The sequence below is a fragment of the Streptomyces sp. NPDC002958 genome, assembly GCF_055563255.1.
The window spans coordinates 56364-170539 of sequence record NZ_JBVHDS010000007.1 but is presented as its reverse complement, the minus strand read 5'-3'; the positions used below and the strand labels follow the sequence as shown (position 1 = coordinate 170539).

Sequence of the window (114176 nt, the reverse complement as noted above, 5' to 3'; positions counted from 1 at the left end):
TCGCGGCTCTGGAGACCGGCCTCCTGGCCCGTGCCGGAGTCGACCACGCCGCGCAGCAGGGTGTTTATGGTGTCCGCTGTCGTCTGCGACATCGCCTGCGAGCAGGTGGTCTTCGGCACGGGGAGCGAGGTGCCGTCCGCCGTGTTGACCGACTCGATGGCGATCGGCGTGCAGTACGTACCGCGGTTGGCGAAGGCGGCGTACGCGCCGGCCATCGTCAGCGGCGACAGGCCGTTGGAACCGAGGGTCAGCGTGGACGGGTTTTGCGGAAGCTTGGTGCCGTCGCCCTGCACCACGCCCAGCTTGTCGGTCATCTGCGAGACCGGACACATGCCGATGTCCTGGAGCATCTGCACGAAGTAGGTGTTGACAGACTTCTCCATCGCCACCTTCAGCGGGTACGGCCCCGTCTCGGACTCGTCCTCGTTCTCCAGGTGATACTTCGGCACGCCGTCGTTGACCCACGGCTTCCCGCAGGACTGCACCGTGTCCGGGTAGTCCATCTCGTACGGCGACGGGTAGCTCTGGGTGGCCGGCTTGCCGCCCTCTACGGCCGCGGCGGCAAGGAAGGGCTTGAACGTCGAACCGGTCGGGAAGCCGTAGTTCGAGCCGCCCATGCTCTTGTTGACCGAGTAGTTGTACTGGGTCTCGTTGGGACCGAAGCCGTATGGCTTGGACTGCCCCATTCCCATGATCTTGCCGGTGCCCGGCTGGACCAGCGTCACGGCGGTCGCGACCTTGTCCGACTTGTAGACGTGGTTCTTGATCGAGTTCTGCACCGACTGCTGGGACTGCGGGTCGAGCGTCGTTTGTATCGTCAGACCGCCCCGGTTCCAGATCTTGGCCCGGTCCTCCTTGGTCTTTCCGAAGACCGGGTCGGAGAGGAAGACGTGGCGTACGTAGTCACAGAAGAAGGCGGCGCCGCTGACGGCCGTGATGCAGCCGTTCTTCGGCTTCGTCACCTTCAGCTTGATCGGGTTCGCCTTCGCCTTGTCGGCCTCGACCTGTGTGATGTCACCGACGTCGGCCATGCGCTGGAGCACGGTGTTGCGGCGCTCGGTCGCCTCTGCCGTGTCATTGACCGGGTCGTAGCGGCTCGGCGACTGCACGAGGCCGGCCAGCAGTGCGGCCTCCTCCAGCGTCAGGTCCTTCGCCGACTTGGAGAAGTAGCGCTGGGAGGCGGCCTCGACGCCGTACGCCTGCTGTCCGAAGAAGGTGATGTTCAGGTAGTTCTCCAGGATCCGCTTCTTACCGAGCTTCTCCTCGACCTGGATCGCGTATTTCAGCTCCTGGATCTTGCGGCCCAGGGTCTGCTGAGTGGCCTGCGCGACCTTGTCCGGGTCGTCACCGGCCTCCTCGACGAAGACGTTCTTCACATACTGCTGTGTGAGGGTCGAGGCGCCCTCAGTGGTCCCGCCCGTCTGCACATTGCGGTTCAGCGCGCGCAGGATGCCCTTGAGGTCGACCGCCCCGTGCTCGTAGAAGCGGGCGTCCTCGATCGCCACAATCGCCTTTTGCATATACGGCGAGATGTCCTTCAGCTCGACCACCGTGCGGTCGCGCGAGTACACCGAGGCGATCATTCCGCCTTTGCTGTCCAGGATGGCGGTGCGCTGACTCAGCGGCGGAGTCCGGAGATTGGCCGGGATCTCGTCAAATCCTTCGACCGTCCCCTTGGTGGCCAGACCCAGTGCTCCGGCGGCCGGCAGCGCGATGCCCGCAAGCACAACTCCGGAAAGTGCGGCGACACCGAGGAACTTGGCGGCCTGCTGGGTCGTCGTGAGACCCCCGCCCGAGTGCTTCTTTGGCATGGGGGCAGCCTACGTTCTCATTCGCCGGACACGCGTATATGCCTTGGCCTAAGCTGCTCTCAACTGTCACGGCAGTCCCGTTCCGTATCAACCCCATGCGCGATCCGGCCACGAGTTCAGGCGCTCCCGAATTCGCCTCCTGTGTCATCGAACGTCCGTTGTGATCCAGGGGAACTGTCCCAATTCTGCGGGGATGTTTTCGTATGTCCTCACCTCACTCCCCTGGGTGATCTGCCGCATACGCATAGTCCGTTCGGGCCATTCAAGATTGGGCCCGAAGGGGGTGTTGTGCTGTCGCCGCCTTCCGTAACGTCCTCAACTGGCAGCGGTGAATATGCCGCTACCGCCGTGGGGGAGCCTCGATTCGGGAGAGGACGGCGCCGTGATGGGCTGGGTAACCGACTGGAGTGCGCAGGCAGCCTGCCGCACTACCGATCCGGATGAACTGTTCGTACAAGGGGCAGCGCAGAACAGGGCCAAGGCAGTGTGCACCGGATGCCCGGTGCGGACCGAGTGCCTGGCTGATGCGCTGGACAATCGCGTCGAATTCGGCGTGTGGGGTGGAATGACGGAGCGGGAGCGTCGCGCGCTGCTGCGCAGGCGACCCACCGTCACGTCCTGGCGCAGACTGCTGGAGACCGCACGCAGCGAGTACGAGCAGTCCACGGGCATCCTGCCCGTGGCGATCGGGCTGGACGACGAAGAACTGCACGAGAGTTACGCCGCAGTGGGGTAGGGCGCGACGGACGGCTACGCAGCTCCGGCCGGGTTGGAACCGGTCGCGAGCCGGTTCCCGATGGCCCGAAGCCCTGCGAGATCATGTACGTCACCGGGCAGCGCGGCCACTTGGGCCACGGCGACCTCGGGGTGCAGCGCGGTGAAGCGGTCGCGTGTGCGCTGTTCGCGCGCGACTACCTGCATCCGTTCCGCATGCAGGCGCAGGAGGCCCGCGGTCAGCTGCTCTACGGAAGCGGCCTCAGGACCTGGTTTGAGATCTGGTTCGGGATCTGCTTCGGGCTCTGGCTGGCGGTCTTCGATGTCCTCGTGCTCGGCAGTCTGTTCAGCAGGATCGGCGGGGGCGGCGGTGACAACGGCTCCGGGAGAGGAGACCGGCCAGTCGTCCGGGTCACGAAGTCCAGCCTTCCCGGCCGTCTGATCCACAATGCCGACCCCGTCAAGATTTTCTGCGGCTGCCAGGGCGCGCTCGGCGGAGAGCTGGGAGGCGTCGCTGCCATGGACGCGGTTGAGTACCAGGCCGGCCAGCGGCATTTCCTCCGCGGCCAGCCGTTCCACGAAGTACGCCGCCTCGCGCAGTGCGTCCGGCTCCGGTGTCGCGACGACGAGGAACGCCGTACCGGGTGCCTGCAGCAGTTTGTACGTGGCGTCGGCCCGGGTGCGGAAGCCGCCGAACATGGTGTCCATCGCCGCCACGAAGGTCTGCACGTCGCGCAAGAACTGACCGCCGAGCAGCTTGCCGAGGGTGCCGGTCATCATCGACATACCGACATTGAGGAACTTCATCCCGGCCCGGCCGCCCATCTTTGCCGGGGCCATCAGCAGCTTGATGAACTTTCCGTCCAGGAACGAACCGAGCCGCTTCGGTGCGTCCAGGAAGTCCAGCGCGGAGCGCGACGGCGGAGTGTCGACGATGATCAGATCCCACTCGCTGCGCGCGCGCAGCTGGCCGAGCTTCTCCATCGCCATGTACTCCTGCGTGCCCGCGAAACCGGCCGACAGCGACTGGTAGAACGGGTTCTCCAGGATCGCGCGGGCCCGCTCGCCGTCCGCGTGCGCCTCGACGATCTCGTCGAAGGTCCGCTTCATGTCGAGCATCATGGCGTGTAGTTCCCCGTCGCCCTCGCCCGTGATGCCCGGCACCCGGCGCGGGATGTTGTCCAGCGAGTCGATGCCCATGGACTGAGCGAGCCTGCGGGCCGGGTCGATGGTGAGGACGACGACCTTACGGCCGCGCTCGGCCGCCCGTACGCCCAGCGCCGCGGCGGTCGTGGTCTTGCCGACCCCGCCCGAACCGCAGCACACGATGATCCGGATGCCGGGATCGTCGAGCAGCGCGTCGGTGTCCAGTGCGGGTGCGGGTGTGGTGGCCTTGGTTTCGGCCGCGGAGGTGGCCTTCTCCGTGGCCGCGGTTGCGGCCGCGGCCGCGTCCGTGGCCGTGTCCGCGTCCGTGCCCTGTGTCATGTACCCACCCCTTGTCCCACCCCTGGTCCCGTCCCTTCGTCCGCCCCGTCACCCACGCCCTGTTTGCGGAGCTCGGTCGCCAGGTCGTAGAGCCCGGCCGGGTCCATTCCCTCGCCGATCAGCGGGAGTTCGTACCCCGGCAGCTCCAGGCCCGCCAGCACCGCACGCTGCTCGCGCTCCAGCTCGACCCGCTGAGCATGCTGGGCGGCCTGCTCGACCAGGGGGCGTACGAGTCCCGCGGAGCCGGTCACGCCCGCCCGGGTCAGCGCCTTGGCGATCTCCCTGCGGCGGCCGCCCGCGGCGGTGCGCAGCGCTTCCTCGTCCAACAGATGCGGTCGCACCATGTTCACGATGACCCGGCCGACCGGCAGTTCGGCGTCCCGCAGCTCCGCGATGCCGTCGGTGGTCTCCTGGACCGGCATCTCCTCAAGCAGTGTCACCAGATGGACCGCGGTCTCGGGGGACTTCAGCACTCGCATCACGGCCTGCGCCTGATTGTGGATCGGGCCGATCCGGGCCAGCCCTGCCACCTCGTCGTTCACATTGAGGAAGTGGGTGATGCGGCCGGTGGGCGGAGCGTCCATGATCACGTAGTCGTAGACGTACCGGTTCTGCTTGTCCTTGCGGCGTACGGCTTCGCAGGCCTTGCCGGTCAGCAGCACGTCCCGTACACCGGGCGCGATCGTGGTGGCGAAGTCGATCGCGCCGAGCTTCTTGAGAGCCCGGCCCGCGCTGCCGAGTTTGTAGAACATCTGAAGGTAGTCGAGAAGGGCACGCTCCGCGTCGATCGCGAGGGCGTACACCTCGCCGCCACCCGGCGCGACGGCGATCTTGCGCTCCTCGTACGGAAGGGACTCCGTCTCGAAGAGCTGGGCGATGCCCTGCCTGCCCTCGACCTCGACGAGGAGGGTGCGCCTGCCCTCGGTCGCGAGGGCGAGCGCGAGGGCGGCGGCGACCGTGGTCTTACCGGTACCGCCCTTGCCGCTGACGACCTGGAACCTGCTCACGTATTCGAGCCTAACCAGTCGGGCCGCGGGCTACGCACGAGGCTGCGTGCGCCAGGCATTACAGTCGGGCCATGACCAAGTGGGAATACGCGACCGTGCCCCTTCTCGTGCACGCGACCAAGCAGATTCTGGACACCTGGGGCGAGGACGGCTGGGAGCTGGTCCAGGTCGTTCCCGGCCCGAACAACCCCGAGCAGCTCGTGGCCTACCTGAAGCGGGAGAAGGCGTAGTGGCGGGCGCCGTCGAGGCGAAGCTCGCCGAGCTCGGGCTGACGCTGCCTAACGTCGTGCCGCCGCTGGCCTCGTACCAGCCGGCCGTGCGGTCGGGGGTGTACGTGTACACCTCCGGCCAGCTGCCGATGGTGGACGGCAAGCTCGCGGTCACCGGCAAGGTCGGTGCGGAGGTCACGCCCGACGAGGCCAAGGAGCTGGCGAAGACCTGCGCGCTCAACGCGCTGGCTGCCGTGAAGTCCGTCGCGGGCGACCTGGACCGGATCGCGCGCGTCGTGAAGGTCGTGGGCTTCGTCGCCTCGGCAGCCGATTTCACGGGGCAGCCCGCCGTGATCAACGGCGCCAGTGAGCTGCTGGGTGCGGTGCTCGGCGACCAGGGCGTGCACGCGCGCAGCGCGGTGGGCGTCGCGGTGCTGCCGCTGGACGCGCCGGTGGAGGTCGAGGTCCAGGTAGAGCTGGTCGGGGCCTGAGCTGTAGGTCCGCCGCGGTTCGTCGGTGCTGAGCCGTGCGTCCGCGTCCTTCGGCGGTCGCTGCCGCCCGATCCGCTTGCCGTCCGCGGCCGAATCTCTGATCCCGTCTCTCTGATCCCGTCCGGTCGTGACGTCCGGGCGGGATCACGTGTGTACGGGGCATGTACAGATCAATGTGCCTCTCGAACATTGGCGCGGTTCCGGATAGCCTCCGGCCATGTCGAATGGTCAGTGGTACCCACCGGAATGGCCCGACCGGATCCGGGCACTCGCCGCAGGCGAGCTGACGGTCGCGACCCCGAAGCGGGCCGCCACCGTGATGCTGCTCCGGGACCCTGCCGCTGACACCGAGGGCGGCCCCACCGTCCACATGCTGCGCCGCCGCGCCTCCATGTCCTTCGCCGGCGGGGCGTACGCCTATCCGGGTGGTGGAGTCGACCCGCGCGACGACGACCGGCTCGTCGGCTGGGCGGGACCCCCTCTGGCGAGCTGGGCCGAGCGGCTCGGCGTCGATACGCCGGCCGAGGCCCAGGCCATCGTCTGCGCGGCGGTCCGTGAGACGTACGAGGAGGCGGGCGTCCTGCTCGCCGGGCCGACCGAAGGCACGGTCGTCAGCGACACCACCGGCGCCGACTGGGAGGCCGACCGCGAGGCACTGGTCGCCCGTGAGCTGTCCTTCGCGGAGTTCCTGGACAGGCGCGGTCTGGTGCTGCGCTCCGATCTGCTGGGCGCCTGGGCGCGCTGGATCACCCCCGAGTTCGAACCGCGCCGCTACGACACCTGGTTCTTCGTCGCCGCGCTCCCCGAGGGCCAGCGCACCCGCAACGCTTCCACGGAGGCCGACCGCACGGTGTGGATCGGGCCCGGCGAGGCGGCCGAGGGATACGACAGGGGCGAGTTGCTGATGATGCCGCCGACCGTGGCGACGCTGCGGGCGCTCAGGCCGTACGGGACGGCTGCCGAGGCCCTGAAGGCGGCGGATTCCCAGGACCTCACCCCCGTACTCGCGCAGGCGCGGCTGGAGGGTGACGAGTTGGTGCTGAGCTGGCCGGGACACGACGAGTTCACCAAGTGCCTCCCGAGCGGGCCGACCGGTGACGATGCCGGGGCCGGAGCCGATGGTGCTGGAGGTGAAGCCGGATGAGCGACGCGGCCGCGCTGCCCGGACAGCCTCGCGGCGGGGCTCTGTCCGGGCCCGCCACCACCCGTACCGTCAACGTCCTCGCCCCCAACGCCTCACCGATGACGCTGGACGGCACCAACACCTGGATCGTCGCCGAGCCCGACTCCGACCTCGCGGTCGTCATCGACCCGGGACCTCTGGACGACACACATCTGCGGGCCGTCATCGACACCGCCGAGCGGGCAGGCCGTCGGATCGCGCTCACCCTGCTCACCCACGGGCACCCCGACCACGCGGAGGGCGCGGCGCGTTTCGCCGAGCTGACCCGTACGAAGGTGCGCGCCCTGGACCCGGCGCTGCGCCTCGGTGACGAAGGCCTGACCACGGGCGATGTGATCACCACCGGGGGACTGGAGCTGCACGTCGTGCCGACCCCCGGACACACCGCGGACTCGCTTTCGTTCCATCTGCCCGCCGACCGGGCGGTGCTGACGGGGGACACGATCCTCGGACGCGGCACCACGGTCGTCGCGCATCCGGACGGGCGGCTTGGCGACTATCTCGACTCGCTGCGGAGGCTGCGCTCGCTGACCGTCGACGACGGCGTGCACACGGTGTTGCCGGGGCACGGCCCGGTGCTGGAAGACGCACAGGGGGTGGTCGAGTTCTACCTCGCACACCGCGCGCACCGGCTGGCCCAGGTGGAGACGGCGGTCGAGGCCGGGCACCGGACGGCGTCGGAGGTGGTGGCGCAGGTGTACGCGGACGTGGACCGGTCCCTGTGGCCCGCGGCGGAACTCTCGGTGCTGGCGCAGCTGGAGTACCTGAGCGAGCACGGGCTGATCTAGGACACACGCACGCGCAAGGCCCCGCTGTGCGGCAGGACCTTGCGTACGGAGCCGGCGTACGGAGACGGCGTACGGTCGGCCGGCTAGCGGGACCGCTTCGCCAGGCGCTCCACATCCAGCAGGATCACGGCGCGCGCCTCCAGGCGCAGCCAGCCGCGTCCGGCGAAGTCGGCGAGTGCTTTGTTGACCGTCTCACGAGAGGCGCCGACCAGTTGGGCCAGCTCTTCCTGGGTCAGGTCGTGAACGACATGGATGCCCTCTTCCGACTGGACGCCGAAGCGGCGCGACAGGTCGAGGAGGGCGCGGGCGACACGGCCCGGTACGTCCGAGAAGACCAGGTCGGACATCTGGTCGTTGGTCTTGCGCAGTCGTCGGGCGACGGCGCGCAGCAGGGCCGTGGCCACCTCGGGGCGGGCGTTCAGCCAGGGCTGGAGGTCGCCGTGGCCGAGGCCGAGGAGCTTGACCTCGGTCAGCGCGGTCGCGGTGGCGGTGCGCGGGCCCGGGTCGAAGAGCGACAGCTCGCCGATCAGCTCGCCGGGGCCGAGGACCGCCAGCATGTTCTCGCGCCCGTCGGGGGAGGTGCGGTGCAGCTTCACCTTGCCCTCGGTGACCACATAGAGGCGGTCGCCCGGGTCGCCCTCGTGGAAGAGTGCGTCGCCGCGTGCGAGGGTCACCTCACTCATCGAGGCGCGGAGCTCCGCGGCCTGCTCATCATCGAGCGCCGCGAAAAGCGGGGCGCGCCGCAGAACGTCGTCCACGAGTTCTCTCCTTGTCGGCCTGTTCAGGGAACCGTGCTCCCCATCATGCCGGACGGTAAAACAGTGCGATCAATCACAAACCAGTTTGACGCACGGGCGTACCGAACCGTGAGGCAGGGGGCCGTTTGGGGGTGGATGTGCGGTGACCGGGGCGGATGTCAGTGCATGGCTCTAGGCTGGCCGGGTGTCCAAATCGCCGGTGAGAGTGCAGGCCTGGGGGGCTGATGGGGTGTCGGAAGGCCGTGATTCCGCTGTGGGCGAACAGGTTGCGAGTCGCCCGAAAAAAGCGACAAAACGCCCCACGATCGAGCAGGCCCGGCGGGCGGAGGCCGGAGTGACGGCCGTAGCGAAGTCCGCGACGAAGACCGAGCCCCAGCGGGCCGCGGAACCCGCCTCGAAGCCCGCGTCGAAGTCCGGCGCGAAGCCCGGCGCACGGACGGCAGCGAAGTCCACCGCGAAAACCGCCTCGAAGTCCGCTGCGAAGTCCACCGCCAAGAGCACCGTGCGACCCGGTGCGCAACCCGGTGCAAAGCCGGAATCGCATCTGGCGATGGTCCGCCGTGCCCGCAGGATCAACCGTGAGCTCGCCGAGCTCTACCCGTACGCCCACCCCGAGCTGGACTTCAAGAACCCCTTCGAGCTCCTCGTCGCCACGGTCCTTTCCGCCCGGACCACCGATCTGAGGGTCAACCAGACCACTCCCGCGCTCTTCGCCGCCTACCCCACCCCCGAGGACATGGCCGCGGCCGTCCCGGAGGAAATGGAAGAACTCATTCGGCCGACCGGCTTCTTCCGGGCCAAGGCCAAGTCGCTGATAGGCCTCTCCGTGGCGATCAGGGACAATTTCGGGGGTGAGGTGCCGGGCCGCCTCGCCGATCTCGTCACACTGCCGGGAGTCGGCCGCAAGACCGCCAACGTCGTGCTCGGGAATGCCTTCGGTGTACCGGGCATCACGGTCGACACCCACTTCGGACGCCTGGTGCGCCGCTGGAAGTGGACGGAGCAGGAGGACCCCGAGAAGATCGAGGCCGAGATCGCCGCGATCTTCCCCAGGAGTGAGTGGACGATGCTCTCGCACCGCGTCATCTTCCACGGTCGCCGCATCTGCCATGCCCGCAAGCCCGCCTGCGGAGCCTGCCCGATCGCCCCGCTCTGCCCCGCGTACGGGGAGGGCGAGACGGACCCGGAGAAGGCCAGGAAGCTGCTGAAGTACGAGATGGGCGGTCAGCCCGGTCAGCGGCTGAGCCCGCCGCCGGACTACCCGGGCAAGGCCGCGCCGGCCCTGGGGGCCGACTGACGTACGGCGTTCGCTCCGGAACGAAATGCGTGACCACAGGCGTTGAGAGACGAGGGGTGCCTATGAAGACGCACGAACAGAGCACGCAAGAAGAGAGCGCGTGCGAACGGCGCACCCATCACCGGGGCGCGGAAGCGACCGCCGCGCCTGCGGCGGTCAACCCGGCGGCGGTAAGCCCCGCGGCGGCGGTCGCAGCCGCCGCCACCGCGGCAGGCTCTGGTCACGACAGCGCGATCACCGTCACGACCGAAGGCCTGCCGGACTGGCTCGCCCCCGTGGCCCGCGCCGCGCAGACCATAGAGCCGGACCAGCTCAGCCGCTTCCTGCCGCCCGAGAGCGGCGCCGGGCGGCAGTCCGCCGTACTCGTACTGTTCGGAGAGGGTGAGCGCGGCCCCGAGCTGCTCCTCATGGAGCGATCCGGAAGCCTGCGTTCCCACGCTGGGCAGCCTTCCTTCCCGGGCGGCGCCCTGGACCCGGAGGACGGCGACCAGTCGACGACAGGGCCGCTCAGGGCCGCTCTGCGGGAGGCCCAGGAGGAGACCGGCCTCGATCCGCACGGGGTACAGCTCTTCGGCGTGCTGCCCCGGCTCTACATCCCCGTGAGCAGCTTTGTCGTGACACCGGTCCTCGGCTGGTGGCGGTCGCCGAGCCCGGTCGGCGTCGTCGATCCGGGTGAGACCGCCCGGGTCTTCACCGTTCCCGTGGCGGATCTCACGGACCCGGCCAACCGTGCGATCACGGTCCATCCGAGCGGCCACCGAGGCCCGGCATTTCTGGTCGAATCCGCCCTGGTTTGGGGTTTCACGGCCGGAGTGATCGACCGGATTCTGCACTTCGCGGGCTGGGAGCGCCCGTGGGACACCACCAAGCAGGTGCCGCTCGACTGGCGCGCATGACAGGCTGACTCCCGTGCTGCACTGTCCGGCCCTGCCCGGACCCAGCCGAAAAAACGGGCCCGGTGACGAATCTGCGAGGCTATAGACGGTGAACGTGCTGGACATCCTGCTGCTGGCCGGCGCCGTGTGGTTCGCGGTCATCGGCTATCGCCAGGGGTTCGTCGTCGGCATCCTGTCGGTGATCGGGTTCCTGGGCGGCGGTCTCGTCGCCGTCTATCTGCTGCCGGTCCTGTGGGACCAGCTGACGAACGGCTCCGAGGTCTCATCGACGGCAGCCGTCGTCGGCGTCGTCATCGTGATCGTCTGCGCCTCGGTGGGGCAGGCATTCACCACACACCTGGGGAATAAGCTCCGCCGGTACATCACGTGGTCGCCCGCGCGCGCCCTGGACGCCACCGGAGGCGCCCTGGTCAATGTGGTGGCGATGCTGCTGGTCGCCTGGCTCATCGGCTCCGCGCTGGCCGGTACCTCACTGCCCACACTGGGCAAGGAGGTCCGTAGCTCCTCGGTACTGCTGGGCGTCTCCCGGGTGATGCCCAGCCAGGCCTCCACCTGGTTCACGGACTTCTCCTCGGTTCTCGCGCAGAACGGCTTCCCGCAGGTCTTCAGCCCCTTCGTCAACGAGCCGATCACCGAGGTCCGGGCCCCGGATCCGACGCTGGTCGGAAGCCCCGTCGCGGCCCGCGCCAAGGAGTCCATCGTCAAGGTCGTCGGTACGGCCCCGGGCTGCGGCAAGGTCCTCGAAGGAACCGGCTTCGTCTTCTCCGACCGCCGGGTGATGACCAACGCCCATGTCGTCGGCGGCGTCGACGAGCCGACCGTCCAGGTCGGCGGCCAGGGGCGGCTCTACGACGCGAAGGTCGTCCTCTACGACTGGCGGCGCGACATCGCCGTACTCGACGTACCGGACCTCGACGCGAAGCCGCTGAAGTTCACCGACACCGACAACGACGCCCGGACAGGGAACAGCGCCATCGTCGCGGGCTTCCCGGAGAACGGCTCGTACGACGTACGAGCCGCGCGCGTCCGGGGCCGTATCGCGGCCGACGGGCCGGACATCTACCACCGGGGCACTGTTCGCCGCGATGTGTACTCGCTCTTCGCGACCGTCCGGCAGGGCAACTCCGGCGGACCGCTGCTGACCCCCGAGGGCAAGGTGTACGGGGTCGTTTTCGCGAAGTCGCTCGACGACCCCGACACCGGCTACGCGCTGACGGCCGACGAGATCCGCCAGGACATCATGCGCGGCCGCTCGGCCAACCAGCAGGTCGACAGTCAGGCGTGTGCGCTCTAGGACGAAAGGCCCCAGGGTCTGTCCGGCGGATCATGGCCGGCCCTGGGCGCATCGAGCCGCGCAGCCGGGAGAGTCGTGGAAGTCCAGCCCGGCCGGTGAGCGTTCACCGGCCGACCGGGGCGGACATCATCCGCGTGGATGGCGCAGCCGCGCAGAGACCCAGCGGGCCCGACGGCGCAGAATGCGCGGAATACCGAGCCGGGGATCATGCAGGACATGCATATCGTGCACCTGGCCCTGGGGGTCGCCCCCCTCATGAGTGCTCGGACCCGCTGTGGCGGTCGAGCGACGGTTGCGTGCTGTGTCACCGAAGTCGTGCGTCCAGCCCATACCCCGACGTCTGCCCGTGCCTCATGGTCGGTAACCGCCCACCGGTCAGCCAATTGGCCTATGCGCCGGGCAATTGGCTGTTCGTCGGACAACTGTGCCCGTATGGCTACCGGTCGGGCTCGGGGTCCTTGAGCCAGTTGATGAGTTCGGCCGAGAACCCGGCCGGATCCTCCTCGTGGGGGAAGTGCCCCAGACCGTCGAAAAGTCGCCAACGGTACGGCGCTTCGACGTACTTGCCGGACCCCGCCGCGCTCCGCGCACGGATCGCCGGATCGAGTGAACCGTGCAGATGCAGTGTGGGTACCCGTACCGGCCGCTTCATCCGCCGGTTGAACTGGATTCCGTCCGGACGGGCCAGGGAGCGGACCATCCAGCGGTACGGCTCGATCGAGCAGTGCGCCGTCGACGGGATGCACATCGCGCGCCGGTAGACGTCGACCGCCGCGTCGTCGGGGAAGCCCGGGGTCCGGGGGCCCGCCCAGTCGCGGATCAGCCGACCCACCAACGCCCCGTCGTCCGTGACGAGCTGACGTTCCGGCATCCACGGGCGCTGAAATCCCCAGATGTACGAGCCCGCCCGGGACTGCGCGAAGTCGGAGAGCATTGAGGCACGCCAGCGGCGCGGATGCGGCATCGAGGAGACCACGAGGCGGCGCACCAGCTTCGGCCGCATCACCGCGGCGGTCCAGGCGAGGTAGCCGCCCATGTCATGACCGACCAGGGCCGCGTCCGGTTCGCCGAGCGAGCGGATCACGCCGGTGACGTCGAGTGCCAGGTTGGCGGGGTCGTAACCCCGGGGCGTACGGTCGCTGCCACCGACCCCGCGCAGATCCATCGCCACGGCGCGGAAGCCGGCGTCGGCCAGTGCGGTGAGCTGACGGCGCCAGGTCCACCAGAACTGCGGAAAGCCGTGCAGCAGCAGCACCAGTGGCCCCTCGCCGAGCTCGGCGATGTGGAAGCGGGCGCCGTTGGCCGCCACGTCCCGGTGGGTCCATGGCCCGTCGAGCCGCACGGGCCCACCGGCGCCGACCGGGCCGGGTGAACCGGGTGAATCGGGAGAACCAGATGAACCAGATGGACCAGAGGAAGCGGAAGAAGCGGAAGAGCCAGGTGAGCTCAGCGGGTCTGAGGGGCCCGAGGCGCTTGAGTGGCGTGAGGAACCCGGGGAACCCGACGACTCCGAGGAGCCGCCCGGGCCCGCCGGGCCGGTGGGCCCTGCCTGGCCGGCAGGGCCTACCTGACCTTCCGGGCCTACTGGACCAACTGGACCGGATGCGCTGAAATCGGGGACCGTCATGTGGACGAGCGTGCCACAGCGGACGCCTTGTCCTGGACCGGAGACTTTTCCAGGGCCTTGTCCGCCAGCGTGCTGCCCACGGCGGCCGGACGGCTCGCCCCCGCCGTGACGGCGGGCCGCGGGTGCGGCTTGGCGCCCTGAAGCACGGCCGCCGTCTGCTTGGCCGAAGCGATGGACTTCTCCGGCGGCTTCACCTTCTTGAACTTGGCGATGGCGAACAGCGCGAGCAACGCCCCCAGCACGATGAAGGCAGCGCCCACGATCAGGAACGACCACGCGAGTCCGAGCCCCAGGTTGTGGATTCCGTACGCCGCCGCGAAGCTAAGCACCGGGATCGCGAACAGAATCAGCACGCCTGCGACGACGAACGCCACGCTCCCGGTGACGCCGCGCTTGACGTCCTGTCGCACCTCGGCCTTGGCCAGGGCGATCTCGTCGTGCACCAGTGCGGACATCTCGGCCGTCGCCGCGGCAACCAGCTGCCCGAGACTGCGGTCGGCACTGCCCGCGTTGTTGCCGGGGTCGCTCATCCCTGACTCCCTCTCCTGCTCTCCTGCTCAACACATCTGGTGTCAGATCATGCCGGACTGTCCGGCTTGCTGCTCGCTGCCCCCGCCTGTTGGGCAAGGCGGCGGTGGTCGGCCGCCCTTTTCTCGTAGATCGCGGCCATCCGCAGGTGGTACTCCGGGTCGTCCTGCTCGTAGACGTCGGGCACGCCGTCCTCGTCCTCGTCGAGCTCCTCGGCCTCGTACAGCGTCCGGTATCTGCGTACCCGGACTTTGAGCAGTACACCGGCGAGTACGGCGGCTGTCAGGGAGCCGAGCAGCACGGAGGCCTTGATCTCGTTGATCATCTCCTCGTCGCCGACGAAGGCCAGCTCACCGATGAGCAGCGAGACGGTGAAGCCGATCCCGGCGAGCGAGGCGACCGCGAAGACATCCGCCCAGGCCAGGTCCTTGTTCAGCTCCGCCTTTGTGAAGCGGGTGGCCAGCCACGCACCGCCGAAGATGCCTACGGTCTTGCCGACGACGAGCCCCAGGACGACGCCGAGCGTCTCGGGCCGGGTGAAAACGTCCGCCAGCGCGTCGGCGGAGAGGGGGACACCGGCCGAGAAGAGGGCGAACAGCGGCACGGCGATACCGGCCGACAGCGGGCGGATCAGGTGCTCGATGTGCTCGCCGGGGGACTGGGTCTCGCCGTCGCGCCGGGTGCAGCGGAGCATCAGGCCCATGGCAACACCGGCGATGGTGGCGTGGATGCCGCTGTTGTACATCAGGCCCCAGATGACCAGGGCGAGCGGTACGTAGACGTACCAGCCGCGCACATTCCTGCGCAGCAGCAGATAGAAGACGGCGAGGCCGATGAAGGCGCCGATCAGCGCCATGAAGTTGATCTTCTCGGTGAAGAAGACCGCGATGATCAGGATCGCGAAGAGGTCGTCGACGACGGCGAGGGTCAGCAGGAAGGCGCGCAGCGCGTTCGGCAGCGAGGTGCCGATGACCGCGAGGACGGCGAGTGCGAAGGCGATGTCGGTGGCGGTGGGGACGGCCCAGCCGTCCGTGGAGCCCCCGCCGCTCACGGCCACGAGCGTGTAGACGATGGCCGGAGCCGCCATTCCGCACAGCGCGGCGATGACCGGGAGGGCGGCCGCCTTGGGGTCGCGCAGTTCGCCCGCGACCAGTTCCCGCTTGAGTTCGACGCCCGCGACGAAGAAGAAGATCGCGAGCAGCCCGTCCGCCGCCCAGTGCTCCACGGAGAGGTTGAGGCCCAGCGACTCGGGACCGAAGTGGAAGTCGCTGACGGCCGTGTAACTGGAGCCGAAGGTGTTCGCCCACACCAGGGCGGCTATCGCGGCGACCAGCAGGATGACTCCGCCGACGGTCTCGGTGCGCAGGGCGTCCGCGAGGTAGTTCCGCTCAGGGAGCGGCAGCCGCCCGAGAAAGGTGCGGCGGGAGGAAGGGGGCGTGGGGGCGGGCGCGGCCACGAGTGGGGACCTCCGGGGCGGTACGGCAGCGATGGCATGGCTGATGCACTTGCCGACCAGACTTCCCGGCACACCTTGTGGAGATTTCTTATTGCCTTGTTGACGCGGCTGCCACTGTACCCGGGGTGCGCGGAGCTGTATCCGGTGATGTTCACCCTAAATCCCCGAGGGGCATCCGGCGCGTTGCCGGATGCCCCTCGGGGACGTACTCGCTGTGCTCAGTCCTCGGAGGAGGACGGCAGCTGGGTCTGGATGAGGTCCATCACCGAGGAGTCGGTGAGCGTCGTGACATCGCCCAGCTCACGGTTCTCTGCCACGTCGCGCAGCAAACGCCGCATGATCTTGCCGGAGCGGGTCTTCGGCAGCTCGGCGACCGGCAGGATTCGCTTCGGCTTGGCGATCGGGCCGAGCGTGGCGCCGACGTGGTTGCGCAGCTCCGCGACGAGCTTGTCGGAGGCGACAGCCGTACCGCGCAGTATCACGAACGCGACGATGGCCTGGCCGGTCGTCTCGTCGGCGGCGCCGACCACGGCGGCTTCAGCGACCGACGGGTGCGACACCAGCGCCGACTCGACCTCGGTGGTCGAGATGTTGTGCCCGGACACGAGCATCACGTCGTCGACCCGGCCGAGCAGCCAGATGTCGCCGTCCTCGTCCTTCTTGGCGCCGTCGCCCGCGAAGTACTTGCCCTCGAAGCGCGACCAGTAGGTGTCGATGAAGCGCTGGTCGTCGCCCCAGATGGTGCGGAGCATCGACGGCCACGGCTCGGTCAGGACGAGATAGCCGCCCCCGCCGTTCGGAACCTCGTTGGCCTCGTCGTCGACGACCGTGGCGGCGATACCGGGCAGGGCGCGCTGGGCGCTTCCCGGCTTGGTCTCCGTGACGCCCGGCAGCGGCGCGATCATCATCGCGCCGGTCTCGGTCTGCCACCAGGTGTCCACGATCGGGCACTTGTCGGCGCCGATGTGCTTGCGATACCACATCCACGCCTCGGGGTTGATCGGCTCACCGACCGAACCGAGGACCCGAAGACTGCTCAGGTCGAACTTGGCGGGGATGTCGTCACCCCACTTCATGAACGTACGGATCGCGGTCGGCGCGGTGTAGAGGATCGTGACGCCGTACTTCTGCACGATCTCCCAGAAACGCCCCTGGTGCGGGGAGTCGGGCGTGCCCTCGTACATGACCTGCGTCGCGCCGTTGGCCAGGGGGCCGTAGACGATGTACGAGTGGCCGGTCACCCAGCCGATGTCGGCGGTGCACCAGAAGACATCGGTCTCCGGCTTGAGGTCGAAGACCGCGTTGTGGGTGTACGCGGCCTGCGTGAGGTAGCCACCGGAGGTGTGCAGGATGCCCTTCGGCTTACCCGTCGTACCGGAGGTGTAGAGGATGAAGAGCGGGTGCTCGGCCTCGAACGCCTCGGGGGTGTGCTCGGCGGACTGCCGGCCGGTGATCTCGTGCCACCAGACGTCGCGGCCCTCGGTCCACGCGGTGTCCTGGCCGGTGCGCCGCACCACGAGGACATGCTCGACGGTGTCGGTACGGGAGATGGCGTCGTCCACGGCAGGCTTGAGCGCGGACGGCTTGCCGCGGCGGTAGCCACCGTCGGCGGTGATGACGACCTTGGCGTCCGCGTCCTGGATACGGGCGGCGATGGCGTCGGCGGAGAAACCGCCGAAGACCACCGAGTGCGCGGCGCCGATGCGGGCGCAGGCCAGCATCGCGATCGCGGCCTCGGGGATCATCGGCAGATAGACGGCGACCCGGTCGCCCTTGCCGACACCGAGCTCGGTGAGGGCGTTCGCGGCACGGGAGACCTCGTCCTTCAGGTCGGCGTAGGTGATGGCGCGGCTGTCGCCGGGCTCGCCCTCGAAGTGGATGGCGACCCGGTCACCATGGCCGGCCTCGACGTGGCGGTCCACGCAGTTGTACGCGACGTTGAGCTTGCCGTCCGCGAACCACTTCGCGAAGGGCGGGTTGCTCCAGTCGAGCGTCTCGGTCGGCTCCGTGGCCCAGGTCAGGCGACGGGCCTGCTTGGCCCAGAAGCCCAGCCGGTCCGCCTCGGCCTGCTCGTACGCCTCCGCTTTTACGTTGGCATCGGCGGCCAGATCGGCAGGCGGTGCGAACCGCCGCTCCTCCTTGAGCAGATTGGCCAGGCTTTCGTTGCTCACGACATCTCCCATTCCCAGGGTGTCCGTTGTGTCCCGGGGCATAGCTCATCAGGCCAAAGGCCGGGTGACAAGTGTCTGCCCGGGATTGGTTTAGACCTGTGTCTCGTGTATGGAGGCACGGTTCCGCCACCGCGTGCTGTGCGACGCTGTGCGGTGCAGAGCAACACGGAGCGGTGCGGAGGCGGGACCACAAGGTCTCACGGACCGGGGGTGAATGTGGTTCAGGCGCCGGTGCGTTCCAACTCGCCGGATCCGGAGGGATCGCCCGGGGCGGTGGTGGGCGCGGCAGCAGGGCCGGGGGTGTCGGCGTCGCCGGAGGCGCAGGAATCGGCCGGGGCGTGGGCGTCGCCGGGGTCCACGCGGTCGAAGACCTCGTCGAGCGCGAGGCCGACGCTTGCGCCCTCGGTCAGCAGATAGGCCTGCGCCTCGCCCACATGGAAGTACATTCCGTGCAATTGGAGCGTGCCCTCGGCGAGCCGACGCGCCACCGATTCATGGGCCCGCAGATGGTCCAACTGCTGGACCACGTTGGTGAGGCAGAGCTGCTCCAGTGCATCGGCGGGCAGCCGCCCGGAGATCCGGGCCCGGGCGTGATGCCGGGACGCCATCCGCTCCAGGCTCGGCAGCCCGTGTCTCAGCCAGCGCCACAGGAACGTCAGCGGAGTGTCCGGGTCCGGCTTGGCGCCGAGCAGAGCCTGCATGGCGCCGCAGCCGGAGTGCCCGCAGACGGTGATGGACTCCACCTTCAGCACATCCACCGCGTACTCGATCGCGGCGCCCACCGAGTCGTCACCCGACTCGGCGTCCGGCGGGGGCACCAGATTGCCGATGTTCCGCACGGTGAACAGGTCGCCCGGGCCGCTCGCCGTGATCATGCTCGTGACCAGGCGGGAGTCGGCGCAGGTGATGAAGAGCTGGGAGGGGCGTTGACCCTCGCGGGCCAGCCGGGCCAGCTCCTCGCGCACCAGCGGAGCGGTGTTGCGCTGGAACGAACTCAGGCCGCTGACCAGGCGGTTGCCGCCGGTCCGGCGCTGGGTGGCGGTGGGCGAGCCGGCCGGGCCGGAGGTGCTGTCCTCACTGGGGCCGGTGTGGGAGCCAGGACCGGGGCCGTAGCGGGGGGCCGGACTTGTGTCGGAGCCCGGGGCGGGGGCCGTGCCGATGCGGGCGTGGCTGAAGGGGGTGCCGAGTCTGTGGCGGGTCTCGGGTGTCTGCTCGGGCCGGTCGTGGCAGTGATGGTTGCGCCATGGAGTCCAGGGGCGGCAACAGGAGTGCGCCGCCGAGGAGGGCTCGGCGATTCGGCCGCCGGACCTGCCGGTGAAGACGACCCGGCCGCCGTGGGCCGTCTGGGCAATGCTCCAGTCCTGGATCGTCTCGTACGCCGCATGGTCCATGAAGAAGCCGTCCAGCTCGACGACGGCATCCCCGCCCTGGGGCAGCTGGCCGAGCGTCCGGCTCAGCCGAGGCACCGCGAGGAACGTCAGCTGGCCCCGTACGACGACCAGATGCTGTCCGCCCTGATCGGTCACGGTGATCCTGGTCCGGGCAAGCCGATGCAGGGCGAGGGTGACCGCCACCGCGATGCCGATCGCCACGCCGTTGAGCACACCGAAGAGGATCACGCCGGTGATCGTTGCCCCGTACACCAGGAATTCCCGGTGCCTATGGACATTGCGGATGTGAGCGAAACTCACCATCTGGATACCGACCATCATGACCAGCGCGGCGAGCGCGGCCAACGGGATCCACTCCAGGGCGGTGACCAGCAGTCCGGCGGCGAGCGCCACCCAGACGCCGTGCAGCACGGTCGAGGCGCGGCCCGTCGCCCCCGCCCGCACATTCGCCGAACTGCGCACCGCGCCGCCGGACACCGCCAGGCCGCCCACCAACCCGGACAGGGCGTTGGCGATGCCCTGGGCGCGCAGTTCACGATCGAGATCGGGGCGTCTGACGGGTGGTGGGGCAGCCGGGGTGGGCCGGGCGGGAGCTTGCTCGCCGGCGCGGTCGGCCGACAGCTTGTCCACGGCGACCGCGGCGAGCAGTGACTCCAGACTCGCCACCAGCATCACTGTGAACACAGCGGTGGCCAGGGCGAGCACGGGGCCGCGCGGCATCTCCGGCAGGGCGTGCGAGCTCCAGGACGGCAGATCGACCCGGGTGATCCCGGGCGCAGCGATCGCAGCCACCGCCGTCGCGGTCACCACCGCGGCGAGGGCGGCCGGAATCCGCCGCACCACCCGGCCGATCCGCCCTGGAATCCGCGGCCACAGGACCAGGACCATGATGGTCAGCGCGCCGATCAGCGGGGCGGCCGGACTCAGCTGCCCCAATTGGTCGGGGAGAGCACGTGCGTTGGCGACGGCGGAACTCTGTGGTGAGCCGCCGAGCACGATGTGCAGTTGGGCGAGCGCGATGGCCATGCCGATTCCGGCGAGGGTGCCGTGCACGATGGCGGGGCTGACGGCCAGGGCGCTGCGCGCCGCCCGCAGCGAGCCCAGCAGGATTTGCAGAAGTCCGGCGCCGATGGTGATCGCGCAGGTGGTGCGCCAGCCGTAGATCTGGATCAACTCGGCTGTGACCACGGTCAGCCCGGCGGACGGGCCGCTGACTTGGAGGGGGGTGCCGCCGAGCAGTCCGGCGACGATGCCGCCGATCGCGGCGGAGATGAGGCCGGCTTCCAGCGGGGCGTCCATGGCGACGGCGAGGCCGAGCGACATGGGGACGGCGAGCAGGAAGACCGTGATCGATGCGGACAGGTCGGCCCCCGCGATGCGGAAGCGTCCGCCGCGCGGCGGCGGGCTGTGCGGTCGCTTGATTCCCGAGGCGCGGAGTGGGCGCCTACTGCGGGATGTGTGGTCATGACGAGTGGGGACGCAAGCAGACATGTTTCCGTTTCCTCCGGGGCGGCGCGGTCGCGGAACGTGGGGGGACGCGGCCGTGGGTCACGGCATGCAGCGGCGGAATTTCTCAACTCTGAGTAAACAGATCGTAATGGAGAGTAAAGATCTGCGTCCATACTTGAGGTCAAATAGCCCGTTCGACCACTCATTCAAGTGAAAAAGCATCTTTTCATGTGGCCTGTCGCGCTGATTCCGGAAGGGCTGCGTGCGACCTTGACCGCGCCGTGTCGGCACTTCAACGCAAATTACCTGCAAGGAAGAGGGTGGGCGGATGATGGCCGCCACGAAGCGAGTCGCCGCGAAGAGGACCGCCGCCGGACGGGTCGCCCTGGGCATCATGGCCATTGCACTGACCGCGGGAGTGGCCGGTTGCTCCTCCGATTCGGATTCCAGGACTGGCGCCGCCGGACCCGGTGCCGCGAAGCCGGACGCCGGAGCGAAGAAGAACGTCCCTCGTGCCGCACCCCAGAGTGTGTTCCGGCTCATCGGCGACGGCTCCACCGCTTTTACGGGCAGCCAGCCGAAGCAGCCTGTGGCACGGCGCCTGACGCCAGGTCGGAAGCCCCCACAGTTTGTGGTGTTCTCGTGGGACGGCGCCGGTGAGGACGGCCAGAAGCTCTTCTCGCACTTCCGCGCAGTGGGCAAGAAGTACCACGCGAACATGACGTACTTCCTCAGCGGCCTGTACCTGCTGCCGGAGGACAAGCGGGAGCTCTACGACCCGCCGAAGCACAACGCCGGCAGTTCCGACATCGGCTTCAACGACACCGAGGGAATCCGGAACACCATCACCCAGCTGCGCGGCGCCTGGAAGGACGGCGACGAGATCGGCACCCACTTCAACGGCCACTTCTGCGGCCCCGACGGTGGGGGCGGCACCTGGTCCGTCGATCAGTGGAAGAGCGAGATCGACCAGGCCAAGTCCATTGTGAAGAGCTGGAAGACCAACGACCCCGGCCTCAAGGGGGAGGAGCCGCTTCCCTTCGACTACGACAAGGAACTCATCGGCGGCCGCACCCCGTGTCTGGAAGGGCAGAAGAACGCGGTGGCCGCGGCGCGGTCCATGGGCTTCCGTTACGACTCCAGCGGCGTCAACAACCAGGTCTGGCCGAAGAAGAAGGACGGCATCTGGGACCTGTCGTTGCAGCTCGTCCCGGTCCCGGGGTGCGCGTTCGAGACCCTTTCGATGGACTACAACTTCATGTTCAACCAGTCCGGTACGACGCAGGGGGACCCGAATCAGCACGAGTACTGGGGCAACCAGATGCGCGACGGCCTGATCCAGGCATTCGGCCGCTCGTACGACGGAAACCGCGCCCCGCTGATCATCGGCAACCACTTCGAGTCCTGGAACGGTGGCACGTACATGCGCGCCGTCGAGGAGACCATCGCGACGGTCTGCACAAAGGAGGGCGTCCGCTGTGTGTCCTTCCGGCAGCTGGTCGACTGGCTGGACGCGCAGGACCCGGCGACGCTGGCGAAGCTCGGCACGCTCGATGTCGGCCAGGCCCCGGGGAACGGCTGGACGGAGTTCCTCGACGAAGCCGGGGACACGGGGACGGAAACGGCGCGCTGATCGACGTGCAGGGCCAGGTGCCGATCGTCGTGTACTGGGGCGACGGTCTGCTGGCCTCGGTCGACGGGCTGCGGTTCGTCGTGCTCGTCCGCACTGCCAACGCCGCCCCGTTCCCGAAGTGCTTCGGCTTCAAGCGCGGCATCACCTGGCTCAACGCCGTCAACGACCAGGTCGCGGGCATCGGGCAGATAGTGAACGCCGTAGTGCTTTGGGCGACCTGCTACATCGACGCCGCGGTCGCCCAGCTCCGCACGGAGGGCTACGAGATCCGCGACGAGGGCATCACCTGCCTGTCCCCGCTCAAGCACCGCAACCTCAATGTGCTCGGCCGCTACAGCTTCACCGCGCCCACTCCGGCAGGCGACGGCCTGTGGCTCCTGCACTCATCGTCAAGCGCAGTTGGATAATCGACTGTTGAACGTCGGTAAGTCACTCAGACCGCTGGAGCTCCGTACCCGGCCACTGCATGTCATGCTCCGAGGCGTCCCGCCGGAGGGTGCCGACATGCGTGGAAGCCGCAAGTCAGCCGAGGCGGGGCCAAGCCAGCCTGCCCTGTGGGTGCACGGCCCCTTCGGCAGCCTTCAACCGAGCTGCTCGGCCAGTCCGACGACGATGCCTTCGGGTCCGCGGACGTAGCAGACCCGATAGATGTCCTCGTACTGCGCGATCTCGCCGACGAGTTCGGCACCGTGGGCCCGCAGGCGGGCAACGACGTCCTCGATGTCGTCGACGGCAAACATGATGCGACGAATGCCCAGCGTGTTCGCCGGCGCGTCTTTCGGTTCGGCGTTGATGGCCCTCGGCCTGTGGAACTTCGCCAGCTCTACTCGCCCGTGGCCGTCCGGGGTCCGCAGCGTTGCGATGTCTTGCCGGACGTCATCGAGCCCGATGACGCGCTCTGCCCAGCGCCCTTCGAGTGGCCCCTTGCCTTCCAGCTTCATGCCGAGTTCGACGAAGAACGAAATAGCAGCCTCAAGGTTGTCGACGACAATGAGGACGTTGTCCATCCGCTGGATCGTCATGCTGGGCCTCCTTCGCGTGGTACAGCCGCGGTGGCCGCATCTGTCCCTGGGACGGAGCCGATAAGTCACTCTTTGCATCCTCGGTCACATCCGTTTCGAGAACCGCAGGGTTGTCAGGATCAGGGAGTCTCAGCGAGCAGCGGCCAGCACCACTCAAACTTCGATGGCACACGCTCAAAGTTCAGTGGCACAGAACGGCCATGGATCTCACGCCCGATCAGGCCGCATTGGTGTCTCGTCTCTGCCGACCTGGCCCCGTCTCAAGTGATCTGGTCTGAGTCGCTCGTCATCTCAGATGATCTGGCTCACCGCAAGCGGCGGTGTCGGCTACAGCGGGTCTTGCTGTTCGGCCTGTTCGGCGGGGAACAGGATGGGGCTGAGGAGGTAGCGGGTACGTTCCCGCGAGGATTCGTTGGCGAGGAGGGGCGCGATGGCGGCTTGCATCGTGCCGATCAGTGCTACGAGCTCGTCCTTGCTGAGCCAGATCGCGTGCTGCCGATAGCCGACGAGGTCGTCCACGGGATCGCTGCCTTCGCGCTCCAGGTAAGCGCCGAACTCCGCAATCAGGGCGGCCATGGCGGCAGCGAATGCCCGCTCGTGGTGCTGTGGGGTGAGCGCGCGCGCGGTTTCCGTGTCGACGCCCGCGCGTTCCTGCCGTAGCCGATAGCGGCGTTCGACGGCGCCCCGCACTCGCCGTTCGTCGGCGACGTCGAGGATGCCGCCCGCGGCGAGAAGGTCGACGTGCCGGTATACGGTCGCCTTTGACACGTCCGGGATCAGAGCGCACAACTGCCCTGTTGTCAGGGCCCGCCCGCCGCGCAGTGCGTGGACCACGCGGAGGCGGACAGGATGTGCCAGAAGTTCCAAGGTGTCCATCACCCCACTTTCTCACGCATGCTAACTTTCTCAAATCTAAGAAAGGTGAGGGGATGCAGACTGCAGAGGACACCGCCGTGCTGGTGGTCGAGTGGGCAATCGATGGCCGTTTCAGGGAAATCGCTGCGCTGTTCGCCAAGCCGTTGCACGCTGCGCTGACCGCCGAGACCCTCCAGGCGGCCTGGCTCGCCGAGACCGCGGGAACCGGTCCGGTCACGGACCTCGGTGAACCGTCGAGCGAGCGCCTGCGGCCGGACCTGATCCGGGTCAGCGTTCCCGTGGTCTGCGAACGGGGACAGTTCACCGTCGTTATGTCGGTCGACTCCGCCGGCCTGCTGAACGGGCTGCGCCTCGCGCCCCCTGCCTGCGAACCATGGGAGGCGCCCTTCTATGCGGATCCGGATGCCTTCGAGGAGCACGACGTCACCGTCGGAGCCGGTGCTCTCGCAGTGGCCGGCACCGTCACCGTTCCGCGCGGTGACGGCCCGTGGCCCGGGGTCGTGCTTCTCAGCGGCGGAGGTCCCTTCGACCGGGACGCGACCAGCGGACCCAACAAGCCCCTGAAGGACCTCGCCTGGGGTCTGGCCAGCCGCGGAGTGGCGGTGCTGCGCCACGACAAGGTGGCCTTCACACACGCGGCGGAGGTGGCTGCCGCGGACGACTTCACGATGTCACGCGAGTACGTCCCCCATGCCGTCGCCGCCGTGCGTCTGCTCCAGGGGGAGCCGTGCGTCGATTCCAGCCGGGTGTTCGTCGCCGGGCACAGCATGGGTGGCAAGGTCGCCCCACGGGTCGCCGAGACCGAGCCGTCTGTCGCGGGCGTCGTGATCCTGGCGGGTGACGCCGAGCCCATGCACCGGGCGGCCGTCCGAGTCGTGGGCCACCTTGCCGCCCTCGACCCCGGTCCGCACTCCGAGGCGGTCCTTGCGGAGATATCCCGGCAGGCCGCGACCGTCGAGACCGCCCTGTCACCCCGTACGCCCCGAGAGGACCTGCCCTTCGGCCTTCCTGCCTCGTACTGGCTGGACCTGCGCTCCTATGACCCGGTTGCTACCGCCGCCCGCCTGGACAAGCCGCTGCTGATCCTTCAGGGCGGCCGCGACTACCAGGTCACCGTCGAGCACGACTTGTCCCTCTGGCGAGATGGACTGACCGGGCGTCCGGACGTCACCATCCAGATCCACGAAGCCAACGACCACCTCTTCTTCCCAGGGACAGGACCGTCGACGCCCGCCGGGTACATGGCACCCCAGCACGTCGACGCGGCGGTCATCACGGACATCGCCGCATGGCTGGACTCCCAGCTTCAGCGCGAACCCAGCAAGCGGGCGGAAACGGCCCAGGCGAACCAGATCACCTGAGAGCCTGTCGGGTGGCTGATCATGCGTGAAGCGTGACGGTCGTGATCTTCCCTCCGGGCATGGCGACGGCTCCGGAATGATCACGTGACGTGTGCCAGTGCGACAACTCCGAGGCCGTCAGCGGCCCATGTTATCCGTCCAGCCTGACCGATGAGATGTGGGAGATCATCCAGCCCCTCCTTCCCGTGCGTGACCTGCGAAAAGGCGGCGGGGTGCGCAAGTACGCAGACCGGCTGGTGCTCGACTCGCTCTTCTACGTGCTGCGCTCGGGCTGCCAGTGGCGGATGCTCCCGCGCGGCCTGATGCCTGCTACGGCACTAGCTCGGTGGCCGTGTGGAGTTCGGTGGCCGCGCACGGCCGCCGAACTGCACGCCCTTCGTCTGCGACTGGCGCTTGAGGGCGCAACGGCGCCCCGGCGCAACGAGCGCTGCTGCCTGGCCGGGGCGCCGACCGATCAGGCAGGCTGAGCGGCGCCGTCCTGCACATACCGCTCGTCGAGGATGAAGGCGGGGTCGACCTGGGCGGCCAGGTCGGCGCCCGTCTTCTCGTTGCCCCAGCTCTCCGCGTTCTTCAGATGGAAGTGCACCATCTGCCGCGTATAGCGCCCCCAGTCCCGCTGCTCGTACGAATCCTCCGCGGCGTTCTGCAGGGCCTGCAAAGCCATCCGGTTGTCCGCCTCCAGCAGCTCGAAGCGGGCGGGCCGGCCCTTCTCCATCGCCCGCACCCAGTCGGAGTGCCCGACGCTGACCAATAGATCGTTGCCCACCTCGGCGCGCAGGAAGTCCAGATCGTCCTCGCCCTGCACCTTGTTGCCGATGACCTTCAGCGCGACCCCGAAGTCCCGCGCGTACTCCTTGTACTGGCGGTAGACGGAGACGCCCTTACGGGTCGGCTCGGCGACCAAGAACGTCATGTCGAAGCGAGTGAACATCCCGGACGCGAAGGAGTCCGAACCTGCTGTCATGTCAACGACGACGTAATCGTCGAGGCCGTCGACGAGATGGTTGAGGCAGAGCTCGACCGCACCGACCTTGGAGTGGTAGCAGGCCACGCCCAGATCCGACTCGGTGAACGGCCCGGTGACCATCAGCCGGATCTCCCCGCCGTCGAGCCGGACCGTACGGGCGCACGCGTCGTAGATCGGGTTGTCCTCGCGGACCCGCAGCAGCCGCGAGCCCTCGCCGGGGGGAGTCGTCTTGATCATCGTCCCGGCGGAGGCGATACGGGGATTGCTGCCGCGCAGGTACTCCTTGATCAGAGGCAGCTGGGCTCCCATGGCGGGCAGTGCCGCAGCCTCCTGGTCGTCGAGGCCGAGCGCGGCTCCGAGGTGCTGGTTGATGTCGGCGTCCACCGCGACGACTTGGGCTTCATTGGCGGCAAGGTGGCGGATGAAGAGCGAGGACAGCGTGGTCTTGCCGCTGCCGCCCTTCCCTACGAAAGCGATCTTCATGTTCACCTAGGGTAGCCGGATGATTGCGGAATGCTGTCGCACTTAGTGAAGAAGGCCACTCCCGGGTGGCATCCGTGTAAGGGGCGCGTAGCCTCGCTACTTATGAGTACGACTGCCTCTGATCCACTCGCCACCCTGGGCACTCTGCCGGGGGTTGCCGACGCGGTGGACTCCGTACGCAAGGCCGTCGACCGGGTCTACGGTCACCGCGTCATGCGGCGCCGAAGCAACGAGGTCACCGCCGAAGCGGCGCTGCGCGGCGCCCGTGGCTCGGCGGCGCTGTCCGGTGCCGACTGGAATCTGGAGGAGGTGCGCCGACGCACCGACTTCAGTGGGGACGGTGAGGCGCATGTGGTCGGAGCGGCCCTGAGGCTGACCGCTGAAGCAGGCCAATTGCTCTCCATCTGGCGGCAGTCGCCGTTGCGTGTCCTGGCGCGGCTACATCTTGTCGCAGCCGGCGGCGCGGCGCCCGAGGACGCTGTCGGCCGACCGCGGCTGGCGGGCGAACCCGTGGACGAGCCCCTGATTGAAGCGCCGCTGCCGGACGCCGACGAGGTGGCCGGGCGACTGGAGGGACTCTCCGGGCTGATCCTGTCGGGCAGTGCCGCGCCCGCGCTGGTGACTGCGGCGGTTGTGCACGGCGAACTGCTGGCCCTGCGTCCGTTCGGCTCGTACAACGGCCTCGTCGCGCGGGCGGCCGAGCGGATCGTGCTGATCGGGAGCGGGCTCGACCCCAAATCGATCTGTCCCGCCGAGGTGGGCCACGCCGAGCTGGGCCGGGCGGCGTACATCGCGGCGTTCGAGGGTTATCTGTCGGGGACGCCGGACGGGATGGCGGCCTGGATCGCACACTGCGGGCGCGCTGTGGAGCTGGGCGTCAGGGAATCGACGGCGGTGTGCGAGGCGCTGCAGCGTGGCGCCGCGTAGTCACGGGCTCGCGGGGCCGGGAGTGGCGAATCGATGACTTCGCCGTGGTAACTGCACGCGGAAACTTCGGCGTGGTAACTCCACGGGCGGTAACTTCACTGCCCGATAAAAGGGTTGCGGCGGTACCGCCCTCGGTACCGCCGCTGGCATGTCTACCCAGTTACCAGGCGTCCTCGATATGTGCCCATCAGGTCGGGGGCTTTGCCCGTTCCTGGTGCGGCTGGCCCGTAATCGACGGGTCGACGTCGCGTGGGTGCTCGGTTTTCATGCGCGGTCCGTGGGGCCTTCTCTGCGTTACAGGTAATCCTTTCGGATGTCCTTGGTCTCGCGGGCCGTTGACTCCTTTGTACTCCAGAGCCGGGGTAAGCGGTAGTGCTGGCCGCACTTCTTTACTTTTATGTTCAATTACGGGCGAGTTGGACAACCCAGTTGGGTCGGATGAATCGGACCGATCGGTCGCCTTGTTTGATCCCATTGACCGGGTCGGGTGGCGGGGTCTCGCGGGACGTGCCGGGGCGCCGCCCGGCTCGCGTGTCAGGTAGAGCGTGTCAGGTTGAGGTCGTGGTGGTGCGGCGGCGGGAGGTGTACCAGACCAGGCCCGCTGTGACGGCGGCTGCGCCTACCGCTGCCGCCGCGACCAATGCCGGGCGTGGTGGCAGCGAGATCACAGGCAACCGCTGCTTGAGGCGGACCGGTCGATCGAAGACGAGAATCGGCCACTCTCTGAGGGTCGCTTCGCGCCGCAGAGCGCGGTCCGGATTGACCGCGTGCGGGTGGCCTACCGACTCCAGCATCGGTACATCGGTCACGGAATCGCTGTAGGCGTAGCAGCGCGAGAGGTCGTATCCCTCCGACATCGCGAGTGCCTTGATCGCCTCGGCCTTCGTCGGCCCGTACGCGTAGTACTCCACCTCACCCGTGAAGCAGCCGTCGTCGCCGACGACCATTCGGGTGGCGACGACTCGGTCGGCGCCGAGCAGCTCGCCGATCGGTTCGACGACCTCGGCGCCCGAGGTCGAGACGATCACCACATCGCGTCCGGCGGTGTGGTGCTCCTCGATGAGCGTCGCCGCTTCGTCGTAGATGATCGGGTCGATCAGATCGTGCAGGGTCTCGGCGACGATTTCCTTCACTTGCTGGACGTTCCAGCCCCTGCAGAGCGCGGAGAGATATTCCCGCATCCGCTCCATCTGGTCGTGATCTGCGCCCCCGGCAAGGAACACGAACTGTGCGTACGCAGTGCGCAGTACAGCTCGGCGGTTGATCAGTCCGCCTTGGTAGAAGGACTTGCTGAAGGTCAGTGTCGAAGACTTCGCAATGACCGTCTTGTCCAGGTCGAAGAAGGCTGCTGTGCGCGGCAAGAAGCGGTTTTCCACAAGGCAGAGCATAGGGGCCCACCATTCGGCGTAAACTCGGGCGCGTGGGTTTGCCTGAGAAGGCTCTCGGGTACACCATGGAAGTCACGGATCGTTCGCGACCGTGCTAACCCGGTCCGACTCCTCCCCCCCCGAGTCGGCCGTGGGGACGACCCCCGCTCTCCCCCCCGGCGGGGGTCGTCGCATGTCCGGACGCGTTTCTCCCGCTCGGAATCAAGCATTCTGCTTCCATTTCGGCCGCGACGGCCCGCCTGTCGTTCCGTCTCCCGCCATCTTGACCCATCACGGTGCGTAACGGAAGCGATGCTCTCCGGAAGTCCCCGTATGAGCGACAGAGATATTCACAACGGTGGAGTTGTCCACAGTTTTTGAGCAAGATCCACACGATTTCCCGAAGCGCTGCACGGTGATTCCCACCGCGAAGTCCGCGGGTTGCGGAATCGCCGATCCCGGAACGCTCCGAGATCACCGCGAACCGCGATGAAGGTGCAGTGAGAAGGGGGCGGAGATCGTGGCTGAATCCATCGCACGGGATGGTCTACCGGCCGCCGAAGTGCCGCAGGGCGGACCGTTGATCGTGACCGAGGATGTGGAACTCCTCGACGATCTCCTGAGGCTGTGCGCGGCCGCAGGAGCGGAACCGGAAGTTCATCACTCGCTTCCCGAGCGCAGAGGCAGCTGGGAGCGGGCCCCGATGGTTCTCGTGGGGGACGATGCAGCCCGGCGGTGCCGCGGGGCGGTCCGCAGGCGCGGCGTGATGCTCGTCGGCCGGGACCAGGACGACCCGGATGTCTGGCGTCGCGCCGTGGAGATCGGGGCCGAATATGTGTTGAGGCTGCCCGATTCGGAGGGCTGGCTCGTCGACCAGATCGCCAATGCGGCGGAAGGCGTGGGTCGGCCGGCGCTCACCGTCGGGGTGATCGGCGGACGGGGCGGCTCCGGCGCGTCCACACTGGCCTGCGCCCTCGCTGTGACCGCGGCCAGGGTCGGGCGGCGGACCATGCTGATCGACGGTGACCCGCTCGGCGGGGGCATCGACGTGCTGCTCGGTGGCGAGCGGGCCGAGGGAATGAGGTGGCCGGATTTCGCCCATTCCAAGGGGCGGGTCGGCGGAGGCGCCCTGGAGGAGTCGCTGCCCGCACTGCACGGGCTGCGGGTGCTCAGCTGGGGCCGCGACGACTGGGTGGTCATCCCACCGCAGGCCATGCAGGCCGTGCTGGCCGCCGCGCGCAGGCTCGGCGGGGTGGTGGTCGTCGATCTGCCGCGCCGGGTCGACGAGTCGGTGGCCGAGGCGCTCGCGCAGCTGGACCTCGGGCTGCTGGTGGTCCCGGGAGAGCTTCGCGCAGTCGCGGCGGCGAAGCGGGTGGCGTCGATGGCCGGGATGGTCCTGGACGACCTGCGAGTAGTGGCCCGCGGCCCGTACGCGGCGGGCCTCGACGAGCGGTGGGTGGCGCAGGCGCTCGGATTGCCGCTCGCCGGTGAACTCCCGCTCGACGCCGGGCTGCTGGCCGCGCAGGACGGCGGCGCACCGCCCGGCGGCAGTGCGCGCGGTCCACTGGCCAGGTTCTGCACGGCCTTTTGGGAGCGGGCGCTCGTCTCGGAGGGTGCAGGGGGACGTGCCGGTGGAGGTGCGACATGACCGAGGCATTGCTCGACGCCGTACGGCAGAGGCTGGCGCAGAGCGGCGCGGCGCCGACACCTGCCGGAGTCGCGGCAGCTCTTCGGGCCCAGGGGCGGCTGCTCGGTGATGCCGAAGTGCTCGGCGCGGCCGATGAGTTGCGTGGGGAGCTGGTCGGGACCGGGCTGCTGGAACCGCTGCTCGCCGACCCGGCGGTGACGGATGTGCTGGTCTCCGCGCCGGACCGGGTGTGGGTGGACCGGGGTGGCGGGCTCGAACTCACTGGGGTGTCCTTTCCGGACGCTGCCGCGGTGCGCAGGCTGGCGCAACGGCTGTCCGCTGTGGCGGGGCGGCGGCTGGACGATGCCCGGCCCTGGGTGGACGCGCGGCTGCCGGACGGGACGCGTATGCATGCCGTGCTGCCGCCGGTGTCCGTCGGCTCGACATGCCTGTCGCTGCGGGTGGTGCGGCCCAGGGCCTTCTCGCTGGCGGAGCTGGTCGCGGCGGGGACCGTGCCGCCCGGCGGTGATCGGGTGCTGAGTGCGTTGGTGGAGGCCCGGGTCTCGTATCTGATCAGTGGGGGGACCGGGGCCGGGAAGACGACCCTCCTGTCGAGCCTGTTGGGGGCGGTCGGGGAGCGTGAGCGAATCGTGCTCGCCGAGGACTCGGCTGAACTGCGACCGGACCATCCGCACGTGGTGCGCCTGGAGTCGCGCCCCGCCAACCAGGAGGGGGCGGGGCGGGTGACCCTTCGGGATCTGGTGCGGCAGGCGCTGCGGATGCGGCCCGACCGGCTGGTGGTCGGGGAGGTGCGGGGCGCCGAGGTCACCGAACTGCTGGCCGCGCTGAACACCGGACACGAGGGCGGCTGCGGGACGGTTCACGCCAATGCGGCCGAGCATGTTCCGGCCCGTCTTGAGGCATTGGGGACGGCGGCGGGGCTGGACAGGACGGCGCTTCACAGCCAGTTGGCGGCGGCGCTGTCGGTGGTGGTTCATCTCGTACGGGACCGGGCCGGGCAGCGGCGGATCGCCGAGGTGCAGGTCCTGGAGCGGGATGCGGCAGGGCTGGTGGTGACCGTGCCGGCGCTGCGCTGGGGCGCCGACGGATTCGTGCGGGAGCGGGGCTGGGAGCGGCTGCGGTCGCTGATCGGGGGTGAGCTGTGAGCAATGGCGCGGCAGCGGGGCTGTCGGCGGGTGCGAGCTGCGCGGCGGCCTTGTGCGTCGGAGTGGCGGCCTGGCTGGTGGTGGCGCAGGACCAGGGGCGGCGCAGAGCGAGGGTGCTGCTCGTCGACGGGGTGGTGGAGTCTCCGTTGCGTGCGCTCTGGGAGCGGATTCGGGCGTGGCTCCAGGAGCGGTTGGGGGAGCGGCGGGAGTGGCTCTGTCTGCCAGTGGCGCTGGCCATCGCCGTGCTGGGGGAGTCCGTGCTGCCGGTGCTGGCTGGGGCGGTGGCGGTGCCACTGGTTCGGCGGTGGCTGCGGAGACGGGCCCTGGGAAGGGAGCGGGAACGCCGGGCCGAAGGGGTGGTGGCGCTGTGCGGTGCCGTCGTGGGCGAGTTGCGGGCCGGACACGAGCCGGGGCAGGCGTTGCTCGTCGCTGTCCGCGGGACCGGGGTGATGGGAGCGGCGGAGGCCGGGGTGTCCGCTGCAGCGCGGTTCGGCGGCGATGTGCCGGGGGCGCTCGGGCAGGCGGCGCGGGAGCCAGGTTTGGACGGGCTTGCCGGAGTGGCGGCCTGCTGGCGGGTGGCGGTGGACGGTGGGGCTGGGCTCGCGGCGGGCCTGGACCGCCTGGAGAGTGCGCTGCGGGCCGAGCGACGCAGACGGGAGGAGCTGCGGGCCCAACTGGCGGGTGCCTGGTCGACGGTGGGTGTGCTGGCGCTGCTGCCGGTACTGGGCCTGGGGCTGGGGGCGGCGCTCGGAGCCGATCCGCTGTCAGTGCTGCTGCACACTCCGGCCGGGCTGGTCTGTCTGATGGCGGGTGGGTTGCTGGAGGCGGCCGGGCTCTGCTGGGCCGACCGGATCGTACGGGCGGGGGAGGCGGCATGAACGGGATCACCGGCGAAGTCACCCACCGGGCGGCGGCAGCGTGGGCGATTCTGGGCACGGCCGTGTATCTGGCCCTCGCCCTGGCGGGACGGCGGGGAAGGCGGACGGTACGCCGTCGGGGTGCGGTGCTGCTGGCGATCGGCCCGGAGAAGCGGCGGAGGCGGACGGTTTCCGGCGCCCGGGTGAAGGAATGGATCGCGCCGCTGGGCGCTGTGGCGACGGGTTGGGTCCTGATCGGCGGCCTGCCGGGGTGCGCGGCCGGCCTGGCTGGGGCGTACGGCGCCTGGCGGTGGCAGCGGACCCGGCGCAGCCGCGAACCGGGCGCCGGTGCTGCGGAGGCCGCGGAGGCTGTGCGGCAACTCCCTCTGGCAGCTGACCTGTTGGCGGCCTGCATCTCTGCCGGGGCCGGGCCAAGGGAGGCGGCGGAGGCAGTGGGGGAGTCGCTGGGCGGACCGGTTGGCGCACGCCTGGCGCGGACGGCGGCGGAGATCCGGCTCGGTGGTGAACCTGCCGTGGCCTGGGGACGGTTCGGGGAGATACCGGGCGCCGACGCGCTGTCCCGCTGCCTGGACCGGGCGGGATCGACCGGGGCTCCGGCGGCGGAGCCGGTGGCGCGACTGGCGGAGGCGATGCGGGCGGAGCGGGCGAGCGCGGCCGTGGCGCGCGCCCAGCGGGCAGGCGTGCTGATCACCGCACCGGTCGGGCTCTGTTTTCTACCCGCTTTCCTGGCGGTCGGGGTGGCGCCGGTGGTGATCGGTCTGGCGACGGGGCTGCTGCACGCCGGCTGAAAGAAAAGTACAAGAAAAGAAAAGCGCAAGTAAGTGACCATTTAACATGAATTACGCATGTCGCGGGGGCTGAAATGGTGCAGCGAATCAGGGGCTGGGTGCGGAGCATGGCACGCCGAGTCCGGTCGGACAACGGAATGACGACATCCGAATATGCGGTGGGGACGATCGCGGCCTGTGCGTTCGCGGCGGTGCTCTACAAGGTGGTGACCAGCCAGCCGGTCATGTCCGCGCTGCAGTCACTACTGAAGGACGCGCTCGATGCGAAGTTCTAGGAGCGGTTCCGGCGAGTGCGCCGGAGGCCTTTCCGGGGCCGTGGGCGAGACTGCGGGCGGTGGGGACCAGGGTGCGGTGTCGGCGGAAGCGGCCATGGCGATTCCGGTGCTGGTGGTGTTCGCCCTGGCGCTGGTCTGGGCGCTGATGGCCGCCTCCGCCCAGATTCGGTGCGTGGACGCGGCCAGGGCCGGGGCGAGGGCGGCGGCCCGGTCTGAACCACAGGCGCAAGTGCTGGAAGCCGCCCGTTCGGCGGCACCCGGAGGGGCCGAAGTCGCGATGGAGCGGGCCGGGGAGTTCTGGCGGGTGCGGGTGGCGGCGCCGATGCCCGGACCCGGTCCGCTGGCCCTGACGCTCCACGCGGAGGCGGCGGCACTGGCAGAGGACACGGTGGGGGTGACGCCATGACCAGGATGGGTAGGGGCGCCCGGGAAGCCGTCATCGGGTGGCTGCGCAAACGTGGGGGTTGCGGCCCCGGTCGCGGTCGCAGCCGGGGCCGGGCCGCGGACCGGGACCGGGGCCTGGCGACGGTGTGGGTGGCGATGACCACGGCCACGTTGTGCGCGGTGTTCGCGGTTGTGCTGGCGCTCGGGCAGGTGGTGGTCGTTCGGCACCGGGCCGGTGGTGCGGCGGACCTGGCGGCGCTGGCAGCGGCCGACCGGGCCCTGCAAGGGCCCGAGGCGGCGTGCCGGGCGGCCGGGGAGGTGGCTTCGGCGCAGGGGGCGGTGGTGGTGCGGTGCACAGTGCACGGGGAGATTGCCGATGTGACGGCCCGGGTGCGTCTTGGGCCGTACGAACCGGCGGTCAGGTCCCGGGCCGGCCCTCCCGTGACTGCCCCTGGCTCTCCGGTGCCGTCGCCTCCGACGGTTCCGGAGGGCTCGGCTCCGCGGGGTCCGGCGGTGCGGATCGGAGGAGTTCGCTGAGGAGGCGCACTGCGCCGCGTTTGTGCAGCGGATCGTTGCCGTTGCCGCACTTGGGGGACTGGACGCAGGACGGGCAGCCCGCCTCGCATTCGCAGGACGCGATGGCCTGGCGGGTCGCGGTCAGCCATGTTCGGGCGGTGTGGAAGGCCCGCTCGGCGAATCCGGCACCGCCGGGGTGACCGTCGTACACGAAGACCGTGGGCAGCAGGGTGTCCAGGTGCAACGGTACGGAGACGCCACCGATGTCCCATCGGTCGCAGGTGGCGAAGAGCGGCAGCATTCCGATCGACGCGTGCTCCGCGGCGTGCAGGGCGCCGCCCAGGATCTCCGGGTTGATACGGGCGGCGTCGAGCTGTTCCTGCGTGACAGTCCACCACACGGCGCGCGTGCGCAGAGTGCGGGGCGGCAGATCCAGTTTGGCCTCGCCGAGGACCTCACCGGTGATCAGTTTGCGACGCAGGTAGGAGACGACCTGGTTGGTGACTTCCACGGAGCCGTAGCACAGCCGCCCGTCACCCCACGGGATCTCGGTATCGGTCTCCAGGACGGCGATGGCGGTGGTGTCGCGTGCGGTCGTCGAGTACGGCGGGTTGGCCTCCTCGACCAGGGCGACCGAGTCCTCCAGATCCAGCTTCCGGACCAGATAGGTGCGGCCCTGGTGGAGGTGGACGGCGCCTTGGTGGACGGCGGCGTGCGCGGCCGCTTCGTCGACGGTGCCCAGCAGTCGGCCGGTGCCCTCCTCGACGATCTGGACGGGGCGGCCGCCCTCGCCCCGGATGTCGGTGAGATCGGCGGCGCGCTCGCGGCGGGTCCAGTGCCAGCCCGATGCCCGTTTGCGCAGCAGCTTCGCGGCCTCCAGCTGTGGCAGCAGTTCGGCCACGGCCGGGCCGAAGAGCTCCAGATCGGGTTCGGTGAGCGGGAGCTCCGCAGCGGCGGCGCACAGGTGAGGGGCGAGAACGTACGGGTTGTCCGGGTCCAGGACGGTCGACTCCACGGGCTGTTGGAACAGCGCCTCGGGATGGTGGACGAGGAAGGTGTCCAGCGGGTCGTCGCGGGCCACCAGGATGGCCAGGGCGCCCTGGCCGGCGCGTCCGGCGCGGCCCGCCTGCTGCCACAGCGACGCCCTGGTACCGGGGTAGCCCGCGATGACGACGGCATCCAGGCCGGAAACGTCGACGCCGAGTTCGAGGGCGGTGGTGGCGGCCAGGCCGAGCAGCCGGCCGGAGTGCAGGGCCCGCTCCAGGGCGCGGCGTTCCTCGGGGAGGTAACCCCCACGGTAGGCGGCGACCCGGGCGGGCAGGGAGCGGTCCACCTCGGCGAGGCGTTCCTTGGCGATGACGGAGATCAGTTCGGCGCCGCGCCGTGAGCGTACGAAGGCGACCGAGCGTACGCCCTGGACGGTCAGATCGGTGAGGAGGTCGGCGGTCTCGGCAGTGGCGGTACGGCGGACGGGCGCGCCCTTCTCGCCGTGCAGGTCGGTCAGTGGCGGCTCCCACAGGGCGAAGACCATTTCGCCGCGGGGCGAGGCGTCGTCGGCGACCTCCTCGACCCGGAGACCGGTGAGGCGGCCCGCCGCGACGGAGGGCTCCGCCGCGGTGGCCGAGGCGAGGAGGAAGACCGGATTCGCTCCGTAGCGGGCGCACAGGCGGCGTAGCCGGCGCACCACCTGGGCGACGTGGGAGCCGAAGACACCCCGGTAGGTGTGGCACTCGTCGATGACGACAAAGCGCAGGGCGCGCAGGAAGGAGGACCAGCGGGGGTGGGACGGGAGTATCCCGCGGTGCAGCATGTCGGGGTTGGTCAGGACATAGTTGGCGTACTGGCGTACCCACTCGCGTTCTTCGACCGGGGTGTCGCCGTCGTAGACCGCGGGTCTGATGGCGTTGCCGAGCGGTGCCGCGAGTTCTTTCACCGCACGCCTCTGATCGGCGGCCAGGGCCTTGGTGGGAGCGAGATACAGGGCCGTCGCGCCACGGCCGTTCGGGGCCTCGGAGCCGTCGAGCAGGGCGGTGAGCACCGGGGCGAGATAGGCGAGCGACTTGCCGGACGCCGTGCCGGTGGCGATGACCACGGAATCGCCGTCCAGGGCGTGCGCGGCGGCGGCCGCCTGGTGCGCCCACGGGTGGTCGATTCCGGCCTTCTGGATCGCGGCGATCACTTCTGGCCGGATGCGATCGGGCCAGAAGGCATGGGTTCCCGTGCGCGGGGGCAAGTGCTCCGTATGAGTGATGCGCGCGGACCGGCCCGCCGCTGCGGCGAGCCGGTCGAGGACCATGGCGGGAGAGGGGCGGGAGTCCCTGTTCTCGGGTGGTCGACTGGGGCGGTGATTCTTGGCCATCGACACCGAGTGTGTCACTGGCATGACGGACAATGGTCCCAAGGCGTCGTGCATGGCTGCTGGTAAGTGATTGAATGCCATCGCGGCTGGCGATCCGTCCCCTGGCTCCGCCGGGGAGACCGAGGGGCGACCGCTCGATAGCAAGGTGCTGGAGGATCCGTGGACCTGTCCTTGTCGACTCGCAATGTGTCCGGCCCTGGTGGCGACCGTACGGTCGTCGAGGTCGGTGGCGAGATTGATGTGTATACCGCGCCCAAGCTGCGCGAGCAGTTGGTCGAGTTGGTGAATGACGGCAGCTACCACCTGGTTGTCGACATGGAAGGCGTCGACTTCCTCGACTCCACCGGCCTCGGCGTGCTTGTGGGCGGCCTGAAGCGTGTCCGGGCCCATGAGGGCTCGTTGCGCCTGGTCTGCAACCAGGAGCGCATTCTCAAGATCTTCCGGATCACTGGTCTGACCAAGGTGTTCCCGATTCACACCACGGTCGACGAGGCAGTTGCGGCCACCGACTGACGGTCGGCCCGTGGCCGGTCCACTGGTCGGATCGGCCGAAGGCCGGAACCGGCGCGCGGTCGGCGCACAGGCAGCCGTGACAGGCGGCCGGTGCAACGCAGGCGGGCCTTGACGGCCGGTTGTCGGCAGACAGCCAGGTGGTCGGTCAGTGAGTGGCCGGGGAGCTGGGTAACCAGCGCCCCGACCGGTCGGACGACCGCTCGGGCGGCCGGTCGGTTGCGGGTCGGTCGACCGTTCGGCAGTCGGCAGGTTGTCTGTCGGTCGGCCAGCCGCCTGTTCGGCCGGTCGTCCGCCCGTCTGTCATTCGGCCGCCTGGGAGTGGGCCGTCTGTCGGTCGGCTGACGGCTGTATGTCGGTGGGCCGGCTGTCCGGCGGTCGACGACCAGGCCGGTCGGTCGGCCGACGGGTTCGTCGGTTCCGGAGGAAGGAACGGGGCGACCGAAATGAAGACCGGAAGAAGAGCTGGGGTGTCGGGCAGCGTGCCCGGGCCCCTGGGATGCACGCCCGTACGTCTGAGGGGAATCGCATGGCCACCGTTGAACTCCGCTTCAGCGCCCAGCCCGAACACGTCAGGACGGCACGCCTCGTGGCAGCCGCCGTGGCGCGCAGGGCCGGGGTCGATGAAGCCGTGCTCGACGAGGTCAGACTTGCTGTAGGTGAAGCCTGCAGCCGAGCAGTCGGGCTGCACCGCAGCCATGGCATCACCGCTCCCGTCTCCGTCGTTCTGACCGAGGAGGAGAAGTCCTTCTCCATCGAGGTCGGCGACGAGGTGCCCGGACCGGGTGCCGAGCCCGCTCCCGGCGGGCCCCCCGGAGCTTCCGCGACACGCGGCGCCACGCCCGGCGTGCGGCTTGATGGGCCGGATCCAGAGACCGACGTCGACGGCGAGGACGAGATGGGTCTCGCGGTCATCAGCGGCCTCGTCGATGATGTGGAAGTCAGTTCGGGAGCCAACGGCGGAGTGATCCGCATGAGCTGGCCGAAGATGCCCGCGACGGTGCTCCCCTGAGGCGCCGCAAGGGGCGCGGGCGGTCCGACCGTCCCGATTCCTCCGAATCCCTCCCCCGGTCCATTTCTTGATCCTTCTTTTGAGGCCCTGCTGAGCAGGGCCTTTTTTCATTTCTGCGTGATCAATGATCTGCGGAGAATGTGCCTGCCCCATTACTGCATTTGGGTCGATCTGCGGCCACGGTCATTTGTTGATCCACCCATGCAGGTCAATTACATTTACGGCGTACTGTTTTGATCAGCTTCCGCTACCTACAATCCGTCCACGTCTTGAGCGCTGAGCGTCAAGGAGGACGTATGGCGGATTTCTTCAACACCCCACTGGCAGGACTGACGCAAGATTCCGCACTTTCCGCACCTTCCGGTCGACCCGCATCTCTCGCGGCCGCGGTACTCACCGACGGCAATCGCGTCATCGTGATCGTCGTTGCGGTCGTCGCCATCGCCGCGCTGGTCGTCGCCCGGCTGCTGGTGCGCCAGGTGCTGGCGGCCGGCGAGGGAACCGACCGTATGAAGGAGATCGCGGCCGCCGTCCAGGAAGGCGCGAATGCCTATCTGGCCCGACAGTTGCGCACCGTCGGCATCTTTGCCGTCGTGGTCTTCTTCCTGCTTCTGCTGCTTCCGGCCGACAGTTGGTCGCAGCGTGCAGGCCGTTCTTTGTTCTTCCTGGTGGGTGCGCTTTTCTCGGCGGCCACCGGATACATCGGGATGCGGCTCGCCGTACGCAGCAATGTTCGTGTGGCCGCTGCTGCGCGTGAGGCGACTCCTGCGGAAGGTGAACCCGAAAAAGATCTCACCGCTGTTTCGCACAAGGCGATGAAGATCGCTTTTCGTACCGGCGGCGTGGTCGGCATGATCACCGTGGGTCTCGGCCTGCTCGGGGCTTCCTGTGTCGTCCTCGTCTATGCCGCCGACGCTCCGAAGGTGTTGGAGGGCTTCGGTCTCGGTGCCGCGCTGATCGCCATGTTCATGAGGGTCGGCGGCGGTATCTTCACCAAGGCCGCGGACGTCGGCGCCGACCTCGTAGGCAAGGTGGAGCAGGGGATCCCGGAGGACGATCCACGCAACGCCGCCACCATCGCCGACAACGTGGGCGACAACGTCGGTGACTGCGCGGGCATGGCGGCCGACCTATTCGAGTCGTACGCCGTGACGCTCGTCGCCGCGCTCATCCTCGGCAAGGCTGCCTTCGGAGACTCCGGCCTGGCCTTCCCGCTGATCGTCCCGGCGATCGGCGTGGTCACCGCGATGATCGGAATCTTCGCGGTCGCTCCGCGGCGCGCCGACCGCAGCGGAATGACCGCCATCAACCGCGGCTTCTTCATCTCCGCGGCGATCTCGCTCGTCCTGGTGGCCGTGGCGGTCTTCGTCTACCTGCCGTCCTCGTACGCGGAGCTGGACGGGGTCACCGACGGCGCCATCACCTCGCACAGCGGCGACCCGCGGGTCCTCGCACTGGTGGCCGTCGCCATCGGCATCGTGCTGGCCGCCCTGATTCAGCAGCTGACCGGCTACTTCACCGAGACCAACCGGCGTCCCGTCAGGGACATCGGCAAGTCCTCGCTGACTGGTCCGGCCACCGTCGTACTCGCCGGTATCTCCATCGGTCTGGAGTCCGCCGTCTACACGGCGCTGCTGATCGGCCTCGGTGTCTACGGAGCGTTCCTGCTCGGCGGTACGTCGATCATGCTCGCGCTCTTCGCGGTGGCCCTGGCGGGGACCGGGCTGCTCACCACCGTCGGTGTCATCGTTGCCATGGACACCTTCGGCCCGGTCTCCGACAACGCGCAGGGCATCGCGGAGATGTCCGGTGACGTCACGGGCGCCGGTGCCCAGGTCCTCACCGACCTGGACGCCGTCGGCAACACCACCAAGGCCATCACCAAGGGCATCGCCATCGCCACCGCCGTCCTGGCGGCGTCGGCGCTCTTCGGCTCGTACCGCGACGCGATCGCCACGGCGGTCGGCGACGTGGGGGCCAAGGCCGGGGAGATGACTCTCAGCCTGGACATCTCGCAGCCCAACAACCTGGTGGGCCTGATCCTCGGCGCCGCGGTCGTCTTCCTCTTCTCCGGGCTGGCGATCAACGCGGTGTCCCGGTCCGCCGGTTCCGTGGTCTACGAGGTGCGGCGGCAGTTCCGTGAACATCCAGGGATCATGGACTACAGAGAGAAGCCGGAGTACGGGCGCGTCGTCGACATCTGCACCAAGGACGCCTTGCGCGAGCTCGCCACCCCCGGCCTGCTCGCTGTCCTGGCGCCGATCGCTGTCGGGTTCACGCTCGGTGTCGGGGCGCTCGGTTCGTATCTCGCGGGCGCCATCGGCACCGGCACGCTGATGGCGGTCTTCCTCGCCAACTCCGGTGGTGCGTGGGACAACGCCAAGAAGCTCGTCGAGGAGGGCCATCACGGGGGCAAGGGCAGCGAGGCCCATGCCGCGACTGTGATCGGTGACACGGTCGGTGACCCGTTCAAGGACACGGCAGGACCGGCGATCAACCCCTTGCTCAAGGTGATGAACCTGGTCGCCCTGCTCATCGCCCCGGCGGTGGTGCAGTTCAGCTACGGGCAGGACGCGAGCGCCGGCGTGCGGGCGGTGGTGGCGGTGCTCGCTGTCGCCGTCATCATCGGCGCGGTCTACGTCTCCAAGCGGCGTGGGATCGCCGTGGGGGACGAGGGGGACCCCGGTGACAGGGAGGAGGGAGGAGGCAGGCGCGCCAAGTCGTCGGACCAGGCGCCTGTTTTGTGAAGCGGCGACGGGAAGAGGGCGGGGGCACGTAGTCGGCCTCGGATCAACGACCGGGCGGGTGGCGCACTCCGATGTGCTGTCCGCCCGGTCGTACGTCGTCGGCCCACCCGCCCGTCGCCGCGCATACACCCGTCCGTGGGCTTGCTCGTGCAGGTGTTCCTGAGTCCTGAGGGCGGTGTGGGTGAGTTGTATCTCCCTCATTTCCCTTGGTGCAAATGGCTACAAAAGGCCACTTATCGGACGTCCGGCATCCGGATGGGGGGCGCTCGACGTGTAAGTTCCGGGGCCGAGAGCCTTGGAAGGGACCGATCCGGTGAACAAGAAGCTTGCGGCCGCGCTGTCCGGCGGTGCGGTACTGGTACTTACGCTGTCAGGCTGCGCCAGCGACAACACTGACGAGGTGAACGACTGGGCCAAGACGGTCTGCGACCAGGTCCAGCCCCAGCTGCAGAAGATCGCGAACGCCAACGCCTCCATCCAGCAGCAGACTGCCGACAACAGCAAGCCCGCCGACGTCCAGAAGACCGACTCGGCCGCCTTCCAGCAGATCTCGCAGGCGTACAAGGCGCTGGGCGCGGCTGTCGACTCGGCGGGCCCGCCCCCGGTCGACGGCGGCGAGACCACGCAGAAGGAGGCCGTGAAGGAGCTCAACGCCTCCTCCGTGGCGTACGCGGACCTGCAGAAGAAGGTCGACGCCCTCGAAACGAAGGACCAGGCGAAGTTCGCCGACGGTCTCAAGGGCATCGCGGACGAGCTGAACAAGATCAGCACCAGTGGTGACGAGGCGCTGAAGAAGCTCCAGTCCGGCGAGGTCGGCGCCGCGATGGCGAAGCAGAAGGGCTGCCAGAAGCCGACGACCTCGGTGCCGCCGAAAGCCACTCCCACGAAGCAGGCCTCCCCGTCGCCCAGCAAGAAGTCGTAACCGGGTGGACGCGGCGTCCGCGGCTGCGGCGGATACAGCCGTTACAGCCGTGGACGCGGGTACGGCGGGTACAGCGGGTACGGCGGGTACAGCGGTTGTGTCGACGGCCCGACGGCCCGACGGCCCGACGGCCCGACGGCGCAGGCGGGAGCCGGGCCGCTGCCGTTGTCAGTGGGAGCGGCCACAATAGGTGGGTGAGTACGACCAGTCTCCCCGCGCCCGACCGTTCGCCCCGGCTCCGCGAAGCCCTGCTCGCCGCCGCCTTCACCGCCGACGGGCTCCTCGACCTGCTCGGTGCGCCCGCCTACGCCGCGCTCGCCCGCAGCGAGACGGTTCCGGCGCTGCGTGCCACCCGGGGCGACTCGCCGCTCGAAATACTGGTGCGGCTCTTCCTGCTCCAGCACCCCGTTCCGTACGAGCGGGCCCGTGCCGTGCTCCCGCTGGCCGAGTGCATCGAGGACGGCTGGGTGACCCACGCCGGTGACGAGGTGCGGGCCACGGTCGACGTACGGCCGTACAGCGGGCCCGAGGGGCAGGACTGGTACATCGTCTCCGACCTGGGCTGCGCGGTCGGCGGCGCGGGCGGCATCGGTTCGCGCGAGGAAGGCGTGGTCCTTGGCGTCGGCGGGGCGTCCACCACGCTCGCCGGAATCACCGTCCGGACACCCGTCGTCTCCGCGCTCGACGTGGGTACGGGCTCCGGCATCCAGGCGCTGCATGCCTCGCAGCACGCCACCCGGGTCACGGCCACCGACCTCAACCCGCGTGCGCTGGACTTCACCCGGCTGACGCTCGCCCTGTCCGGCGCCGCCCCGGCCGAGCTGCGCCAGGGGTCGTTGTACGAGCCGGTCGGCACCGAGACGTACGACCTGATCGTCTCCAACCCGCCGTTCGTCATCTCGCCCGGCGCCCGACTGACCTACCGCGACGGAGCCATGGGCGGCGACGACCTGTGCCGGACCCTGGTGCAGCAGTCGGGCGACCGGCTGAATGAAGGCGGATACGCCCACTTCCTCGCCAACTGGCAGCACATCGAGGGCGAAGAGTGGCAGAACCGGCTGAGTTCCTGGGTGCCGCACGGATGCGACGCCTGGATCGTGCAGCGCGAGGTACAGGACGTCACGCAGTACGCGGAGCTGTGGCTGCGCGACAGTGGCGACCACCGCACGGACCCCGCCGAGTACGCGGCGCGGTACGACGCCTGGCTGGACGAGTTCGAGGCCCGCAAGACCAAGGGCGTCGGCTTCGGCTGGATCACCCTGCGGAAGTCCGCCGCGGCTGCCGCCGGGAATCCGTCCGTCGTGATCGAGGAGTGGCCGCACGCGGTGGAGCAGCCGCTCGGACAGGCCGTCCAGGCCCACTTCGCCGGCCAGGACTACCTCCGCGAACAGGATGACGCGGCGCTCCTGGCCGGTCATTTCACCCTTGCCGCCGAGGTCGTGCAGGAGCAGGTCGGCCTGCCGGGCGCGGAGGATCCCGAACATGTGGTGCTCCGTCAGAACCGTGGCATGCGGCGTGCGACGAAGGTCGATGCCGTCGGCGCCGGCTTCGCGGGCGTGTGCGACGGGACGCTGCCGGCGGGCCGGATCCTGGACGCGATCGCCCAGTTGATGAACGAGGACCCGGTGCTGCTGCGCGACCGCACCCCGCAGGCGATCCGGCTGCTGGTGGAGGAGGGCTTCCTGGAGCCGGTGCCGTCGGCGGGCTGATGGCGTTGCCGTGGTTCCGGGGTGGGGCGGCCGCCACCACCGCTACTACTGCTGCCGCCTCCTTCACCGGCTCCGTCACTGGCTCCGTCACCGGGCTCCGTTCTGGTGCAGGCGCGTACCGCCGTACGTAATGAACGGCCTCGCCATCAGCGTCTTCATGCTCAGCGTCGCCGGTCTGCCGCGAGGGCCGCGGATTCCGGTTGGCTCGCAGCCCGGTGTTGCCCCCCGGGCCTCGGTCCCGGTCCACCGCGATGGGTGAATCCGGCCATTCACCCGGGGTTCGCGTCCGCGACGTCCTGGGGTGGCAGCCTCCCCCTGACCGGAGGGCACAGGCCCCGGCCGAGCAGGGAGCAGGGAGGCGGACGGACATGGAGAGTGGACCCGCGGTCTTCGCTGGAACAACATTCGCGCTGTTCGGTGCCGCGCTGCTGCTGTGGACGGGGGCGCGCGTGCTGCATCGTGCGCCGGTGGCGCACGGTGTGAGCCCCGTCGCCTCCGTCACTCTCGCCACTGTGTTCGGCGTACTTTTTCTCGTCCTCGGCGTGTGGTGCTTCACCCGCATCTGAGCCCGCAGCCGATCCACTTTCCACCGGACCGGACCCCGGACCGGTGGGGAGCGGCCGGAGCGGACGGGGCCGGGAACCGCAGGGCACGGCGGGCAGTGGCAGGGAACACGCCCGGACCGTCCGCGTCTCAGCGCCGACGTCCGCGGCGCTGTCACAGCAACCAGAAACCCGCAGGCAGCGGCCGTGCGCACGGTGGACCGGGCAGTCCGAGCGGCAGGAATGGCGGAAGTCGGGTTACCGTTCGAGTGGCCGTTGCGGGCTTTTGCCGTTTGACACGGGGGCGGGTTGTACCGTCACACTCCGCAGCGACAGCACCCTCGGCAGCGCCATCGCGCTGCCCGGATGCCCACTGAGTGTCGACCGGAGAGAAGAGCGAAGTTGTCCCCGACCAGCGAGACCGCACAGGGCGGCCGCCGACTCGTCATCGTCGAGTCGCCTGCCAAGGCGAAGACGATCAAGGGCTACCTCGGCCCCGGATACGTCGTCGAGGCGAGCGTCGGGCACATCCGCGACCTGCCGAACGGCGCCGCAGAGGTCCCGGACGAGTACACCGGCGAGGTCCGTCGGCTCGGCGTTGACGTCGAGCATGACTTCCAGCCCATCTATGTCGTCAACGCGGATAAGAAGGCGCAGGTCAGGAAGCTCAAGCAGCTCCTCGCCGAGTCCGACGAACTCTTCCTCGCCACCGATGAGGACCGCGAGGGCGAAGCCATCGCGTGGCATCTGCAGGAAGTCCTGAAGCCCAAGGTCCCGGTCCACCGGATGGTCTTCCACGAGATCACCAAGGACGCGATCCGGGAGGCCGTCGCCAACCCGCGCGAGCTCAACCAGCGCATGGTCGACGCCCAGGAGACCCGCCGAATCCTCGACCGCCTCTACGGCTACGAGGTCTCGCCGGTCCTGTGGAAGAAGGTCATGCCGCGCCTGTCGGCCGGCCGTGTCCAGTCCGTGGCGACCCGTCTCGTCGTCGAGCGTGAGCGTGAGCGCATCGCCTTCCGTTCCGCCGAGTACTGGGACCTGACCGGCACCTTCGCCACCGGCCGCACCGGCGACGCCTCCGACCCGTCGACCCTCGCCGCCCGCCTCAGCGCGGTCGACGGCCGCCGCATCGCCCAGGGCCGTGACTTCGGTCCGGACGGGCAGCTGAAGTCCGGTTCGGGCCAGGTGCTGCACCTGGACGAGACGAACGCCCGCGCCCTGGCCGCCGCGCTCGCCGACGCCACGTTCGCCGTCCGGTCCGTCGAGTCGAAGCCATACCGCCGCTCCCCGTACGCCCCGTTCCGTACGACGACCCTCCAGCAGGAGGCGAGCCGCAAGCTGGGTTTCGGGGCCAAGGCCACCATGCAGGTTGCGCAGAAGCTGTACGAGAACGGCTTCATCACCTATATGCGTACCGACTCCACGACCCTCTCGGACACTGCGGTCTCCGCAGCCCGGGCGCAGGTCACGCAGCTGTACGGAGCCGGCTACCTGCCGGACAAGCCGCGCACGTACGCCGGGAAGGTCAAGAACGCGCAGGAGGCGCACGAGGCGATCCGCCCCTCCGGCGACCGCTTCCGCACCCCTGCCGAGACCGGCCTCACCGGCGACCAGTTCCGTCTCTACGAGCTGATCTGGAAGCGGACCGTCGCCTCCCAGATGAAGGACGCGGTCGGTAACTCCGTCACCGTCAAGATCGGCGGCCGCGCGAGCGACGGCCGCGACGCCGAGTTCTCCGCCTCCGGCAAGACGATCACCTTCCACGGCTTCATGAAGGCGTACGTCGAAGGCGCCGACGACCCGAACGCCGAGCTCGACGACCGTGAGCGGCGCCTCCCGCAGGTCGCCGACGGCGACGCGCTGTCCGCCGAGGAGATCTCGGTCGACGGCCACGCCACCAAGCCGCCGGCCCGCTACACGGAGGCCTCGCTGGTCAAGGAGCTCGAAGAGCGCGAGATCGGCCGCCCGTCGACGTACGCCTCGATCATCGGCACGATCCTGGACCGCGGCTACGTCTTCAAGAAGGGCACGGCGCTCGTTCCGTCCTTCCTCTCCTTCGCCGTCGTCAACCTGCTGGAGAAGCACTTCGGCCGACTCGTCGACTACGACTTCACCGCGCGGATGGAGGACGACCTCGACCGCATCGCGCGGGGCGAGGCCCAGTCCGTGCCGTGGCTGAGGCGTTTCTACTTCGGTGAGGGCGACGACGCCGTCAGTGGCGCGGCCTCCGCCGCGGGCAACGGCGACGGTGACCACCTCGGCGGTCTCAAGGAGCTTGTCACCGACCTCGGCGCGATCGACGCCCGGGAGATCTCCTCCTTCACCGTCGGCAACGACATCAAGCTCCGTGTCGGGCGGTACGGCCCGTACATCGAGCGAGGGGAGAAGGACGCCGAGGGCCACCAGCGCGCGGACGTGCCGGAGGACCTGGCGCCCGACGAGCTGTCGGTCGAGTACGCGGAGGAGTTGCTGGCCAAGCCGAGCGGTGACTACGAGCTCGGTGCGGACCCGGTCACCGGGAACCAGATCATCGCGAAGGACGGCCGGTACGGTCCGTACGTCACGGAAGTGCTGCCCGAGGGCACGCCGAAGACCGGCAAGAACGCGGTGAAGCCGCGGACGGCCTCGCTCTTCAAGTCGATGTCGCTGGACACGGTGACGCTGGCCGACGCGCTCAAGCTGATGTCGCTGCCCCGTGTCGTCGGCGAGGACGCGGACGGCGTCGAGATCACCGCACAGAACGGCCGTTACGGCCCGTATCTGAAGAAGGGCACGGACTCGCGCTCGCTGACCTCCGAGGACCAGCTCTTCGACATCACGCTCGAAGAGGCCCTCGCGATCTACGCCCAGCCCAAGCAGCGCGGCCGCGCCGCCGCCAAGCCGCCGCTGAAGGAACTGGGCACCGACCCGGTGAGCGGGGCTCCGGTCGTGGTCAAGGACGGGCGCTTCGGCGCGTACGTCACCGACGGTGAGACCAACGCGACGCTGCGGACCGGCGACAGCGTCGAGACCATCACGCCGGAGCGCGGCTACGAGCTGCTTGCCGAGAAGCGTGCCAAGGGCCCCGCCAAGAAGAAGACGGCGAAGAAGGCCCCGGCGAAGAAGGCGACCGTGAAGAAGACGGCCGCCAAGAAGACCACGGCGGCTGCCAAGAAGACCGCGGCGAAGAAGACGACCGCGGCGAAGAAGACGACGGCCGCCAAGAAGGCGACCGCGGCGAAGAAGACGACCGCGGCGTCCGTGGAGGACTGACCGTAAGACCGATCGCCGGAGGGGCTGGATATTCCAGCCCCTCCGGCGTTTGCGTACCGGGGCCGGGTGGGCAAAGGGGCGAGGGTCGGGGTACCCGCGGCGGGCCTGTTTTCCGGTCCGCCTCTTCCCGAAACCGCAGCTCCACCCGGCCCCCGCTCATCAAACGCCGGAGGGGTCGGCACAGCCTCCGGATGCCCATATGTTCGGGCGGGGCCTCCGGGGACCCCACTGCTCCGGATAGGCTGGGCGGATGACGCGAGCCGAGCAGTCAACGGTCGTGAGCCCCACCTCCGACGCACTTGCCGCAGACTCACGCGAGCGCGCCGTGCGAGCCCTGTTGCGTGTTCCGCCGCTGAAGCGGTTGTGGAGCGCCCAGCTCGTCGGCAGTATCGGCGATGCACTCGCCCTTCTCGTGCTGGTGCTGATGTCGCTGCAAGCGGCAGTCCTTGAGGGCTCATTCGGAGCCGGGTACCGAGGGGCGGCGTTTGCCGTCGCCGCGGTGTTCGGTGCCCGGATCCTTGCCACCCTGCTCTTCGGAGCCGTACTCCTGGGGCCGCTGACGACACTCACCGCGCCGGGAGGCCCGCTGGACCGGCGGTGGCTGATGATTGGGACGGACGGACTGCGGCTCGCGCTGCTGGTCGTCGCACCGCTGTGGATCGACTGGATGCCCGACAAGGCACTCATGATGATCCTCATCACCGTCTTCGTCATCGGCGCAGCCGAACGCCTGTGGACGGTCGCCAAGGATGGTGCCGCCCCCGCGCTGCTGCCCGCCCCGCCCCCCGAGGGCGCAGCGGTGCGCCCGCTGCCCGACCACCTCGACGCACTGCGCCGGCTCTCCATCCGTACCGACTTCGCGGCCATTCCGGCCGCCGCGGCCGTCCTGCTGATCGCCACGCTCGCCGGTAACCTGCTGGGCTCGGGCCTGGAGTGGTTCTCGCTCCACCAGGCGGCCCTCGGTTCGTATGTCGCCGCCGGGCTCTTCTCGGCCTCGATCTCCACCCTGTACTTCCTGGAACTGCCCGGTTCGCAGACGCCCCGCCCGCGCTCGCCGCTGGAGGGCCTGCGCCGGCCGTCGACCGGCAGCGGACCCGACAAGGGCCGCACCGGAGCCGTACCGCTGATCGTCGGCGCCTCGGCCGCGGTCGCCGGAGCCATTGCCGCCGCAGCCGCCGTCGCCGCACTGCACGCCGCCGAACTGGGTGGCGGACCCGCCACCTTCGCCCTGCTGATCCTCGGCCTGACCGGCGCCACGGCCGTCGGCATCCGTACCGCGGGGAAGGTGCTGCCCGCACTGTCGCGGCGCCGGCTGCTCGCGCTGGCCATCGCCGTCACGGGCATCGCCCTCCTCGCCATGGGCCTCGTGCCGGACACGGCGACCGTGGTGATGATCGCGGTGCTCGCCGGATACGCGGCGGGAGTCGCCGCCGGCACCGGTCATGTCCTGGTCGACCAGGAGACCGAGGAGCTCCGCCGGGCCAGGACCACCGAGCACCTCCAGGCCGTCGCACGCGTCCTCATCGCGCTCGGCGCGCTCGCGGGCCCGCTGCTGGCCGCCGCGATCGGTGAGCACCGGCTGACCTCCGGTGACTTCGTCTTCGCCCACGGTGGAGCGGCCTTCGCGCTGATGCTGATCGGTGCACTGCTGCTGCCCGTCGCCGTGATCGTCCTCGCCAAGACGGACGACCGCTCCGGAGTGCCGCTGCGCCGTGATCTGCGCGAGGCACTGCGCGGCGGCGACCCGGCCGTCGCTCCCGCCGCGACCGGCTTCTTCCTCGCCCTGGAGGGCGGCGACGGCGCCGGCAAGTCCACCCAGGTCGAGGCGCTCGCCGAGTGGATCCGCGCCAAGGGTCACGAGGTCGTCGTCACCCGCGAGCCGGGCGCGACCCCGGTCGGCAAGCGGCTGCGCTCGATCCTGCTCGACGTGTCGTCGGCCGGGCTTTCCAACCGGGCCGAGGCATTGCTGTACGCCGCCGACCGCGCCGAGCACATCGACTCGGTCGTCCGTCCGGCGCTGGAGCGCGGCGCGATCGTCATCTCCGACCGCTACATCGACTCGTCCGTCGCCTACCAGGGTGCGGGCCGTGACCTCTCCCCGACCGAGATCGCCCGGATCTCGCGTTGGGCGACGAGCGGCCTCGTACCGCATCTGACGGTGCTGCTCGACGTCGATCCGGAGACCGCGCGGGAACGGTTCACCGAGGCCCCCGACCGGCTGGAGTCCGAGCCGCCCGAGTTTCACGCCCGGGTGCGATCCGGCTTCCTGACGCTGGCCGCGGCCGACCCGACCCGCTACCTGGTGGTGGACGCGGGCCAGGATCCGGAATCGATCACCACGGTCGTACGCCACCGACTCGACCAGCTCCTTCCGCTGTCCGAGGCCGAGATCAAGGCCCAGGAGGAGGCGCGCAAGGCCGCTGAGGAGGAGGCCAGGCGCAAGGCCGAGGAGGAGGCGGCCCGCAAGGCCGAGGAGGAGCGGCTGGAGCGCGAGCGCCAGGAGCAGCTCGCCAGGCTCCGTGCCGAGGAGGAGGAGCGCAAGCGCCGCGAGCTGGAGGAGGCACAACGGCGCGAGGCCGAACGCCAGGCCGAGGAGGCTCGCCGACGGGCCGAGGAAGCCCGCCGTCTGGCCGAGGAGGAGCGGGTCAGGCGAGAGGCCGAGGAAGCGGCCCGCGAGGCCGAGCAGGCCCGGCTGCGTCGGCAGGCCGAGGAGGAGGCCCGGCTGCGCAAGGAGGCCGAGGCGCGGCGGCTGGAGAAGCAGCGCAAGGCCGAGGAAGCGCTGCTGCGCGCCGAGGAGGCGCGCAAGGCCGCCGCGGCGGAGGCGGCACGGGCGGAGGCGGCTGCGGTGGCGTCCGTACCCGACAACGAGATCACGATGCCGACACCGATCGTCAACCCGAATGACGTGACGCAGCCGGTGCCTTCGCCGGGCACCCCGGCCACGCCTTCCGACGAGGCCGAGACGGCGATGATCCCGAAGATCCACGACCGGTCCGACCGGACCGAGAGGTCCGAGCGCCCTGGCGCGGCGGGTGCCGCGGACGAGACGGCGGTTCTTCCTCCGGTACGGGACGCACGGGACGCGCGAGCCGCTGGGGGCGCACGGGACGCACGCGCCGCTGGGGACGCTCGGGATGTTCGGGCCACTCGGGAGGCGAATCCGGAGGACCGTGTTCCGCGGGGGATCTTCCGTGACGAGCGTCCGGCGGGCTCCGCCCCGGAGAGCGAGAACGAGCGCACGCGCGAGCTTCCGCAGATCGGCGACCCACATGCGGTCGCTCCGCAGCCGGTTCAGGATCACTGGGACGGTCAGGAGCGCCAGGAACGTCAGGAGCGCCGGGGCCGGCGTCCTCGTCCCGACTGGGCCGAGGAGACCCCGCTGGACGATCTGCCGACGCTGGCGGACGAGCTGCTGGGCGGCCACCGCGACGACGAGGACTCAGGTCCCTCGGGCCGGGGACGCCGCCCGCGCCACTGATCCGTGACGGCTGCCGGAGGGGCCCGCCCGGCAGCCGGATCGCCGTGCTGCCGGGATTGTCAGACCCGTCCCCCACAATGGGAAACCGGATCGGGAAAACCGGAACCGGGCCGGGAAGACCGGTGCCGGGCCGGAAAGCCGGATCGACAAGCAGTGACGTCACAGCCGAGCGGCCGCATCGCACGACAGCCGCGCGACCGCACACCACCGGAAGGGCGGTGACCCATGACCGTATGGGACGACCTGGTCGGCCAGGACCGAGTGCAGGAGCAGCTCGGTGCCGCCGCCCGGGACGCCGATGCGCTGGTCACCGCCCACTCCGCGGGGGAGCCGGTGCCTTCGGGGTCGAAGATGACCCACGCCTGGCTGTTCACCGGACCGCCGGGCTCCGGCCGTTCCACCGCCGCCCGTGCCTTCGCCGCCGCCCTCCAGTGCACCAGCACCGACCGCGCCCTGGGTGGCGCACCGGGCTGTGGCTTCTGCGACGGCTGCCACACCAGCCTCATCGGTACGCACGCCGATGTCGAGGTAGTCCGTACCGATCTGCTCTCCATCGGTGTGAAGGAGACCCGAGAGCTGGTCCGCCGCGCCCAGCTCTCCCCGGCCGTCGGCCGCTGGCAGGTCATCGTCCTGGAGGACGCCGACCGGCTCACCGAAGGCGCGGGGAACGTCCTGCTGAAGGCGGTTGAGGAGCCCGCGCCGCGCACGGTGTGGCTGCTCTGTGCCCCGTCCCTCGAAGACGTGCTGCCCACCATTCGTTCCCGCTGCCGTCACCTCACACTGCGCACGCCCCCGGTCGACGCGGTCGCCGATGTCCTGATCCGGCGTGACGGCATCGATCCGGAGCGGGCCGCGTCCGCCGCCCGTGCCACCCAGGGGCACATCGGCAGGGCACGCCGCCTCGCCACCGATGAGAGGGCTCGTTCCCGCCGTGCCGCCGTGCTCAAGCTCCCTCTGCGGATCGAGGACATCGGAGGCTGTCTCAAGGCCGCCCAGGAGTTGATCGACACCGCCACCGATGACGCCAAGCAGGTCTCGGAGGAGGTGGACGCCAAGGAGACGGAAGAGATGAAAGCCGCGCTCGGCGCGGCCGCCGGTGGGCGGATGCCGCGCGGTACGGCGGGCGTGATGAAGGAGCTGGAGGACAGACAGAAGCGCCGCAAGACCCGTACCCAGCGCGACAGCCTCGATCTGGCGCTCAGCGATCTGACCGGCTTCTACCGCGACGTACTGGCCATCCAGATGGGCTCGGGGATCGCCATCGCCAATGTGGACGCACAGGATGCCCTCGACCGCATCGCCCGGTCCTCCACACCCGAGCGCACCCTGCGCCGGATAGAGGCGGTGATCGCCTGCCGTCGGGCGCTGGACCGCAATGTGGCGCCGCTGCTCGCGGTGGAAGCGATGACGATGGCGCTGCGCGCGGGCTGACGGTATGAATCGCTGCTCATTCACTCGTAAGAGCAGGGAATCGGGCGAACCGTCGCGCGGGGACTACGCTCCGAAGATGGACACCAGGCGCCCGTTCCGCATCCTTGCCACCGCGCTCGGCACTGCCGGCCTCCTCATCTCCGGCTGCAGCAGCGACAGTTCGACGAGCTCCTCGCCGCTCGCCCAGTCCGTCCCCGCCGCGCTCACGTCGTACTACGCGCAACAGCTGAGGTGGCGGGACTGCGGCGCCGAGGGATTCCAGTGCACGACGATGAAGGCGCCCCTGGACTACGCGAAGCCGGACGGCGGTGACATCGAGCTGGCCGTCACCCGCAAGGAGGCCACCGGACCGGGCGAGCGGATCGGCTCCCTCCTGGTGAATCCGGGCGGCCCCGGCGCTTCGGCCATCGGCTATCTCCAGAGTTATGCGGCCATCGGCTACCCTGCCCAGGTCCGGGCCCGTTACGACATGGTCGCCATCGACCCGCGCGGAGTGGCCCGCAGCGAGCCCGTCGAGTGCCTCACCGGTCCGCAGATGGACGCCTACACGCAGGTCGACCAGACCCCGGACGGCGCCACCGAGGTCGCCGAGCTGAGCGGCGCCTACAAGCAGTTCGCAAGCGGCTGTGAGCAGCGCTCCGACGAGATCCTTCCGCATGTCTCCACCGTCGAGACGGCCCGCGACATGGACATGCTGCGCTCTTTGCTCGGTGACGAGAAGCTGCACTACGTCGGGGCGTCCTACGGCACCTACCTCGGCGCGGCGTACGCCGAGCTCTTTCCCGCCCGGGTCGGCCGCCTGGTCCTGGACGGTGCGATGGACCCGTCGCTCTCCGCCGTCGACGCGAACCGCGACCAGACCGCGGGCTTCGAGACCGCGTTCCAGGCCTTCGCCGCGGACTGTGTGAAGAAGGCGGACTGCCCGCTCGGCACCACATCCACCGCCGACGCGGCCACCCGGTTGAGCCAACTCTTCGCCGACCTCGACGCCAAACCGATCCCCACCGGCGCCTCCCGCGAGCTCACCGAATCCCTCGCCACCACGGGAGTCATCGCTGCCATGTACGACGAGTCGGCCTGGCCCCAGCTCCGCGAGGCCCTCACCGGCGCCGAGAAGGGCGACGGCTCCGGCCTGCTCTCCCTGGCGGACAGCTACTACGAACGCGAACCGAACGGCACGTACGCGAACCTGATGTTCGCCAACGCCGCCGTGAACTGCCTGGATCTGCCACCCGCCTTCGCCGGCACCGAAGAAGTCACCCAGGCACTTCCCAGTTTCGAGAAGGCATCCCCGGTCTTCGGCAGGGCCTTCGCCTGGGCCGCCCTGAACTGCGCCCACTGGCCGGTCCAGCCCACCGGTACCCCCCACCGCACCGAGGCGAAGGGCGCGGACCCGATCGTCGTGGTCGGTACCACCCGCGACCCCGCCACCCCGTACAAGTGGGCCGAGTCCCTGGCAAGCCAGCTTTCCTCCGGCACCCTCCTCACCTACCGCGGTGACGGCCACACGGCGTACGGCCGCGGCAGCGACTGCATCGACACGGCGATCAACACCTACCTCTTGGACGGCACCCCGCCAACCGACGGCACGATGTGCTCCTGATCCCATCCGGTCCCCCGTTGACCTGCGAAAACGGCCCGGAGCCGGGCTGGTACGGAGCACCCCTGGAAACTGTGTAGACTTGGCGACGCTGCTGATCGCACCATGGTGCGACAGGGTGTGCCGCCTTAGCTCAGTTGGCCAGAGCAACGCACTCGTAATGCGTAGGTCTCGGGTTCGAATCCCGAAGGCGGCTCTGTGGAAGCCTCAGGACTCACTCGCCGTGACCTGGGGCTTTTGCTTTTACTGGATGCGGCGGCGACGTCGGGCGCGGGCCGCGCGAGTGCCGACGGTCTCAGTTCTGGTCTCAGTGGGGCCTGGATTCGCCTTCGGGGGCGCGGGAACGAAGAACTCGCCCATGCGACGCATGGCGTCCTTCGATAGGTGGGACCGACCCTTCACGTACCGCCGGGTCTGACTGATCTGGGTGTGTCGAAGGATCTCCATGATCGTGGGCATGTCTACGCCCAACTCATTCAGGATCGTGCCGGCCGTGTGGCGACTTCCGTCGTACAAGCGGCGGTCGTCGATCCCAGCTTCCCCGAGCAGTTCCTTGAACTCTTCGTAGTTGGCGCGTGGGTCAAGGGGGCGCCCATCCGGCCGTGAGAACACGACGTCGTACTCCTGCCACAGCTCGCCTGCTGCGGCCCGCATTGCCTCCTGCCGGGCCTTGTGGTCGTGAAGGAGGGAGATGAACACGGGCGGGATCGGGGCGGCATTTCGGCTCTTCTTCGTCTTGGGGCGCGTGAAGACGAGACCGCCCCCCTTGCGCTGCGGGCACGCGCTCGCATGGCTCGTGCACGTCTTGGCGCATGGCTTCGGGCAACCGCGCTTGTAGCCCTTGTGTGTGGTGCAGGCCGGTGGACAGGGTTCGAAGCGGTGAAGGCGCGAGCCGCAGGCGTGAGCCTCGTCGCAGCCGTGGCGCCAGGTGAGGCGCTGAAGTTGCCACTCGGGCCGGAATAGCTCCGCCTCCAGGTCTACGTACGACCACCGCAGACTGAGGGTCTCGCCCTGCCTGAACCCCATGCCGACGCCCACGATCCACCGCATGAAGGTGGGACGCTGAGCGGCTGCTTCGAGGAACGCTTTGGCCTCTTCCTTCGTGAATGGATTGGCCTCCATCTCGTCGACGCTCGGGGAATCCACGAGGGTTGCGGCGTTCTCGGCGATGATGCGGCGGCGGTGGGCAATCTTGAGAGCCCTCGACAAGATGCGATGCACCTTCACCACGTGGGAGGGGGGGCATGCCCGGCGTCGAGCAGGGCACGGTACATCCGCTCCAGGTGCTCGGGTTGCAGCTTGTCGATCCGGTGTTGACCGACCCCCGGGATGATGTCGTTGCGGGTCTTGGACCAGTTGCGCGGTTAACGGGGCGGCCGGACAGCCTCGGAGCGGTTGCCGTCATTCCAGATGTAGACACCGGTGGTGCGTGCGCCGTACCAACTGTCCGGCCCGACCTCGGCTGTGAGCGACGGGTAGTCGCTGATGGACTCCCAAACCTCGGCCGGGTCCACCTGCTTGTACGGCTGAGTGAAGACCAGAGCGGGCCTGCCGGTGGTCCGGGAAAGCCACGTGGTCGTGTGATCGTAGAACCCCGGCACGTCGCGGCAATCCCGCTTGGCGCAGCGGCCCTTGTCCAGCCAATGGAGCCCGGACGAACACCCCGTCTTGCCAATCTTGACGTCGTGCCGGTCCGCCCAGTCCAGCAGGTCCGCGCGCATCTGGACGTAGATGTTCGGGCCGTAGGGCCAGCCCACGCCGCCGGCGTCGCGGTTGAGCACGCCCCGGGCACGGTCATCTAGAGAGCTGATCAGTTCCCTCTGGTCGGTGCTCTGGCAGTGCCAGCACCACCACTTCCCTTCACCAATCCCGGAGCCGAAGAACAACCCCTGCCGGGACCGCCCGCATCCCTCGCAGCCATACATGATCTCGCTCCTTCGCTTCTCGCGTGGCTCGGCTCGGTGCTGTCGGGAGCGGTTCAGACGGGTCTCCCCTCCGGAGGGAGGGAACCGCAGAACCACCCGGAATCACGGGTATGACCTTGGCTTTTGTCTGAACTACCCCCAGTCATGCGCATATCATCGCGCGGGGCGGGCTTCGGCGGGACCAAAACGACAGAGCTGGTCGAGTCGCCGTAGCGAGACGGGCTCTCTCCGCGCTGCTCGTTGTCCTGGTTCTTGTCCAGTGCGCTGACGGCTGCCACCGTTCACCGCCGTACGCGCACCCCGTCTGAGCTGCCTCGTGAACCTTGAGGACGCTCCTGAACGGCCACGCGGACAGTTGGAAAGCGTGTTGGGGGTGCCGTAAGTACGGCCGAATCCGCTTGACATGGTTAAACCGTCGTGAGGTGATTCACCCACGCTGATCCACTGGGGGGTCTTGTGTCGTACGTAACCGTGACGCTTGCCGGCGCCGACTCACCGAGTGAGCATCTTCAACTCGCCGCCTTCACGGCGATGGCCGCGGTCGTCTTCATATGGTTGGGGTGGAGACAGCGCCGCACCGGGCGCAGCCTGATCGCCCCGAACGAGACGGTGAGAGTGGGGAATCAGCTGATTCCGCCGCCCCCGCTGAGCCGGGGCCGCCGCGTCGCCGGGACTGGATGGATCGTGGTCGGGAGTGTCTTCGTCCTGCCGGCGGTGTTCAACTTCGTGGCGGCGATCCACGCTCTCGTGGGCTAGAGCGTGAGGCTGCGTGCTTCAGCCACTTGTCCACCACGTCGTGGGACTCGTCCAGGGCAGGATCGCTCCTTCCCCCAGGTGCGTATGCCGGAGACCGGTCCGCGCGCAACGGTACGTGGGCGCAGTACCAGGCCCGCCTTGCGCCTGCCTGCTCAGTGTCTGTGCCTGTCTGTGCATAGTTGAGCAGTGCTGTCATGACCCGACGGCGCCCGAATACGTAGACCGCCGGCACGGCTGGGACGCTGTGACTTTGCTTGCGTGAGCGATGCGTGAGCGGAGCCGCTCAGAGACCTACTTCTTGGGCGTTCGGCGCGCGGCCTCCTTGTCCGCCTTGGCCTGGGCTTTCGCCTTGTTCTTCGGCTTGCGGCCCTTGGCCCTGTCGGCGTTCTTGGCTGCGGCCTTCTTAGCCTTCTCCTTCTTCGCGGCCTTACGTGCCGCCTTCTCGGCCTCGGCCTCGCGTTGAAGGGGGACCAGTTTCGCGGTCGCCTCGGCGGCGCTCCTGCCCACCTGCGGCAGGACGCTCTGGTAGATGTCCCGCGTGATCCGGGTGTCGCTGTGCCCGAGCGTGTCAGACACGATCTTGATGTCGATGTCGGCGACCAGCATGAGAGTGGCCGCTCCGTGGCGCAGAGAGTGCAGCCGGATCGGAGGAAGGCGGAGGCGGCGACGAGGCGTTCGAAGAGGTCGGTCACCTTGCCGGGGTGGAGCCAGGAACCTCTTACTGAGTGAACACATGGCCGGTCTCGACCCAGGCTGAGCCCCACTCCTCGCGGTCCGCGCCCTGCCGTTCGCGGTGCCGCTTCAGGACGTCGACGGTGTCGTCGTCGAGTGCGACCACGCGGTAGCCGCTGTCCGTCTTGGGATCGGATGCGCGGGCCGAGGCGCACAGCGCGCGAAGCGCCACCGCGCGGCCGTCGGCGGCAACGGGTCCCGAGTGACGCACCCCCGGCCAGGAGCTGACCTCGCCGGAGAGGGAGGATCGCATGATTGCGTGACAGGTTCTTCAAAAGTTCTTCATGGCCTCCGGCCTACGGTCACCCTGCCTGTCGCACCCGCGGCCGGGTGCGACAGGAGGAGCGGGAGAACCGATGAGGACGAACCGGGTACTACTGGCCGCGACGGCGTCGGTCCTGGCCTTCGCGCTGACCGGTTGCGGCAACGACGACGAGGTTGCGAAGGTTCCTTCGGCGGGCGGTGCCGACAAGTCCGCCTCGACGGGGGCAACCGGTGGCGGCAGCGGGGGTGGCGGCGAGGACGAACTGGCCGCGTACGTGAAGGGCCAGCGCGAGTGGGTGAAGTGCATGCGCGACAACGGCGTCGACGTCCCCGACCCGGACGAGACCGGGCAGGTCGACCTCTCCGGTCAGGGTCTCGCCCTCAAAAAGAACCCGAAGTTCATCGATGCGGCGAAGAGGTGCTCCGCGAAGAAGCCCGCCGTCCCCGAGAGTGTCGAGGCGGCCAACCGGCCCGAGCTCACTCCCGAGCAGATCAAGGCCAAGCGCGAATACGCCGAGTGCATGCAGAAGAACGGCGCCCCGGACTTCCCTGACCCGGGCCCCGACGGCTACGGCGGCGATAACAACTCCGGTGCGCCGGAGTGGAACCAGAGCTCGGCCGGTGCGCAGCGCGCGACGCGCACCTGCGCACCCATCATCGGCGCCCCGACCAACCCGCCGGCGGGCAAGGGCTGACGGTGGCCGAGACGGTGACGCATATCGATGACGAGCCCGGAACGGCTTCCACGCCGCCGCCGCGCGGCAGGCGGGGTCGGCGTACGGCGCTGATCGCCTCCACCGTGGTCGTTGTGGCGGCGGTCGCCGTGGTCGGCGCGCTCGGACTCGGCGGCGGGGAGGACGAAGAACCGAGCGCACCACCCCGGTCCGGCTCCGTCGTCCCGGTGACCCGGGTGACGCTGACCGAACGCACCACGGTAGACGGCCAGTTGGGATACGGTACGGAGCTTCCGCTGCCCATCAAGGCACAGGGAACCGTGACCTGGCTGCCCGAGACAGGCGCCACGGTCGAGCGCGGCGACGAGCTGCTCCGGGTCGACGACCGGCCGGTGGTCCTGATGTACGGAAGCCTGCCGATGTACCGGTCCCTGGGGCTGACGGCCCAGGAGAACGAGCAGGGCTCCGACGATCGGAACTCGGACGAGCAGCAGCAGAGTGACGGAGGCGGGGACGGCAAGTCCCCGAATCCCTCTGGATCAACGGCGCCGGGGGGCACCGGAACCAGGTGGGACCCCGGCTCCTCCCGGGCGCCGCGCGAACTCAAGGGCATGGATGTCATGCAGTTCGAGACGAATCTCGCCGCCCTGGGCTACACCGGCTTCACCGTGGACGAGCAGTTCACGAGCGGCACGGCCGACGCCGTCAAGCGCTGGCAGAAGTCGCTCGGTGTGGCCCAGACCGGCACGGTCGATGTGGGCGACGTCATCTACTCCGCGAGCAAGGTACGGATCGGCCAGCCCGGCACCCGGCTCGGCTCCGCCGTCGGGGAGAACACCCTCACGTACACCGGAACGGCCCGTAAGGTGACCGTCAACGCCTCCGCCGCAGAAGCCGCTTGGGCTGTCCGCGGCGCGCGCGTCGCGGTCAAGCTGCCCAACGGCAACCCTGTGCAGGGCGAAGTGGCGGCGATCGGCAAGCAGGCGACCGCGCCCGAGGGGGGCGGCGGCGGAGGCGAGGGCGGCGGGTTGGGCCGGCCCGCCACGATCCCGGTGACCGTCACTATCAAGGACCAGAAGGCCGTCGGTCAGTTGGAGAGCGGACCCGTCACGGTCGAGTACGTGGGCAAGGAGGTCAAGGACGCGCTGACCGTCCCCGTCTCCGCGCTCGTCGCCCTCGCCGAGGGCGGACACGGTTTGGAGACCGCGGACGGCCGATTCGTCGCTGTGAAGACCGGGCTGTTCGCCGACGGCAACGTCGAGGTCAGCGGTGCCGCGGTCCGCGAGGGCATGAAGGTGAGGATCCCCGAGTGAGCGGCGACGCGACGACTGTCGTGGAGTTCGACGCGGTCTCCAAGATCTATCCGGGCGGCGTGGCCGCCGTACGCGACGTGAGCCTGCGCATCGAGCGGGACGAACTGGTCGCGATCGTCGGCCCGTCGGGCTCAGGCAAGTCGAGCATGCTCAACCTCATGGGCAGCCTCGATCGCCCGTCCGCGGGCCGGATCCTCGTCGACGGCCACGACGTCGCGAGCCTGTCGGACCGGGAGGTCTCCGCGCTGCGGGCCACCCGGATCGGCTTCGTCTTCCAGCAGTTTCACCTGGCCGTGGGCGTCCCTGTATTGGACTCGGTCGCGGACGGACTGCTTTACGCGGGCGTGCCCATGCGCCGGCGCCGGGCCAAAGCGTCGGCCGCCCTGGAACGGGTCGGGCTCAGCCACCGCGTTCACCACCTCCCGCATCAGCTCTCCGGCGGCGAGCGCCAGCGCGTCGCCGTGGCCCGCGCCGTGGTCGGCGAACCGTCGGTGCTGCTGGCGGATGAGCCGACCGGCAACCTCGACTCGACGTCGGGCGCGGCGGTGCTGACCCTGCTGCGCGAGCTGAACGCCGCAGGCACGACCGTCGTCGTCATCACCCACGACCGTGAGATCGCCGCCGGGCTGCCACGCCGCATCGAGATGCGCGACGGCCGCTTGGTCGCCGACATCGCACAGAGCACGACGATCGGGGCGCCCCGGTGACGGACCACACGACCGACTCCTCCCGGCAGGACAGCGGGAAGGCGGACCCCGAGACCGTCCAGATCCGTGCACTGACGCCCGAGTCCCCGGCCGTCGGGGCTCGGGAACCGTCACGGCCGCAGGCCAGGCTGCGCGCCGCCCGGCTCGGTCCCGCGGACGTCGTCCGGCTCGGCGGCACCGGTCTGCGGGCCCGCCCGTTGCGGGTCTTCCTGTCCGCCCTCGGCATCGCCATCGGCGTTGCCGCCGTGATCGCGGTGGTCGGCATCTCAGGCTCCGGACAGGCGGAGGTGGACCGCCGGCTCGACGCACTCGGCACGAACCTGCTGCGGGTCGCCCCGGGAGAGACTCTCGACGGCGCCAAGGCCAAGCTCCCCGTGGAGTCCGTGGCGATGATCGGGCGGGTCCCGCCCGTGCAGCAGGTCGCCGCCACCGGGTCGACGGGGGCGCACATTTACCGCAATGACCGCATCGCCATCGGCCGCACCGGCTCCCTCGACGTCCTGGCGGCCGGCTCCGACCTGCTCCCGGCCGTCGGCGGTCACGTCCGCAAGGGCCGCTGGCTGGACTCCGCGACGGAGAAGTACCCGGCCGTCGTGCTCGGCGCGACCGCCGCCCAGCGGCTCGACGTGTACACCCCGGGCACCCGGGTCTGGCTCGGCGGCCGTTGGTTCTCGCTGGTGGGCGTCCTCGATCAGGTGCCGCTCGCACCGGAACTCGACAGCGCCGCGCTGGTCGGCTGGCCTGCGGCCAGGACGTACCTCCGCTTCGACGGGCATCCGTCGACGATCTACGTCCGGGCGGAGGACAGCCAGGTCACGTCGGTACGGGCGGTGCTCCCGGCCACGGCCAATCCCGCGAAGCCCGGCGAGGTGCAGATCTCCCGGCCCTCCGACGCGCTCGCGGCCCGCGAGGCGACCCAGTCAGCGCTCACCGGCCTGCTGCTCGGCCTCGGCGGCGTCGCGCTCCTGGTCGGCGGGGTCGGCGTCGGCAACACCATGGTCATCTCGGTCTGGAACGCCGGCCGGAGATCGGTCTGCGCCGGGCCCTGGGGGCCACGAAGGGCCAGATCCGCACCCAGTTCGTGACGGAGTCCCTGCTGCTGTCGCTGATCGGCGGCCTCGGCGGAACCGTGCTCGGGACGCTGATCACGGCAGGGTACGCCTTCAGCCGGGACTGGCCGACGGTCGTCCCGGCCTGGGCGAGCGCGGCCGGCATCGGCTCGACGCTGCTCATCGGCATGATCGCCGGTCTGTACCCGGCGGTCCGGGCGAGCAGGCTGTCACCGACAGAGGCGCTGTCCGGCACATGAGCCGGACAGCGCCTGGAGCGGGGTCAGAAGCCGCAGTACACGTACGAGCCGCTGTGGAGCAGTACGTGATCACGGATCCAGCCCGGTTGCCCGGTGTTTACGTTGCGGGCGAACGTCCAGGTGTAGCCGTCGTTGCCCACCGTGCAGCAGTGGTAGTCCAGCGTCTGGGTCGAGTAGGCCACACCGTTGATGCCACAGCTGGTGCTGGAGTCGTTGCGCTCGTTGGCGCCGTTGGCCCACTTGCCTCACGAACCGCCGTCCTTGTCCGAGGCGCCGGTGCCGCAGTTGGCGTGCGCAGCGGCCGGGGTGGCGGTGACCATCGGGACGGCCAGGGCGGCCATGGCGACGGCGGGAAGAATTGCTGCGAGTCGACGCTTTATTTGGAAACCCCAATAGTGTCGTTCGTCAGCGCTGCACCCAGGAACCTGACGGAACCCAGGGGAAATGCAGCGGACTTCGCACCAACCGGAGTGCGAGCGGCGTAAGTACGATCACCCGCCGACGTTCCTGAAGTAATCGTTCCGCTGCCGAATGGCCACTTTCCGTATCTGAGTTCCTAAAGTGACTTGAATGAAAATCCGTCATTCCTGAGGCGCATTGGCCGATTCCACGCTCTTGTGGATCACATCCCCGCAGCCCAGCGACCGTCCCGTAGTTTGGGAAACCCGACCGAAGGAGTCCCGTTGAGCGCGCACGTCCCGAAGTCCGGGGTGGGAAGCACGCGATGAGCTTCCGACTTCGGGTGCTCGGTGTGCTGATGCTGATCGCCGTGACTGCCACGGCCGCCACCGCCTGGCTCACCCTGCGGCAGGCCAACCGGCAGGTGCAGGAGGCCGTCGCGGCCGGCCAGGAGGAGGTCTCCCGGGTCATCGGCGAGCTGCGCGCGTACGGCTTCGCGCACGGCACCTGGGACGGGTTCGCACCGGCAGTGGACGCGCTGTCGAGGGACACCGGGCAGCGCGTCCGGGTCGCCACGGAGACCGGCGTCCTGCTCGCCGACTCTGACACCCTCGCGGGCCGCGAGCCGCGCCCGCTGGGCAGCCAGCCCCCGGTTCTGGTCGACCCGCGCCCGGTGCTGCGGTTCGACCAGGGCCTGGTGCCGAGCGCCGTCGAGAAGCTGACCGTGGTGGCGATCGTCGGATACCGTGCGGCAGCGGCCGACGCGGCGTGCCTGACCCGGGCAGGGGCGGAGGTGACGGTCCGCACCGACCGCATGGGCATCCCCGTGGTCGCCGTCGAGAGCCGGCCGGCCCAGTGCAAGGAGCCGCAGCCCGCCCGCGATCCGCAGCAAGCCCGGGATCTGGCCGCGGCTGAGGCATGCGAGCCCGTCCAGCCGCTCGTCCCCTGCCTCCAGCGCGTTTTCAACGAACGCACCGCCTCCGTCGCCCCGCCCCGCCTCGAAGTGCGCCTCGGGTACCAGGACGAGTCCCCGCCCACGATCGCCGCCGCCCCCACCGTCGCCGTCGCCGTCGGGGTCGCGCTCGCCGCGATCCTCGGGGCGCTGCTGCTGAGCCGGGCCGTGCTGCGGCCCGTGCGGGCCATGACGCTCGCCGCCGAGGGGCTCGGCGAGGGGGATCTGGAGCGGCGCGTGCCGGTCTACGGGCAGGACGAGATCACCCAGCTCGGCAGGGCGTTCAACCGCATGGCCGACTCCATCCAGGCCGGCGAGGATCGCCAGCGCCGCCTCACCGGCGACATCGCGCACGAGCTGCGCACCCCGCTCGCCAACCTGCGCGGCTACTTGGAGGCCCTGCGGGACGGGGTCGTCGAGCCGACGCCCGAACTGCTCGACTCGCTCCACGAGGAGGCGCTGCTCCAGCAGCGGATCGTGGACGACCTTCAGGACCTCGCGCTCGCCGAGGTCGGCGCGCTCACCTACCACCGCTCCGAGGTCAATCTGCGGAACCTCCTCGAAGCCGCCCGCACCGCGCACCGCGCCAACGCCGGGACGGCGGGCGTGGCGCTGGAGGTGGAGGCCCCGCACCCGGTGTACGTGACCGCTGACGCGGACCGGCTCCGCCAGGTCGTCGGCAACCTCGTCGGCAACGCGCTGCGCGCCACGCCGTCCGGCGGGCGCGTGACGCTGGCCCTCGTCCCGCGCGGCGAGCTGGCCGTCGTCGAGGTGCGGGACACCGGCAAGGGGATACCGGCGGAGCACCTGCCGCACCTCTTCGACCGCTTCTGGCGGGCGGACGCGTCACGGGGCCGGGCAACCGGCGGCAGCGGTCTCGGCCTGTCGATCGCCCGGCAGATCGTGACCGACCACCAGGGCACCATTGACGTGGCAAGCACGGTCGGGGTGGGCACGACGTTCACCATCGTCCTGGGCGCGCGCCCGGTCCCGGCCCTCTGAACCGCTCAGGTCCCGGCGCTTCGAAGCCGCGCACGTCCGGCGCCCCGGAGCCGCTCAGGTTTCATCCGCGAGCCGGTAGCCCCGTCCGTACACCGTCTCCAGTAGCCGTGGGCTCCCCGGTGCCTCCAGCTTCCGCCGCAGGTTCATCACGTGCGCGTCGACAGTCCGCTCCAGCACGTCCTGGTCGAAGCCGAAGACCCGCTCGATGATCTGGGCCCGGGTGAAGACCCGCCCGGGCTCGCGGGCCAGTGACTCCAGGATGGAGAACTCCTTCGAGGTCAGCGCCACCGGCCGACCCGCGACCCGGACCTCGAACCGCGCGGTGTCCAGCTCCATCTCGCCGACCCGCAGCAGCGTCGTCCCGGCCGACGCCGACTTCTTGGCCCGCCTCAGCAGCGCCCGTACCCGCGCGGTCAGTTCGCGCGGGCTGTAGGGCTTGGTGAGGTAGTCGTCCGCGCCAAGGTCGAGCCCGAGGAGCATGTCCTCCTCGGTCGTGCGGGCGGTCAGCAGCAGGATGGGGACGTCCTCGGTGCCCGGCTCGGTTCTCAGGATGCGGCACACGTCGAGTCCGTCGACGTACGGAAGCATTACGTCGAGCACGATCAGATCGGGCCGGATCGACCGCGCCTTCTCCAATGCAGCGCGACCGTCGGCCACGACCTGCACCGCATTGCCCTCCCGTTCCAGATAAATCCGGATCAGCCGAGACTGCTTTTCGTCATCCTCGGCGACCAGAATTCGAGCGCTCAACGCTTCTCCCCCAGCGAGATCCTGTGAATTCCAGCACCGTAATACAGAACCGGCCGAGAATTTCCGTCGCCCTTCGGCCGCCCGGCCGAAAACCGCCCCTTCTCCATCCCACCGGGGCCGGCCGCCGCGCCTCGCGGCGGCAACACGGCGAATACGCGGTGCTGCCCAGGTGGCAGGGGCCGTTGCGTGATCGCGACCCGTCCGGAACGTCGGGCTGGTCCGGCCATGTCACAGGCGAGGATCACGTACCAGTGCCTGCAGAAAGGAGTTGGCGTCCGCTTGCCAGTGCCGCACAGTCTCGGGATTCATGCCGCTCGCCTCGACCACGGTGCCGGCCCTCGCTTCGAGGGCAGCCGCACCCTGCGCCGTGTCGTCCTCGGCCCACTCGTCCACATGCTCGAGCCGCCAGGGCCCACGACCGCTTGAGCATGAGCGGGAATTCGTAGAGGTGCCGACGAGGGGACAGGGAGAGGGCGAGAGGGCGAGAGGGTGGAACCGGGACCGGGACGGGGACGGGACCGGATGCGTGAAGCACTCGTGAAAACCCTGTGGAAGCAATGTCGGTGGGGCGGCTTATGCTGCACGGGACGATCACGCGGGACCAGGGGAGGGCGCGGCATGTTCGGCAAGCTGTTCGGTGGGCGTGGGGAGAGGCCGGCGGCGGATCCGCACGCCCTTCCCGTTCCGCGCAGGCAGAAGAGCGGGATGTACACGCTGCGCGCGCTCGGGGACCAGCGGGTGCTCGCGCTGGTGGAGGCGGCCGACGCGGGTGACTGGGAGGCGGTCAAGGCGGCGCTGGTCCCCTTCGATCTCGGTCGCGACCACCAAGTTCTGGGTGAGCTGGCCGACTTGGACGGTGTGCAGGACTGGATCGGCCGGGCCGTCGAGGAGGACAAGGAGCATCGGGCGACGGCCCTGCTGATATCCGGGACGCGCTATATCAACTGGGGCTGGGAGGCGCGTACCGCCGCGCGTGCCGTGAACGTCACGCAGGAGCAGTGGCGGGTCTTCCACGAGCGGCTCCACATTGCCGAGGAGCAGCTGTTCGAAGCCGCCGAGTTGCGGCCGGAGTGGGTCACGCCGTGGCGCCGCCTTCTCACTTCCGGCCGCGGCATGTCGCTGGGCCCTTCCGTCAACGAGACCCGGTTCGACGCCGCCCTGCGACGCGAGCCGCTGGACCTGGATATCCATGTCGAATGGCTGTCGCAGTTGCAGCCCCGTTGGGGCGGCGAGCCGGGCCAGGCCATGGCGTTCGCCCGCGACGCGCTCGCCCGTGCCCCGCAGGGGCACCGGCTCGGCTGTGTGATCGCCATGGCGCACATCGAGGAATGGGTCGAGTCGGACCATGCCGACTGCCTCAAAACTCCCGAGATCCAGGCAGAGTTGCGGGACGCGGCCGACCACAGCATCCTGCACCCCGCCTACGCGCGGCGCCCGGGATGGCAGCACGACTTCAACATGTTCGCCATGGCCCTGTCGCTGGCTGGTGAGCGCCACACGGTCCGGCGCGTCTTCCAGGCGCTCGACGGCGCCTACACCAGCTGGCCCTGGGAATATTTCGCGGAGCCCGAGAAGCAGTTCGCCCGCCGCCACCGCCGCGTCTGAGTGCACGCCGATCCCGGTCCCTCCCGCCACCTGTCGTCCCTCTCACCTCGGACTGCCCGATGACTTTGCCCGACACCGCAGCGACCCCGACCGGCGACGATCGCACCTTCCAGGTGGATCTGCGCGGCCTCGTCGATCTCCTTTCCCACCACCTGTACTCCAGCCCTCGCGTCTACCTGCGCGAACTCCTGCAGAACGCGGTGGACGCGCTGACCGCCCGGCACGGCCTCGAACCGCACGCCCCCGCCGACGCCTTCGGCATCTGCTTGTACGCCGACGGTTCAGTGGTACGCGTCGAGGACGACGGCGTCGGTCTCACCGAGGCCGACGTGCACACCTTCCTCGCCACGATCGGCCGCAGCAGCAAGCGTGCCGAACGGATCGCCGAGCAACGCGCCGACTTCATCGGCCAGTTCGGAATCGGCCTGCTCTCCTGCTTCCTGGTCGCGGACGAGATCCACGTCCTGAGCCGCTCCGCCCGCACCCCCGACGCGCCCACCGTGGAGTGGCGGGGACGCGGCGACGGCAGCTACACCGTCCGCACCCTGCCCGCATCCGCCCGCCCCCGGCCCGGTACCACCGTCACGCTGACGCCGCGCGCCGACACGGGCGAGTGGACCCGGCCGGTGCAGGTGCACGCGCTGGCCCGGCACTTCGGCTCCCTGCTGCGCCACCCGGTGACCTTCGACGACGGCACGGGCGGCCCGGGCACATCCGTCAACCCCGAGCCCGCACCCTGGGCACGTACGTACCCCACCCCGGGAGCCCGTTCCCGCGCGCTGGCCGCGTACGGCGAGGAGGTTTTCGGGTTCACACCGCTGGACACCATCGAGCTGGACCTGCCGGCCGTAGGCCTGAAGGGCATCGCGTGCGTGCTGCCCGAGGCGGTGCCGGCCGGGCGCCGCCACGGCCACCGCGTGCACGTCAAGGGCATGCTGCTGTCCGAGCAGGCCGAGGAGATCCTGCCCGAGTGGGCGTTCTTCGTCCGCTGCGTCGTCGACGCCGAGAGCCTGCGTCCGACGGCGTCCCGCGAGTCCCTGTACGAGGACGACACACTCGCCGCCGTTCGCGACGCCCTCGCCGAGCGGCTGCGCGCGTGGATTGCCCGGGCCGCCGCCAGCGACCCGGACCTGCTCGCCCGCTTCCTCCAGGCCCACCACCTGGCCGTGAAGTCGCTCGCGGTGCACGACGACGAGATCCTGCGGATGCTGCTGCCCTGGCTGCCGTTCGAGACCACCGACGGGCACACCACCCTCGACGAGTTCGCGCGCACCCACCGCACCGTGCTCGTGACGTCGAGCGTGGAGGAGTTCCGGCAGGTCGCGGCGATCGCCTCGGCCGCCGGGCTCGGCGTCGTCAACGGCGGCTACACATACGACCGTGAACTGGTCCACCGGCTGCCCGAGATCAGGTCCGAGGTCAGCGTCGCCGACCTCGACCCGGCGACTCTCACCGCCCACCTCGACCCCGTCGACCGTGAGACGGAATTGGCCGCCGTGGCCTACCTCGCCCTGGCCCGCGACGCCCTCGCTGTCTTCGACTGCGACGTCGCGCTGCGCACCTTCCAGCCCGCCTCCGCCCCCGCCCTCCTCGTCGACAGCCGCGAGGCCCGGCACGAGCGCACTCGCTCCCAGCTCGCCCGTGAGCAGGAGGGCGGCCTGTGGGGCGACATCCTCGGCGCCCTGCGCCAGGAGGCCCCGCGGGCCCAATTGATCCTCAACCAGCTCAACCCGCTGGTTCGCGCCGCCGTCGCCATCGACGAGCCCGAGCTGGCCCGCACCAGCGCCGAAGCCCTCTACGGGCAGGCCGCGCTGCTGTCCCGGCGCCCGCTCAGGCCCGCCGAATCGAGCCTCATCAACCGCTCCTTCCTCGACCTTCTCGCCCACGCCCTCCGCAAGGACAGCTGACGATGCCGACCACACCTCAGACCACCGACGAGCTGTACCAGGCGCTTCAGGAGAACGACCGGCGCCCCTACGGCCGCACCCGCACCGTCACCGCCGAGGAACTCGTTGACGCCGCCGAGCAGTTCGCGGAGCCCGTCCCGCTCGTCCACGCGCTCTTCGAACTCCAGGAGGCGTACACCTACGGCTCCGAACCCCGGAAGTCGCCCGTCGTCTTCGCCCGCCTGCTCACCTTGTTCGACGAGCAGCCCGACGTCTTCGACGAGCGTCGGCGCCACACGCTGTTCTGGCGGTTCAAGTGGGTGTCCAACGCCCTGCGCGCGCTGCCCGAGATGCCGCTGGCCAGCCTGCGCCAGTGGCTGACGGAGATGCGCGACCGGTACGAGAAGGCCGGCCTGGGCCTCCAGCCCTACTACGGACAGGCGTACCAGCTCGCCGCCCACGTCGGCGAGGACACCACCCTCGCCTACGAGTTGTGGGCGGGCCGCCCCCGGACCCCGCTCAGCGACTGCGAGGCCTGCGAGATCTGCGAGCTCGCCCTGTACCACCTCGCGGCGGGCGACGACGAGCGGGCGCTGGGCGCCTGGGAGCCCGTCCTGGCCGGGAAGGAATCCTGCCAGGAGGAGCCGGCCCGCTCCGTCTCGTACGCGCTGTTGCCCCTGCTGCGCACCGGCCGCATCGACCGGGCCCGCGAACTGCACCTCGCCGGCTACCGCGGCTGCCGCCGCAACCCCTCGATGTCCGGAGAGGTCGGCCGGCACCTGGAGTTCTGCGCGCTGACCGGCAACGAGGCACGCGGCCTGGAACTGCTCGCCGAGAATCGGAGCCTGTTCGACGAGGTGGACTCGCCGCTGGACCTGTTCGACTTCCTCACCGGCGTGGAGGTCCTCCTCCAGCGCGTCGAGCGCCTCGGTCACGGCGAACTGCCCGCCGCCGGATACGCGGGCCGCACCTGGACGGTGGCCGGCCTGCGCGCCGAGGTGCGGGGTCGCGCCGACGACCTCGCCGCCCGCTTCGACGCCCGCAACGGAACCACGGCCCACACCGACCGTCACAGGGCCCGCCTCGATCGTGCCCCGCTCCTGGACTCGCTGGAACTGGCCCTGCGCACCCGCAGCCTCGACGACGTGACCCCGGCCGCCCCGGTTGCCGCGCCGGCCACCCGTACGACCGCCGCCGTCCCGGAGTCGCTGCCCGAACTCATTCTCCAGGCACGGGCGTTGGACGAGCAGGGGCACCCGGACGCACAGGCGTGCTGGGCGAAGCTGCGCACGCTCGTCACCGCCCGCGACTACACCCACCCCGACGACCCGGCCGTGGGCCCGCTCGTACAACTGCGCGCGGACCTGCTGACCGACGAGGCGAGCCGGGCGGGCGAGAAGGACGAGTTCGCCGTCGCCGCCGCCCTCCATGAGGAGGCCGCGGGCCTGTACGACGACGCCGGGGAGCCGGGGCACGCGGCGCTCGCCCGCGCCTGCGCCACGCGCGCCGCCGCCGAAAGCCCTGCGGAGGACACCGACGCGGCCGAGGCGGAGGGCGTGGACGGGTCCGAGGCGAAGGGCGTGGACGGGTCCGAGGCGAAGGCCGCCGCACTGAGCGCCGTCCACGCGTCCATGGTCCGCCTGCACGAGGAGACGCCCGGCCTCGCCCCTTACCAGGAGGCCCGCATGCTGCGGCTGCGGGCGACCACGCTCTGCCTGCGCCTGCAGGTGTCCGGGAGCGAGGAGCACGTCGCGCCGGCCTTTGCCGAGGTGGACCTGCTGCACGCGTTCGCCACCCGGCGCGACATCGTCGGGCAGATCTCCGGCGCCCTGCTGCTGCGGGCCAGCACATACGCCGTCTCCGGCGACCTGCCCGCCGCGGTCACCGAGGTCGACGGCCTCCTCGACCGGCTGAAGGCGCACGGCCCCGCCTGGCACCTGCCCCGCACGCTCGTACTGCGTGGCCGGCTCCAGCTCGGCCTCCAGGACGCGCAGGCCGCGCACGCGGACCTGGCCGAAGGCCTGCGACTGGCCACCGACTGGCCGGCCGACGTGGTCGACACCGCCCGCCTCCACGGTGATCTGGCCGAGACCTGCATGCACCTCGGTCGCCCCGACGAGGCCCTGCGGCACCTGACGCGCTCGGCGGAGCTGGACCTGCGCCGCGGCAGCCGGACGGACGCGTTCTGCACCTACAGCAACGCGGCTCAGCTCTGCCTCGACCTGGGCCGCGTCGAGGACTGCATCGCTCTGCTCGACTCCCTCCTGGTCGAACCGGACATTGCCGCCGGAGAGCTGGACGACCGGCTTGTCGCCCAGCTGCGCCTGACCCGCGCCCGCGCGCTGCACGCGGGGGAGGACCTCAAGGCTGCCGCGGCGGAGTTCGTCGCCCTCGCGGCCGAGTCGGCAGGCTGGGACGACGACCCGGGAAGCCACGCCATGATCGCCGCGGAGACAGCCGTACTCCTCGGCGAGTCCGGCGAGTTCGGCCGGGCTCGCGAGGCCGCGGACCAGGCACTCGCCGCCCATGCCAAGGCCCCGCGCTATGAGCAGCTCAGCAACTGCCTGCGCGAACTCGCCCGCCTTCAGGTCCAGCAGCAGGGCCCCGACGGCCTGGCCGACGCCCTCGCCCACCTCGCCGACGCCGGCCGGATCGCCGACGAGGCCCGCGCCGCCGAGTACGAGGCCCGCGGCCGCTCCCTGGACACCGCCCTGGCCTACGAACACGGGCGGGTCAATGCCTACGCCGGTGAGTACGAGGACGCCCTGGCCGCCCTGGAGAAGGCCCTCGCCGCGTTCGGCGAGCCGGGACCGGAGGAGGACCGCGCCGCCGAATGGGCTGAGTGCGTCCGTCTCGCGGGTGTCGTGGAGGGTATTTACCTGGAACGCCCCGCCCCCGCCCTCGCCCGCCTCGACGCGGCGGTCTCCCGCCTGACCGCCCTGGGCCACACCGAGGAGATCGAGCCGCTGACCTCCTTGGCGGTCCGGCTGCGCGACAAGGTGTGACGCGGCGGGCTCGGTGCTGGTGGACAGCCGATGACGCCGACGACGCCGACGACGGGGTGGCTCGGGGCGTCCTCGGCGATCCGCCTCCGAGCCGACCGCCGGGCGGGTCCTACGGCGGCCACCGCCAGGTAGGGGGCGTGAGAAGGGCGTAGGTTAGCAGAGGTGGTGCGGGCCGGAGGGCTGCTTACCCGTACCGGTCGGGGTGCGGCAGACTGGTGCGGGTCCGGTGGTGTCCAGCCGGACGTGTACCGGCCGAAGCAAAGGAAGCCGCCAGATCGGTGAGTAACGAGCCCGACACCCCGGAGCCCGTCGACGAGGGTGCGTTCGGCATCGACGCTTTCTCCCTCGACGACCGGCTGCGGCTGTTCCACTTCGCCGCCGCCGAGAAGCGCCACGAATACCTGTGGCTGCTGCGCGCCTTCGATCGCGGACGCGCCAACTACCAGGTGCTGCTGCACGCTTCGGACGCGGTGGGACTGCTGGAGCGGCTCGCAGCCGACCATCTGGCCGCGGGTGCCGTCGGCGACGTCCAGCCGCTGCTCGACGCGCTCGCGGACTGGCAGATCCTGGACCGGTCGTACGACGGGACGCGCGCCGCGAACCTGGCCGAGTACCGCAACCGCCACTATGTGTACCAGTTCACCCAGGCCGGATACCGGGCGTACCGGGCCGTGGAGGACGTACTCGGCGCGCGCCTGGAGGACGCCCAGCTCTCCCGCCTCGTCTTCCCCGACATCCTCGGCGACCTGCACGCGCTGGCCGAGGCCAACGCCGCGGGCGACGCCGAGGAGGTGTACCGCAAGCTCGGCCGTCTCGACTCCGGGCTGAACGAGATGGCACAGCGCGCCGCCCGCTTCTACCTCATGCTGGGCGACCTGGCGCGCACCAACGACACCCGGCCCGAGGTGTTCCTCGCCCACAAGGACACGCTCCTCGCACACATGCGGGAGTTCACCGCGGAGCTCGGCCGCTACGCCCCACTGCTCGCCGAGGCAGTCGAGAAGGCCGCGGCCACCGGTGTGGACCGCATGATCGAGTACGCGGCCGAGGCCGACGAGCGGCTCTTTCGCAGCCCCGCCGAGCGCCTGGCGGACTGGCAGCACCGGTGGGACGGCATCGTCCACTGGTTCGCGGAGCGCGAGCACAGCGAGACCGAGCGGCTGCAGGACGCCACCGTCACAGCGATCCGCTCCGTCCTCGCCCTGCTGCGCCGCGTCACCGAGGCGCGCCGGGGCGGGGTGAGCCGGGAAAGCCAACTACGCCACCTCGCCCAGTGGTTCACCTCCTGCGAGAGCGACGAGGACGCGCACGCCCTGTTCCAGGCGGTCTTCGGACTCGGCGCACCCCGTCACATCGCCGTCCCGTACGCCGATCCCGAGCAGATCCCGGGGCGTACGTCCTGGTGGGAGGCCGAACCGGTCGAACTCGCCCGCACCCTGGTCCAGTCCGGCCGCACACCCGCCCTGCACGGCCCCGGCCGCATCGAACGCAACGACGACCGGCGGGCCCTGCTTCGTGCCGAGCAACTGAAGGAGCAGGCCGAGCGCCGCAGTGCCGCGAACGCCCTCGCATCGGACGGCGTGTACGGCCGGACGCTCGACGAGCCCGAAACGCGGGCCCTGCTCGCCCTGCTGGACGTGGCGCTCGCCGCCCGTGTCCCCGCCAGCCGCCTGGTCACCGCCGCCTCCGGAGCCGCCCACGGGGTACGTCTCACCCTCACCCCCGCTGAGGGCTCCACCACCGTTGACACCGTGCGCGGCCGCCTCCATCTCGACGGGCTGCGCCTGGAGGTCACCGCATGAAAGCCCTCCCCGGTGACTTGGGGCCTGTGGACCTCACGACGGGCAGTTGGACGGGCAGTGCGACGGACAGTCCGACCCACGAACAAGGCAGGACCGCATGAGCCGCGTTGCCGAGGGCGTCTCCCCGCTCGAACTCGCCGACTACCAGAAGGCGGTACGGCTCGTACTGCGGCATCCGCTGGTCACGCCCGGGTACCCGGACAAGTCGGCGCTGGCGACCGTGCGCCGCTGGGCCGGGCAGCTGCGCACCGATCTGATGGAGGTGCTCGGCTACCGGCTCGTCACCACCGCCGACACCGCCCGGCTGCAGCGAGCCCAGGACGGCCTGGACGCCACCCGCCCGGCCCTCACCCGCGCGGGACGCCCCTTCGACCGCCGCCGCTACGCCTACCTCGTCCTCACCCTCGCGGCCCTGGGCCGCCACGGCGCGCAGGTGGCGCTGGGCGAGCTGGCCGACGCGGTCGCCGCCGACGCCGTACGCATCGACGGACTCGGGCTCGACACCGCACGCAAGCCCGACCGGGACGCCTTCGTCGACGCCGTCACCTGGCTCACCGAACGCGGCGCGCTCACCCTCGCCGACGGCTCCGCCACCGCCTGGGCCGGTGATCCCGAGCGCGCCGAGGCCCTGTACGACATCGACCGCGAGATCCTCACCGCCGTCCACCACCCGACCCGCGTCCTGCAGCACCTGACCTCCGTCACCGCGCTCCTCGACTCCGCCGGCGCGCTGGGCATGTCCGCCGGCCGCGCCGCCCAGCGTCGCGACCAGGCCCGCCGCGCCCGCCGCCTGGTGCTGGAGAACCCGGTCGCGTACTACGCCGACGCCGACACCGAACTCCTGGGCCAGCTGCGGGCCCCCGCCCTCGCCGAGGACCTGGAGCGCCTGACCGGGCTGACGGTGGAGCGGCGGGCCGAGGGCGTGGCGCTCATCGACACCTCCGGCAGGCTGTCCGACATCCGCTTCCCCAGCGGCGGTACCGTTGCGCAAGCCGCGCTGCTCCTTGCCGCCCGGATCAGCGCCGCCGTGCAGCGTTCCGGACGGCACGCCCTCGAACTGCTGCCCGCGCCCACTGCCGCCGAACGCCTCGCGGCCCGCGCCCGGCGTATCGACGGCGCTCTCCCGATGCGCTCGTTGATCGCCGAGTTCGCCGCGCCCGACGAGGCGGCTGCGTACGCAACGTACGGGGCACATGGTTCGTACGAGACTCGTGACGCGGCGGGGGAGGAGCAGGGGGAGACCCGGTATCCCTTCGTCACGGACTCCTGGCTCCGGGGCAGGCTCAAGGAGATCACCGGCGAGTACGGTGCGGGCTTCGCGGCCGATCTGCGCGGCGACCCGAACCGGCTGCTCGACCAGGCTCTCGACCTGCTGGCCTCCATGTCGCTGATCGCCCGGGTCGACGGCGGAGCCCTCGCCCTTCCCCTGCTCGCCCGCTACCGCGGGGTCACCGCCCGGGTGAAGACCCGTGCCGAGGCCCGCCCGCCGGCCCAACTTCCGGCCCAACTTCCGGCCCAACGTCCGGCCCAACGTCCGGCCCAACCTCCGGCCCAACGACCGGCCCGGACCGCCCTGTTCGCCGACGACACCACCAAGGACCCGACTCCGTGAGCACGCCCGCTCCCGCCCCGGCCGGTACCCCCGCACCCACCCCGGCCTCCCGCTATGTCCCCACCCGTGCCGGGATCATCAACCTGTGGGACTACCGGGACGAGGAGTTCTCCTTCGCCGGCGGCTGGCTGGTGCTGCGCGGCCCCAACGGGTCCGGCAAGACCAAGGCACTGGAAGTCCTCTTCCCGTTCGTCCTCGACGGCCGCATCGACCCCAAGCGGCTCAACCCGTTCGCCGCCGAGGACCGCACGATGAAGTCCAACCTGCTCTTCCGCGGGCAGGACAGCGCGCTCGGCTACGTCTGGATCGAGTTCACCCACCGGGAGACGGGCGAGGCCGTCACCTGTGGCATCGGGCTGCACGCCCAGCGGCACCGCGACACACCGGCTCGTTGGCACTTCGTCGCCGAAGGCCGCGTCGGCGAGGACTTCTCGCTGCTGACCGACGACGACCGGCCGATGACGAGGAAGCAGCTCGCCGCCGAGCTCGGCCGCGAGCTGATCGCCTCCACGGTCGACTACCGCGCCGCCGTCGACCAGCGGCTGTTCGGCCTCGGCCGGGAGCGGTACGAGCAGCTGCTCACCCTGATCCTCACGTTGCGCCGCCCGCAGCTCGCCAAGAACCTCGATCCGGCCAAGCTCTCCGACACCCTCACCGCGGGCCTGCGCCCGCTCGACGACGACCTGATCGCCGAGGCGGCCCGCTCATTCGACGACATGGAGTCCGTGCAGCGCACCCTGGAGGGGCTGGCCGCCGCCGACGACGCCACCGGCGCCTTCCTCGCGAGCTACTCCACCTATCTGCGGGTCCACGCCCGTACCGCCGCGGACCGGCTCACCGCCCGCCGCGCCGAAACCGCCGAGCGCGCCGCCGCACTGCGCACCGCCGCCGCGGACCTGACTGCTGCCCGCGAGCAGCAGGCTGCCGCCGAGACGCGCGCCGAGTCGGCCGACGCCTCGCTCGCCGCCCAGCGCGCCCGTCTCGATCAGCTGCGTTCCTCCGCCGCCTACCAGGCCATCGAGCAACTGGCCGACCTGGAACGCCTGGTGCGCACCTGCGAGCAGGCCGCCCGGCAGGCGAGCGCCGAACACGAACGTCGCACGGCCGCCACCGGCCGCGCTCGCGCCGAGGCCGAACGCGCCGCCCGGCTCGCCGCCGAACTCGACGCCGGCGTCTCCCGGGACGCCGCCACTGTCGCCGACCACGCCCACACCGCCGGTATCCGCTGGACTCCGGCGGACGCCGAGCCCGCCCGCCTCGCCGAACGCTCTGCCGCGCTGGCCGCAGCCCGCCATGAGGGCGTCCGGGCCGTGCGTGGCGCCCAGCAGGCGGCACGTGGTGCCGAGCAGACCCGTGACCTCGCCCGGGTCTCGCTCGACCGCGCGCAGGAGGCCGTCGCCGCAGCCGAAACTGCCGAAACGTCCGCCGAATCGGGCCTCGAATTCGCCCGCGAGGAGGCCCGTGCGTCGCTCGGCCAGTGGACGGAGGCACACAGGGTGCTCCTGACCGAGGCGGGTGCCGGCCGACTCGCCGAAGCCCTCGAACTCACCGGCGAGGCCGAGGCGGTCACGCTCGCCGACGCCTTCACCGAGGCCACCGCTCCCGCCGTGCAGGAACTGCGCGACACCCTCGCCTCCCTGCGCGCCCGGCGCACCGACATCGAGCGCCGCCGCGCCGAGACCGGGGCCGAACGCGACCGGATCGCGGCCGAACACGACGACGCCCCACCCCCGGCCCGCGGACGCACTGCCGGGCGGGCGCCCGGCGACGGCGTTCCGCTGTGGCGACTCGTCGACTTCGACGCAGCGCTGACGGATCGTCAGCGAGCGGACCTGGAAGCGGCCCTGGAAGCGTCGGGCCTTCTCGACGCCCTCGTCACCGCCGAGGACGCCCCCGTGGCGGCCGGGCGCAGCGAGGGCTACCTCCGCGCTGGTGCCCCGGTGAGTGGACCGAGCCTCGCCGATCTCCTGAGGCCCGAGAATCCCGAGAACCACGAGAACCCCGGGAACCACGAGAGCCACGAGAACCCCGGGAACCACGAGAGCCACGAGAACCCCGGGAACCACGAGAACCCCGGGGGCGACGCCGCGATCCCGGCCGCGCGGATCACCGCCGTACTGCGCTCCGTCGCCGTCACCGGCGACCTCGACGCCGGGACCCCGCAGATCAGCCCCGACGGCCGGTACGCGGCCGGTGTCCTGGTCGGTGCCCACACCAAGGAGCACGCCGAGTACGTCGGCGCCACCGCCCGCGCGCGCCGGCGCGCCGCCCGAATTGCCGCCTGCGAGAGACTGCTGGCCGAACTCTCCACTCAACTCGACGAGGTGGCGCGCGCGCAGGCCCGTGCCGACGCCGCCTTCGATGCGCACGCCGCCGCCCGCGCCGCTCTGCCCCGCACCACCGGCATCACGCAGGCCCTGCGCGAACTCGACAGGGCCGCGGCGAGGCTGCGCGCCACCCGCGACGCCGCCGACGCCTCCCAGGCTTCGTACGACGAGTCGGTGGCCGCCTGCTCGGTCGCCGAGCGTGCCCTGCGTCGCACCGCGGCCGAGCACGCCATCGAGATCGAACGCCTCGACGCCGTCGAGACCGCCACCCGCGCCTTCGAGACGGCGGTACGCGAACTCGCCGCCCGCCGCCGCGAACACGCCCGCCAGACCGAGGCCGCCCAGGCAGGAGCCGACCGGCTCACCGCCGCCGCCGAGGACGAGGAGGCGGCGCTGGACACCGAGCGCGCGGCGCGCCGCCGCCACACCGAGGAGGCCGCGGGACTTCAGGCCCTCCAGGAGGCTGTCGGGGCCGAGGCGCAGGAGGTGATGCGCCAGGTGCAGGAGGCCGAGGACGGGATCGACGCCCTGGTCCGCGAGGCCGAGGCGGCTCGCGTGGCCCAGCACACCGCGATCGCGGGCACCGCCGCGGCCGAGGCCCGCCGTACGGCCGCGGCCGCGGCCGGGTCGGTCGCCGCGGCGGAGGAGAAGGACACCGCCCGCGGCCTGCGCCCGTACGCCGCCCGTGAACTCCTCGACATCCTGCGCTGTCCGCCCGGCCTCGCCTGGCCCGCCCAGGAGGCCGACTGGGCCGGCGAAGCACTCCCGCCGGCCGTGATCGCCGTACACGAGGCGATCCTCTCCGCGACCCGCGACCTCACCCCCACCGAAACCAGCCTCAAGCAGTCCGTCACCCGTCTCACCAAGGCCCTGGACGACCTGCAGGCGCAGCTCGCCGCCGCCGGACAGGACTACCGGCCCGAATGGGACGGCTCCGACGGGGTCATCCTCGTACGCGTGGCCGACGAAGAGGGCCCGCTGCCCGTCGCCGCTTTCGCCCAGAAGATCGCGGCACACCGCCGTGACCAGGCCGAACTGCTTTCCGAGTCCGAGCAGCGCATCCTGGAGGACGCCCTGCTCACCCGGCTCGCCCAGCAGATCCACGACCGCACCGTCGACGCCCGTGACCTGATCAGGCGGATGAACACCGACATGCGCAGGCGCACGATGTCATCGGGGACGACGGTCGGTGTGAGCTGGCTGCTCGCCGATCATCTCGACGACGAGCGGCGCGCCGTCTGCGCCCTCCTCGACGCCGACGCCGCCCGCCTCGGCCCCGACGGTCTCGCTCGGGTGCGCACCCACTTCGCCGCGCAGATCAAGGCCGCCCGCGCCCGCCATCGCGACCAGCCCTACCGGGAGTTGCTCGCCGAGGTGCTGGACTACCGGCGCTGGCGGCAGTTCGCGTTCCAGCTGGTACGTCCCGACAAGGCCGAGGAGAGGCTCACCCGCGCCCGGCACAGCCGGCTGTCGGGCGGTGAGCAGTCCGTGTCGCTGCACCTGCCGCTGTTCGCCGCCGCGCACGCCATGCTCAACTCCGCCGACCCGCACGCCCCGCGCCTGCTCGCCCTCGACGAGGCGTTCGCGGGCGTGGACGACACCGGGCGCGGCGAACTCATGTCGTTGGCCGCCCAGTTCGACCTCGACCTGTTCATGACCGGCTACGACCTGTGGGCCGCTCACGCCTCCGTGTCCGCCGCGGCCCACTACGACCTCGCGCACACCGCCGTCGACCACACCGTCTCCGCGCTGCTGCTCGTCTGGGACGGCGACCAGCTCCTCGCCGACGACACCGGCGATCTCACCGCCGCCCTCGGCTCGCCCGGCACCCGGCGCGTCCCGACGCCCGAGGAGGCCGCGGTTGTCAGTTGAGCGGCGTGAATACGACGAATTGCAGGATGAGGGATGGGTCCGGCTGCTCGCCGCGGCCCGCCGCAGGCTGGAGCGCACCGGCGGCGTGCTCGACGGCGACATCGGGCTCGCGGCGCCCAGTGAGGCCGAACGCCGCACCGTCATTGGCATCACCGGCCGCTACCGGCCCGAGACCGCCAAGCGGCTCGCCGTACCCCTGAGTGATCTGGACGGCTATCTGCACGACCGTTACGGCACTGGCCTGCTGGCGACCCTCGGCCGACTCCACGGCCCGCTGCGTGACCGGCCGGCCGAACGGGCCGACGAGGACGCGCGCCGCGAACAGGCCCTGAAGTCCGCCCACTCCAGCCGACTCGCCGGGCAGGGATGGTTCGCGGCCTGGCTGGAGCGGATCGCCGCCGACGGCACCCTCACCCGTCTCGTACGCCGCGGGGACGCACCCCTCCTCGACGTGGCGGTACGTGTCCTGGAAAAGCTCCCCGGTGACCGGGACCGCTTCCCCGGTGACCAGGGCCGGCGCCCCGCGCCCCCGGCCGGCGTCCTGCCGCTTCCGGTCCTCGCCGAGTGGGCCACCGGCGATACCAAGGCCCTCGTTCCCGGCACCCCGCTCGAACAGCTCGTCCTGCGTGCCCTCGCCCAGCGCACCGGCGGCGACGTCCCGCGCGAGCGGGCCGGGCGGCGCGCCCTGTGGGAGAGCGCCGGAGCCATCGCCGACGACCTCGCCAGCCAGGTACTGGTCCTTAACATCGGGGCCGAGGGCAGCACCGTGGTCTGCGACTGGCTGCGCGACGCCGCCGACTTCGGCATCCCCTTCCGGCTCACCCTCCACCAGCTCGCCACCGACCCCGTCGTCCCCGCCGCCCGCACCATCTTCGTCTGCGAGAACCCGGCCGTACTGCGCGCCGCGGCCGGCGAACTCCAGGACACCGGCGCCGCCCTCGTCTGCACCGAGGGCGTCCCGTCCGCCGCCTGCCACAAACTCCTCGGCGACGCCGTACGCGCGGGAGCCCGGCTGCACTGGCGCGCCGACTTCGACTGGGCCGGCCTGCGCATCACCGCGGACGCCATGACCCGCCACGGTGCCAACCCCTGGCGGATGACCGCCGCCGACTACACGGCGGCACTCAGCAAGGGCGAGTCCACACCGCTCGCGGGATCGCCCGCGGCCAGCCCCTGGGACCCCGAACTGGCCCGTGCCATGGAGGAGTCGGGCAGCACGGTGATGGAGGAACGCCTGCTGTCCGCGCTCCTGTCCGACCTCACCCGCACCTGACCCGGCGAGTCCCGTGGCCGGCTCGATCTGTCCACACCGTGGCCGTCGGCGCACTCGCGCCGGCCGACCTGACCGGCAGCGCATCCGCCGCCCCCGCTCCCTGTGCGGGGGCGTGCCCCGGGGTTTCCCTCGCGGGGCGCGCGCCGCGCTCGGCCCGGCCCGGAACGTTTCCGGTCCGGGGCTTTCCGCATCCGGGCGGTCCGGTCCGCTGCCCGGGCGGGTGCCGGGCTGCGGAGTAGCCTGAATATGTACGGCTCCCGGTGAGCCGCCTCTGTCGGCCTGCGCATCGAAGGGGGCCGCTACCGCATGGACACCCTGGTCACCGTCGTGGTCGTCCTCGCGATGATCGCGATCGCAGCGTTCGTCATTCATCTGCTCAATGCCCGGCATCGGCATCAGCATCTGCGTCCCGTGCACTACGACCACGGGCTGGCCGGGTTCGGCGAGGGACCTGCTTCGGGCGAGGGGCCTGCTTCGGGGCCCGACGCGGGTGAACAGCGGGAAGGCGGAGGGCCCGGCACGCCCGGCTCCGGGTGACCCGCGGGTGGAGTGCTACTTTGCGTCCGAGTAGCGCCCCACCACCGCTGTCGTGAACGGGAAACGCACCGGTGTCTCGCCGAAGGCGGTCCGCCCGGCCAGATCACCGGCCGCCCGGATCGCCTCGACGACCGCCTCGGCCTCCTCCTGCGGGCAGTGCACGATCACCTCGTCGTGCTGGAAGAAGACCAGCTCGGCCCGGAGACCGGCGGAGCCGAGCGAACGGCGCAGGGCGGCCAGGAGCAGCAGCGCCCAGTCCGCGGCGCTGCCCTGCACCACGAAGTTACGGGTGAAGCGGCCCCGTGCGCGAGCGTTCGACGATGCGTAACCAGGGGTGAACCTGCCGTCGACGGGGGGCTGTTCGGTGCTCTCCTGCGGGATGCCGGCCTCTTCGTCGTCCCCGCTCTGGGCTGCGGGGGGACTTGTCCGGCCCAGCCACGTCCGTACGAGGCGTCCTTCCTCGCCCGCCTTCGCCGCGTCGTCGACATAGGCCACGGCCAGCGGAAATCTTCGGCGCAGGGCTGCCAGGTTCTTCAGGCCGTCGCCCGAGGTCTGGCCGTAGACCGCGCTCAGCAGGGCGAGCTTGGCGTGGTCCCGGTCGCCGTGGAAGGCCCGGTCCGACAGTGCCGTATAGAGATCGCCGTCATGGCCCGCCACCTCCATCAGACCGCGGTCGCGGGAGATCGCGGCCAGGACCCTGGGCTCCATCTGGTCGGCGTCCGCGACGACGAGGCGCCAGCCCTCGTCGGCGACGACCGCCTGCCGTATCACCTTGGGGATCTGCAGCGCCCCTCCGCCGTTGGTCGTCCAGCGGCCGCTGACGGTGCCGCCCGGCTGGTACTCGGGGCGGAAGCGGCCGTCGTGCACCCAGTCCTGGAGCCAGCTCCAGCCGTGCGCCGTCCAGATCCGGTACAGCTTCTTGTACTCGATGAGGGGTTCCACCGCAGGGTGGTCGAGTTCCTCCAGCTCCCAGCGCCGGGTGGACTTCACCTTGATGCCGGCCTGCGCGAACGCCTTGACCACATCGGCGGGGAGGTCGGGGCGGACCCGTCTGCCGAAGGCGGCCGACACCTCGTCGGCCAGCTCGGCCAGCCTGCGGGGCTCGCCGCCGCCCGCGTAACGCTCGCCGAGCAGTTCATGGAGGACCTCGCGGTGCACATCGGCGCGCCAGGGCAGGCCGGACCGGTTCATCTCGGCGGCGACCAGCATGCCGGCCGATTCGGCGGCCGTCAGCAGGCGCATCCTGCCCGGGTGCGCGGTGGCGTCGTGGCGGCGGAGCTGGTCGGCGTACACCTGGAGCAGGTCGTCGAAGGGCAGGTCCGTGCCGGCCTGCGGCTCGAAGAGGGAGGACTGCGAGCCGGGCTCGGCGGAGCGGGGTGGGGGATCGGGGGGCACGGGGGCGTTGCGCAGGCGGGCGCGGGCGGCGGCCGCAGAGCGGGGTTCGCCGAGACGGCCCTCGTGGGCGAGGAGGAGGGACTCGGCGACCTCGATGTCGTAACAGCGGGCCACGGGGACGCCGGCCGCGAGCAGGCGCGGGTAGATCTCGGCGGTGGACCGCCAGACCCAGCGTGTGACGTCCGGGCGGGAGCGGACGGCCTCCACGAGGTCGGGTTCGGTCAGGACCGGGGTGGTGGGCAGGCCGGTGGAGTCCAGCGGGGCGAGCAGGGCCCCGCCGGTCTCTGTGGTGGCCAGAGCCCAGCGTTCGGTCATGGTGCGGAGTCTGGCACCCGGCACTGACAAGGGGGTGGGGGAGCGGGACGGGCGGGGCGGGCCGGGGTGGGGTGGGCCGCTGTACGGGCCTCACCCACCCCGCCCCTTCCCGGAACCGGGGGCGGGCTCAGGACTCGGAGTCCGTCGTCCAGGTGCCGAGGGAGATCTCGGCGGTGATGCCGGGGCCGAAGCCGGCCATCAGGCCCCGGTGACCGTCAAGGGCCGATGCCTCGTCGAACATGCGGCCAAGGGCGTCGAGCACCACTGCGCTGGCTATGTTGCCGTACTCGGTGAGGGTGGCGCGGCTGAAGCGGAACGCTTCGGGCGGCACGTCGAGGAAGAGGCTCAGGTCGTCCAGGATGCGTGGGCCGCCCGCGTGGATGATGTAGAAGTCCATCTTGCTGGCGTTCCACTGGTGCTCCTCCGCGAGGGCGTTCAGGGCCGGGGCGAGGGGCTCCATGGTTCCGGGCACACGCTTGTCGAGCTGGAAGTGGAATCCGGTGGACCGGACCGCGTAGGAGATCCAGTCCTCGGTCTCCGGGATGATGAAGGAACCGTTGCGTTCCAGGCGGACTCCGGTGCCACCGTTGCCCCGGACCACGACGGCGGCTATGCCGTCGCCGAACAGGCCGTTGGACAACAGGGATCCGACACTCAGATCGGTGGGCTGGTAGCACAGCGAGCAGAACTCGCAGGCGACGACCAGCACGTTGGCGTCGGGGTATGCCATGCAGAAGTCGTGGGCCCGGTTGACGGCTGCGCCGCCCGCGGCACAGCCGAGTTGCGCGATCGGCATCTGCCGCGTCTCCGGCCGGAAGCCCATCTTGCCGATGAGCCACGCGGTCGGCGGAGGCATCATGAAGCCGGTGCAGGATACGTAGATGATCAAGTCGATCTGTCGCGGCTCCAGTTCGGCGTTCTCGAGTGCCCGGCGTACCACCGCCGGCACGCGGGCCTTGGTGTGCTCCTCGTACGTGATGCTGCGGGCGTCGAAGCCCGGGTGCTGCAACACCTTGTCGATCGGTTGGATCAGGTGCCGTTTCTGCACCCCGGTGTGTTCGATGAGACGAAGGACCAGGTCGATCTGCGGATGGTCGCCATGCAACCGTTGAGCCAGATCAAGGGTTTCCTCGTTGGTGATGGTGTACTCGGGAACCTCGATTGCCGGCTTGCAGAGAACCGCCATGGAACTCCTCCTAGCGGACTTATAGGTCCACACGGCCGGGCCCGGAACGGTATACGGGGTGTTTGTCGGCGCGGGAGTGGCCACCACGGCTCCGTACGCGTGTTGTGCCGCGCGAAACTGAGCTTTGGTGGATTCCTGCGCCGGTTCGGTACCCCTGGAACGGGCGCGGACGGGCCGACCGTCGAAGACTGAGTTCTAGCCGTTCGTAGGCGGATACTGATCCGCCACGGTTTGGGTGGCCGTCGGGATCACGATACGGCAGGCGGATCAGAGCCGCATGTCGAGCCGACGCGCAGCGGGCGCCCGGCGTCCCGGGCTTGCGCGGCACAGCGCCCGGGGTGTGCGGCACAGCTCCCGGGGGGCGTTCCGGCACCACGGCGCCCCGGGAATGTACGGCAGGGCACCACGGCGCCCCGGAAATGTTCCGGGTTGCCGGGTGCCCTGTCGCGACGCATTATCGATAGACAGTCACTGTCCGTGCACGGAGCTCCCGGTGCGTTGCCGGGGCGCCCCTGCTCACCAGGTGACGGGCAGTTCGAGGGGATAGCGCCAGATCGAGGTCTTGTTCCAGCGCACTTCCTCGGCTGGCGTCGCCAGCTTCAGAGCGGGGAAGCGTTTCAGCAGAGTCCCGATGGCGACCTGGAGCTCCGTGGCTGCGAGCGGGGCGCCGAGACAGTGGTGACCGCCCCAGCCGAAGGTCATATGGGACGGACCGTTGCGTTCCAGATCCAGCTCGTCGGGCCGGTCGAACTTCCGGCCGTCGCGGTTGGCCGTCAGATAGGAGACATGCACGATGTCACCGGACCGGATCGTCACCCCGCTCAGTTCCACGTCCTCGGTAGCGACACGAGGGATGCCGACACCTTTGCGGAAGGGGATGAAGCGCAGCAGCTCCTCGATGGCCTGCGGGAGCTTGTCGGGGCGGTCGCGCAGCATGGCGAGCTCGGCGGGCCTGGTGAGCAGCGTGTAGGCGATATTCCCGATCTCGTACGTGGTGGTGTCCTGGCCGGTGATGAGCAGGACCATGGCCATGACGGTCAGTTCCTGGTCGTTGAGGATCTCGTCCCCGTCGCGAGCCGTGGCCAGCGCGCTGATCAGGTCGTCGCCCGGGTTCTCGCGCCGTTGCGCCGTCAACTCCTGGAAGTAGGCGCGGAGACCGGCCTTGGCCCGTACCGCGTCGTCCCGGTTCTCGACGGTGATGTCCATCATGGTCCGTGCGTGAGCGCGCAGTTGTGCGTGGTCGGCCTCCGGAATGTCGAGGACCTCGCAGATGGTGGTCAGGGGCAGCGGGGCCGCCAGATGCGCAAAGAGGTCGGCGGGGGCGCCGTGCTCCTCCATCCGGTCCAGCAACTCGTCCACGACATGCTGGGTACGCAGTTTCATGCGCTCCATGTGACGAGGTGCGAAGCCCTTGGAGATCAGGCTGCGCAGTCGACTGCTGCCCGGGGGGTCCATCACGTTGATCGCTTCGTCCTGAACGATCGGCTCAGGGGTCATGCGCGGGAAGTTCCGGCCGATGATGGCGCTGCGACTGAAGCGCCGGTCGGTGGTCACCGTGCGCACGTCGTCGTAGCCGGTGACGAGCCATGCCTCGCCGTCGCCGTGCGGCAGCCGGATGCGGGAGACGGGTTCTTCGGTCATCAAGTGCCTGAGCACCGGGTCGAATTCGAGGGCCTCGGCATAGTCGAACGGGCAGTGCCGTGCGTCGGCGACTGGTTCCATACGGAGCTCCAGAGAAGGAATCTGACGGGTGGTTCGAGGAATGTGCGGGCTGGACGGGACATGGGTGCCCGGTCACCCGCACAGGCACGCGCCACTCCGGGCCGATTGGTCCATATGCAGAACAGATTCGACAGCCGGGGTCGCTGGACCGGCGCAATCGGTCCAGCGGCCCGTTACGGCCGGTGCGGCGGGTTCGGTGCGTTCGCCCGGATCGATGGGCGAGATCAATGGGCGGGATCGGTGGGAACGGCCGGTCTCAGCCGGGCGGTACGACGTTGGTGGCGTCCACCGCGGGGCGCAGCGCGCGGGCGAGCTCGACGCCGTCGCCCACGGCCCAGAAGTGGGTGAAGAACAGGCGGGGGCTCTCCGACAGATGGTGGTTGTGCAGCTCGACGAGCTCGATCCCGCCGCGTCGCAGGGCCTTCAGCACGTCCTGGACCTCGTCGGCGAGCATCGCGCAGTCACCGCTGAGCGCGGCCCGGCCGCCGCCCAACGGCTGGAAGTTGAACGCGCTGGTCGACCCCAGGCCGGGAGGCAGGATCAGATGGCCGTCCGCGATGGTCTCGCGGCGGACGAAGAGGGTTTTGTAGAGCCCGTCCTCGCTGGAACCCTTGGTGCCCAGCGCCGCCTCCATTCCTGCGATGTCCAGGTCGATCGGGACCGGCGGACCGGGCGGCAGGGCGGGCGGGGTGCCGGTGCGGTCGAATCCGGCACGCAGGCCGCGGGCCATGGCCACCGGGTCATGGCCGTGTGCGTGGACATGGATCCACCAGATGTCGGGGGTCTGGGCGAGCAGGTGCTTGTGGAGCGCGGTCTGCTCGATTCCGTGGGCCTGCCAGGCGTCGGTCGCCCGCTGCAGTTCGTTCTCAGTGACCACCACGTCGCCCATCAGCATGGTGCTGCCGTCGGCGTAACGGACGAAGGCCACATGCGTGCCCAGCGCGAGCCCCGGGGTGACGACGACGCCGTCGGAGACCACACGAAGGTCCCGCCGGGGGAAGCCCGTGTGGTAGGTCGTTCCGCGCAGCATGTTGCCGTCGCGCCCCAGTGCTCTCGCCACGCCCGCCCAGTCCGCAAGGACGGTCGGCACCGGCTTGACCAGTCTGCCGTGCCCCTCCCCGGTCGTCCCGGTGGGCAGGGCGTGAGCGGCGGCCGGCCCCGCGGCGGTCAGCATCGGTGCGAGTGCGGCAGCGGCCAGTACGCGCCGCCGCGACGTGATCGCCCGTGTCTTCGTGTCCTGCTGTCGGTCTGCAGCCATCACTTGATCGCCTCCATGGCGAGATGAAATCATGCGAAACCTGGATGAAAGGATGAAAGCAGACACATCGTCAACGGGTGGGGCTGGATGGACTAAGCGCGTCGCCCGGCCCGGTCCCGTACGAGCGGGCCGGACCTCTCGTTCGTGCGGCAAAGCCTCTCGGCGTCACGATCCGTGGCCGGGTCGACGCGGCGGCGGTCGTCCCCGGTGAGGGCCAGGGCACACCTCGCCGACGACGTGGCGCACCTCGGCGACGACGCGGTGCACCTCGGCGACGGGCGCGTCCACTCCTACGGCGTGCGGGCCGCTGTGTGCTCCGGTGGTGTCCGGGCCGCCGTGCGCACCGTTCCTTTCGTCCCGCACCACCGGGCTGAGCGCCCGGAGGTCGTGCAGGAGCTCGATATCCACAGGGTGTGGATGAGCGAGCCTGCGGCAGGCCTTTGCTGTGGACGGCCCCGGGGAAGTCATGTCGTCGGTCGAACCGTTTCCGCGTCCGGAGATCACGACCACCAGGCGCGACCACCAGGGCCCGTTCACCAGGTAGGGCCAGGCATACTCTGCCGCACCGCCCTGCCTACCCTGACCTCATGGAACCGGTGATCGACCAGGCATTCGCGGCAGCCCTTTATTCTGACGGCGACGCCGGGCTCGACACCGGAGCCTCCCTCCTCGCCGCCGATCCGACGGCCGACGCGGAACTGTTCCGGCGCGGCGAGGAGTTCGTCCGCCGGGCCTGGGAGCGCGGCTGGCAGCCCGCCGATGTCGTACGCATCGTGCGCCGCGAACTCGACGAGACCGCGGTCGGCCTCGCCGCCGGGCTGATCGCATCGGAGACCGGACGGTACGAGCAACTGCCGCCCTGCTGGCGGTCACAGCTCGACGGGCTCCCCGCCGCGCCGCCCCGAAACCGGCCCGACCGCTTCTCCTACGCCTCCGCCCTCCTCGGCCTGTACCGGCTGCTGCTCCGGCTCCCCGCCATCGAACCGGTCGGCCCGCCGCCCGGCACCTCGCCGCACGGACTCCACCTGCCGCCCGCACACGACGAACCCCGGATGCTGACCCGTATCCGCGCCCTGCTCGCCAAGGCGGAGGCGACCGGCTTCCCCGAGGAGGCGGAGGCTCTCACCACCAAGGCGCAGGAGCTGATGGCCCGGCACTCCATCGACGAGGCCCTGCTCGCCGCCCGTACCCACAGCAAGGAGGCGCCGGGGGCGTGCCGGATCGGGGTCGATGCCCCGTACGAGACGGCGAAGGCGATCCTGCTCGACGCGGTCGCCTCCGCGAACCGCTGCCGTGCGGTGTGGAACAGCGACCTCGGCTTCTCCACGGTGGTCGGCTTCGAGCCGGACCTGGAGGCGGTGGAACTGCTGTACACCTCCCTGCTGGTCCAGGGCACGGTGGCGATGACGAAGGCGGAGGCGGGCCAGCGAGCCGGCGGACGCAAGCGGACCAAGACGTTCCGGCAGTCCTTCCTGATGGCGTACGCCCAGCGCCTGGGTAGCCGGCTCGCCGCCGACACCGCCCGCGTCATTGCGGACGCCGAAGCCGAGGCCGAGACCGAATCCGGATCCGAAGCCGCAGGGGCGGCGGCCCCCCATCTGCTCCCGGTCCTCGCCGCCCGCGACATGGCCGTCACGGACGCCGCCGAGCGGATGTTCCCCGAGACCACGACCACGCGGGTCCGGGGCGCCACGGACCTCGACGGATGGACCCATGGAACGGCCGCCGCCGATCGGGCGAGGATGGGCGGGGGTGGGCCGGAGATCCACGGTCGTCGTGGAAACCGGTAGAAATCTCATAAACCTTATATATTTCGGCGACTCGGGCTTATCGGTGATTCCGGCTAGGCTCTGGGCATGAGCTGGCTCCGGGCGCTGAGGGAGACCGCCCGCTCGGGGCTTGCGATCGAGCGGCGGAGTCTCGAACCACTCATCGCGATCCGCGGAGCGGCCGGTCTCGCGCTCGTGCTCGGGGTCGGCCTCGCGCTCTTCGGGCCGGTGATCGCCGCGAGTTCCGCGTTCGGCGCGTTCCAGGCGGCCATCGCCACGTTCCAGCGCAGCTGGCGCCCCCGGCCCGTCCTCGCCCTGGTCTCCGGGGCGAGTCTCGCCGTATCGACCTTCCTCGGCTATCTCGCCGGCTCCCACATGCCGCTGTTCCTGGCCCTGCTGGTGCTCTGGACGTTCCTCGCGGGCCTGGCCTGGGCGGCGGGGCCGACGGGCGGCCTCATCGCGTCGTCCAACGTGGCGATCATGCTGGTGACGGTCACCCTGCCCTCCTCCGTCGCGAACGCGACCGTGCATGCCTTGATGATCCTGTTCGGCGGCGTGGTGCAGGCGGCGCTGATCGTCCTGTTCCCGGTACGCAGATGGGGCGCCCAGCGCGACGCCCTCGCCGATGCCCTGGCCGCCGAGGCCGACTACGCCCGACGGCTGCGCCACGACGCGCTCGCCGCCTTCGACCCCGTACCGCTGATGACGGCCCGCAGCGCGGCTGCCGTCACCCCGCGTCAGGCCCGGCGCCGACCGCCCGAGCTGCGTGGCTCCCGCGGTGTCGCCGAACGGATCAGGCCGGTGCTCGCCTCGCTCGCCGATCCGGCGATGGGCGTTCCGTCCGAGGGGCCGGAGCGGGACCGGGTCCGTGAGCTCCTCGCCGCCGCCGCATCCGTGCTCGACTCGGCGGCCCGTGCGATCCGCCACGGCGACCCGGTGAAGCTCTCCCCGTCCGCCGTCGCCGCGCTGAAGACCCCCGACACCGGCACCATCCTCACCGGCCCGTCCCGCCGCGCCGCCGACCGGCTCGGCGCGCTGCTCTCCGATGTCATCGAGACGGCCGAGGGCGAGGGGACGAAGGAGGAACAGGCCGAGGCCGAGGAGGCGGCCGAGACGATCAAGACCACCGGGGGCAGGGTGCCCGCCGCCCCGCACCGCCGCCGTCCCACCCTCCTGCGGCTGGTCCCCGGCGTCGTGAAGGCCATGCGTGCCGAACTGCGCCCCGGCTCGGCGATCCTGCGGCACGCCGTCCGGGTATCCGTCGTCGTCGCCGTCGGATACCTCATCGGCGCCGCGCTGCCGTTCGGTCATGGCTACTGGGCGCCCATGGCGGCCGTCATGGTGATGCGACCGGAGTTCACCCAGACGTACGCGCGTTCCGTGGCCCGCTTCGGCGGCACGATCGTCGGGGTCTCGCTCGCCACCGCGATCGTCCAGGTGACCCGCCCCGATGTGACTTCGGCCGCGATGCTCTCCGTGCTCTGCGCGCTGCTGATGTATCTGCTGATGCGCACCGGGTACGTGGTCGGCCAGGCGTGCGTCTCCGCGTATGTCTGCTTCCTGCTCGGCATGGCGGGAGACGACTGGTCGCAGACCGTACTCGAACGGGTCGTCCTCACCCTCGTCGGCGGTCTCCTCGCGATGATCTCGTACGCCGCCTACCCGGCCTGGGAGACCCCGAGACTTCGCGGCAGGCTCGGCGACTGGCTGAAGGCGGACGGCCGGTACGCCGCCTCGGTCGTCGACCAGTACGCCGAACCAACCGAGCGTGGCCACGACGATGTCCGTTCCGCCCTGCTCGACACCCGCGAGGCCCGCGTCGCCTGGCAGGAGGCACTGACCACCGCCCAGTACGAACCGGTGCGCAACCGGGGCCTCTCCCGCGCCGCCGCCGACGACGCCCAGCACGCCCTCTCCCAGCTCGGCCGGGTCGCCATGCTGCTGGAGGCCCACCTCCCGTGCGGCAGCGCCACCCCCGTACCGGCCGCCGCGCGCCTGGCCGAAGCGCTGCGCCGGGCCACCGAGAAGGGTGCGAAGGAGGTGCGGGAACGGCGCGTGCCGGACTGGGCGGAGGTGCGCGAGGCGCTGGCGCAGTGGGACGCGTGGCAGCGGACGGGCGAAGGGGAGGCGGACCCGTTCGTACGGAACGGGGCCGGCCTTCTCCTCGAAGCCCTGGAGGAGTTCTCCCGGGGGCTGGACGGGACGACCAGGCCGAACCCGCCCGGGGGTCAGGCGGATTGAGCGGATCGAGGGGGCGGCGGGTCCGGGAGGCCCGGCAGGCCCGACGGGATCGCACGCGGTGACGAGTCCGGCGATGATTGCGGCACCGGTACGTACGACTTCGTGCATGCGCAATTCCCCTTGCCGACGAAAGACCGCGCCGAGTTACCACCGCGCGCCGCCGGGGATGGGTTGATCAACTCGGTGCAGGCGGAGCCGAACAGGCATTCTGTACGTCTATCCCTGCGTCTGAATCTGTAATCGAGGGAACACCCCGCGTGCACGTGCATCCGCTCATGCATATGCTCATGCAGGGAGATTTGAACAGAGCTATGATCCGAGACAGTTGACACTTGCACCTTGCAACTCGGGGAGCGTCCTGTGCACCACGTGTACAACGGCATGGCGGCCACAGAGCTTCGCGGAGTCGTCTGGCAGAAGAGCAAACACAGCAACTCCCAGGGATCCTGCGTGGAGTTCGCGAAACTGCCCGGCGGGGATGTGGCGATGCGGAATTCACGCCACCCCGACGGGCCGGCCCTGGTCTATACGCCGGCCGAGATAGAGGCGCTGCTTCTCGGGGTGAAGGACGGGGAGTTCGACCACCTCATAGCGGGCGCCTGACCGCGTCCACGGGGCTGGTGTTTCCGCAGGTCGGTTTCCCGCGGGTTCGTTTCCCATGGGCCGGCGCCCGGCCACTCGCTGACCATCCGTCGGACAATCGTCGGCCGCCCGCGGCGGCCGACGGGTCACACGTCGTCGGACAGCCGGAACAGAGCCCAGACCACCTTGCCGCGCGGCGCCGCCGCGCTGTTCGAGTTCTCCGACCCCAGAACGGGGGAGGGGTACCAGCCCCAGGAGTCGCTGAAGGACTCCACCAGGAAGAGGCCGCGGCCCGACTCCGCGGAGTCGGGAGCCTCGGAGGCGATGGGGCTCTCCTGGCTGGGGTCGCGCACGGCGCACACCAGCCGCGAGCTCCAGCGCATCAAGTGCAGCCGTACGGGCGGCTCCTGGGGCTCCGGTGCGGTGTCCGCGGGCAGGGCGTGCCGCAGGGCGTTGGTGACGAGTTCGGAGACGACCAGTGCGACGTCGTCGAAGCGCTCGTGCAGCCCCCAGCCGTTCAGCGTCGCCCTGGTGAACTGCCGTGCCCCGCCGACGGCTTCGTAGCGGGCGGGCAGGACGCAGGTGGCCGATCCGGAGACGGCTGAGGGATCGATGGGGGGAAGCCCCTGCCGTAACGGCTCGAGCATCGTCGATCCATTCGTCCCCATGCGAGGCACTCCCGGGATTCGCGGCTGTATCGGTACTGCGGGGTACAGCGGCACAACACGAACGAGCACGCAGGTGCGCGAGGGCCATGGTTCCGAATGCGCAGGGCAGATGCAAGGGCAGATGCACGTGCACGCGCCGGACCTGTCCGAACCCGTGCCGGTTCTTGGTCATTTCTTCCTGCGTGTATTTTCGTAGCCTTCTGGAAGTCCTCTCGTCTCCGTAATCGAATGAGTACGGGCTGAAGCGTTTTGATGGCAGAATCCGGCACTTGGGGTTCAGGGGGAGCCCCGGTGTCCAGGAAGCGATGGGGAGGATCGGGTTAGTGGCGGCAGGCGAGTCGAGTGGATCTGTGGTGCGGCGCATCCTGCTGGGCTCGCAGCTCAGGCGGCTGCGCGACTCGCGCGGGATCACGCGTGAGGCGGCCGGCTACTCCATCCGGGCTTCCGAATCGAAGATCAGCCGCATGGAGTTGGGACGGGTGAGCTTCAAGGCCAGGGATGTCGAGGACCTGCTCACGCTCTACGGCGTCACGGACGAGGCGGAGCGCGACGCCCTGCTCGGCCTGGCCCGTGAGGCCAATGTGGCGGGCTGGTGGCACAGTTACGGAGATGTGCTGCCCGGGTGGTTCCAGACGTACGTCGGTCTGGAGGGGGCGGCATCGCTCATCCGGGTATACGAAGTCCAGTTCGTCCACGGCCTGTTGCAGACCGAGTCCTACGCGCACGCGGTCGTCGCCCGGGGCATGGGCGATGCGCCCGCCGCCGAGATCGACCGTCGCGTCGCGCTGCGGCTGGAACGCCAGAAGGCCCTCGTCTCCGAACGTGCGCCCCGCTTCCATGCCGTACTGGACGAGGCGGCGCTGCGCCGGCCGTACGGCGACCGGGAAGTGATGCGCGCGCAACTGCGACATCTGATCGAAATGTCGGAACAGCCCAACATCACTCTTCAGGTGATGCCCTTCAGTTTTGGTGGGCACGCGGGAGAGGGCGGTTCGTTTACGATGCTCCGATTCCCGGAATCCGATCTGTCGGACATCGTCTATTTGGAGCAGCTGACAAGTGCGCTCTATCTGGACAAGGCCGAAGAAGTCGCTCAGTACGAAAAGGCCATGACGCGGTTGCACGAGGACAGCCCCGGCCCCGAGGAGAGCCGCGATCTGCTCCGCGGTCTACTCCAACTCACCTGATTCATCAGTACGATGACGGTTCGACGGGAGTCTGCACCTGAGTTAAGGGATCGCATGTCCTTCTTCTACGAGCTGGCCGACCAGTACATCGACGGTGAGTGGCGGACCGGAACCGGCTCGTGGGACATCATCGACTTCAATCCCTACAACGGGGAGAAGCTCGCTGCGATCACCATCGCGACCGCGCAGGAAGTCGACCTGGCCTACCGCGCCGCCGAGCGCGCCCAACGGTCCTGGGCCACCACCGGCCCGTACGAGCGCCGCCGCGTCCTGGAACGCGCCCTGCGCGTCACCGAGGAGCTGCGCGACAGCATCGTCGAGGCGATCATCGACGAGCTGGGTGGCACCCGTCTCAAGGCGGAGTACGAGGTCCGGGTCGCCGAGGAGTTCCTGCGCGATGCGATCCGTCAGGCGCTGCGCCCCCTGGACCGCATCCTGCCCTCCGCGGTGGACGGCAAGGAGAACCGCCTCTACCGGCGGCCCGTCGGCGTCATAGGGGTGATCAGCCGCTTCAACTTCCCGTTCCTGGCGGCGATGAAGTCCGTCGCACCGGCCCTCGCGCTCGGCAACGCGGTCGTCGTCAAGCCCAATCAGAACGCCCCGGTCGTCGGCGGCGGACTGATAGCCAAAATCTTCGAGGACGCCGGGCTGCCCGCCGGACTGCTCAATGTCCTGATCACCGATGTCGCCGAAATAGGGGACGCGTTCATCGAGCACCCCGTCCCCAAGGTGATCTCCTTCGCGGGCACGGACCGGGTCGGCCGCCACGTCGGCGCGATGGCCGCCGGACACTTCAAGCGGACGATCCTCGAACTCAGCGGCAACAGCGCCCTGGTGGTGCTGGAGGACGCGGACATCGACTACGCGGTCGACGCGGCCGTCTTCAGCCGCTTCGTGTACCAGGGGCAGGTCTGCATGGCCGCCAACCGCATCCTGGTGGACCGCCGCGTCGAGCGGGAGTTCACCGAGAAGTTCACCGCCAGGGTGGCCGCGCTGAAGACCGGCGACCCGCGCGACCCGGCGACCCAGATCGGCCCGGTCATCAACACCCTCCAGGCCGATGCCCTGACCGCTCTGGTCGACCAGGCGCTCGCCGAGGGGGCCACGGCGCTCGTACGGGGCCGGACCCGCGGCAACCTCGTCGAACCGACCGTGCTCACCGGGCTGCCCGAGGGCTCCCCGCTGCTGTCCCAGGAGATATTCGGCCCGGTGGCGCTGCTGGTGACGTTCGACGGCGAGGACGATGCCGTACGGATGGCCAACGACACCCCGTACGGGCTGAGCGGAGCCGTGCACACCCGCAACGCCGAACGCGGGGTGCGGTTCGCGCAGCGCGTCGTCAGCGGGATGTTCCACGTCAACGACTCCACCGTCCAGGACGATCCACTGGTCGCCTTCGGTGGTGAGAAGTCCTCCGGGATCGGCCGGCTGAACGGTGAGGCGACCGTGGATGCCTTCACCACCCAGAAGTGGATGTCCATCCAGCACGGCCGGACGGAATTCCCTTTCTGACACCGATGATGTGAGGACAGAAGCTGACCGCAACGGTCCGTAGCTTGGTCGGTGTCAGGAAGAAACCGGCACAGTTCCCAAGGCGGACATCATGGTCACTCACGTTCCCGCAGAAGCCTTCGGCGACGAACGCGGCGCGCTCCTCTCCTTCGTCGAGGCGCAGCGCGGCGCGATCCGGCGCTCGCTCATCGGCCTGACCGAGGAACAGGCGGCGAGCCGGCCCAGCGCCAGTGAACTCTCCCTCTCCGGGCTGCTCAAGCATGTCGCCGAGATGGAGCTGAACTGGCTGCGGATGGCTCAGCAGCGCCCCAACGAGAAGGCCCGCACCGAGGACACCTGGGCGGACAGCTTCCGCCTGGTCGGCGACGAGACAGTCCCGCAGATGCTGGAGTTCTGGGCGGAGGTCACGGCGGAAGCCGAGGAGTTCATCCGCTCGGTGCCCAGCATGGACGACACCTTCCCGCTGCCCGACGCGCCCTGGTTCCCGAAGAACGGGCGGGTCTCGATGCGCTGGCTGCTGGTCCATCTCGTGGAGGAGCACGCCCGGCACGCAGGGCACGCCGACATCATCCGGGAGGCCCTGGACGGCCGTACCGCGTTCGAGCTGGTCGCCGAGGCGGGGGACTACGCTGATCAAAGTTGAATAGAAAGGGTGCGTGACATGTCCGCGATCCGGCTACTGGTCCTCTGCGCCGTGCGTCAGCACGGCCGGGCGCACGGCTATCAGGTCCGCAACGACCTGGAGTACTGGGGTGCGCACGAGTGGTCCAACGCCAAACCCGGGTCCGTGTACCACGCACTGAAGCAGATGGCGAAGCAAGGGCTGCTGATCGCCCACGAGACCGCCCCGAGCACGGCGGGCGGCCCGCCCCGCACCGAGTACGAGATCACCGAGCGGGGCAACGAGGAGTACCTCACGCTGTTGCGCGCGGCGCTGACCTCGTACGACACGAAGCTGGACGTGCTGTCTGCGGGCCTCGGCGGCATCGTCGACCTGGAGCGGTCCGAGGCGGTGGCGCTGCTCAAGGAGCGTGTGGCCGGTCTCGCGGCCTGGCGGGCCTCGGTCACCGATTACTACACGCCGGAGGCCGGGCCCGAGTCGATCGGCCACATCGGCGAGATCATGAACATGTGGGTCCATTCGGCGGACGCCGGGGCCGAGTGGACGCGCGGACTGATCGCCCGGATCGAGGGCGGGGCGTACACCTTCGCGGGCGAGGGCGAACCCTTCGTCGGGGTGCTCGCCGAGGGACAGGAGAACCCGTACGCGACGGGTGTCCCCGACCCCGGCGACGACGCGTAGTTCTCGGACGACGCGTAGTTCTCAGTGGTGGAAGGAGGTCGCCGCCTGCTTGTCGTGACTCAACGGGTACGGCTGGCGGCGCAGTTCGGGCAGGATCAGCCGTAGGTCCTCCAGGAGCAGCTCGGCGAGGTCGGACGAGAAGCCGTTGCGGCAGACCACTCGCAGCACCGACAGGTCCTGCCGGTTGGCGGGGAAGGTGTACGCGGGCACCAGCCAGCCGTGCTCACGCAGCCTCCGGGACACGTCGAAGACGTCGTACGCCTCCACACCCGGCGCGGTCGTCAGCGCGATGACGGGCAGCTGGTCGCCCCGGGTGAGGAGCCGGAAGTCCCCGAGCTTCTCGATCTGCTGCGCGAGCGCGACGGCGACGTCCCGGGACGCCTGCTGAACGGCTCGGTAGCCCTCCCGGCCCAGTCGCAGGAAGGTGTAGTACTGCGCCACCACCTGTGCGCCGGGCCGGGAGAAGTTCAGGGCGAAGGTCGGCATGTCGCCGCCCAGGTAGTTGACCCGGAAGACCAGTTCCTCGGGCAGTTCGGCGGGCGAGCGCCACAGCGCCCAGCCGACGCCCGGGTAGACCAGGCCGTACTTGTGCCCGGAGGTGTTGATGGAGGAGACCCGGGGGAGCCGGAAGTCCCACACCAGGTCCTCGTCCAGGAACGGTGCCACCATCGCGCCGGACGCCCCGTCCACATGGACGGGGATGTCGAGGCCGGTGCGCTCCTGGAGGGCGTCCAGGGCCGCGCAGAGCTCCGCCACCGGCTCGTACGAACCGTCAAAGGTGGAGCCGAGGATGCCGACGACGCCGATGGTGTTCTCGTCGCAGAGGTCGGCCGCGGCCTGCGGGTCGAGGTGGAAGCGGTCGCCCTCCATCGGGACCAGTCGCGGCTCGACCTCCCAGAAGTTGCAGAACTTGTCCCAGCAGACCTGCACATTGATGCCCATGACCAGGTTCGGCCGGGCGGTCGCGGGGTAGCGGTCGGGGTTCCTGGCTGCCCAGCGGCGTTTGAGCGCCAGTCCGGCGAGCATGCAGGCCTCGCTGGAACCGGTCGTCGAACAGCCCACGGCGGCCGAGGGATCGGGGGCGTTCCAGAGATCGGCGAGCATCGCCACACAGCGCCGTTCCAGCTCGGCGGTGCGCGGGTACTCGTCCTTGTCGATCATGTTCTTGTCGCGGCACTCGCCCATCAGCACCCCGGCCTGGGGTTCCATCCAGGTGGTGACGAAGGTGGCGAGGTTGAGCCGTGAATTGCCGTCGAGCATCAGCTCGTCGTGGACCAGGCCGTACGCGGTCGAGGGCGGCATCGGTCTGTCGGGCAGCCGGTGCCGGGGCGGTGCCGACTCCATTCCGGCGGTCGGGTCAGCCTCCCCGAAGAACGGGTTGAGGGCGAGCCTGCGGCGTTCCTCGGAGGCTTCCGTGCCGTGGGGCGAACCTTTGTGCAGAGGCATCAGCAAACAGCCCTTCCCGTCTCTCGGCGGTCGTCGTGACCCGTGACGTTCCTTTTGATGTGGGGTGCGTTCAGCTCGCGGTGGCGAGGCCGTCCTTGATGGCCCGGGTGAACTTCACGACCCGTTCGGCCTGGACCCGGGCTGCGGTCAGGGTCTGCACGCCGACCGGGATGTCGCCCTGGCCCGCCACGTGCGAGGTGCCGTACGGATCGAGGAGTAGTAGATGACGGCGACGTTGACGGGCGTGGGCATTGCGGAAACCTCCGGCGGTTCCTGACAGGACGTATCCAGACGTATCCGTTCGAGTGCGACGATACGGAAAGTGGGGGCGTCCGGCGCGTCGAGCAGCGGGGGCTGGGCAACAGCCAGTGGGCGGGGGCTGGGCGAGGGCCCGGACCGGGCTCACCTCAGCGGCGTACCGTCCTCGCGCAGCTGCATCTGCGGCCGGCCGGTCACCAGCAGCCAGGCCGGCAGTGAGGCGATGCACAGCATCGGGAGCACAGCCGCGTCGCCGACCAGCACCGCCGCGGTGAACAGGCTCAGCCAGCCCTGCCGGGTGATGGCAAGCAGCACCCCCATCACCGCACAGGTCACCGCCAGCGCCACCGGCACCGACGTGACCAGGGCATGGGCGCACAACCCCAGTGCGACACCCACGAAGACGGCAGGGAAGATCCGCCCGCCCCGGAAGCCGCAGGTCGCCGCGATCAGCAGCGCGGCCGTCTTCACCACGGCCATGACTGCGAACTGCCCGGCCGACCAGCCGCTCGGGTCGGCGGCGAGCTCCATCACCTCGTCGAGCCCCTTGAACAGGGTGAGATGGCCGCCGAGCGCGCCCAGCAGGCCGAGCAGCAGCCCGCCGAGGGTCAGCGCCAGGACCGGGTGCTTCAGGGCCCGGAAGGCCCGGTGCACGTGCGGGAAGGCGTACACCGCCACCAGGCCGAGCAGTGCGCCTGCCGAGGCGATGACGACCGAGGCAAGCAGATCGCCCCAGTTCGGGTGGGTGTAGGGCGGCAGCGACAGGTCGAAGCTGGGGCGGGCCAGCACCGTCATGGTGAGCGCACCGGCGGCGCCCGCCGCGAGCGGGCCGAAGAGCCGGTCCCAGAGCGCACCCGGTCCGGCGCGGGTGGCGAGGATCTCGGAGAGGATCAGTGCGGCGGCGACCGGGGTGCCGAAGAGTGCGCCGATGGTGCCGGCCGCGGCGAGGGGGACCCACAGCTCCGCCGACGTGCCGGGCGCGAACCGGCGGCCGAGCCAGAAGGCCAGCGCGATATTGGCGGCCGTGATCGGATTCTCCGGACCGAGGCTGATCCCGCCCGCCAGGGTGAGGACCGTCACGAGCAGCAGCCCCGGAACCGCGCTCGGCGGGAGCGGCGGATCGACCAGCCCGCTGGTGGCCGGATCGGGACCGGCATGGCCGGGCACCACCCGGATGAGCAGCCCGACCGCCAGCCCGCTCGCGGTGAGCACCACGACTATCCAGAGCGTGGAGTCGCGGCCGATGGAGAGCGCGTCGGGGAGCGTCCCCCAGAGCACGTCCTGCAGCTTCTCCGTGAGCAGGCTCACGCCGAGCAGGACGAGGGCCGAGGCGGCCCCGACGGCCAGCGCGGGCACGATGACGGGCAGCAGTCGGCGTACGGGAGCGATTTTGACGGGAGCCGCATCGGCAGGAGCGGCACGGGCAGGTGCGGCACTGGCAGGTGCGGCACTGGCGGGATGGGTACTGGCGGGATTGGGAGACTTTGCGACCACCGGCTCACCATAACGATGCACAAGATAACGATGCACAAGCGGCATACCACCTCGAATGGCTTCGGCAGCGGCGATGCTCGGGCTTGCATTTCACGTCACGTCAGGACTGAGGAGGCCGAACGCCGCTGGGGCGGCACTGCCGCGTACGTCGAGTCGCAGCGCCGGGTCGCTCGGCACACCAAGGACAACTGGAAGCGGATGCAGGCGGAGGTCGTCGACTGGGGCGCCGCCTACGACGCGGTGATGGAGGCCGGTGAACCGGCCACCGGTGAACGGCCGATGGGCCTGGCCGAGGCGCACCGGGGCCACATCACCAAGTGGTTCCACGAGTGCACCCCGGAGATCCATCGGGGGCTCGGCGAGATGTATGTGTCCGACCCGCAGTTCCGCGCGTACATACGAGTCGATGCGGCCGGGCCCGGCCGAACACCTGCGGGACGAGATCGACGCCGATGCGGAGCGCCTGACGTAACCGGGCACGCGCACAGCTGTCCGTGTGGGTGAGATCACCCTCACCCACACGCAAGCAGGGTCGGGCCGGTCACCCCGCCGATCACCTGGTGGCCCGGTACGTCATTCGTGGTGACGGCCAGGACGTCGGACCGGGCCGTCTGTTCGCCGCCGTGATGCTCAATGCCCACCGCGTGGCACCTCGTGGGGGGCTTTGTCCAGGTTCGCCCGATGTGCATTCTCGCGGGGGTCACTGGAACCAGGGGACGTCATCCCGCGTTGATAGCTTTGGGCAGCCACGCAGCCCCCATCGATCGATCCAGGAGCCCGGACCCTTGAATACGCTTGCGCTCGGACCGGACTGGCTGGACCCGGACTATCTGATCAGCACCTTCGGACTTATCGGTGTCCTCCTCATCGTGTTCGCCGAGTCCGGACTGCTGATCGGTTTCTTTCTGCCCGGCGACTCCCTGCTGTTCACCACGGGTCTGCTGGTGACCACGGGCCAGCTGAAGCATCCGCTCTGGCTGGTCTGCGGCCTGGTGGCGGTGGCGGCGATCATCGGCGACCAGGTGGGGTATCTCTTCGGTCGCAAGGTCGGCCCGGCGCTCTTCAAACGCCCGGACTCCCGTTTCTTCAAGCAGGAGAACGTCGAGAAGGCCCACGAGTTCTTCGAGAAGTACGGACCGAAGTCGCTGATCCTGGCCCGTTTCGTGCCCGTCGTGCGTACGTTCACGCCGATCATCGCCGGTGTGAGCCGGATGAACTACCGCTCGTTCATCACGTTCAACATCATCGGCGGTGTGCTCTGGGGCGTCGGGGTCACGCTGCTCGGGGCCGCGCTCGGGCAGATCGAGTTCGTCCGCAAGCACATCGAGGCGATACTCATCCTGATCGTGCTCATCTCGGTGGTGCCGATCGTGGTCGAGTACCTGCGGGCCCGCTCCAGGTCGAAGAAGGAGGCGGCGGCCGGTGGCGACGAGGGCCACGGCCCGTCCGCCGGGGGCGGCCCGGCCACGGGGCAGCGCGGCCGCCACGCCAAGCGCTGATCCGGAGCCGTACCGGAGGCAGCCTCAGAACCGGAGCCGTACCGGAGGCAGCCTCAGAAGCCGCGCGTCCGCTTGGCCGCGCGGCGGTTCGCCCCGCCGACCGCCCCCGGCACCCGCATGAACAGCCGGGAGATCTCACTTCCCAGATTCACCCCGATCGCGATGGCCAACGCCGTCGCCGCCGCGGTCGACAGCGAGGCGAGCCCGGCGTTCACGTTCCCCTGTGCCATGCCCAGCAGACCGAAGTACGTGGCCGAGCCGGGCAGCAGCGGGCCGATCGCGGCCGTGATGAACGGCAGCGACGAGGTGTGCCAGTAGCGCGAGAGCAACTGCCCGAACAGGCCCACCAGACCGGCCGCCGTCGCCGTCGCCAGCACCGGGGAGATGTTGCCGGTCCTGGCCATCGCCCCGAAGATCACCCAGGCCACAGCGCCGTTGAGGGTCACCGCCAGCACCGTGGACAGGTCCTGCTGGAGCAGGATCGCGAAGGCGAAACAGAGCGCCATCGATGCCAGGATCTGCACCATCGGCCGGTCGTGGGCGATGAACCCGGCCTCGGGGTTGAGCTGGGCGTCCAGCTGAAGCCCCAGATAGAGGACCAGCAGTACACCGACGACGATGCCGATGAACAAGTACATGACTTCGAGCAGGCGCGCGGCCGCGGTGATGTAGTAACCGGTCAGCCCGTCCTGCACACCCGCCACCAGGGCCCGCCCCGGCAGCAGGGCGAACAGCCCACCGGTGATGACCGCGGACGGCCGTACGTCCGACCAGTGGGTGAGGGTCAGCGCCACGCCCATCGCTGCGGGCGGCATCGCCGCCACCACGAACTGGTAGAACTCCGGCAGCCCCCGCCCGGCAAAGAGCCAGGCGAGCCGGTCGCCGAGCATCGCGCCGATCGCCGCCACCACGAACACCAGCGGACCACCGCCGACCAGCACCGATGCCGCCCCGGCAAGACCGCCGGCGGCCAGTGTCAGTACCCAGCCGGGATACGGATGCCGGTTGCGCCGGATCTCCGCCAGGCGCCGGTAGGACTCCTCCAGCGAGACCTCGACATCCTCGGTGGTGATGTCGTCGATGAGCCGGAAAACGGCGGCCAGCCGGGTGTAGTCGGTGCCACGGCGGCGTACGGTACGGCTCGCCGTCACCGGGTCGTCGACCAGCGACGGCTGGTGCGAGATCGACAGCAGAGTGAAGGTGACCGTGGGCTCGCAGCGATCCAGGCCGTAGCTGCGGGTCACCGCGAACATCGCTGCTTCGACGTCCTCGGCGCCCTCACCGCCGGCGAGCAGCAACTCCCCGATACGCAGCGTCAGGTCGAGCACGCGCGGCACCGCGGGCCCGGCCTCGTCGGACTTCTGCACCGGCTCGGGCGCCGGGCGCTCGGCGACCGGCATCCGCAGCATCGTGCGCATCCGGTCCTGCCAAGGGGCCTCCTTGGTGAGCCGGATCATCGGGCTGCCGTGCGCCGGAGTGAAGGCGGGCGGCGGGTGCTGGGCGTCGTAGGTGCGCGGCAGGGCGAAGGCGGAGCCGATCGTGTCCGAGCCGGAGGCCGGACCGGAACCAGACCCGGAGCCCGAAGCGGAACCCGCACCCGACCCCTGGGTCTCGGTCGCCAGACCGGCCGGAATGGCGAATTCCGATGTCGGGTGGTCGTCGTCGGAGGCAGACGTGGGCCTCTCTACCCCGGCCGGCGGGACGAAGGCGCTGTGCGCCTCGTCGGACTGGGGCTTCTGGTCCTCCGGACCGCCCGGTTCCGCCACCACTCGACCTCGCTCCTCATCGGCTGCGCGTCTTCGGTTGCGCTTCTGCCCAGTATGGCCGCGTGCAAGGGTGCGGATGCGAGGTGGGCGGGCATGCGGAGCGGGCAGGCAGGCTGAACGGACAGGGCATGCGGAACGGGCGGGCATACGAGACGGGCGGCACCCCGTCGGAAGGAGTGCCGCCCGTCTCCGGCACGGAACCGCAAACGGAACCGTGCGACGTACGCCGACCGGAATACGGCCGTGACCGTCAGGTCAGTGCGCGCCGCCCTGCGCCTCAAGGCGCTTGTAGGAGGCCTCGATCTCGGCTTCGGCCTCGGTGCGGCCGACCCAGTTGGCGCCCTCGACGGACTTGCCGGGCTCCAGGTCCTTGTAGACCTCGAAGAAGTGCTGGATCTCCAGGCGGTCGAACTCCGACACGTGGTGGATGTCGCGCAGGTGCTCCACCCGGGGGTCGGAAGCCGGCACGCACAGCAGCTTGTCGTCGCCGCCGGCCTCGTCCGTCATCCGGAACATGCCGATGGCGCGGCACTTGATGAGGCAGCCGGGGAAGGTCGGCTCGTCCAGGATGACCAGCGCGTCCAGCGGGTCGCCGTCCTCGCCGAGGGTGTTCTCGACGAAGCCGTAGTCCGCCGGGTAGCTGGTCGAGGTGAAGAGTCGACGGTCCAGGCGGATCCGACCGGTCTCGTGGTCCACCTCGTACTTGTTCCGCGAACCCTTCGGGATCTCGATGGTGACGTCGAACTCCACGGGTGGCTCCTCCATGATCAAGACATACGACTGGTGATTAAGTGTCCCCCACGCAGATGTGTGCTCGCGAAAGGGGCTGGTCAACGGTGGACGAGCCGGTGAAAAGACCGTCGGTCAATCCTCTGGACAAGCTGAGCAGGCTCACCCGGCAGGGCAGCGTGCTCAGGTTGAACGGACTGAGCAATCGGCAGTTCACGGCTGTCTCCGCCGGCCTCGGCCTGGCGCTCGCAGCCGGCGTCGTCCTTGCCGCCGGCCCTTGGGACTCGGGTCAGCGTAAGGCCGAGCAGGACTGGGTCGCCGCCAGGAGCGGTACAGGTGGCGTACATCACGAACCCGGCGCACCGTCCGGGCCGGCGCCCGCACCCAGCGCCCCGGCCGTCCTCGCGCCGCTCTCCGCCGCGGTCGACAACTCCGCCCCGGACGCCCGCGATGTCCCCGACGGCGCGGCGGACCCCCTCCACGCCACCCTCGGCCCGCTGATGAAGGACCCCGCCCTCGGCACCGTGCGTACCGCCGTCGTCATCGACACCGCCACCGGCGAGCGGTTGTACGGCGAGGGCGCCGACACGCCCATGACCCCCGCCTCCACCGTCAAGATCGCCACCGCGGTCGCCGCCCTGAGCGCGCTCAGCCCCGAGCACCGCATCGCCACGACGGTCCAGGCCTCCCCCGACTCCCGCAGCCTCACCCTGGTCGGCGGCGGCGACCCCACCCTCGACAAGGCCGCCCTGCGCCGACTGGCCGCCGACACCGCCCGCGCGCTGAAGGGCCGGGGCGTGAAAACGGTCCGTCTCACGTACGACACCTCCCGCTACTCCGGCCCCGCGCGGCACCCGATCGGCCCCAACGAGAACATTGCGCCCGTCAGCGCCCTGATGACCGACGAGGGCAGGCTCGACGGCACCGACAGCGGACCCGCCCCGCGCAGCGCCGACCCGGCCGGTGACACCGCCCGGACCTTTGCCGAGCTGCTCGACGACGCCGGGATCGCCACCCGGTCCGGACCGGTGTCCGGCCGGCCGGCCGCCAAGTCCCGGCCGGTCGCCAACCATCTGTCCGCCCCGCTTTCCGCCCTGGTCGAACGAGCCCTGACCAACAGCGACAACGACCTCGCCGAGGCACTCGCCCGGCAGACTGCCCTGGCCGCGGGCGAACGGGCCGACTTCGACGGCGGCCGACGGGCCGTCACCGCACAGCTCAAGAAGCTCCACCTGCCGCTGACCGGTGTGAACCTCGCCGATGGCAGCGGACTGAACCGCAAGGACAAGGTCACCGCCGGACTGCTGGCCGGCCTCCTCGCCTGCGCCGCCGACCCGGACCACCCCGAACTGCGCCCCGTCCTCACCGGCCTCCCGGTGGCCGGGTTCAGCGGCACCCTCAGCGACCGCTACACCCAGAAGTCCGCAGGCACCGGCCTGATCCGCGCCAAGACCGGCACCCTCACCGGTGTGAACTCCCTCGCCGGGACGGTCGTCGACCAGCAGGGCCGGCTGCTCGCCTTCGCCTTCCTGGCATCCGGTACGACGTCCCCGTCCGAGGCCCAGTCCGCCCTCGACGCCCTCGCCACCGGTATCCGATGAGCCGGTCGACTCCACACCGCGGACGCACCCGAGCACGTACGGTTGACGCATGACGAGCATCGGTGGTGCCGAGATGGTCGACTGGAATCTCGCGGTCGCGACCGCGACCCGACTTGTGCGGCCGGGGCCCGAGATCAGCCGCGAGGAGGCACGCGAGGTCGTCGCGGAGCTGCGTCGGCATGCCGACGCCGCGGAGGAGCACGTCCGTTCCTTCACCCGGATGATCCCCGAGGGGTCCGAACCGGAGGACACCCCGGTCCTGGTCGTGGACCGGGCGGGCTGGATCAAGGCCAATGCCGCGGGCTTCCGCGAGCTGCTCCGCCCCCTGCTGGGCAAGATGCAGGACCGGCGCGGCAGCGGCCCGGGTGGCGCCGTGCTGGGCGCGGTCGGTGGCAAGGTGACGGGCGTCGAGGTGGGGATGCTGCTGTCGTTCCTGGCCTCCCGGGTCCTCGGCCAGTACGAGACGTTCGCCCCCGCCACCCGTGAGCTCCCGGGCTCGGCCGACGGCAGCGGCAGGCTGCTGCTCGTCGCCCCGAACATCGTCCACGTCGAGCGCGAACTCGATGTCGATCCGCACGACTTCCGGCTCTGGGTCGCCCTCCACGAGGAGACCCACCGCACCCAGTTCACCGGGGTGCCCTGGCTCCGCGACCATCTGCAGGGCGAGATCCAGTCGTTCCTCGAGGAGACCGATGTCGACCCGATGACCGTGCTGGAACGGCTCCGCGAGGCCGCCCAGTCCCTGGCCGGGGGCCGTCCCGAGGGCGAGGACGGCGAGGACGGCGGCCGCAGCCTCGTCGAACTCGTCCAGACGCCCGCCCAGCGCGAGATCCTCGGCCGGCTCACCGCCGTGATGTCCCTGCTCGAAGGGCACGCCGACTTCGTGATGGACGGCGTCGGCCCCGAGGTCGTCTCCTCCGTCGGTGAGATCCGGGAGAAGTTCCAGCAGCGCAGGGCGCGCGGTGCGAGCCGCCTCGACCAGGCGTTGCGCAAGCTCCTCGGACTCGACGCCAAACTGCGCCAGTACCGCGACGGCGAACGATTCGTCCGCGCGGTGGTCGACGAGGTCGGCATGGACGGCTTCAACCGGGTGTGGACCTCGCCAAACACGCTCCCGACCAAGGCGGAGATCGCGAAACCGGCGGACTGGATCGCGAGGGTGCACCGTAAGGCAGAGTCCTGATCATGACGGGCCCGACGGCGGACAACAGGACGAGAACGCGCCGGTAATCACCCATCCGAGGGACCGTAGGGGCATGGGAAGGCGTGCAATGCTCGATGGACGGCTTGCCTCTGTCACCATCGACGCACTCTGGGTGACGGCATTCTTCCCGTCCCGCACTCGGAGGCATCTCCCCAAACTTTACGAAGGGCACCGGACATGGGTCCCCATCCTGCGGTCGCGGCGATACGCCTGGCGGTCCGCCGCGTACTCCACGACGTACTCACCGAACACACCCGGAGCGCCGAGCACACCCGGCGCACCCCGCACCCCGAGCTCGCCGAAGCCGGTGCGGGCAGGCAGCGCGCCGCACTCCCCGAACGCCCCGATACCCCGCTGGTGCTCGTGGCATGCTCCGGCGGCGCCGATTCCATGGCCCTCGCCTCCGCCCTCGCCTTCGAGGCCCGCAAACTCGACGTCCGGGCCGGCGGCGTCACCATCGACCACGGCCTCCAGGACGGATCCGACACCCGGGCCGCCGAGGTCGTCGACCGTCTCGCTGCCATGCGTCTCGACCCGGTCGAGTCCGTCGCCGTGCAGGTCGGCCAGGACGGCGGACCCGAGGCCGCGGCCCGTGACGCCCGCTACGCAGCCCTGGACGCGGCGGCCGAGCGGCACGGAGCCGCCGCAGTCCTGCTCGGCCACACCCGTGACGACCAGGCGGAGACGGTGCTGCTGGGTCTCGCCCGCGGCTCCGGTATCCGCTCGCTCTCCGGCATGGCCGCCGCATCGGGTCCGGCCGGCCGCTACCGCCGCCCCTTCCTCCAGCTCGACCGGCAGACCGCCCGCAAGGCCTGCCTCGTCCAGTCGCTGCCCGTCTGGGACGACCCGCACAACATCGACCCCGCCTACACCCGCTCCCGACTGCGCCACGAGGGTTTGCCCGCCCTGGAGAAGGCCCTCGGCAAAGGGGTTGTCGAGGCCCTGGCCCGTACGGCTCAGCTCTCCCGCGACGACGCCGACGCCCTGGACACCTGGGCCGCCGAGGCCGACCGCGCCGTACGGGACGACGCGGGCCGACTGGAGTGCGCCAAGCTGTACGCGCTGCCGCCCGCCGTGCGCCGCCGGGTACTGCGCCGGGCCGCCATGGAGGCGGGCTCCCCGGCCGGTTCCCTCTTCGCCCGGCACATCGAGGAAGTCGACCGTCTGATCACCGGCTGGCGCGGCCAGCGGGCCATCAATCTGCCCGGCCGCGTCGAAGCCAGGCGGCAGGGTGGCAGACTGGTGATTCGGCAGAGCTGAGCACAAGCGGCTGACATGCAGGCGAGCGGCCGCGCAGGTCCTGGGCACCACCCCGGACCCGGCAGGCAAAGAAAGAGACGCGGGTGAACGAGAAGGACATGGGCACCGATATTCAGTCGGTGCTCCTCACCAAGGAAGAGATCGACGCGAAGCTCGTCGAGCTGGCCGCGAAGATCGACGCGGAGTACGCGGGCAAGGACCTGCTCATCGTCGGCGTCCTCAAGGGCGCGGTGATGGTGATGGCGGACCTGGCGCGCGCGCTGTCCACCCCCGTCACCATGGACTGGATGGCCGTCTCGTCGTACGGTGCGGGCACCCAGTCCTCCGGGGTCGTCCGGATCCTCAAGGACCTGGACACCGACATCAAGGGCAAGCACGTCCTGATCGTCGAGGACATCATCGACTCGGGCCTGACCCTGTCATGGCTGATGTCGAACCTCGGCTCGCGCGAGCCCGCGTCCCTGGAGATCTGCACCCTGCTGCGCAAGCCGGACGCGGCCAAGGTCGCGCTCGACTGCAAGTGGGTCGGCTTCGACATCCCCAATGAATTCGTCGTCGGATACGGGCTGGATTACGCGGAGAAGTACCGCAACCTCCCCTTCGTCGGCACGCTCGCCCCGCACGTCTACGGGGGCTGACCGCCTCCCGGAGTCCCGCCCGGCCCCGGGTGCCCGGCCCGACCGGGGCGGACGGCGGGGAACCTTTCACCGGATTCCCACCGTTGAGTCTTCGCAGGCGGGTTTTGGCAGACGTCCTCGGCAGCCGCAGGCGACAATGCTGGGGTACCGTCCGAAGAACAGTCTTTTCTCACAGCAGCATTTACCTACGGGCAGGAGGGACGGGGCGTCATCGCCCCGTATGGATGGACGTGAAGCGATACTTCCGTGGGCCGGTCATGTGGATCGTGCTGGCCGTCCTCGCCGTGGTCGTGTTGATGCAGGTCGTCGGCTCGTCGGGCGGCTACAAATCGGTGGACACCGGCAAGGTGATCCAGGCGATCAGCAAGGACCAGGTGGCGCAGGCCAAGCTGACCACCGGTGACGAACAGATCATCAAGATCGAGTTGAACAAGGGACAGAAGCTTCCGGGCGAGTCCGGCAGCAAGTTCCAGGCGAGCTACATCGGCGACCAGGGTGTCGAGCTGGCCGACACACTGCAGCAGAAGTTCGAGAGCGGCAAGATCGACCAGGGCTACACCGTCTCGCCGTCGAAGCAGTCCCCGTTCATCTCGATCCTCTTCTCGCTGCTGCCCTTCGTCCTGATCGTGGTCGTCTTCCTGTTCCTGATGAATCAGATGCAGGGCGGCGGCTCCCGGGTCATGCAGTTCGGGAAGTCCAAGGCCAAGCTGATCACCAAGGACACCCCGAAGACGACGTTCGCCGATGTGGCGGGGTCGGACGAGGCCGTCGAGGAACTCCAGGAGATCAAGGAGTTCCTCCAGGAGCCGGCGAAGTTCCAGGCCGTCGGCGCCAAGATCCCCAAGGGTGTCCTGCTGTACGGGCCTCCCGGTACGGGCAAGACGCTGCTCGCACGCGCCGTCGCGGGCGAGGCGGGCGTCCCGTTCTACTCGATCTCCGGTTCCGACTTCGTCGAGATGTTCGTCGGTGTCGGTGCCAGTCGGGTCCGTGACCTCTTCGAGCAGGCCAAGGCGAACGCCCCGGCGATCGTCTTCGTCGACGAGATCGACGCCGTCGGCCGGCACCGCGGTGCCGGCATGGGCGGCGGTCACGACGAGCGCGAGCAGACGCTGAACCAGCTGCTCGTCGAGATGGACGGCTTCGACGTGAAGGGCGGCGTCATCCTGATCGCCGCCACGAACCGGCCGGACATCCTCGACCCGGCGCTGCTGCGCCCGGGCCGTTTCGACCGGCAGATCGCGGTCGACCGGCCGGACATGCAGGGCCGTCTCGAGATCCTCAAGGTGCACCAGAAGGGCAAGCCGGTCGCAAAGGACGTCGACCTCGGCGCCGTTGCCCGTCGTACGCCCGGCTTCACCGGTGCCGACCTGTCGAACGTGCTGAACGAAGCGGCGCTCCTCACGGCGCGCGGCAACCTGAAGCTGATCGACAACAAGATGCTCGACGAGGCCATCGACCGCGTCGTGGCGGGTCCGCAGAAGCGGACCCGGATCATGTCCGAGAAGGAGAAGAAGATCACCGCGTACCACGAGGGCGGACACGCCCTGGTCGCGGCGGCTTCCCCCCAGTCGGACCCGGTCCACAAGATCACGATCCTCTCCCGCGGCCGCGCCCTCGGTTACACGATGGTGCTCCCGGAAGAGGACAAGTACTCCACGACGCGCAATGAGATGCTCGACCAGCTGGCTTACATGCTGGGCGGGCGCGCGGCCGAGGAACTGGTCTTCCACGACCCGACCACCGGCGCTGCGAACGACATCGAGAAGGCCACCGCAACGGCCCGCGCGATGGTCACGCAGTACGGCATGACGGAGCGGCTCGGCGCGATCAAGTTCGGCGGCGACCACACCGAGCCCTTCGTGGGCCGGGAGATGGGCCACCAGCGCGACTACTCGGAAGAGGTCGCGGCCCTTGTCGACGAAGAGGTCAAGAAGCTCATCGAGACCGCGCACAACGACGCGTGGGAGATCCTCGTCGAGAACCGCGACGTGCTGGACGCCCTGGTTCTCCAGCTCCTGGAGAAGGAGACGCTCGGCAAGGAGGAGATCGCCGAGATCTTCGCCCCGATCGTGAAGCGTCCGTCCCGTCCGGCCTGGACCGGTTCCGCCCGACGCACCCCGTCGACGCGGCCGCCGGTGCTCTCGCCGAAGGAGCTCGCCCTCACCAACGGCGCCGCCACGGCGAACGGCTCGGTCGTCCCCACGGACACCGTCCCGGCCGCCGAGGTGGTTCCGGAGGACCGTCCCGAGGCGTAGGGCCCTGATCCCGGTGTGGCTCCTGTCACGGGAGCCGTACCGCGTCCGGAATGGATGCCGTGCCCCCGCAGGTTCTAGCCTGTGGGGGCGCGGCTTTTCGTGCGCCCGTGCGGAGGTATGCGCGGGTGACAGCTCAGAGGAACGAGGCACAGATGACCGACCCGGTGACGTTGGACGGCCAGGGTTCGATCGGTGAGTTCGACGAGAAGCGGGCCGAGGCCGCCGTACGCGAACTCCTCCTCGCGGTGGGCGAGGACCCGGACCGTGAGGGACTGCGTGAGACGCCGGGGCGGGTGGCACGGGCGTACAAGGAGATATTCGCGGGTCTCCGCCAGGAGCCCGAAGACGTCCTGACGACCACATTCGACCTCGGGCACGACGAGATGGTGCTGGTCAAGGACATCGAGGTGTTCAGCACCTGTGAGCACCACCTGGTGCCGTTCCGGGGCGTCGCGCACGTCGGGTACATCCCGGCGACCAGCGGCAAGATCACGGGTCTGTCGAAGCTGGCCCGCCTCGTCGATGTCTTCGCCCGGCGCCCGCAGGTCCAGGAGCGGCTCACCACGCAGATCGCGGATTCGCTCATGGAGATCCTGGAGCCGCGCGGGGTCATCGTCGTCGTCGAGTGCGAGCACATGTGCATGTCGATGCGCGGTATCCGCAAGCCCGGTGCGAAGACGCTGACCTCGGCGGTACGCGGACAGCTCCGCGACATCGCGACGCGCGCCGAGGCCATGAGCCTGATCATGGCGCGCTGAGCTCCGGAGCAGCCGTGGGAGGAGAGCTCGGTGGCCGCTACGCGGTCGCCGAGCTCTTGTCGTTGTTCTCGTCCTCCGGGAGCTTGCAGATGCGCTCCAGCCAGAGGGCCACGGCAACCACCGCGATGCCGGCGAGGACCGCGAAGCCCGCGTAGATCGCCTGGTCGCGGCGGGCCGGGATGTCGAGGGAGCCGAGCAGGAAAATGCCCGTGCCGCCGTACATGCCGGAGACCAGGGAGACGACCAGCGCGCTGGCCTGGCCGAAGACGACCGCTCTGGCCGCCATCAGTGGCTCGACGCCCTTGGCTCCCGGCCGACGCTCGCGCTGGGCGCGCAGCCGGGAACGGATGGAGAGTGCCGTCGCGAGCAGGATGACGGCGATCACCGCGAGCACGATCGGTGCGGCGAGGGGAACGCTCGGCAGACTGCCCAGGGAATCCCAGAGGCGGGCGCCGCCCCAGGAGAGCACCCCGGCCGCGGCGAAGAGGCCCGTCAGTACCCCGAGCCGTAGTTGCTTCACCGAGTGCTCCGCCCTTCGCCGCCAGTGGTCCGCGCCTCTGGTGGTCCGCTTCGCCAGTGGCCTGTGTCGCCAGTGATCCGTGTCCGTTGAGCCTAACGACTACTCGGGCAGACGGAGTTCCAGATCGGCCCGGGGCAGTACGCCCTCCCGGCCCACACCGGCCAGCAGGTCCGCGACGGGGCCCACGCCGGGCAGTTGGGCGTCGGGGTCTATGTCGTGCCACGGGGCGAGGACGAAGGCACGCTCATGGGCCCGGGGGTGGGGGAGGGTGAGTGCCGGGTCGTCGGAGACGACATCCGCGTACGCCACGATGTCGACGTCGATGGTGCGCGGGCCCCAGCGTTCCTCACGGACCCGGTCGAAGGCTTCCTCGACGGCCTGGCCGCGCTCCAGGAGGGAGGACGGGGGCAGCGTCGTCTTCACCACTATCACCGCGTTGAAGTAAGAGGGCTGGGAGCCGGGAGCGACGCCGCAGGGCTCCGTCTCGTACACCGGGGAGACCGCTTTGACCCGGAGGCCGGGGGTGTCCTCCAGGGCGTCTATGGCGCCCTGCAGGGTCTCCAGGCGGTTGCCGAGATTGGAACCCAGGGAGATCACGGCACGCTTGGGATTGGAAAGTGTGATGTCCGCGGCGTCCACCTGCTCGACCACGAAGGCGGGTACCGGCTGTACGGTCGGGTCGCTCTGCCCCTCGGTAGAAAATGCAGTCATACTCGGCTCCGGGTGATGGTGATGGTCACATCGTCGAAGGGGACGGTGATCGGCGCATCAGGCTTGTGCACCACCACCTCAACCTCCTCGACTCCTTCGTGCTTGAGGCACGTCTGGGCGATGCGCTCCGCGAGCGTTTCGATCAGATCGACCGGTTCCCCCTGCACCACGTCGACGACTTCCTCCGCGACGATGCCGTAGTGCACCGTCTTCGTCAGGTCGTCGGCGGCCGCCGCGGGGCGGGTGTCGAGGCCGAGCACCAGGTCCACGATGAACGTCTGGCCCTCTTCCCGTTCCCGAGGGAAGACGCCATGGTGTCCACGGGCCTTGAGGCCGCGCAGCGCGACACGATCCACGCGAATCACTCCTGCTGTTGTTGGGCGTAGGGACACGGGGCCGCGTACGGACGGCGAGGCGCCCTCTTTCGAATCTACCTGCGAGCACCGACAGCGCTCGCCCGCGGGGGCTATGGGCAGGACCTCGCGGGGCTGGTAGCCGCTTCTACCCGCGGTCTGGGGTTCCAACCCCCGCGTGGAGCAGATGTCTCGATCAGGAGGGTGACTCCTCGTCCTCGTCCTCATCGGTTTCGGTGAGGACGGGCGAGCCGTGGTGGGACCAGAGCTTCCAGCCGTCCGGGGTGCGCCGGAACACATTGGTGGCCACGACGAGCTGGCCGACCAGCGGTCCGAGCGCGTTGCCGTCCTCCGCGGGGCCGCCGCTGAGGATGTTCTCCGTACAGGTCACCAGGGCCGTGTCGCCGGTCATCGAGACCCCGACATCGGTCAGGAAGAACTGGATGTACTCGGTGTTCGCCATGATCAGCGCGTAACTGCGCAGCACCTCGCCGCGGCCAATGAGCACCGGCCAGCCGGGGTGGACGCAGGAAACGGTGAGGTCCTCGCCCGGCAGCCAGAGCCCGGAGAGCTCCTCGAAGTCGCCGCGCTCCATCGCCTCGTAGAAGGCGGTGTTGGCCTGCTCGACGGCCGCGATGTCGGCGGCTGCCTCCGCGTGCTCGTCGCGGGCCCCGCTCACGCGGCTCCCTCGATGGCGCGGGCGACCCGTACGGCGTCGGCCGTGGCCCGTACCTCGTGGACCCGGACGGCCCAGGCACCCGCGCGGGCGGAGAGCGCGGAGATCGCCGCGGTGGCGGCGTCGCGTTCGCGGGCGGGCGGCGGGGCGGCGCCCTCACCGGCCAGCACATGGCCGAGGAAGCGCTTGCGGGAGGCTGCGACCAGCAGTGGGCGGCCCAGGGCGCGCAGCTCTTCGAGGTGGGCGACCAGGGAGAGGTCGTGGTCGGCTTCCTTGGCGAAGCCGAGACCGGGGTCGATCACGATCCGTTCCGGGGCGACACCGCCCGCGATCACGGCGTCCATCCGCTCCCGCAGCTCCGTGACGACTTCGGCGACGACGTTCTCGTACACCGCGCGGCTGTTCATGGACTCGCTGAAGCCGCGCCAGTGCATCACGACGAACGGCGCGCCGGCCGCGGCCACGACCCGGACCATGTCCGGGTCGGCGAGGCCGCCGCTCACGTCGTTGACCAGGGCGGCCCCGCCCGTGACCGCCTCCTCGGCGACACGGGCCCGCATGGTGTCCACGGAGACCGTGACCCCTTCGGACGCCAGGCCCTTGACCACCGGGACCACGCGCCGCAACTCCTCCGACGCGTCCACCCGGCTGGCGCCGGGACGGGTCGACTCGCCGCCGACATCGATCAGGTCGGCCCCCTCGGCGACCAGGTCGAGTCCGTGTTTGATCGCGGCCGTGGTGTCGAACCAGCGGCCCCCGTCGGAGAAGGAGTCAGGGG

92 protein-coding genes, 1 tRNA gene and 5 pseudogenes (2 of these 98 cut by a window edge) are annotated in these 114176 nt (G+C 70.0%); 60 read left to right on the top strand and 38 right to left on the bottom strand.

What is annotated here, in order from left to right; genetic code table 11:
• Positions 1–1811: the 5' portion of a transglycosylase domain-containing protein gene (locus ACZ3IC_RS15345; protein ID WP_467416364.1), read on the bottom strand. The gene continues 409 nt to the left of window position 1, outside the view; the window shows 1811 of its 2220 coding nt (coding positions 1–1811); it begins with the start codon at positions 1809–1811; the stop codon falls past the left edge of the window.
• Positions 1812–2196: 385 nt separating this feature from the next.
• Here ACZ3IC_RS15345 and ACZ3IC_RS15340 point away from each other — a divergent pair, with 385 nt between their 5' ends.
• Positions 2197–2547 (top strand): WhiB family transcriptional regulator, encoded by a 351-nt coding sequence (locus ACZ3IC_RS15340; RefSeq protein WP_467416704.1) that lies wholly within the window; start codon positions 2197–2199, stop codon positions 2545–2547.
• Between the two features lie 14 nt (positions 2548–2561).
• On the opposite strand, the gene bagB is transcribed toward ACZ3IC_RS15340, so the two are convergent.
• Positions 2562–4010: an ATPase BagB gene (gene bagB / locus ACZ3IC_RS15335; protein WP_467416363.1), complete on the bottom strand. Its 1449-nt coding sequence runs from the start codon at positions 4008–4010 to the stop codon at positions 2562–2564.
• On the bottom strand, positions 4007–5017 hold the full coding sequence (gene bagA, locus ACZ3IC_RS15330; RefSeq protein ID WP_467416361.1) for an ATPase BagA: 1011 nt from the start codon (positions 5015–5017) through the stop codon (positions 4007–4009). The genes bagB and bagA overlap by 4 nt, the downstream gene beginning before the upstream one ends.
• Positions 5018–5088: 71 nt before the next feature.
• On the opposite strand from bagA, the gene ACZ3IC_RS15325 reads away from it, so the two are divergent.
• The 4 genes from ACZ3IC_RS15325 (at position 5089) to ACZ3IC_RS15310 (ending at position 7688) form a co-directional block, all read left to right on the top strand.
• Positions 5089–5247: a DUF4177 domain-containing protein gene (locus tag ACZ3IC_RS15325; protein ID WP_003967454.1), complete on the top strand. Its 159-nt coding sequence runs from the start codon at positions 5089–5091 to the stop codon at positions 5245–5247.
• Positions 5247–5717 (top strand): RidA family protein, encoded by a 471-nt coding sequence (locus ACZ3IC_RS15320; protein ID WP_467416359.1) that lies wholly within the window; start codon positions 5247–5249, stop codon positions 5715–5717. The genes ACZ3IC_RS15325 and ACZ3IC_RS15320 overlap by 1 nt, the downstream gene beginning before the upstream one ends.
• Positions 5718–5934: 217 nt before the next feature.
• Positions 5935–6861, top strand: coding sequence for an NUDIX hydrolase (locus ACZ3IC_RS15315; RefSeq protein ID WP_467416357.1), 927 nt, complete (start codon positions 5935–5937; stop codon positions 6859–6861).
• Positions 6858–7688, top strand: a complete 831-nt coding sequence (locus tag ACZ3IC_RS15310; protein ID WP_467416354.1) for an MBL fold metallo-hydrolase — start codon at positions 6858–6860, stop codon at positions 7686–7688. Before ACZ3IC_RS15315 ends, ACZ3IC_RS15310 begins: the two co-directional genes overlap by 4 nt.
• Before the next feature lie 83 nt (positions 7689–7771).
• Here the strand turns inward: ACZ3IC_RS15310 and ACZ3IC_RS15305 are convergent, their stop codons facing one another.
• Complete coding sequence (locus tag ACZ3IC_RS15305) at positions 7772–8446, bottom strand: Crp/Fnr family transcriptional regulator (protein ID WP_014046869.1); 675 nt, start codon at positions 8444–8446, stop codon at positions 7772–7774.
• A 334-nt stretch (positions 8447–8780) separates the two neighbouring features.
• Between ACZ3IC_RS15305 and nth the strand changes: the two genes are divergently transcribed.
• The 3 genes from nth to ACZ3IC_RS15290 all read left to right on the top strand — a co-directional run bounded on the left by nth (position 8781) and on the right by ACZ3IC_RS15290 (position 11933).
• The gene (gene nth, locus ACZ3IC_RS15300) at positions 8781–9743 is read left to right on the top strand and encodes an endonuclease III (protein WP_467416352.1); all 963 of its coding nucleotides are present in this window, start codon (positions 8781–8783) and stop codon (positions 9741–9743) included.
• A gap of 62 nt (positions 9744–9805) precedes the next feature.
• Positions 9806–10639 carry an NUDIX hydrolase gene (locus ACZ3IC_RS15295; protein ID WP_467416349.1) on the top strand — a complete coding sequence of 278 codons (834 nt, stop codon included), beginning with the start codon at positions 9806–9808 and terminating at the stop codon, positions 10637–10639.
• Positions 10640–10727: 88 nt separating this feature from the next.
• Complete coding sequence (locus ACZ3IC_RS15290) at positions 10728–11933, top strand: MarP family serine protease (RefSeq protein ID WP_467416348.1); 1206 nt, start codon at positions 10728–10730, stop codon at positions 11931–11933.
• A gap of 126 nt (positions 11934–12059) precedes the next feature.
• Here the strand turns inward: ACZ3IC_RS15290 and ACZ3IC_RS15285 are convergent, their stop codons facing one another.
• The 6 genes from ACZ3IC_RS15285 to ACZ3IC_RS15260 all read right to left on the bottom strand — a co-directional run bounded on the left by ACZ3IC_RS15285 (position 12060) and on the right by ACZ3IC_RS15260 (position 20597).
• On the bottom strand, positions 12060–12263 hold the full coding sequence (locus tag ACZ3IC_RS15285; protein ID WP_467416346.1) for a hypothetical protein: 204 nt from the start codon (positions 12261–12263) through the stop codon (positions 12060–12062).
• A gap of 106 nt (positions 12264–12369) precedes the next feature.
• Positions 12370–13560: an alpha/beta fold hydrolase gene (locus tag ACZ3IC_RS15280; RefSeq protein WP_467416343.1), complete on the bottom strand. Its 1191-nt coding sequence runs from the start codon at positions 13558–13560 to the stop codon at positions 12370–12372.
• Complete coding sequence (locus ACZ3IC_RS15275) at positions 13557–14090, bottom strand: phage holin family protein (protein WP_467416340.1); 534 nt, start codon at positions 14088–14090, stop codon at positions 13557–13559. Before ACZ3IC_RS15275 ends, ACZ3IC_RS15280 begins: the two co-directional genes overlap by 4 nt.
• Positions 14091–14137: 47 nt before the next feature.
• Entirely contained in the window at positions 14138–15544 is a 1407-nt protein-coding gene (nhaA, locus tag ACZ3IC_RS15270) for a Na+/H+ antiporter NhaA (RefSeq protein WP_467416338.1), read from the bottom strand.
• Positions 15545–15762: 218 nt separating this feature from the next.
• The gene (gene acs / locus ACZ3IC_RS15265) at positions 15763–17757 is read right to left on the bottom strand and encodes an acetate--CoA ligase (protein ID WP_467416335.1); all 1995 of its coding nucleotides are present in this window, start codon (positions 17755–17757) and stop codon (positions 15763–15765) included.
• Positions 17758–17936: 179 nt separating this feature from the next.
• Positions 17937–20597, bottom strand: a complete 2661-nt coding sequence (locus tag ACZ3IC_RS15260) for a bifunctional SulP family inorganic anion transporter/carbonic anhydrase (protein ID WP_467416334.1) — start codon at positions 20595–20597, stop codon at positions 17937–17939.
• Positions 20598–20883: 286 nt separating this feature from the next.
• On the opposite strand from ACZ3IC_RS15260, the gene ACZ3IC_RS15255 reads away from it, so the two are divergent.
• The gene (locus ACZ3IC_RS15255; RefSeq protein WP_467416331.1) at positions 20884–22188 is read left to right on the top strand and encodes a polysaccharide deacetylase family protein; all 1305 of its coding nucleotides are present in this window, start codon (positions 20884–20886) and stop codon (positions 22186–22188) included.
• Positions 22176–22595, top strand: a pseudogene (locus ACZ3IC_RS15250) (Tn3 family transposase); the annotation flags it as partial. The gene ACZ3IC_RS15255 and the pseudogene ACZ3IC_RS15250, both read left to right, overlap by 13 nt.
• A gap of 174 nt (positions 22596–22769) precedes the next feature.
• Here the strand turns inward: ACZ3IC_RS15250 and ACZ3IC_RS15245 are convergent.
• Both ACZ3IC_RS15245 and ACZ3IC_RS15240 read right to left on the bottom strand, forming a co-directional pair.
• Positions 22770–23210: a VOC family protein gene (locus tag ACZ3IC_RS15245; RefSeq protein ID WP_467416330.1), complete on the bottom strand. Its 441-nt coding sequence runs from the start codon at positions 23208–23210 to the stop codon at positions 22770–22772.
• Positions 23211–23537: 327 nt separating this feature from the next.
• Positions 23538–24086, bottom strand: coding sequence for a helix-turn-helix domain-containing protein (locus ACZ3IC_RS15240; RefSeq protein ID WP_467416329.1), 549 nt, complete (start codon positions 24084–24086; stop codon positions 23538–23540).
• Between the two features lie 53 nt (positions 24087–24139).
• Between ACZ3IC_RS15240 and ACZ3IC_RS15235 the strand changes: the two genes are divergently transcribed.
• Positions 24140–25447 (top strand): alpha/beta hydrolase, encoded by a 1308-nt coding sequence (locus tag ACZ3IC_RS15235; protein ID WP_467416327.1) that lies wholly within the window; start codon positions 24140–24142, stop codon positions 25445–25447.
• Between the two features lie 155 nt (positions 25448–25602).
• Positions 25603–25914, top strand: a complete 312-nt coding sequence (locus ACZ3IC_RS15230) for a transposase (protein WP_467416326.1) — start codon at positions 25603–25605, stop codon at positions 25912–25914.
• On the opposite strand, the gene ACZ3IC_RS15225 is transcribed toward ACZ3IC_RS15230, so the two are convergent.
• Positions 25902–26897 carry an ATP-binding protein gene (locus ACZ3IC_RS15225; protein ID WP_467416323.1) on the bottom strand — a complete coding sequence of 332 codons (996 nt, stop codon included), beginning with the start codon at positions 26895–26897 and terminating at the stop codon, positions 25902–25904. The two genes, ACZ3IC_RS15230 and ACZ3IC_RS15225, sit on opposite strands and share 13 nt — an antisense overlap.
• A 102-nt stretch (positions 26898–26999) precedes the next feature.
• Here ACZ3IC_RS15225 and ACZ3IC_RS15220 point away from each other — a divergent pair, with 102 nt between their 5' ends.
• A complete protein-coding gene (locus ACZ3IC_RS15220) occupies positions 27000–27824 on the top strand; it encodes a Fic family protein (RefSeq protein ID WP_467416321.1) in 825 nt (274 codons plus the stop codon).
• Positions 27825–28372: 548 nt separating this feature from the next.
• On the opposite strand, the gene ACZ3IC_RS15215 is transcribed toward ACZ3IC_RS15220, so the two are convergent.
• The gene (locus ACZ3IC_RS15215; RefSeq protein ID WP_467416319.1) at positions 28373–29212 is read right to left on the bottom strand and encodes an HAD family hydrolase; all 840 of its coding nucleotides are present in this window, start codon (positions 29210–29212) and stop codon (positions 28373–28375) included.
• Positions 29213–29711: 499 nt separating this feature from the next.
• Here ACZ3IC_RS15215 and ssd point away from each other — a divergent pair, with 499 nt between their 5' ends.
• The 7 genes from ssd (at position 29712) to ACZ3IC_RS15180 (ending at position 34846) form a co-directional block, all read left to right on the top strand.
• Entirely contained in the window at positions 29712–30839 is a 1128-nt protein-coding gene (gene ssd, locus ACZ3IC_RS15210; protein ID WP_467416316.1) for a septum site-determining protein Ssd, read from the top strand.
• Entirely contained in the window at positions 30836–31984 is a 1149-nt protein-coding gene (locus tag ACZ3IC_RS15205) for a TadA family conjugal transfer-associated ATPase (RefSeq protein WP_467416315.1), read from the top strand. Before ssd ends, ACZ3IC_RS15205 begins: the two co-directional genes overlap by 4 nt.
• A complete protein-coding gene (locus tag ACZ3IC_RS15200; RefSeq protein ID WP_467416313.1) occupies positions 31981–32862 on the top strand; it encodes a type II secretion system F family protein in 882 nt (293 codons plus the stop codon). The genes ACZ3IC_RS15205 and ACZ3IC_RS15200 overlap by 4 nt, the downstream gene beginning before the upstream one ends.
• On the top strand, positions 32859–33650 hold the full coding sequence (locus ACZ3IC_RS15195; protein ID WP_467416310.1) for a type II secretion system F family protein: 792 nt from the start codon (positions 32859–32861) through the stop codon (positions 33648–33650). The genes ACZ3IC_RS15200 and ACZ3IC_RS15195 overlap by 4 nt, the downstream gene beginning before the upstream one ends.
• A 74-nt stretch (positions 33651–33724) precedes the next feature.
• Positions 33725–33925 carry a DUF4244 domain-containing protein gene (locus ACZ3IC_RS15190; RefSeq protein ID WP_467416308.1) on the top strand — a complete coding sequence of 67 codons (201 nt, stop codon included), beginning with the start codon at positions 33725–33727 and terminating at the stop codon, positions 33923–33925.
• The gene (locus ACZ3IC_RS15185) at positions 33912–34331 is read left to right on the top strand and encodes a TadE family type IV pilus minor pilin (protein WP_467416305.1); all 420 of its coding nucleotides are present in this window, start codon (positions 33912–33914) and stop codon (positions 34329–34331) included. The genes ACZ3IC_RS15190 and ACZ3IC_RS15185 overlap by 14 nt, the downstream gene beginning before the upstream one ends.
• The gene (locus ACZ3IC_RS15180) at positions 34328–34846 is read left to right on the top strand and encodes an Rv3654c family TadE-like protein (RefSeq protein ID WP_467416304.1); all 519 of its coding nucleotides are present in this window, start codon (positions 34328–34330) and stop codon (positions 34844–34846) included. Before ACZ3IC_RS15185 ends, ACZ3IC_RS15180 begins: the two co-directional genes overlap by 4 nt.
• On the opposite strand, the gene ACZ3IC_RS15175 is transcribed toward ACZ3IC_RS15180, so the two are convergent.
• Positions 34728–37265, bottom strand: a complete 2538-nt coding sequence (locus tag ACZ3IC_RS15175; protein ID WP_467416302.1) for a DEAD/DEAH box helicase — start codon at positions 37263–37265, stop codon at positions 34728–34730. The genes ACZ3IC_RS15180 and ACZ3IC_RS15175 overlap by 119 nt on opposite strands.
• A 78-nt stretch (positions 37266–37343) precedes the next feature.
• Between ACZ3IC_RS15175 and ACZ3IC_RS15170 the strand changes: the two genes are divergently transcribed.
• The 11 genes from ACZ3IC_RS15170 (at position 37344) to ACZ3IC_RS15120 (ending at position 54586) form a co-directional block, all read left to right on the top strand.
• Entirely contained in the window at positions 37344–37697 is a 354-nt protein-coding gene (locus ACZ3IC_RS15170) for an STAS domain-containing protein (protein WP_003967428.1), read from the top strand.
• 526 nt (positions 37698–38223) lie between these two features.
• A complete protein-coding gene (locus tag ACZ3IC_RS15165; protein ID WP_467416300.1) occupies positions 38224–38706 on the top strand; it encodes an ATP-binding protein in 483 nt (160 codons plus the stop codon).
• A gap of 296 nt (positions 38707–39002) precedes the next feature.
• Positions 39003–41453: a sodium-translocating pyrophosphatase gene (locus tag ACZ3IC_RS15160; protein ID WP_467416297.1), complete on the top strand. Its 2451-nt coding sequence runs from the start codon at positions 39003–39005 to the stop codon at positions 41451–41453.
• Between the two features lie 313 nt (positions 41454–41766).
• The gene (locus ACZ3IC_RS15155) at positions 41767–42375 is read left to right on the top strand and encodes a small secreted protein (RefSeq protein WP_467416296.1); all 609 of its coding nucleotides are present in this window, start codon (positions 41767–41769) and stop codon (positions 42373–42375) included.
• A gap of 194 nt (positions 42376–42569) precedes the next feature.
• A complete protein-coding gene (locus ACZ3IC_RS15150) occupies positions 42570–44084 on the top strand; it encodes a DUF7059 domain-containing protein (RefSeq protein ID WP_467416293.1) in 1515 nt (504 codons plus the stop codon).
• Positions 44085–44452: 368 nt separating this feature from the next.
• Positions 44453–44650 (top strand): hypothetical protein, encoded by a 198-nt coding sequence (locus ACZ3IC_RS15145; protein ID WP_467416291.1) that lies wholly within the window; start codon positions 44453–44455, stop codon positions 44648–44650.
• A gap of 378 nt (positions 44651–45028) precedes the next feature.
• The gene (gene topA, locus ACZ3IC_RS15140; RefSeq protein WP_467416290.1) at positions 45029–47881 is read left to right on the top strand and encodes a type I DNA topoisomerase; all 2853 of its coding nucleotides are present in this window, start codon (positions 45029–45031) and stop codon (positions 47879–47881) included.
• Positions 47882–48131: 250 nt separating this feature from the next.
• On the top strand, positions 48132–51359 hold the full coding sequence (tmk, locus tag ACZ3IC_RS15135) for a dTMP kinase (protein WP_467416287.1): 3228 nt from the start codon (positions 48132–48134) through the stop codon (positions 51357–51359).
• A 225-nt stretch (positions 51360–51584) separates the two neighbouring features.
• Positions 51585–52790, top strand: coding sequence for a DNA polymerase III subunit delta' (locus ACZ3IC_RS15130; RefSeq protein WP_467416284.1), 1206 nt, complete (start codon positions 51585–51587; stop codon positions 52788–52790).
• Between the two features lie 76 nt (positions 52791–52866).
• Entirely contained in the window at positions 52867–54393 is a 1527-nt protein-coding gene (locus tag ACZ3IC_RS15125; protein WP_467416281.1) for an alpha/beta hydrolase, read from the top strand.
• Between the two features lie 119 nt (positions 54394–54512).
• Positions 54513–54586, top strand: a tRNA-Thr gene (locus ACZ3IC_RS15120).
• A 47-nt stretch (positions 54587–54633) separates the two neighbouring features.
• Here ACZ3IC_RS15120 and ACZ3IC_RS15115 read toward each other — a convergent pair.
• Positions 54634–55745: pseudogene (locus tag ACZ3IC_RS15115) on the bottom strand (tyrosine-type recombinase/integrase); the annotation flags it as partial.
• Between the two features lie 9 nt (positions 55746–55754).
• The gene (locus ACZ3IC_RS15110) at positions 55755–56315 is read right to left on the bottom strand and encodes a hypothetical protein (protein ID WP_467416280.1); all 561 of its coding nucleotides are present in this window, start codon (positions 56313–56315) and stop codon (positions 55755–55757) included.
• A gap of 456 nt (positions 56316–56771) precedes the next feature.
• Between ACZ3IC_RS15110 and ACZ3IC_RS15105 the strand changes: the two genes are divergently transcribed.
• A complete protein-coding gene (locus ACZ3IC_RS15105; protein ID WP_467416277.1) occupies positions 56772–57071 on the top strand; it encodes a hypothetical protein in 300 nt (99 codons plus the stop codon).
• A gap of 291 nt (positions 57072–57362) precedes the next feature.
• Here the strand turns inward: ACZ3IC_RS15105 and ACZ3IC_RS15100 are convergent.
• Positions 57363–57942: pseudogene (locus ACZ3IC_RS15100) on the bottom strand (tyrosine-type recombinase/integrase); the annotation flags it as partial.
• A 217-nt stretch (positions 57943–58159) separates the two neighbouring features.
• Here ACZ3IC_RS15100 and ACZ3IC_RS15095 point away from each other — a divergent pair.
• The 4 genes and pseudogenes from ACZ3IC_RS15095 to ACZ3IC_RS15080 all read left to right on the top strand — a co-directional run bounded on the left by ACZ3IC_RS15095 (position 58160) and on the right by ACZ3IC_RS15080 (position 62070).
• Positions 58160–58762, top strand: a complete 603-nt coding sequence (locus ACZ3IC_RS15095) for a hypothetical protein (protein ID WP_467416276.1) — start codon at positions 58160–58162, stop codon at positions 58760–58762.
• Positions 58763–58776: 14 nt separating this feature from the next.
• Complete coding sequence (locus tag ACZ3IC_RS15090; protein ID WP_467416273.1) at positions 58777–60054, top strand: peptidoglycan-binding protein; 1278 nt, start codon at positions 58777–58779, stop codon at positions 60052–60054.
• Positions 60051–60761 (top strand): ABC transporter ATP-binding protein, encoded by a 711-nt coding sequence (locus ACZ3IC_RS15085; protein WP_467416269.1) that lies wholly within the window; start codon positions 60051–60053, stop codon positions 60759–60761. Before ACZ3IC_RS15090 ends, ACZ3IC_RS15085 begins: the two co-directional genes overlap by 4 nt.
• 71 nt (positions 60762–60832) lie before the next feature.
• Positions 60833–62070, top strand: a pseudogene (locus tag ACZ3IC_RS15080) (ABC transporter permease).
• Between the two features lie 23 nt (positions 62071–62093).
• Here the strand turns inward: ACZ3IC_RS15080 and ACZ3IC_RS15075 are convergent.
• A complete protein-coding gene (locus ACZ3IC_RS15075; RefSeq protein ID WP_467416267.1) occupies positions 62094–62252 on the bottom strand; it encodes a hypothetical protein in 159 nt (52 codons plus the stop codon).
• A 542-nt stretch (positions 62253–62794) separates the two neighbouring features.
• Between ACZ3IC_RS15075 and ACZ3IC_RS15070 the strand changes: the two genes are divergently transcribed.
• Positions 62795–64423, top strand: coding sequence for an ATP-binding protein (locus tag ACZ3IC_RS15070; protein ID WP_467416264.1), 1629 nt, complete (start codon positions 62795–62797; stop codon positions 64421–64423).
• Positions 64424–64477: 54 nt separating this feature from the next.
• Here ACZ3IC_RS15070 and ACZ3IC_RS15065 read toward each other — a convergent pair whose 3' ends face one another.
• Both ACZ3IC_RS15065 and ACZ3IC_RS15060 read right to left on the bottom strand, forming a co-directional pair.
• On the bottom strand, positions 64478–65173 hold the full coding sequence (locus tag ACZ3IC_RS15065) for a response regulator transcription factor (RefSeq protein ID WP_467416262.1): 696 nt from the start codon (positions 65171–65173) through the stop codon (positions 64478–64480).
• A 228-nt stretch (positions 65174–65401) separates the two neighbouring features.
• Positions 65402–65566: a hypothetical protein gene (locus ACZ3IC_RS15060; RefSeq protein ID WP_467416260.1), complete on the bottom strand. Its 165-nt coding sequence runs from the start codon at positions 65564–65566 to the stop codon at positions 65402–65404.
• Positions 65567–65791: 225 nt separating this feature from the next.
• Here ACZ3IC_RS15060 and ACZ3IC_RS15055 point away from each other — a divergent pair, with 225 nt between their 5' ends.
• The 8 genes from ACZ3IC_RS15055 (at position 65792) to ACZ3IC_RS15020 (ending at position 81092) form a co-directional block, all read left to right on the top strand.
• A complete protein-coding gene (locus ACZ3IC_RS15055) occupies positions 65792–66778 on the top strand; it encodes a hypothetical protein (protein ID WP_467416258.1) in 987 nt (328 codons plus the stop codon).
• Positions 66779–66837: 59 nt separating this feature from the next.
• Positions 66838–68685 (top strand): HSP90 family protein, encoded by a 1848-nt coding sequence (locus ACZ3IC_RS15050; protein ID WP_467416257.1) that lies wholly within the window; start codon positions 66838–66840, stop codon positions 68683–68685.
• Positions 68686–68687: 2 nt separating this feature from the next.
• Positions 68688–71669, top strand: coding sequence for a hypothetical protein (locus ACZ3IC_RS15045; RefSeq protein WP_467416256.1), 2982 nt, complete (start codon positions 68688–68690; stop codon positions 71667–71669).
• A 278-nt stretch (positions 71670–71947) separates the two neighbouring features.
• A complete protein-coding gene (locus ACZ3IC_RS15040; protein WP_467416254.1) occupies positions 71948–73471 on the top strand; it encodes a TIGR02677 family protein in 1524 nt (507 codons plus the stop codon).
• Positions 73472–73568: 97 nt separating this feature from the next.
• Positions 73569–75083 (top strand): TIGR02678 family protein, encoded by a 1515-nt coding sequence (locus ACZ3IC_RS15035; RefSeq protein WP_467416251.1) that lies wholly within the window; start codon positions 73569–73571, stop codon positions 75081–75083.
• Positions 75080–79282 (top strand): SbcC/MukB-like Walker B domain-containing protein, encoded by a 4203-nt coding sequence (locus ACZ3IC_RS15030; RefSeq protein WP_467416249.1) that lies wholly within the window; start codon positions 75080–75082, stop codon positions 79280–79282. The genes ACZ3IC_RS15035 and ACZ3IC_RS15030 overlap by 4 nt, the downstream gene beginning before the upstream one ends.
• Positions 79272–80555: a TIGR02679 family protein gene (locus tag ACZ3IC_RS15025; protein ID WP_467416247.1), complete on the top strand. Its 1284-nt coding sequence runs from the start codon at positions 79272–79274 to the stop codon at positions 80553–80555. Before ACZ3IC_RS15030 ends, ACZ3IC_RS15025 begins: the two co-directional genes overlap by 11 nt.
• 306 nt (positions 80556–80861) lie before the next feature.
• Positions 80862–81092 carry a hypothetical protein gene (locus tag ACZ3IC_RS15020; RefSeq protein WP_467416245.1) on the top strand — a complete coding sequence of 77 codons (231 nt, stop codon included), beginning with the start codon at positions 80862–80864 and terminating at the stop codon, positions 81090–81092.
• A 15-nt stretch (positions 81093–81107) separates the two neighbouring features.
• On the opposite strand, the gene ACZ3IC_RS15015 is transcribed toward ACZ3IC_RS15020, so the two are convergent.
• From ACZ3IC_RS15015 to ACZ3IC_RS14995, 5 genes are all read right to left on the bottom strand, one after another.
• Positions 81108–82802 (bottom strand): bifunctional 3'-5' exonuclease/DNA polymerase, encoded by a 1695-nt coding sequence (locus ACZ3IC_RS15015; protein WP_467416244.1) that lies wholly within the window; start codon positions 82800–82802, stop codon positions 81108–81110.
• A 127-nt stretch (positions 82803–82929) separates the two neighbouring features.
• The gene (locus ACZ3IC_RS15010; RefSeq protein WP_467416242.1) at positions 82930–83988 is read right to left on the bottom strand and encodes a type III polyketide synthase; all 1059 of its coding nucleotides are present in this window, start codon (positions 83986–83988) and stop codon (positions 82930–82932) included.
• A gap of 516 nt (positions 83989–84504) precedes the next feature.
• The gene (locus ACZ3IC_RS15005) at positions 84505–85710 is read right to left on the bottom strand and encodes a cytochrome P450 (protein ID WP_467416240.1); all 1206 of its coding nucleotides are present in this window, start codon (positions 85708–85710) and stop codon (positions 84505–84507) included.
• 256 nt (positions 85711–85966) lie between these two features.
• Entirely contained in the window at positions 85967–86968 is a 1002-nt protein-coding gene (locus ACZ3IC_RS15000; RefSeq protein WP_467416237.1) for a DUF1259 domain-containing protein, read from the bottom strand.
• Between the two features lie 165 nt (positions 86969–87133).
• On the bottom strand, positions 87134–87376 hold the full coding sequence (locus ACZ3IC_RS14995; protein WP_467416235.1) for a hypothetical protein: 243 nt from the start codon (positions 87374–87376) through the stop codon (positions 87134–87136).
• Between the two features lie 179 nt (positions 87377–87555).
• Between ACZ3IC_RS14995 and ACZ3IC_RS14990 the strand changes: the two genes are divergently transcribed.
• The 3 genes from ACZ3IC_RS14990 (at position 87556) to ACZ3IC_RS14980 (ending at position 91581) form a co-directional block, all read left to right on the top strand.
• A complete protein-coding gene (locus ACZ3IC_RS14990) occupies positions 87556–88758 on the top strand; it encodes a DUF2786 domain-containing protein (RefSeq protein WP_467416233.1) in 1203 nt (400 codons plus the stop codon).
• A 66-nt stretch (positions 88759–88824) separates the two neighbouring features.
• Positions 88825–90978, top strand: coding sequence for an FUSC family protein (locus ACZ3IC_RS14985; RefSeq protein WP_467416231.1), 2154 nt, complete (start codon positions 88825–88827; stop codon positions 90976–90978).
• Between the two features lie 360 nt (positions 90979–91338).
• The gene (locus ACZ3IC_RS14980; protein WP_467416230.1) at positions 91339–91581 is read left to right on the top strand and encodes a DUF397 domain-containing protein; all 243 of its coding nucleotides are present in this window, start codon (positions 91339–91341) and stop codon (positions 91579–91581) included.
• 125 nt (positions 91582–91706) lie between these two features.
• Here ACZ3IC_RS14980 and ACZ3IC_RS14975 read toward each other — a convergent pair whose 3' ends face one another.
• Positions 91707–92207 carry an ATP-binding protein gene (locus tag ACZ3IC_RS14975; RefSeq protein ID WP_467416227.1) on the bottom strand — a complete coding sequence of 167 codons (501 nt, stop codon included), beginning with the start codon at positions 92205–92207 and terminating at the stop codon, positions 91707–91709.
• A gap of 326 nt (positions 92208–92533) precedes the next feature.
• Between ACZ3IC_RS14975 and ACZ3IC_RS14970 the strand changes: the two genes are divergently transcribed.
• The 4 genes from ACZ3IC_RS14970 to ACZ3IC_RS14955 all read left to right on the top strand — a co-directional run bounded on the left by ACZ3IC_RS14970 (position 92534) and on the right by ACZ3IC_RS14955 (position 96230).
• Positions 92534–93415, top strand: a complete 882-nt coding sequence (locus tag ACZ3IC_RS14970; RefSeq protein ID WP_467416226.1) for a helix-turn-helix domain-containing protein — start codon at positions 92534–92536, stop codon at positions 93413–93415.
• A gap of 54 nt (positions 93416–93469) precedes the next feature.
• Positions 93470–94927 carry an aldehyde dehydrogenase family protein gene (locus tag ACZ3IC_RS14965; RefSeq protein WP_467416224.1) on the top strand — a complete coding sequence of 486 codons (1458 nt, stop codon included), beginning with the start codon at positions 93470–93472 and terminating at the stop codon, positions 94925–94927.
• Positions 94928–95018: 91 nt separating this feature from the next.
• Positions 95019–95570 carry a DinB family protein gene (locus tag ACZ3IC_RS14960; protein WP_467416221.1) on the top strand — a complete coding sequence of 184 codons (552 nt, stop codon included), beginning with the start codon at positions 95019–95021 and terminating at the stop codon, positions 95568–95570.
• 18 nt (positions 95571–95588) lie between these two features.
• On the top strand, positions 95589–96230 hold the full coding sequence (locus ACZ3IC_RS14955; RefSeq protein ID WP_467416219.1) for a PadR family transcriptional regulator: 642 nt from the start codon (positions 95589–95591) through the stop codon (positions 96228–96230).
• A 21-nt stretch (positions 96231–96251) separates the two neighbouring features.
• Here the strand turns inward: ACZ3IC_RS14955 and ACZ3IC_RS14950 are convergent, their stop codons facing one another.
• From ACZ3IC_RS14950 to ACZ3IC_RS14940, 3 genes and pseudogenes are all read right to left on the bottom strand, one after another.
• Positions 96252–97676 carry a glutamate decarboxylase gene (locus ACZ3IC_RS14950; protein ID WP_467416217.1) on the bottom strand — a complete coding sequence of 475 codons (1425 nt, stop codon included), beginning with the start codon at positions 97674–97676 and terminating at the stop codon, positions 96252–96254.
• A gap of 70 nt (positions 97677–97746) precedes the next feature.
• A pseudogene (locus tag ACZ3IC_RS14945) lies at positions 97747–97887 on the bottom strand (NAD(P)H dehydrogenase); the annotation flags it as partial.
• A gap of 191 nt (positions 97888–98078) precedes the next feature.
• Positions 98079–99323, bottom strand: a complete 1245-nt coding sequence (locus ACZ3IC_RS14940; RefSeq protein WP_467416702.1) for an ion channel protein — start codon at positions 99321–99323, stop codon at positions 98079–98081.
• A gap of 135 nt (positions 99324–99458) precedes the next feature.
• Between ACZ3IC_RS14940 and ACZ3IC_RS14935 the strand changes: the two genes are divergently transcribed.
• On the top strand, positions 99459–99932 hold the full coding sequence (locus ACZ3IC_RS14935; protein WP_467416215.1) for a TipAS antibiotic-recognition domain-containing protein: 474 nt from the start codon (positions 99459–99461) through the stop codon (positions 99930–99932).
• Positions 99933–99940: 8 nt separating this feature from the next.
• Here ACZ3IC_RS14935 and ACZ3IC_RS14930 read toward each other — a convergent pair whose 3' ends face one another.
• The gene (locus ACZ3IC_RS14930) at positions 99941–100069 is read right to left on the bottom strand and encodes a hypothetical protein (protein WP_467416214.1); all 129 of its coding nucleotides are present in this window, start codon (positions 100067–100069) and stop codon (positions 99941–99943) included.
• Between the two features lie 144 nt (positions 100070–100213).
• On the opposite strand from ACZ3IC_RS14930, the gene ACZ3IC_RS14925 reads away from it, so the two are divergent.
• Positions 100214–100927 (top strand): DedA family protein, encoded by a 714-nt coding sequence (locus ACZ3IC_RS14925; protein ID WP_467416211.1) that lies wholly within the window; start codon positions 100214–100216, stop codon positions 100925–100927.
• Between the two features lie 53 nt (positions 100928–100980).
• Here ACZ3IC_RS14925 and ACZ3IC_RS14920 read toward each other — a convergent pair whose 3' ends face one another.
• Positions 100981–102696, bottom strand: a complete 1716-nt coding sequence (locus tag ACZ3IC_RS14920; RefSeq protein WP_467416209.1) for a threonine/serine exporter family protein — start codon at positions 102694–102696, stop codon at positions 100981–100983.
• Between the two features lie 252 nt (positions 102697–102948).
• A complete protein-coding gene (locus ACZ3IC_RS14915; protein WP_108151010.1) occupies positions 102949–103443 on the bottom strand; it encodes an inorganic diphosphatase in 495 nt (164 codons plus the stop codon).
• An 86-nt stretch (positions 103444–103529) separates the two neighbouring features.
• On the opposite strand from ACZ3IC_RS14915, the gene dacB reads away from it, so the two are divergent.
• The 6 genes from dacB to folE all read left to right on the top strand — a co-directional run bounded on the left by dacB (position 103530) and on the right by folE (position 111138).
• Complete coding sequence (gene dacB, locus ACZ3IC_RS14910; RefSeq protein WP_467416207.1) at positions 103530–105023, top strand: D-alanyl-D-alanine carboxypeptidase/D-alanyl-D-alanine endopeptidase; 1494 nt, start codon at positions 103530–103532, stop codon at positions 105021–105023.
• Between the two features lie 49 nt (positions 105024–105072).
• Positions 105073–106206, top strand: coding sequence for a zinc-dependent metalloprotease (locus ACZ3IC_RS14905; RefSeq protein WP_467416205.1), 1134 nt, complete (start codon positions 105073–105075; stop codon positions 106204–106206).
• Between the two features lie 198 nt (positions 106207–106404).
• Positions 106405–107487: a tRNA lysidine(34) synthetase TilS gene (gene tilS, locus ACZ3IC_RS14900; RefSeq protein ID WP_467416203.1), complete on the top strand. Its 1083-nt coding sequence runs from the start codon at positions 106405–106407 to the stop codon at positions 107485–107487.
• Between the two features lie 98 nt (positions 107488–107585).
• Positions 107586–108125 (top strand): hypoxanthine phosphoribosyltransferase, encoded by a 540-nt coding sequence (gene hpt / locus ACZ3IC_RS14895; protein WP_467416700.1) that lies wholly within the window; start codon positions 107586–107588, stop codon positions 108123–108125.
• Positions 108126–108349: 224 nt separating this feature from the next.
• Complete coding sequence (gene ftsH / locus ACZ3IC_RS14890) at positions 108350–110380, top strand: ATP-dependent zinc metalloprotease FtsH (RefSeq protein WP_467416201.1); 2031 nt, start codon at positions 108350–108352, stop codon at positions 110378–110380.
• Positions 110381–110532: 152 nt separating this feature from the next.
• Positions 110533–111138: a GTP cyclohydrolase I FolE gene (gene folE / locus ACZ3IC_RS14885; RefSeq protein WP_467416699.1), complete on the top strand. Its 606-nt coding sequence runs from the start codon at positions 110533–110535 to the stop codon at positions 111136–111138.
• A 37-nt stretch (positions 111139–111175) separates the two neighbouring features.
• On the opposite strand, the gene ACZ3IC_RS14880 is transcribed toward folE, so the two are convergent.
• The 5 genes from ACZ3IC_RS14880 to folP all read right to left on the bottom strand — a co-directional run.
• Entirely contained in the window at positions 111176–111658 is a 483-nt protein-coding gene (locus ACZ3IC_RS14880) for a DUF3180 domain-containing protein (protein WP_467416198.1), read from the bottom strand.
• 99 nt (positions 111659–111757) lie between these two features.
• On the bottom strand, positions 111758–112369 hold the full coding sequence (gene folK, locus ACZ3IC_RS14875; RefSeq protein WP_467416196.1) for a 2-amino-4-hydroxy-6-hydroxymethyldihydropteridine diphosphokinase: 612 nt from the start codon (positions 112367–112369) through the stop codon (positions 111758–111760).
• Entirely contained in the window at positions 112366–112725 is a 360-nt protein-coding gene (folB, locus tag ACZ3IC_RS14870) for a dihydroneopterin aldolase (RefSeq protein ID WP_351202187.1), read from the bottom strand. The genes folK and folB overlap by 4 nt, the downstream gene beginning before the upstream one ends.
• 193 nt (positions 112726–112918) lie before the next feature.
• A complete protein-coding gene (locus tag ACZ3IC_RS14865) occupies positions 112919–113401 on the bottom strand; it encodes a nuclear transport factor 2 family protein (protein ID WP_467416193.1) in 483 nt (160 codons plus the stop codon).
• Positions 113398–114176, bottom strand: partial view of a dihydropteroate synthase gene (gene folP / locus ACZ3IC_RS14860; RefSeq protein ID WP_467416192.1) — the 3' portion only. Its footprint extends 82 nt past the window's final position; 779 of the gene's 861 nt are visible here — the last part of the coding sequence; the start codon falls outside the window, past its right edge; the stop codon is at positions 113398–113400. The genes ACZ3IC_RS14865 and folP overlap by 4 nt, the downstream gene beginning before the upstream one ends.

What these genes read in the sequence shown, in the direction of transcription:
- ACZ3IC_RS15340 (WP_467416704.1), top strand. Translation starts at nt 2,197, where the DNA reads ATGGGCTGGGTAACCGACTGGAGTGCGCAGGCAGCCTGCCGCACTACC.
- bagB (WP_467416363.1), bottom strand. Translation starts at nt 4,010, where the DNA reads ATGACACAGGGCACGGACGCGGACACGGCCACGGACGCGGCCGCGGCC.
- ACZ3IC_RS15325 (WP_003967454.1), top strand. Translation starts at nt 5,089, where the DNA reads ATGACCAAGTGGGAATACGCGACCGTGCCCCTTCTCGTGCACGCGACC.
- ACZ3IC_RS15315 (WP_467416357.1), top strand. Translation starts at nt 5,935, where the DNA reads ATGTCGAATGGTCAGTGGTACCCACCGGAATGGCCCGACCGGATCCGG.
- ACZ3IC_RS15310 (WP_467416354.1), top strand. Translation starts at nt 6,858, where the DNA reads ATGAGCGACGCGGCCGCGCTGCCCGGACAGCCTCGCGGCGGGGCTCTG.
- ACZ3IC_RS15295 (WP_467416349.1), top strand. Translation starts at nt 9,806, where the DNA reads ATGAAGACGCACGAACAGAGCACGCAAGAAGAGAGCGCGTGCGAACGG.
- ACZ3IC_RS15285 (WP_467416346.1), bottom strand. Translation starts at nt 12,263, where the DNA reads ATGGGCTGGACGCACGACTTCGGTGACACAGCACGCAACCGTCGCTCG.
- ACZ3IC_RS15280 (WP_467416343.1), bottom strand. Translation starts at nt 13,560, where the DNA reads ATGACGGTCCCCGATTTCAGCGCATCCGGTCCAGTTGGTCCAGTAGGC.
- ACZ3IC_RS15275 (WP_467416340.1), bottom strand. Translation starts at nt 14,090, where the DNA reads ATGAGCGACCCCGGCAACAACGCGGGCAGTGCCGACCGCAGTCTCGGG.
- acs (WP_467416335.1), bottom strand. Translation starts at nt 17,757, where the DNA reads ATGCCCCGGGACACAACGGACACCCTGGGAATGGGAGATGTCGTGAGC.
- ACZ3IC_RS15260 (WP_467416334.1), bottom strand. Translation starts at nt 20,597, where the DNA reads ATGTCTGCTTGCGTCCCCACTCGTCATGACCACACATCCCGCAGTAGG.
- ACZ3IC_RS15255 (WP_467416331.1), top strand. Translation starts at nt 20,884, where the DNA reads ATGATGGCCGCCACGAAGCGAGTCGCCGCGAAGAGGACCGCCGCCGGA.
- ACZ3IC_RS15245 (WP_467416330.1), bottom strand. Translation starts at nt 23,210, where the DNA reads ATGACGATCCAGCGGATGGACAACGTCCTCATTGTCGTCGACAACCTT.
- ACZ3IC_RS15240 (WP_467416329.1), bottom strand. Translation starts at nt 24,086, where the DNA reads ATGGACACCTTGGAACTTCTGGCACATCCTGTCCGCCTCCGCGTGGTC.
- ACZ3IC_RS15235 (WP_467416327.1), top strand. Translation starts at nt 24,140, where the DNA reads ATGCAGACTGCAGAGGACACCGCCGTGCTGGTGGTCGAGTGGGCAATC.
- ACZ3IC_RS15230 (WP_467416326.1), top strand. Translation starts at nt 25,603, where the DNA reads ATGTGGGAGATCATCCAGCCCCTCCTTCCCGTGCGTGACCTGCGAAAA.
- ACZ3IC_RS15225 (WP_467416323.1), bottom strand. Translation starts at nt 26,897, where the DNA reads ATGAAGATCGCTTTCGTAGGGAAGGGCGGCAGCGGCAAGACCACGCTG.
- ACZ3IC_RS15220 (WP_467416321.1), top strand. Translation starts at nt 27,000, where the DNA reads ATGAGTACGACTGCCTCTGATCCACTCGCCACCCTGGGCACTCTGCCG.
- ACZ3IC_RS15215 (WP_467416319.1), bottom strand. Translation starts at nt 29,212, where the DNA reads ATGCTCTGCCTTGTGGAAAACCGCTTCTTGCCGCGCACAGCAGCCTTC.
- ACZ3IC_RS15205 (WP_467416315.1), top strand. Translation starts at nt 30,836, where the DNA reads ATGACCGAGGCATTGCTCGACGCCGTACGGCAGAGGCTGGCGCAGAGC.
- ACZ3IC_RS15195 (WP_467416310.1), top strand. Translation starts at nt 32,859, where the DNA reads ATGAACGGGATCACCGGCGAAGTCACCCACCGGGCGGCGGCAGCGTGG.
- ACZ3IC_RS15190 (WP_467416308.1), top strand. Translation starts at nt 33,725, where the DNA reads ATGGTGCAGCGAATCAGGGGCTGGGTGCGGAGCATGGCACGCCGAGTC.
- ACZ3IC_RS15185 (WP_467416305.1), top strand. Translation starts at nt 33,912, where the DNA reads ATGCGAAGTTCTAGGAGCGGTTCCGGCGAGTGCGCCGGAGGCCTTTCC.
- ACZ3IC_RS15180 (WP_467416304.1), top strand. Translation starts at nt 34,328, where the DNA reads ATGACCAGGATGGGTAGGGGCGCCCGGGAAGCCGTCATCGGGTGGCTG.
- ACZ3IC_RS15175 (WP_467416302.1), bottom strand. Translation starts at nt 37,265, where the DNA reads ATGGCATTCAATCACTTACCAGCAGCCATGCACGACGCCTTGGGACCA.
- ACZ3IC_RS15165 (WP_467416300.1), top strand. Translation starts at nt 38,224, where the DNA reads ATGGCCACCGTTGAACTCCGCTTCAGCGCCCAGCCCGAACACGTCAGG.
- ACZ3IC_RS15160 (WP_467416297.1), top strand. Translation starts at nt 39,003, where the DNA reads ATGGCGGATTTCTTCAACACCCCACTGGCAGGACTGACGCAAGATTCC.
- ACZ3IC_RS15145 (WP_467416291.1), top strand. Translation starts at nt 44,453, where the DNA reads ATGGAGAGTGGACCCGCGGTCTTCGCTGGAACAACATTCGCGCTGTTC.
- tmk (WP_467416287.1), top strand. Translation starts at nt 48,132, where the DNA reads ATGACGCGAGCCGAGCAGTCAACGGTCGTGAGCCCCACCTCCGACGCA.
- ACZ3IC_RS15130 (WP_467416284.1), top strand. Translation starts at nt 51,585, where the DNA reads ATGACCGTATGGGACGACCTGGTCGGCCAGGACCGAGTGCAGGAGCAG.
- ACZ3IC_RS15125 (WP_467416281.1), top strand. Translation starts at nt 52,867, where the DNA reads ATGGACACCAGGCGCCCGTTCCGCATCCTTGCCACCGCGCTCGGCACT.
- ACZ3IC_RS15110 (WP_467416280.1), bottom strand. Translation starts at nt 56,315, where the DNA reads ATGTATGGCTGCGAGGGATGCGGGCGGTCCCGGCAGGGGTTGTTCTTC.
- ACZ3IC_RS15095 (WP_467416276.1), top strand. Translation starts at nt 58,160, where the DNA reads ATGAGGACGAACCGGGTACTACTGGCCGCGACGGCGTCGGTCCTGGCC.
- ACZ3IC_RS15070 (WP_467416264.1), top strand. Translation starts at nt 62,795, where the DNA reads ATGAGCTTCCGACTTCGGGTGCTCGGTGTGCTGATGCTGATCGCCGTG.
- ACZ3IC_RS15055 (WP_467416258.1), top strand. Translation starts at nt 65,792, where the DNA reads ATGTTCGGCAAGCTGTTCGGTGGGCGTGGGGAGAGGCCGGCGGCGGAT.
- ACZ3IC_RS15050 (WP_467416257.1), top strand. Translation starts at nt 66,838, where the DNA reads ATGACTTTGCCCGACACCGCAGCGACCCCGACCGGCGACGATCGCACC.
- ACZ3IC_RS15045 (WP_467416256.1), top strand. Translation starts at nt 68,688, where the DNA reads ATGCCGACCACACCTCAGACCACCGACGAGCTGTACCAGGCGCTTCAG.
- ACZ3IC_RS15035 (WP_467416251.1), top strand. Translation starts at nt 73,569, where the DNA reads ATGAGCCGCGTTGCCGAGGGCGTCTCCCCGCTCGAACTCGCCGACTAC.
- ACZ3IC_RS15020 (WP_467416245.1), top strand. Translation starts at nt 80,862, where the DNA reads ATGGACACCCTGGTCACCGTCGTGGTCGTCCTCGCGATGATCGCGATC.
- ACZ3IC_RS15015 (WP_467416244.1), bottom strand. Translation starts at nt 82,802, where the DNA reads ATGACCGAACGCTGGGCTCTGGCCACCACAGAGACCGGCGGGGCCCTG.
- ACZ3IC_RS15010 (WP_467416242.1), bottom strand. Translation starts at nt 83,988, where the DNA reads ATGGCGGTTCTCTGCAAGCCGGCAATCGAGGTTCCCGAGTACACCATC.
- ACZ3IC_RS15005 (WP_467416240.1), bottom strand. Translation starts at nt 85,710, where the DNA reads ATGGAACCAGTCGCCGACGCACGGCACTGCCCGTTCGACTATGCCGAG.
- ACZ3IC_RS15000 (WP_467416237.1), bottom strand. Translation starts at nt 86,968, where the DNA reads ATGGCTGCAGACCGACAGCAGGACACGAAGACACGGGCGATCACGTCG.
- ACZ3IC_RS14990 (WP_467416233.1), top strand. Translation starts at nt 87,556, where the DNA reads ATGGAACCGGTGATCGACCAGGCATTCGCGGCAGCCCTTTATTCTGAC.
- ACZ3IC_RS14985 (WP_467416231.1), top strand. Translation starts at nt 88,825, where the DNA reads ATGAGCTGGCTCCGGGCGCTGAGGGAGACCGCCCGCTCGGGGCTTGCG.
- ACZ3IC_RS14975 (WP_467416227.1), bottom strand. Translation starts at nt 92,207, where the DNA reads ATGCTCGAGCCGTTACGGCAGGGGCTTCCCCCCATCGATCCCTCAGCC.
- ACZ3IC_RS14970 (WP_467416226.1), top strand. Translation starts at nt 92,534, where the DNA reads ATGGGGAGGATCGGGTTAGTGGCGGCAGGCGAGTCGAGTGGATCTGTG.
- ACZ3IC_RS14965 (WP_467416224.1), top strand. Translation starts at nt 93,470, where the DNA reads ATGTCCTTCTTCTACGAGCTGGCCGACCAGTACATCGACGGTGAGTGG.
- ACZ3IC_RS14960 (WP_467416221.1), top strand. Translation starts at nt 95,019, where the DNA reads ATGGTCACTCACGTTCCCGCAGAAGCCTTCGGCGACGAACGCGGCGCG.
- ACZ3IC_RS14955 (WP_467416219.1), top strand. Translation starts at nt 95,589, where the DNA reads ATGTCCGCGATCCGGCTACTGGTCCTCTGCGCCGTGCGTCAGCACGGC.
- ACZ3IC_RS14950 (WP_467416217.1), bottom strand. Translation starts at nt 97,676, where the DNA reads ATGCCTCTGCACAAAGGTTCGCCCCACGGCACGGAAGCCTCCGAGGAA.
- ACZ3IC_RS14935 (WP_467416215.1), top strand. Translation starts at nt 99,459, where the DNA reads ATGCACAAGCGGCATACCACCTCGAATGGCTTCGGCAGCGGCGATGCT.
- ACZ3IC_RS14905 (WP_467416205.1), top strand. Translation starts at nt 105,073, where the DNA reads ATGACGAGCATCGGTGGTGCCGAGATGGTCGACTGGAATCTCGCGGTC.
- tilS (WP_467416203.1), top strand. Translation starts at nt 106,405, where the DNA reads ATGGGTCCCCATCCTGCGGTCGCGGCGATACGCCTGGCGGTCCGCCGC.
- hpt (WP_467416700.1), top strand. Translation starts at nt 107,586, where the DNA reads ATGGGCACCGATATTCAGTCGGTGCTCCTCACCAAGGAAGAGATCGAC.
- ftsH (WP_467416201.1), top strand. Translation starts at nt 108,350, where the DNA reads ATGGACGTGAAGCGATACTTCCGTGGGCCGGTCATGTGGATCGTGCTG.
- folE (WP_467416699.1), top strand. Translation starts at nt 110,533, where the DNA reads ATGACCGACCCGGTGACGTTGGACGGCCAGGGTTCGATCGGTGAGTTC.
- folK (WP_467416196.1), bottom strand. Translation starts at nt 112,369, where the DNA reads ATGACTGCATTTTCTACCGAGGGGCAGAGCGACCCGACCGTACAGCCG.